Below are 115,343 nucleotides of genomic sequence, written 5' to 3' on the forward strand. Positions count from 1 at the left end.
GGCCCTGGGCCTGGCCCATGTAATGATCCGCGACGATCTCTATGACAAGGAGTTTGTGGAAAACTGGACACAGGGTTTTGATGAATTTGCCCGATATGTCCGTGATTTTCCGCCCCGGCGGGTGGCGGAACTCACCGGGATCCCGGAGGAGACCATCGTGGATCTGGCAGAGCAGATCGCCGATGCCGAGGGCGCCACTTACATTATGTACACGGGCCTGGAATACACCAAAAGCGGTGTGCAAAACATCCGGGCCGTGATGGTGCTCTGGGCTCTGGCCGGCCAGCTTGACGTGGAAGGCGGCCGCTGTTTTCTGGGCCCGGACCGGATGTTTCCCCTGCCGGAACACAGGCAGATCGCCACCCCGGGTTATGAGAAATCCATTGGGAAAGATCAATTTTCGGTTTACTCGCATTACTGCGGCGGCGAACCCCATGCCAGCCTGCTGCCAAAGGCGATTTTGGAGGGCGATCCGTATCCTGTCCGCGCATTGATGGTGCTGGGTGCTTCCCTGATCACCTCCTGGCCCAATGCCGGTCTCTGGCGCCGGGCTCTGGATAAGGTCGATTTTCTGGTATGCATGGATCTGCAGATGACAAGGGATGCGGCCTGCGCCGATCTTGTCCTGCCGGCTGCCACAGCTTTTGAGCATTCCTCGTACTGCTATTACGCAAACACCATCCGGTACCGGGAGCAGTTAATCGAGCCCGTGGGCGAGGCCCGATCCGGTTTTCAGATCTTAACCGGCCTGGCCCAACGACTAGGCTATGGAGATTTGTTTCCCGATCATCCGGATGAACTGCTGGCAGACATTCTTCATGAATCCGGCCACACCATGGAAGAGCTCATGGCCGCAGACAGAAAGGCCCTTTCCCTGCCCGAAGCACCCATGCGCTTTCACAAGTGGGAGAAGGGACTGCTGCGCAAAGACGGGCAGCCCGGTTTTGAAACCGCTTCGGGCAAGTTTGAGATTTTTTCCGCCGTTCTTGACCAGCACGGATTTGCCGGGCTCCCGGAGTACGAGGAGTCTGATGAAACCCCGGTGAGCAGCCCGGAACTGGCAAAGCGCTACCCGCTGATTCTGGGCACCGGCCCGTTTAAACCGGACATGAAGTCCTGTTTGCGTGCGGTGCCGTCTTTTATCAAAAAATATCCGCACCCGGCTCTCCAGATTCACCCGGATGACGCCGAACCCAGAAAAATCAAGACCGGCGACGGCGTCAGCATCAAAACGCCAAGGGGCCAGGTGGTGATGCGCGCTTTTGTCACCGACCGGATTATGCCGGGTTTTGTGTACGCGCCCGTGGGCGGCGGCGGCCCCCTGGGCACCGTGGAATGGCAGCAGGCCAATGTCAATGAAATTACGGACGAGCGGCAATATGATCCCATATCCGGCTTTCCGGTTTACAAAACCCTTTTATGCCAGGTCAAAAAGAAAAAACGGGTGCGCAAAACAGCTGCTTCTGCCGATCCGAGCCTGGGATGCGGAGGATAAAAAGCGCTTAAAACCCAGTGAGCATCATAGTGACTGTGCGGGTTTGCACTCCCTTTTTTCGAGTATTATTGTTTAAATTGAAAGGGGGTGTAAAATTATGGCCGAAGAAGAAAAAGACAGGGTCAAAGAGGAAAAAGAGCGGCAACAGGAGATATTGGACAAGCTGGACAAGGATACAACGGATGCCGAGACGTTGGATCCGGAAAAAGCCAAGAAATCTGAATCAGACAAATGATCTGCCGCTAAAGTCAATTGCGCAAACAACACGGGGCCGGGCCGAGTGGTACGGCCCTCTATGTTTGCGCAAAAAAAAGAAAGGCGATCCATGACAAAGTCCAAATGCCCGATATGCGGATGTGAACAGTTTTACGTCAAGGACCCGGACGACGAATTCGAGGTTTATGAATTTGAATGCCGGGCAGGGGACGTCTGTTTTAACGAGGCCGCAGCCCCCGGCCAATGCCCGGAAATAGATGCAAGCACAGAAATCTTTTGCAATGCATGTGCCTGGCATGACCGGTTTGAAAAAATCAAATAAGATAGTGCCGGTTGATTTATCACTTTGATCCAATCCATACCAGCGTCCCTATCGCAAGGCATCCGGCTTTTTTTCATTAATCCAAACAGATTGGTTTCGCAAAAAGCTTTTTAGGAACTTCAAAAAAGTTGCTGTTAGTGCTTGGTTCTGTAATTTTCGCATGATGCCGGCCCGGTGGCGGTTTGCTCCCTGCTGACCGCTTGCGCGCTCAATGCGACTCGCAAACCACCCCGGGCCGGCACCATGGCCGACTGTGTGCAAAGTTTTACACCAAGGGAGTCGGAAGGAACACATTCAAGTCTTAAAAAAGCGTTGTTTTCTTGCCCGGTCCCGTGGGTTGGCCCGGCAAGAACCTTTCCAAGGAAGCCCAAGGGCGGGGTCGGCTTTTGAAGCGACATTGAGCGTTTTTGCGTGAAAAATTCAAACTGTTTGAGCAAGGCAGAGCGGGTTTGTCAATTTTAAGCAAAGGCATTTGATCAATCCGCAAAAACGGTCAGGAGCGAAAAAGCCGACGCCGACCGCAGGGCTTTCTTCCTTCACAAACAGCGGAGGCGGAAAAAAGCTTTTTACGGTGCCATCAGACAGAAATCTTTTGCAATGCATGGGCCCGGCACGGTATGCTGGCAAACATCCGCTAAAGGCGTTGTCTGACAATCCGGCAATCAGGGTCACAGGGCTGTGGGCGCATGCAAACCCAAATTCGCAGGCTGATTGGAAAAACTGTACGCATTATTGTGCCGGTTTTGCTCTTTTTACTTTTGGCAGCCGTGAGCGCGCTCACCCTCGGCCCGGCTGCCCTGGAAAAATACATTACTTACCGGATGCAGGACGCAGGCCTGGAAAATCCGCAGATATCGGTGGTTTCCCTTGGCCCTTGGGGACTGGATCTAAGGGATGTTTCCGCCGACAACCCGGATTTTCAGATCGGTTTTGTTCATTTCAGCTATACCGTAAAGAGTCTGATGCAGGGCCGGGTTACAGAGGTTCTTATCAGCGGCCTGAGATATCATGCAGACATGGACCGCCGCGTGCCCGCCCCAGCCGCTTCGTCTGCCTCGCCGGATACTCACCGTTTTTCCGGTGCGATATTAAAAGACCAGATCAGCGCACTGGTTTTTTTTGATCAAATCCATATCCGCAATTCGGTTCTGGAAATCGGTTTTTCCAACGCCTGCCACACCGTGTTGTTTGACGCCGCCCTATCCGCACAAAACCCCAAAAATCTTCATTTTTTCGTAAATCCCCTGGTTTACGGCATACCTGTGCATATTCAAGGCCGCATGGATTTAAAGGCCCTGGAAACAAGCGGGCAGATTGGCGTGTTTGCGCGTCCGGATCCCGCATCACAGCATATGGCCGCAGATTTCCAAAAACCGGACAAAAGGGCCGATTCAAACCTTGAATCGGGGATTGCGGGAAACTGGTCTGTTGATTTGGGGGGAAAACAAAAAGGGTGGTTTGAAGTTTCAGCCGCCGCCCGCAGCCTTGATTTTTCCGGCCTGGGTATGGAGGCCGGATTGGACAGGGCTTTTTTTTCAGCCCGGGCCTTTTTTGACAATGAGTGGACATTACACGATGCCAAAGCAGAATTTGGCTTAACCGGGCTTTTTTATAAAGATTTTCAGATTGATTCCGTAAAATGTGTTCTCACGGAAAAAAGCCGGGATCTGGTCCTGGACGCAGACCTGGGCCGTCCATTTGCGGCATCGCTTCGGATCAACGGCACCCGGAGCCGTTTTTCTGAAATCCTGGAAACCGGCAGGTGGCAGGCGGATTTGAACTGGCATCTTACGGGGCAGGTCACTTCGGCACAACTGGCGGCGCTGCTGCCCGTGGATATCCGGATCAATCCGGCTGCGGGTTTTGATGCGGCAGGCCGGCTTGCGGCCGGTTTTTCGTCTGCCGGGACCGATAAGAAGCAATCAGGCCAAAATTCCTGGTTTGTGGATCTGCAAACGGAAAAATTCGCATTTACGCCTGTTAACATCCATGTTCCGGAAAGCCTTTTAACTGTTCAGGGCCTGGTACTGCCCGGTCCTGTTTCCGTAAAAGGCAGCCCCAAAGGGTGGAAGACCCGCATTTACGCCAAAGTCAGCCAAGTCCGGATGGCATCGCACGGCATTGACATCCGGGATGCCACCCTGGATCTTGCGCTGGTTGTCAATGATGAAACCGCAGAACCCGGCAATTTTGCTGTTTCTTCGATTCAATATGACGGCATTGCGCTGCCGGCTGTCACCGGCACGGCCCTTGTCCGGGTCCAAACCCGGGATCGGCTTTTGCGCCCCGCCCTGCAGCCGGAATTGACCGTTTCCGTTGAAAACGGAGACATTGACTGGCCCCAATCCGGCCTCAAAGCCGCGGGCATCAGCGGCCTTGTGCAAATCCGGGACCTTTTTCCCTTGACCACGCCGGGCAATCAGCGCATAGATATCAAAAGGCTGCAGGCCGGAGAACTGGCACTTGAAGACGGATTTGTGATATTTCGGATCGAACCCGAAAGCCTGTTTCTGGAAAAAACCCGATGGCGGCTGCCAGACGGCGGAGTTCTGACAGCCCATTCGTCCAGGCTGGACTTTGATCCACTGGCCGCAGATTTGGAGGTTTTTTTTCAGGACGTGGATCTTGTCGGTATGGCTGCCAGGTTCACCGAGGGAAAAATTATTGGCAGCGGCCGGGTTCACGGCCGGGTTCCAGTTCAATGGGAGCCGGAGCGTATCCGAATTGGCAGGGGGTTTTTGTATTCGGTGCCCGGCAAAGGGCGTTTCGGAATTAAAGACGAAAAATGGCGCAATGCCCTGATGTTTTACGTGCGCGATGCCCTGGCCGGACATCGGTATCTTTCACTGCTTTCAAAACGCCTGGAAAAGGCCCTGGGCGATTTTGAGTACCATTTTCTGTCCATCAACCTGGAGCCGGGAAATCAGGATGCCGCAGCCCGGATCGAACTGCGGGGCAAGGGGGTTGAGGGCGAATCTCCCCAGGAGGTGGGAAGCCTTGTGATCAACGTCAATGCCATTGAAGAGATCTTAAACCGGGTATTGGGATTTTACAGCACAAAGGACCGATCCATTGCAGAGGCCCTGGATGTACTTTTTGAGGATTCCCGTAAAAGCGACCAGGGCAGTGGAAAATGATAAAACCGATAAACCAGGGAGGGGTTTTATGAAAACGGTTATTGCAGGGGCGCTTGTGGTAATCATGGCCGCGGCCGGCGCCTGCACAAGGCATCATGTAACGGCCGATACCACTCACCGGGTGGAAATTGCCCCGATTCATGTCACCGTGGACGTGAATTTAAAAGTGCAAAAGGCTTTGGACGAGGCCTTGAGCTTTCAGGGGGAAATGAATGAAATATTTACCGAAGAAGAGCTCAAACAACTTCAATAATGTATTTTTTCGGGGGGAAAAATGAAAACAACGCATAAAATTGTCCGTATTTTTGCCCTGGTGTTTCTTTGCGCCCTGATGACGGCTCCTGCTTTTGCCCAGAGCAAGAAGGATGTGGTCGCCAGCATGCGCGACCGCCACCCGGCCCTGATGGCGGCCAAGAACAAGGGGCAGGTGGGCGAGGCCTGGACCGGCCTGGTGGGCCTGGTATCGGCCAATGCGCCGGCAGCGGTGCAAAAACTGGTGGATGCGGAAAACCATGACCGCAAACAGCTTTTCAGAATCATTGCCGGCGAGACCAGCGCTTCTGTGCAGGAAGTGGCGCGGCAGAACCGGATACGCATGTATCGTCTGGCCAAAGATCACCATTTTGTCCAGGATGCAAACCGCAACTGGGTCAAGAAAAAGGATCTGGCTCAGTGATGCGGCTAATGCAATATCTTGAAATGTTTCATACTTGACACATGCACGGATTCCTGCGATATCAAACTTTTTACGGCACCATCTGACATCTGGTCTTTATGGGTGAATCAGCCAAACTTTCCTTTCCAGGACAAAGGGGACCGACCATGAACAAAACATTTTTTCGTTTATGCGCAGCCGCCTGCATGCTGTTTTTGATCACCGCGTGCGGGCAATCCGATGACTCAAACCAGGAGGCCCAAAAACAGAGCGCACCGGAAAAATCAGAAACCATTGAACTGAGCTATTCCGTGTTTTTCCCCCCCACCCATGCCCACAGCAAGGCCGCTGAAGACTGGGCCAGGCAGGTGGAGGCCCGCACTGACAATGCCGTGAAAATCAACATGTATCCCGGCGGCACCCTCACCGGGGCGGCTGAATGTTACGACGGAGTGGTCAGCGGCATCTCGGATATCGGCATGTCCTGCTTTGCCTATACCCGGGGCCGCTTTCCGGTTATGGAAGCCGTGGACCTGCCCCTGGGATATCCCGACGGAATGACTGCCACAAGGGTGGCCAACCAGTTTTACCAACAGATGGATCCCGAGGAATTAAAGGACGTCAAGGTGTTATACCTCCACGCCCATGGACCGGGCCTGCTTCACACCAAAAAACCGGTTGAAACCCTGGCCGATATCGAGGGCATGCAGATCCGCTCCACGGGCCTGAGCGCCAAGATGGTCCAAGCCCTTGGCGCCACGCCTGTTGCCATGCCACAGGGGGATACCTATGAGGCCCTGCAGAAAGGCGTTGTGGAGGGCACTTTTGCGCCCATGGAAACCCTCAAGGGCTGGCGGCAGGGCGATGTGATCGATTACACCACCAATTGCCAGGAAATCGGTTACACCACCACCATGTTTGCGGTCATGAACAAGGAGAAGTTCAATCAGCTGCCCGAAGAGGTCCGGGACGTGATCAACAATGTCAGCAATGAATGGATCGAGGTCCACGGGCAGGTTTGGGACGATGCGGACAAGGAAGGCCTGGCCTACACCCGGGAGCAGGGCAATGAGATCATTGAGCTTTCACAAGAGCAAAGCGCCCGCTGGAAGGAGGCCATTTTGCCGGTGATCGACGATTATATAACAGATGCCCGGGAAAATGGTCTTGAGGGGCAAAAGTCCGTGGATTTGCTGCGCAGCCTTATTGAAAAACAGAACTGATATTTACAACAGTTTTTATTTGTCCGGAATGATTGATGTTTTCCGTTATACGCGCCAATCGCTATATTGCCAGGGCCGCTGCGGCAGTGAACTGGATTGCTGCAGCGGCCATTGTTTTGATGATGCTGGTTACCACGGGTGACGTGGTTCTGCGCTTCTTCCGGTTTTCCATACCCGGGGCCTATGAGACCATCGGCTTTCTGGGTGCCCTGGCCATTTCTTTTTCCCTGCCGTACACGGCCGCGGAAAAAGGCCACATTGCCGTTGATTTCCTGGTGCCGCGCCTGCCCCGAACGGCGCGGATTGTCATCCACAGCATCAACAGTCTGGTATCCCTTGCCCTGTTTGCCATTATCGCCTGGCAGTCCCTGGTTTACGGTTCTGTTTTGAAAGCCAGCAACTCTGTGTCTGCTACCCTGGAGATGCCGATTTATCCGTTTGTTTACGGGGTGGCGGCCGGATGTATCCTGCTTTGCCCGGTGCTGGTCATGGATTTGCTGCTGCGTCTGCGGGGGGCTGAGACCCAATGACACCCACAACCATCGGTCTGATCGGCATTGCAGCCCTGTTTTTGCTCATTTTTTCCCGACTGCCCGTGGGTTATCTCATGGCCGTGATCGGGATTGTGGGGTTCGGCACCATTGTATCTTTTGACGCGGCCCTGAATCTGACGGCCAGGGACGTGTTTTCTGTTTTCAGTTCCTATAATCTCACCGTGATTCCGCTGTTTGTGTTCATGGGCCAGATTGCGTTTCATTCCGGGATTTCATCCCGGCTTTTTGATGCCGCATACCGATTTGTGGGCCATATCCCCGGCGGACTGGCCATTGCCACCATCGGCGCATGCGCCGGATTTTCGGCCATATGCGGCTCCACCAATGCCACGGCCGCCACCATGGGCGCGGCCACTTTGCCGGAGATGAAACGCTACAATTACAAGCCCGAGCTGGCCACCGGGGTGGTGGCCGCAGGCGGGAGCCTGGGCATCCTGATTCCGCCAAGTGTTGTGTTTATTGTCTACGGGATTCTCACGGAACAATCCATCGGCGAGCTGTTTGTGGCAGGGCTGCTGCCGGGGCTGCTTTTGTGCGTGCTCATGGTGGCCAGCATTTTGATCTGGACAAGGATGCGTCCGGATCTGGGACCCAAGGGGGAAAAATTTACCCTGCGCCAGAAGCTGGCTTCTTTATCCGGTCTGGTCGAAACCCTGGTAATCTTTGTGCTGGTCATGGGCGGGCTTTTCAAGGGGATTTTCACCCCGACCGAGGCCGGCGGCATCGGTGCCTTCTGCACCCTGGCAGTGGCGCTGATCCGCAGAAACCTCAGCATGGAGGGATTTGTTCAAGCCCTGTTTGAAACCACCCGGATTACCTGCATGATCCTGGTAATCGTGGCCGGGGCAACGATTTTCAGCCGGTTTATGGCTGTTACCCGCATTCCCTTTGACATTGCCGGCTGGATTACCGCCCTGGACATGAGCCCGGCCATGATCATGTGTCTGATCATCGGGGTTTATTTTCTGGGCGGGTGCTTTATCGATGCCCTGGCCCTGGTGATGCTCACCATACCCATTTTTTACCCTGTGATTCTGGAACTGGGCTATGATCCCATATGGTTCGGGGTGGTGATCGTGCTGGTCACCCAGATCGGGGTGATCACCCCCCCGGTGGGCGTCAATGTTTACGTGGTCAGCGGGGTGGCCCGGGACGTGCCCTTAAACACGATTTTCAAGGGCGTGGTGCCCATGCTCATTGCAATGATCATCACCACCCTTTTGCTCATCCCGTTTCCGCAGATCGCACTGTATTTGCCGGGCCTGCTTTAAGCCTTTTTATCTTTCGGGATCAGCGGCCAGAGGCGGTTATTCGCCCTTGTCAAGAAATTCGTGGACCGCTGCGAAATCCTTTCGCCCGTGTCCGGCAGCCTTGGCCCGGCCGTAAATTTGTTTTGCCAGACCGGCGAGAAACAGGGGCTGATTTTCCTCGTAGGCCGTAATGTCTACCAGATGGAGGTCTTTGTGCATGAGTTCCAGTGGAAAACTGGCCTCAAAATCGCCGTTTTGAATCAACGCGGCCTTGCCTTTCAGGAAAGGAGCCGATACCGGCAGCCCGGGCAGGGTTTCCATGAGGAACTGCCTGCTGAATCCCAGTTTTTCACCCAGCAGCGCTGTTTCCGCGTATGCCAGCATCGATTGCGCCAGCAGCGCATTGACCAGCATTTTAAAGGCACTTCCCTGCCCGGCCGGTCCCACATGCAGGATTGTCTTGCCCATCAGCTCAAACAGGTCCCTTAGGTTTTCAATGTCGTCTTTTTCACCTCCCAGCAGAAACGTCAGCTCCCCGTCCTGGGCAGGCTTTTTGGTTCCGGCCACGGGCGCATCAATGAATTTGAAACCCCGTTGTTCGGCCTGTTCCGCGCAACTGCGGGCAAAAGACGGGTTTACTGTTGAACAGTTCACCCAGACCGCCTCCTGGTCCATTGCATCAACAAACCCGGAATCCCCGAAGGCCAGCGACTCCACGACCTCCGGAGACGATAGCATGGTAAAAACCACATCTGCTTTACCCACTGCCTCTGCAGGTGAGCCGGCCCGGCCGGCGCCTGCTTTTTCAAGTTCTTGTGCCGGTTTCGGGGATCGGTTGAACACTGTGAGCATGGCGTTGTCATGTTTGAGCAGGTTACGGGCCATGGCTTTTCCCATAATCCCAAGACCAATAAATGCAATCTTCATGGGTTTACTCCCTGGCATGGCTGATTGTTTTTTTTGAGATACAGTAAACAGTATAATATTTAAGGTAATCCACATTGAGGGAATTGTAAATTCCAATTCAGAAAAGGCGGCTGGATTTGACTGATTTGTGGTTTGTTGTCACAATCAATCGTTTAACAATGCGGCTGTCAAAAGGCTCGGGCAGCGTTTAATGGTTTTTATAATCAACAGGCGGGGCGTATGCTGAGAAAAATTATTGTCATGTCGGTATTGGTGTTGTCGTTTTTGTTTGGCTGCATTGGTCGGTATCCTTTGGATATACCCGATCAGCAGTGGAAGACCATGACCCATGAGGAAAAACTGCAGGCCCGGCAAAAGCAGGCAGAACTGGACAAGGCCCGGCAAAACCGACTGGCTGCCGAAGCCAGGGCCCGGGAGGCCGAGGCCATCCAATGGCTCCGGGACCAGCAGGCCGCCAGGGACAACGCACGTTACGGGGAGCGGATACAATGCGTACTATCCCATGCAGAGGCCTACTTTTGGGGAAAGTGGCGCCGCATTGAGCCCGTGGCTCTGGATCTTGTCAAGGGTATGGTCATTGATTTTGATATGGTTGAGGCCGGAAACAATGGGCTTGGCTATGAACAAAAAGGTTATGCCGGGTTTGACGGCCAGACGCTATGCATGTGTCCGGAAAAAGACGCCGTGCAGCGAAACACCTCCTCCTGTGCCCGGGTTTTGGGCACGTTTGAGCAATATGCCCGGGGTCTTGAAACAAGGGTTTGTGCAGACGAATTTTTGCGGGGCCGGATCCGGTGCGACCTGGCACCGGGAAAGGGGATGCCCCAACGGCTCATTATTGACCGGTAGCCTGCTTTCGGACGTGCGGGAAGGCATTTTTGGTGAAAGAGGAACCCGGGCCGCAAAAGCGGTCCGGGCTTGTTTATTCGTAGATTTTTTCTTCCGGCGAATCTGCCTGTGCGGCGATTTCCTCCATGTCGCGCTCTGATGTGACGCCTTTTTTGGTAAAATATTCCTTGTACCATTCCGATGCAATAATCAGGGCCATGACCTCGTTGGTGCCGGTCCAGATGGAGGCCAGCCGCAGATCCCGGACAATGCGTTCAATGGGGAAAATATTGGTGTAGCCGATGCCGCCCATGACCTGCATGGCGTTATGGGCCGCCTTCTGGCAGGATTCGGTGACAAATTTCTTGGTCTCTGAAACCATTCTGCGGATGCGCCTGGGATGGATATGGCTGTCCACTGCCCTGGCCGTGGCATGGCACATGGCCCGGGAGGCATCCAGGAGCATGGCGGCCTCGGCCACCTGGAAAGACACGCCCTGATAATTGTTGATTGTCTGGCCGAAGGCCTTTCTGCGGGTGGTGTAACCGGTGGCAATATCCAGGGCCGGGCGGGCCGCACCAATGGTCATGGCTGCCGTGCCCAGGCGCTCGGGGATCATCATGGTGTTAAATACCTTGTAGGCCGCGCCCACTTCTCCGAGCACGTTTTCCTTTGGGACTTTTACGTCCTTGAATACCACGCGGCCCGCGCCGCCGCCCCGGCATCCCATCAGGCCGTACTGGTAGGCTGTTTCCACGCCCCCGGATCTGTCCACCAGAAAGCAGGTCAGGGCCTTGTGGGGATCGCACTGGGGATCCGGATTGGTTCTGGCATATACCAGGAAATAATCCGCGGCCTCGGCGCCCACGATAAATCTTTTTTGGCCGTTTAGAACAAAATGGTCGCCTTTGTCCTCGGCTTTTGTGGTCGTGCCGAAAAAATCCGATCCGCCCCGGGGCTCGGTGAGGCATTCAGCGGCAAATATCTGCCCGGCAAGCAAAGGCTTGACGTATTTTTCCTTCTGTTCATCCGTGCCGTGCAAAATAACAGCATCGCAGACCAGTTCGGCGCCCACGCCGAAGACACAGGCAAAGATATAGCCCAGGACTCCGACTTCCTCCATGACCATCACGGTTGTGGCCCAGTCCATGCCGCGGCCGCCCCATTTTTCCGGATAGCGGCAGCCCATGAGGTTTCTCCGGCCGGCCTCGGCCAGAAATTCCCTGGGAAACACGATTTTGTCCTCGTCCATGTCCAGAATCATCTGCTTTGGCACCCCGGCCACCAGATCCCGCACTTCTTCGCGCAGGGCCAGGGCCTTTTCATCCATCATGTAATCAAACATTTTTCACCTCTTGTTTTCAAATTGTTTTTGGCGTTGCTATTTTTCCCGCAGCATGTATTTCATTACTTTGCCCGTAGGGGTTCTTGGAAGTTCCTCTTTTTTGTGAAATTCCCTGGGAATCTTATACTTGGCCAGGCGCCGGGACAGAAAGTCTTTGATGTCATCTGCTGAGGGATCCTTGTCCGGCGTTGGAATATAATAGGCGACCACGGTTTCCCCCCATTCCGGGTGCGGTTTGCCGATGACCGCTGCATCCGAGATTTGGGAATGAGCAGTGAGTGCGTCTTCGACTTCCTTTGAGTATACGTTTTCACCGCCGGTTACGATCATGTCCTTGGTGCGGTCGATGATAAACATATAACCATCTTCATCAATTCGCACCAGATCGCCGGTTTTGTACCAGTTATCCGCAAAAGCCGCTTTTGTGGCCTCCGGATTATCCAGATATCCTTCCATCATGGAGGCGGCTTTAAGCCAGATTTCCCCGGTTTCTCCCCGGGCGGCTTCCTGTTTATCAGACTTCATGACTTTCAGATCCGCACCCGGCAGCGCGGTTTTTCCAATGGAGCCGGCCTTTTCAACCTGCTCGTCAGGGAAAAGGGTTGTGCCGGTGGGACCGCTTTCCGTCATACCGTAGACCTGATAGAATTTATCGGATTTGTACTTTGCGGTGAGCAGTTTGGCGTGCTCTGCGCTTATGGGACCGCCGCCGTAAATCCAGCATCGCATGGAGCTCAGATCGTAATCATCAAAGTTGGACACCATTTGAAGCGGGGCCAGGTAGGATATGGGCGCGCCGAAATACACGGTTGTTTTTTCATTCATGACCGCTTCCAGAAAATGAACCGGGTGATATTCCCTTAAAAGAACGGTTGACGCCCCCACATACTGGGCAGCCATAAACCAGTTGTTCAAAGGCGAGGAATGCCATATGGGCATGGCCATAAGAAGACGGTCATTTTTATCCATCTTCATGGTAAGGGCGCCGGTGATGCCCGCCATGATGACATTGGCGTGGCTGTGAACGCAGCCTTTGGGTTTTCCGGTGGTCCCGGAGGTATAAAGGATTTCCGCGGTGTCATGGGCGGAAACGTCAACCGGGCTATAGGGTCCGGCGGATTCCATGATGGTTTCAAGCAGTTTGACCTGGCTGCCGGCGGCTTCAGGCAGGCTGTTTATTGCAATCTGCTTTGACCGGCTTTCAAGCGCTGAGGCAACCCCGGCAAGGGCGCCGTCATAGAGAAACAGCTCTGATTGGCTGTGATTTAAAATATAGTCCACTTCAGGGGCCATTAGTTTGTGATTGATGGGAATGACAGCGGCTCCGGCTTTGAAAGCGCCGAAAAAAGCATATACAAAAGACGGCGTGTTAAAGCTCATAATGGAAATCCGGCTTCCTTTTTTGACTCCCATGCTTTGAAAAACAGCTGCACTTTTTTCGGAAAGTTCCTTTAATTCCCTGAATGTGATGCGCTTTTCCCCATAGATCAAAGCCGTTTCATCCCCGAATTTTCTATGGTTCAAATCCAGCAGTTCGGCAAGGGTCATTTCGTTTCTCCTTTTTGTTTTTTGTGTTGACTGTTTTCCAGGCTTTCAAGGCGCGTTAACAATTTTTGTTTCACTGACAGCAGATCGTTTTCCAACTGTTGGAGTTCTTTGATTCGGGTCCGGAGTTCTGCCAGTTTTTTGTCCCCATAGTTGAGGCTTTTCCGGATCTGCTGGCTTTCTTCGGGTTCGGCGTTCCAGTAGCCGATCATTTCCCGGATTTGTTCAAGGCTGTAGCCGAAACGCTTGCCCCGCAAAATCAGACGGAGCCGGGCCCGGTCCTTGCGGGTAAAGATGCGGTAATTGCCGTTGCTTCTGCCCGGTGATATCAGGCCCTGTTTTTCATAATAGCGGATGGAACGGGCCGTGATGCCGAACTCTTCGGCCAGCTCCGAGATCAGGTACTGGTTTTTGCGCTCCTGCCGGGTCTGAGGACCTGGGACCTGCTTTGAGTCGGATGGCGCGGATTTTTTTGTCATACTGGATTTTCCAATTGAATCGTCGACAAGATCCCTGTCTGCAGCTTATTGTCATGCAGATCCCGGGTTTTGACCTGAGTTTAACATTAACATTTACGTCAAGGTTAATGTTAAAAGGGCAGAATTGTCAAGAAAAAGATCAAACATGTTTTAAGTCTTTTAGGGAAGATGTGGTGGGTTAGTATTTCAGATAGTGGAAAGGCTCGATTGTGGCAAGAGATTCTGTGCCGAGGGTTTTAAAACCTTTTTCCTCCAGAATGCGGCGTGTGGCGTCGATGTGGGATACATCCAGGACGATCACTGCGGTCTTGTGGCTTTCCAGGACAAATCCATACGCGTTTTCAATATTGATTTTTTCGTTGGCCAGATATTGAATCAGCTTGTCCATGCCCCCGGGCCGGTCGTCGATAATGACGGCGATCACTTCTTTTAGCTGCGTTTTTATGCCTTCTTTTTCCAGCACCTTGTGCGCCAGCTTCGGGTCATCGACCATGATGTTCAAAAATCCGCTGCTGCCAAACGATGAAATGGTGATGGCCCGGATGTTGAATTTTTCCTTTGCCAGAATGCCCGATACCTCGGCAAGTCTTCCGGGTTGATTTTCCACGGGTATGGTGAGTTGATAGGCAGTGTTCATGGCGCACCTTTTACTTTAAAGAAGTTGATCAGATCCTGTTTCAGTACTGTTCATATGTAAAGCAATCAGTTTAAAATCTCAAGGATCAAGTTCAATGGCACCGTAAAAACTTCCTTTCTCCAGGCCATCACTTATCTGCATCGAAGAAGATATTATGACAACTGCAGCATATGCATAGCCATCTTGTTCCGGTTTTCGCATGCGGCGGGGGTGGGTGTGATTTGTTTGTCTGCGGCGTGCTTTCGGCGATCGTCCCGGGGCTTTGGCTGGAATTTTAAAAACTCGGGCTAATCGCCCTCAGACAGTTTAAAATTCCGGCCGCCAAAGCCCCGGGACGATCTTTGCCGAAACCGCGCCAATGCAGCCAAACAAACCACCCCCGCCCCGCCGCATGGCCAAGGGTCTGGAAATATGTGGGAACAACTGTTTTTCACCAAGAGTTCCTTTGGATACCCAAAGAGTTCATCAGTCCGAAAGGCGGTCTCCAGTGTGTTTTACAGAGTTCTCGAATTTGAAATAGGGCCCCAAGGAAGTCCGAAGGGCGGGGGCGGGTTTTGAAGCGACATTGAGCATTTTTGCGGGAAAATTCAGCCAATGCCGGAGCCTGAGAAATTTCAAACTGTTTGAGGGCGCTTGCGCCCGAGTTTTTGAAATTTCGGCGAAGGCATTGGCTGAATCCGCAAAAAGGCTCAGGAGCGAAAAACCCGGCCACGGCCGAAGGGCTTTCTTCCTGACAGGCTGCGATAAGGGCTTTTTGGGATTCTGTTGATCCGGTCTTGGAGTTGAAAACTGCCTGGATGCGATTATGTTATAATTCGGCTTTGGCAGCAGCACAAAAATAAAACGAAAAACGATTTTTATTGAAAAAAGGAGCAGGCATATGGCCCTTTCAGTCATTGATTTGTGCCGGGATGTACTGCCGCAGACAAACTGCGGGGACTGCGGGTATCGTTCCTGCATGGCGCTTGCGGGCATGGTGGTTTCTGAAAAATTATCCCTGGAAAACTGTCCCCATCTGGATGCTGAAACCATCCAGCGGTGCAGCCGGGAGCTGGCGGCGCAATACAGCCAGGGCAAGTGGCTGAAACGGGACATGGCCGAAGATGCCCTTTTCTGGGCACGCCAGGGGTCTGCTGCCATCGATATTGAAGATCTGCCCGAAAGAATCGGCGGAAAAATCGTGGAAAGGGCAGGGCAAAAAGTCCTGGAGCTGCCGTATTTTAATGATGTGGTGCATATTGCCCGGCAAGGGATCAGCAAAAACGACGGATCTGAAATCACCCGCAATGAACAGGTGTTTCTTTATATCCATATGGCCCGGGGCGGCAGTGCCAAGCCCTCTGGAAACTGGAAAAGTCTTAAGGAATTTCCAAATACCGTGTCCAAGGTGGTTTCAATGAAGGCGCATGTGGAGGCGCCGTTAAAGGAAAAATTTTCCGGAAACCCGGCCGGGCTTGCCAAACGGGCCCGGAAAATCGGAGGTATTGACCAGACCGGGGATTACGGCACAGCAGACCTGGCGTTTTTATTCCAGGTGCTGCCGCGGGTGCCGGTCATGCTTGTTTTCTGGGATGCCGAGCCGGAAGACGGATTTGAGGCCGAAGTCCGGCTGCTTTTTGATCAGACCATCACCGGGCACCTGGACATTGAGTCAATCATGTTTTTAAGCGAGCGGTTAAAAGATCTGCTTTGCTAAGGCAAAAAACTGTCGGTGCAGGGTCGGTAAAATTTGTTTGACAGTCGATCTGATTTTTAGTAACTTAAATAAGTTTATGCTTATGGTGGGTTTTTTGCGCAAACCTGCAGAAACCCGATTGTCAATTCCTTACGGAGCGTTAACACATGGATGACGAAAGTGGTAGTCCTCACTTATTGAAGTCTGCAATCTTTTTTAAAAATCAGATGATCTCTTATCACCCGCCTTTGGTGTCAGGCGGCGGCACACCGGATTTCCGCCTTACTTTCCCCGGATAGGCTCCGGTCTTTTGCCCCGCCTCTGACAATGGGCGGGATTTGTGCAAGGAGGCCGGACCATGAATCAACCCCTCAAGTTTCCAATCAATCCCTTTGCGCCTGAAAACGGCGAGAGCATTGAATACTTAAACGACGATGTGCTGCGCCGGTTATGTGAAGCCGAGCATCCGGCGGATCTGGCATCCCAGTTTTCCGAATTTGCGCCGGACCAGGCTGTTGATGTATTTTTGCGCCTGAGCCCCCAGTGCTGCGCGGATGTGCTCGCGCACATGGAATACGACCTTCAGCGGGAAATCGCCGCAGGACTTGCCGATGACATGCTGGCTGCAGTGATTGCCAGAATGCCCTCGGATGACCGGGTGGATCTGCTGCATTCCATGCCGGATGACCGGGGCGAAACCCTGCTGCACCTGCTGGCAAAAGCCGAGCGGGAAGATATTCGCAGGCTCAGTTCCTATGACGAGGATACGGCCGGGGCGATCATGACCAGCGAATACGCCACCCTGCAGCCGCATCTAAGCGCCCGGCAGGCCATTGAAAAACTTCGCCTGGAAGCCCCGGACAAGGAAACCATTTACTACGCCTATGTCATTGATGAAAACAGGCGCCTGCTCGGGCTGGTTTCCCTGCGGGAACTGATCCTGGCCCGTCCGGACCGGTCCATTGAAACCATCATGCGCCGGGAGCCCATCTGCGCCAATGTGGATGATGACCAGGAGGATGTGGCCCGGCAGATGGCCAAATATGACCTTCTGGCCATGCCGGTGATAAACGGCAATGAGGCCCTGGTGGGGATCGTGACTTTTGATGATGTCCATGACGTCATTGAACAGGAGGCCACAGAGGACTTCCACCGGATGGGCTCCATCAGCCAGGGTTCGGGTACAGATGACCTGTTGGACATTGGCCTGCGGGATGCAAGCCCCTGGCTGCTGATCCAGAAACGCCTGCCATGGCTGCTGGCCCTGGTGTTTATGAATATTTTTTCAGGCGCCGGAATTGCCTATTACGAGGATACCATCCAGGCCACGGTGGCCCTTGTGTTTTTCCTGCCGCTGCTTATCGGCTCCGGGGGCAATGCCGGGGCCCAGTCGGCGACCCTCATGGTGCGGGCCATGGCCATTGGCGATGTGGTGCGCAAGGACTGGCTGCGTATGGTGGGAAAGGAAATCGGCATTGCCCTGGCCATTGGCTTGTGTATGGGCGTTGCCGTGTCTTTTATCGGTATCTTCCGGGGCGGACCGGACGTGGCAGTGGTCGTGTCTCTGGCCATGGTTGCGGTGGTGCTTTTTGGCAGCCTGCTGGGACTGAGCCTGCCGTTTCTGCTCACCCGGTTTCGCATGGATCCGGCCACGGCCAGCGCGCCCCTGGTGACTTCGGTGGCCGATATCGGCGGGGTGGTGATCTATTTCGGCATCGCCTCCTGGTACCTGGGCCTGCACAGTGTGGTATAGCCCGGGTGTGCTACCCGCGGCCTTTGAGATCGGGATTTTGTGCGGCCGCCTTTTGAATGGAGGCTTCCAGGTCTTGCGGCAAAATTTCCTTCATGCATTTGAAATGGCCCAGGGGGCATTTTCGGGCCCAGCAGGGAGAGCAATCAATGCCGGTGTAATGAATGGTCTTTTTGTTCGTGAGCGGCGGGGTGTATGTTGGCGTGGTGGCGCCGTATATGGCTTCCACGTGAACACCCAGGGCGGCTGCAATGTGCATGAGCCCGGAGTCGTTGGTCACGGCCACATGCGACAGCGCAATTAAGTCAATGGCATCGTTTAGCGAGGTTTGCCCGGCCAGGCCGTGCACGTGCAAGGGGCTGCCTTGGGCAATGGCCGAAGCGCAGGCCCGGTCCTGGGGGCTGCCGAAGATCCAGACCTGGTAGCCGGATTTTGTGACCCGCAGTGCCAGTTCCCGGAAATATTGGATGGGCCATTGCTTGGACGGGCCGTATTCGGCGCCCGGAAAAAAGGAGATCACCGGCCGGTCCAGTTTCAGCCCCAGTTTCCGGCACAAGCGTTTCTGATTCACGGCATCGGTCTGAAGATGCGGCCGGGGGATGGCTTCCGGGGGCAGAGGGGCATCAGCCGGATGTCCCAGGGCCACCTGGCGCTGGACGGTCATGGTCAGCCGTGTCTTGTCGAGCTTGCGTACGTCGTTTATCAAAAAAAAGCGTCCCTGACCGCCGTAGCCCGTGCGTACGGGGATGCGGGCAAAAAAGGGCACCAGCGCCGGTTTGATGGAGCGCGGCACCACAATGGCTCTGGCATAACCGTTGGCCGCCAGTTGCCGGCCGATCTCAAAGCGCTTTTTGAGTTTCAGCTGCCCGTGGCCCGCGGGCAGGACAATCCCCTGATCCACCTCGGCCATGCGCGATAAAATCGGCATGGACCACGACGGGGCCAGCACGTGGGTTTCGCAGTTGTCATGCAGGTTTTTCAATGTCATAAACAGGCTCTGGGCCATGACCATGTCACCCACCCAGGCAGGCCCGCACACCAGTATTTTCATTTCACCTCCGAAAAAAAGCGTGCCGGATAAAAAAGCAGGCGGTTTCACCCGCATCCCCCTGCAGCCGGACTGTACGGGTTTTGTTATTTTACATGCAAAACCCCATAAGTAAATCCCAATTTTTCATTGTTTATTTTTTGCAATAAAACGGGTATGTTTATCTTAATCGTAACGCTGTCGCTGATCCTGTTTTGAAAACTGCAAAAACCTTCGGGAGCCGCATGCCATTTTCCGGAAACCTGCTGGAAAAGACCGCTGCAAGAATCCTGGCCATTGCCCTGGGCATTATCGCCCTGTTTCTGATCTTTCTGTTTGCCTTTATCTTCCCGGTTGTACAGGAAGCCTTGTTTGATTCCCGCAAAATGGCGGTCAAAAATCTGGTGGATTCGGTGTGCAGCATGCTGGCCGACTATCAGAGCCAGGTGGAAAACGGCGGCATGAACCAGAAAACAGCGCAGCAGGCCGCCATGGAGCGCATTCGTCACATGCGCTTTACAGACAATGGCTATATTTGGATCAATAACAATTCCAAACCCTACCCCCGCATGATCATGCACCCGGCTGCCCCCGAACTCGAAGGACGAATTATGGATGATCCGGTCTATGAAACCGCTGTGAGCGTGCAGATGGGAATGGCGGGCGAAGAAAAGCGGTTTGAGGGGGGTAAACGGCATTTTTTTCTGGTGTTTTCCAAGGTGGCGGATGTAAACGGCAGCGGCTTTGTGGAATATTTTTGGCATCGGCCAACTCCTGAGGGGCTTACAGAGACACTGCATCCCAAAAAATCCTATGTCCGGCTGTTTCAACCCTGGGACTGGATCGTGGGAACCGGGGTTTATATCGATGATGTTTATGCCCAGATGAAACGGCTGAAATGGACCATCATCTCCATGGGCGCAGCCATTTTCCTGATCGCCCTGATCGGTACTGTTTTTTTGATGCGCACCATCACCGGGCCCATCAACCGGCTGGTGGGCTTTGCCACAGATGTGGCCGGCGGGGATTATCATGCAGAAATTCCCGGGCCTTTCAGGGGCGAGATGCGCCAGTTAAAGCAAGCCATTTCCACCATGGTCCATGAACTGCGAACCCGGATCCAGGAAGCGGAAACCCGGGCAAGGGAGGCCGAGGCCGCCAGGCAGGCACTGAAAACCAGTCAGCAGCGATTTCAGCTGGCGCTTCAGGGAACCAATGACGGGATCTGGGAATGGGATCTGCAGACCAATGAAGTGTTTTTCTCCAGGCGATGGAAGGAAATTATCGGATATGCTGATCATGAACTGGAAAATCGTCTGGAACACTGGCAGGACAGGATTCATCCCGATGATTACAACCAGGTGACGGAATCTTTTAACCGGTTTTATGAATCCGGAGCGCTTCAGTTCGAGGTGGAATATCGGCTTTTGCACAAAGACGGCACCTACCGCTGGATCCTTGGCAGGGCCGCGTGCCTGCGGGATTCCAGCGGAACACCCGTCCGCCTGGCAGGGGCGCATACGGATATCACGGACAAAAAGCAGGCGGAAAACACCCTCCGGCAAAGCGAGGAAAAGTACCGGCTGGTGTTTGAAAACGCTCCGCTGGGGGTGCTGCACTTTGATGCAAAGGGTCTGATCACTGCGTGCAATGACCGGTTTCTGGATATCATCGGCTCTGCCAGAGACAAACTCGTGGGCCTCAACATGCTGGAACTGCCGGATAAAAATGTTGTGTCCGCGGTGGATGCGGCCCTGCGGGGCCGGCCGGGATATTACGAGGGATTTTATGCTTCGGTTACATCGGAAAAGCAAACCCCGGTGCGGGCCATGTTTGCTCCTTCTGCGGACAGCACGGGAAAAATTGTCGGCGGCATGGGCATGATAGAGGATATCACCGAGCGAAAAAAGGCCGAGGAGGCGCTGCGCCAGAGTGAGGAAAAATACCGGGTGGTGGTGGAAAATGCCAAGGAGGCCATTTTCGTGATCCAGGATGGGGTGCTGAAATTTGCCAATAAGACCACCAAGTTTACCGGTTACAGTATCGAGGAACTCAGCTCCAGGCAGTTTATTGAATTTATTCATCCTGCTGACCGGGCAAAAGTGCGTGAAAATTATCTCAAGCGTCTTGAAGGCCAGCCGGTGCCGGATTATGAACACCGGATCATTGACCGTTCCGGAGATGTTAAATGGGTGGAGCTCAAGGCGGTGACAATTCAATGGGAAGGCCGCCCGGCCACCCTTAATTTTTTAAGTGATATCAGCCAGCAGAAAGCCACGGAAGAAGAGCGCCAGAAACTGGAAAGGCGGCTGCGTCAATCCCAGAAAATCGAGGCCCTGGGAACCCTCACCGGCGGCGTGGCCCATGATTTCAACAATATTTTAAGCATTATCATGGGTTATGCAGAACTGGTCCAGTCCGAAATTCCCAAAGACCATCCCGCGGCAAAGAGTCTGCACCAGATCAGCGCGGCCGGGCTACGGGCCAAAGACGTGGTTCGTCAGCTGTTGATCTTCAGCAGAAAGGGCGAGGAGGAAAAATGCGGCCAGGATATCAGCCTGGTGGTCCGGGAGGGCTTGCGCATGATGCGCTCGACCATTGCCTCCTACATTGAGATCCAGGAAGATATCAGCAGGGACCTGCCGCAAATTTGGGCCAATCCCACACAGATTCATCAGCTGATCATTAATCTGTGCAAAAACGCCGCTGACGCCATGGCGGATAACGGCGGCACCCTGCGCGTATTGCTGAAAAGACAGACCCTGTCGCAGACAATTGTTGCATTCGGCTATGACCTCGGGCCCGGCGATTATGTGAAACTGACGGTTTGCGATACCGGCTACGGCATTTCCGGAGATACCCTGGAGCGGATTTTTGATCCGTATTTTACCACAAAGGACGTGGACAAGGGCACGGGGCTGGGCCTGTCTGTTGTGCTGGGCATAGTCCGGGATCTGGGCGGCGGCATCCGGGTGGAGAGCCAAAACGGCAGCGGTTCATGTTTTGAAGTGTATTTTCCGGCCTTGCAGGATGCCGCCCCTTCTCCAGCGCCCAAAAGTTCCAGTGATCTGCCGGGCGGAAATGAGCGGATTTTGCTTATTGACGATGAGCATGCCGTGATCCAGCTCAATGAAACCCGCCTGCAGCGGCTGGGATACTGCGCTGTGTGCCGGCGTGATCCGGTTGCGGCCCTTCAGGAGTTTGCAGCAGCGCCAAACGGATTTGATCTGGTGATAACGGATATGACCATGCCCGGCATGACCGGTGATATGCTGGCGCAGGAAATGCTAAAGATCCGGACGGACATGAAAATTATTCTGTGTACCGGCTATAGCGAGAAAATTTCGGAAGATTCCGCCAGGGAACTCGGCATTGCCCGGTACATGGAAAAGCCGGTAAGCTTCACGGAGCTGGCTGCAGCCTTGCGGGATCTGCTGGATCAATCCGATGAAGCGGAATAAGTGCTGCCCGCCTGTTTTTTCCGCCGGCCTAATGCTTGAAATGCTTTTCCGCCCCGCACCGGCCAGGTAAAAAATTCGGGATTTTCCTTAAACCCCACCCCTACTGCCCCGTCTTTGAGATACAGGGCCCAGGCATAGCGCGTCTCATAAAGGCTCGTGGTGGCAGACCAGTAAAAATCCCGGACACGGAAAAACAGTTCCCTGCCTGCAAGGGCCGGGCTGTGCGTCCCCATGTCCACCAGGCTTTCAAGTTCGCCTATTTCCGGAAGCCGCCAGTCTGAATACCCCATGGCACCCTCCTGGTTCATTTGTGCGATCAACTCAGCGGCTGTCTGCCAGGAAACCATTTTGCGGCCGGCATCGGCCTGGCGCATCCAGTTCAGGCCGGTGGCCAGGTCGGTGACAATGTGCTTGTCTGCTTTAAAACGCGGCTCAGGCCAGGGTCTTCCGGAGCAGACGGACATGGCCTGGATCGTGTTGCCAAATTGGATAACCCGGCCGGTTTCATCAAAGCATTGTCTCTGGCCGGTCCGGAGAACCGAGGGCAAAGATGCGTCATGTGTTCGCACGGGCCAGACCATGTAGGATGCGTATTTCATGCCTCGGTACACCTTGGCCCCGCCCAGGTGGATGTACCAGGCCTGGTCCGGCAGGCGGGCGCAGGTGGTGGCGGTCCAGTAATAGCCGGGAAACACGTTTTCAAAAGGGTGATCCGCAGGCAGGGCGGGGTTGATGCGGTCGTGACGGATTAAGGAAAACAGCTCCCTTCTGTTGGGCAGCCGCCAGTCCTGATGGCCTTCAAAACCCCGGGTATTGAGTTCTTCCAAAAACGCAAAGGATTCCTGCCAGGTCAGGGGAAATTCCGATGGTGCCGCATCCCGGCTCCACACCAGGCCGGTGGTCCCATCCACTACCTGGTTGTTGTCTACGCAAAAACGCTGATTCAAAAGTGATCGGCTTTCATTTTAAAGGGTGCCGGACCGGGGGCCGTCTTGGATTGCAATGGTGTTCAGTATAATGTGCGATGAAAAAGATTTCAAAATTCTGTTCTTGACAATCCCGGCCCTGGTTCGTATCTGATCTTTTTGTTCTGTTGTGCTTTTATGCATTCGCGACCATTATTTTGCCACCCATATTTTTAATTCAGATATAAGGAGATAACATGCTGCTGAATCCGAAAACAGAAAAATTTGATCATCTGGACCCCCGGTCCAGGGAGTTGATGCAAAAAACCATCGCGTATTTCGAGTCCCGGGGAAAGGCCCAGCTCAAGGAAGATGCCCATGAGCGGCGCTGGTATGCGGATTTTTTAAAGTTTCTGGCTGAAAACGAGGTCTTTGCCACTTTGCTGACCCCGCAGGAGCACGTGGTGGACGGGGATGCGGACAAGCGCTGGGACACTTATCGCAACTGCGATTTCAACGAGATACTGGCCTTTTACAACCTGTCGCACTGGTATGCCTGGCAGGTCACCATCCTTGGGCTGGGACCGATTTTCATGGGCAAAAATGATGCAATCAAGAAAAAAACCGCTCAATTGCTCAAAGACGGCGGCATTTTTGCCTTTGGCCTTTCGGAAAAAGAACACGGCGCGGATCTCTATTCATCGGACATGAGCTTAACCCCCCTGGGAGATAACAAATACGTTGCAGACGGGGGCAAGTACTACATCGGAAACGCCAATGAGGCCGCTCTGGTCTCCACGTTTGGCAAGGATTCAGACACGGACGAATACGTCTTTTTTGTGGCTGATCCCGGGCATGAAAACTATGATCTGGTTCAGAACGTGGTCAACTGGGAGGGTTATGTGGCCGAATATCAGTTAAACGGTTATCCGGTCACAGACGATGAAATTCTGTCCTACGGCCGGGAGGCCTGGGATTCGGCACTCAATACGGTCAACGTGGGCAAGTTCAACCTCGGCTGGGGGGCCATCGGCATTGCCACCCATTGTTTTTACGAGGCCATCAACCACGCGGCCAGCCGAAATCTTTACGGCCAATATGTCACGGATTTTCCTCACATCAAGCAGCTTTTTGTGGATGCCTACGCGCGCCTGGCGGCCATGAAGCTGTTTTCCCAGCGGGCCACGGACTACATGCGCTCGGCATCCGCAGAAGACCGCAGGTATCTGCTCTACAATCCCATTACCAAGATGAAGGTGCCCACCCAGGGTGAAGAGGTCATCAACGAGCTGTGGGATGTGATTGCCGCCCGCGGGTTTGAAAAGGATGTTTATTTTGAAATGGCAGCCAAAGACATTCGCTCCCTGCCCAAACTGGAAGGCACCGTGCATGTGAACATGGCCCTGGTCATCAAATTCATGGCCAATTATTTCTTTAATCCGGGCGAGTTTCCGGAAATTCCCAAAAGAGATGATCCGGCAGACGACACTTTTCTGTTCCACCAGGGCCCCACCCGGGGGCTGGGAAAGATCCAGTTCCATGATTTCAACCTGGCCTACAACAGCGTGGACATGCCCAATATCAACATCTTCAAGGAACAGATCGGCGTGTTTCAGCAGTTTCTGGTCAACGCGCCCCCGGATGCACAGCAGGCCAAAAACATTGATTTTCTTTTGGCCGTGGGCGAGATTTTTACCCTGGTGGCCTATGGCCAGCTCATTATTGAAAAATATCAGATTGAAAAATTTGAAGATGATCTGCTGGAACAGATTTTTGATTTCATGGTGCGCGATTTTTCCAGATATGCCCTGCAGCTTTACTCCAAGGCCGATACCACGGAAAACCAGATGCAGTGGTGCACAAAAATGATCCGAAAGCCCGTGGATGACCATGAGCGCTTCCTGCGGTTCTGGGAAAATCATGTTCATGCATTAAAAGACACCTATGAAATGAACCCCTAGTTTCCCCCTGCACCCCGGCCGCAGCCCTGCGGCCGGGGCTTTTTTCTTTCCGGCAATTTGGAAAACCCCTGCCCGGAAAATCCTGTATATCCCGCTTTTTCTGCAGTGTTTCCTTTCTGATTTAACCTTTTGCCTTGCTGCCCGATAAGTAAATTTTAGAGGGCCAAACGCCTCTTTGCTCTGGCCGTGCATTGACGCCATCTGCACGAAAAAAAAGGACAAAAACCCGTGTCAAATATCCTGATCATCGAGCCGGACCCGCTTCGGGCAGAAACTGTGGCCGTCCATATCCATGCCCATCTGGAGGTTTCATCCCGAATCGCAGAAAGCGTAGAATCGGCGCAAAAAAATGCCTCAGACCGCTGCCGGCCGCCGGTTGCCGTCATTCTCAGCCATTGGGCCAGCCCGGAGGATTATGCCCCCCTGGCCGGCATTCCAACCATTGTGGTCACAGATGGGGTGCCGGTTTCAGCAAAACAAATTGCCGCTTTTCCCAATGTGATCGATTATGTGCCGGATACCGGCGGATATCACCTCGATTATATTCTGCAATTGATCAGGCGGGTTTTGTGGGCCGGAAATTTCAAAATTCTTCTTGCAGACCCGGAAAAGGTCAACCGGATTTTGATGCGCCGACTCCTGTCCCAAAAGGGCCACTTTGTTACCGAAGCCCGCAATGAAAAAGAGGTTCGCCGGGACCTGCAGCAGTATCCGGATATCCGGATGCTCATTATTGACGGGCAGATGTGCGCGGATCAAAATTTTTCTTTGATCAGGACCATTCGCAATGATTTTAAAAAAGACCGCCTGTCGGTTCTGACCCTTTGTGAGCGCAACACCGAATATCAGCGGCTCATGCTGCTTCGCCACGGGGCCAGCGACTGTATTGAAAAACCCATTCGCATAGAGGAATTCCAGGTCCGGTTTATGCTCAACCTGGAACTCATGGAAACTTTTATCGAACTGACCCGGTCTGCCAGGGGAGCAAAAAAGTAAAAAGTCAGATTCGCAAGGTCAAAATCATGACCCGGGGCGTTGCAGGGGTGAAACCATTTTTCATTTTCAAATCAAATTGGAGGGTTATAAATGTTTAAGCAAATGAAGCTGGGTACGAAATTGATTGCGGGGTTTTGTATTGTCGCCGTTGTTGCCCTGTTTTTGGGAGGCATTGGGTATTACGGGGCTGTACAAAATGACCGCGCCATGGATGAGGTGGGCGCGGTGCGCCTGCCGAGTATCCAGAGTGTACTGGAAATGAAGGAATCCATGCAGGCCATTATTTTAAATCTGCGCACCCTGCTCAACCCCGATCTTGAAAAGGCGGTGCGCAAGCAGCAGTACGAGCAGATCAATGAACTGCGGGGAAAATACAAGGCCGCTTTTGATATCTACGAACCCCTGCCCCAGACAGCCGAGGAATCCCGCCAGTGGGACCAGTTCATGGAGATCATTCCCAAGTGGGCGGCTGTCAATGACGAAATTTTTGAGCTGCACCAGCAAATCGATTCCCTGGATATTTTAAACCCCGAAAAATTGCTGGTGCAGCTGCAGAAATTCCGGGGCGATCATTATGCCCTGGAGGTCAAGGTGGCCAACATGCTTTTGACCGGGAACACCTTTTCCGGTGGCGATGACGGAACCAAGTGCCCGTGCGGGCAATGGCTGGCCGGGTTTTCCACCCAAAATTCCGAGCTGCAGAGGATTGCAAAGGCCATTGATCGTCCCCACCGGCAATTTCACGCGGCAGTGGGCGATATCCGCCGGGCTGTGAAAAATGAGGACCAGCAGGAGGCCATCCGGATTTTTACAGGTCAAATGCAGGATGCATCAATTGAGATGTTTGATTCTTTTGACGAGTTGATTGCCGAAGCACAGAAGGCGGCGCAGCTACGTACAGAGATCGCTGAAAAAACCATGGGCGAGGGCCTGGAATATATGGAGGCCGGATTCGGCCGCCTGAACAAGGTTATTGCCATTAATGAAGAGATTGCAGAGAAAGAAGTCTCCGGCGCCATTTCCCAGTCGGGAGCCTTGAAAACGCTGAATCTGTTTGCCATGATAGCAGGCGTTATCCTGGCCCTGGGCCTGGGCCTTCTGCTGACCCGATCGATTTCCGCCCCCATCCGAAGAATTGTTGACGGGCTGAGTACCGGGGCAGGGCAGGTGTCATCGGCTTCCAGCCAGGTGGCATCATCGAGCCAGTCTCAGGCCGAAGGTGCAAGCGAGCAGGCTTCGAGCCTGGAGCAGACCTCGTCTTCTCTGGAAGAAATGGCGGCCCAGACAAAGCAAAACGCTGATAACGCTGACCAGGCAGATAATGCCGTTAGGGAAACCGCACAGGTTGTGGACAAGGGCGTGGCATCCATGGAGAAAATGAATGATGCCATCAATGAAATCAAGGAATCGGCCAGCGAAACCTCCAAGATTATCAAAACGATCGATGATATCGCCTTTCAGACAAATCTGCTGGCCTTAAATGCTGCAGTGGAAGCCGCCCGGGCCGGTGAGGCCGGCAAGGGGTTTGCGGTGGTGGCCGAAGAGGTCAGAAATCTTGCCCAGCGCAGCGCAGAGGCCGCTCAGAACACCTCGGAGCTGATTGAAAAATCCCAGAAAAATGCAGATAACGGCGTCAATGTGGCCGATGAAGTGGCCGGTCAACTCAATTCCATCAAGCAAAGCGCGGAAAAAATGGGAAGTCTGATTGGTGAAATTGCCGCAGCCTCCAAAGAGCAGGCCCAGGGGATCGATCAGGTGAATACCGGGGTTTCGGAAATGGATCGGGTGGTGCAGCAAAACGCCGCCGACGCCGAGGAGTCGGCCAGCGCCTCGGAAGAGTTGTCCTCGCAAGCCTCGGAAATGGAAAAAATGGTGGCAGAGCTTGAAGCCATGGTGGGCGCAAGCGGAAAAGCGATTTCAGCTGTCCGGGGCGGCTCCTCATCCAAACAGGTGCAGCCCCAGGAAAAATTCCGGTCTACGACGAGAAAGATTTCCAATGGCGCCGGCAAAAAGCAGGCCGGCGCGCAACGCAGCGATAGCCGGAAAGCCGACCAGGTCATTCCGCTGGATGATGATGAGTTCAAGGATTTCTAAGCTTTTGGATCCCGGGCGGCGGGCAGGTACACCTGAAAGGTGCTGCCCGCACCCGGGCGGCTTTCAACGGCAACACTGCCGCGATGGGCCATGGCAATGCCCAGAACCAGGGAAAGGCCCAGGCCCCGGCCGGTGAAATGGGTGGTAAAAAACGGATCAAAGATCTTTTCCGTGTCGGTTTCGGCAATGCCGCAGCCTGCATCCTTTACCCGGATGCAGGCATATTTTCGGTTTTCGGCCACCCAGTCCACCGGGAAACGATTTTGCTGCAAAATGGCATCAGGTGATACTGTATCGAAGAAAAGTTCTATTGTTGTTGTTGTGTTTTTGTCGGTTGCCTCGCAGGCGTTTTGTAAAAGGGCGGTCACCATTTGCCGGATCTGGCCGGCATCCGCGGAAATCACAGGAGCCGGATGGCGCCATCGGCAGTCCAGCGCCTGGTGGCTGCCCATAAGGGCATTTAGTTCTGCCAGATTGTCCTGACACCAGTTTCCCAGATCCATTGATTCCTTATCGCCCCTGATTTTTCCGGTATAGGTCACCATAAGTCTGGCTATCCCGGCGGCTTTTTCAGCCGAACGCATGGCCGCAGTAAGGGTTTGGGGGGCACTGCCTTCAGCGGCGCAGTCGGTGACGGCCATTTCCAGGTTGCCGAGCACTGCCTGCAGATCATTGTTGAACCTGTGGGCCACGGCCCCGGCCATGCGCACCAGGCTTTCATATTTCCGGAGTTTTTGCATGCGGGCTTCGGTTTCCCGCAGATGTTTCTTTGCCCGCACAAGCCCCACGTGGGTGTTAATACGGGCCATAACCTCGGCTTCCTGGAATGGTTTGGTGATATAATCCACTCCCCCGGCAGCAAATGCCCTGACTTTGTTTTCCAGCTGGTCCAGGGCGGTGATGAAAATCACGGGAATATCCCGGGTCTCATTTCCGGATTTAAGCTGGCGGCATACCTCAAAACCGTCTGTCTCCGGCATCATGATGTCGAGCAGGATCAATACCGGCGGGCTGGCCTTCACAGCGTCAAGGGCCAGGGTTCCGCTGGCTGCGGGTCTGGGGGTATAGCCGTGATTGCGCAGCATGTCGGAAAGAATGCGCAAGTTGTCCAGGTTGTCGTCCACCACTACAATGTCGGACTTTTCAGCATTCATGGGAGTTTGCAAGGCAATAAGAGGTTGGATGAGAGCTGCACCGCAGCAGATGCAGCAGGCTGTCATAGTCAAACGTGTCTGCCAGTTGGGAAAAAACAACGGCGAGTTTTGCGTCATGGTCCCTGACCGTGTTGATAAGTGTCATCAGCCGGTCGATTTCAGCACAGAGGGCCGCTTTTTCCATTTCCTCGACAACATGGGCCGGCACGCATACCAGCCGGGATGCAATTTCGTCTTCATCCATGCTCAGGGCCAATGAATCGGGTTTTTCATGTTTTTGCCCCCACTCGGGCTGGCAGGCCGGGTCAACAAACAGATCCCCCTGGGTAGAAAGCCCGGGAGGACGGCTTTTTTTGCCGGTTTCTGAATCCGGCCGGTCGGCCTGGGCCACCCCGGTCAGGGGGACAGCACACCGGAAACAGGTACCTTTTTCCGGTGTGCTGTTCACCTTGAGAGTTCCATTCATCATGGAAATATAGTTCTGGGTGATGGCCAGGCCAAGGCCGGTTCCCTGGCTTGTGCGGTGCCGGGTTTCGGCCTGGAAAAAGGGTTTGAATATGCATTCCAGGGCTGCTGCGTCGATGCCGCAGCCCGTGTCTGTAACCGAAAAAGCAACCATCCGGGGCCCGGCGGGATCTTCTGTCTCAGGCCCGGGGCAAAGCACTTGAACATCAATATTGCCGGTGCTGGTAAAGTTGATGGCATTCTGGATCAGGTTGATGAGGATCTGGGAGAGTTTGACCCGGTCTGCCCGGATCTGACGGGGAGCCCGGGACGTGCCCTGGACAATCATTGCAAGGCCCTTTGCTCTGGCACGGGGCAGAAACATTTGTTCTATTTCAGCCATGAGCTCGTGCAGATCAAAGATTTGTTCATTGAGCTGTTCTTTGCCGGCCTCGATTTTGGCCATTGCCAGCACTTCATCGATCAGTGCCAGCAGGTGCCTGGCATTACGGTTTATGCTGGCTAACTGTTTTTGCTGTACCACATCTGCCTGAACGCTTTGGGCCGCCAGGCGGGAAAATCCCATGATTGCGTTCAGTGGGGTTTTTAGTTCGTGGGTCATTTTCGCCAGAAACAGGCCCTTGGCCCGGTTGGCCGATTCTGCCTCTTCCTTGGCCCGGTGGAGTTCGGAAATGCGTTTTTGCAGTTCTTCACGGATGGCGGCCAGATCCTCTGAGCTTTGATTGATGGCTCCGGCAATCCGATTGAGCTCGAGATCACCGGTGAGGGGCAGTTTTTCTGGAAAGCCGCCGCTGCCAAGGGTCTGCATTGCTTTGTGCCAGGTCTGAAGGTGAAAATGGAGCCTGGATAAAAATACGGTTAAAATCAGGCACACGGCCACGGAAATCAGCAGGGTGAGCAAGATGATGTTTCTGGCCGTAAGTGTTAACTGCCTGTCAATTTCCCTGTCCACCATTTCAATCAGTTCGGAAAGACGGGATTCAAACTCCGAACCCAGATACAGGGAGGCTTCATCCACCTGGTTTTTGATCCGCAGGATCTTGTAATCTCTGGTGTCAAAATACTGGTAGATCAGTCCGTCCCTGGATGGAAACGGGTTTTGGAAAAGACCGGCCATGTTGTGATTCACCCTGTCCAGGCGTCGGGTTGTGGTTTGCCAGAATGCGTTCATGGAAATGATCATGCCCTTCTGGGATTTCGTTTTCAGAAGGTTTTGCACTTCCGGTGACAAATTCAGCGCCTGTATTTGCCTTATAAGGGATTTGTAAGCTGTTTGCCACCGGGAATGGGCATTGTCCAGGGTTTCGGTGATCAGCAGTTTATCGGTAAGGCGTTTGAGCCTGGCCACTCCATCCATGGTTTTGCCGCAAAGGGTCTCAGCGGTTTTCAATTCATGGACCTTGTACAGAAGCCAGCCTGACAGCGCGGAAACCCCGATGAGACCGGAGATGACCACGAAAATGACAATGAGCAGGCGGGTTTTGAGCTTCATCGGTTATTTCTCATCGATTCGGCGTATCTGCGCCCAGCAGGCTTCAGCCGTGTTGTCCATTTCGGCCAGCACCGCGTCTTTTTCACCCGGATTCAGGATAAGCCGGGTAAAGTTTTCCAGGGCGGCATCCACAATGGGCGCCGGCGTGGCCTCCCAATAGCGGTTGACAATCCGGCAGTCCTGTTTTTCAATGGCAGACAGCAGTTTTTGCCGGACCGGCTGCAGATGGCCGGCCCCAATTTTCCGGTTTGCGGAATAGGATCGGAAGATGTTTGCAAAATGGCGGCTTCCGGCCTCGCTCATCCACCAGTCGGAAAGGGCTTCGGCCTGATTTCGGTGGGGCGAGTTTGCGGCCGTCAGCACCGGCCCGGATTCCAGCATGATGCTTTTTTGAGCCGCAGGATTGTGCGGCGGCAGGATAAAGACGCCGATATCGGCCTTTTTTACTCCCTGCCGGCGCAGTATTGTAGAATAATACCAGGAACCGCACAGCACCATGCCAAAATCCTCATTGCTCCACAGATGGCCGCCGTTGGTAAACAGGTTCAGGGACGGGTCGGTAAAATAGCCTTTCCCGATCATGTCCGTCCAGATCGTCACGGCCTTTTTTACCCGCACATCCGTGTACCTGACCTCGCCATTGCACAACTGCTCGTAGAGCAGGGGGTCTTCACCCATGACCAGGGCTGCAAACCAGATGCAGGCATACCATTTCATCTGCAGTGTGGTGGCAACCGGCGGCACGGAAGCGGCCTTTAATTTACGGCAGGCCGCCATGAATTCCCCCCATGTTTCCGGTTCCTTGATACCCAGTTTTTCAAACAAGGGCTTGTTGTACCATATGGGCCAGTATTCAACGCTGTAGGGGAATCCGTAAACTTTCCCATCAATGGTATAGGCATCCCGGATTTCCCTGGGATATTCATCCGCATACCGGTCCCAGATATGGGTCAGGTCATTGACCAGGCCTTTTTCCACAAGTTCTTTTACCCGCCATGCCGACCACCAGGTAAATAGTGCAGGGGCCCGGGGGGTGGGCAGCCGGGCTTTCATCTGACTCATATAAAGGTCAGTGCTCGGGGATGCCGCCGGGATAAAGCCAGTGCCGATTTCTGACTCCGCCTTTTTGCCATGGCGGGAAAAGCTTTGGTGAAACCATGGCATATTGCCCTTGTCGTGGGCCAGAACAAGCCGGGGGGTGGTCAGTGGCGCATCCTGGTTTTGAGGTGCGGTAAGATGAAAAAAGACAATCAGGAAAGAAAGGACAAGGCAGACAAGGACAATGAGAATTCCTGCGTTTTTGGTGTGCATGAAGATGTCAAAGACTCCTTGCTGGGGTATTCGGGTATGATCTGCCATTTGCGTTCAATTTACGTGCGATTATTCAATATTTACCCTAAGGTTCATACATGGTTCCGGCTTTATTGTCCAATTGAAATTATTCAAATGAAAACCCCGGTGCGCCGTGATGGCCTGCACCGGGGTAATCACGTTTAAACGCAAGGTAGCGTTACAATAACGTTTTTTGTATGCTTACGCAGGCTTACCCGCTTTCTGCAGGGCCTGCTCTGCTGCAAGGGTGATGGGTTCTGCGCTGGGCTCTGAGGAGCAATCCGGATTTCCGGCGCACATGAATGTGGTCAGATCCGCAATGGTTTTGCCGCCTACAATCAGGGCGTTCACCGCATCAATTTCCTTGACCGGCTCCCCGCTGCTGCTGATGATCTGGCCGCCGAGCAGCTTATGGGTCTTTTTGTCAAACACCAGCTTCAGGGTCCACGGTTGAACACCCGGGATCATGGCGTGCTTGCTGCGGGATTCAACAGTGGCGCTCACGGGCTCAAAGCCTTCTTCCCGGGCCTGGGTTTCGCTAAACCCGGTAGCCGCCACATGCTTGTCAAAAATCTTGACCGCACTGTTGCCCAGCAGTCCGGGAAAGGGGATCTCATAGCCGGCCAGTCGCTTGGCAATGAGCCGGCCCTGGATGACCGCCGGTCCCCGGAGCTGGGTTCCCGCGGAGCGCTTGGTTATGAAATGATAGTTGTCAATGCAGTCACCGCCTGCCATGATATCCGGATCTGATGTTTCAAGGAATTCATTGACCCGGATCCCGAACCGGCCCATTTCAATGCCCGCATTTTCGGCCAGTTCAAGGTTGGGGCGGGCGCCAACATTCATAAAGACCATATCCGCGTCCACGCTTTGGCCGTCGTCGAGCTGCACACCAGTGACCTGCCCGTTTTCCCCGAGAATTTTTTCCACCCTGCGGCCCATATGCATTCGAAATCCGTTGTCCACCAGGTGAGTATGGATGGTTTTGCCCATTTCGGGATCCAGCATCAGGGGCAGGGGATGGTCCATGAGTTCAATCACGTCCACCTGATAGTTTTTGCCTTTCATATCCTTGACCAGGGCCGCCACCTCGAGGCTGATAAATCCGGCACCGACAAATACGAGTTTGGACGGGTTGCGGGTTTCCATGTAGTTTCGGATTTTTTCAGCATCGCCAAGGGCCCGCAGGCTAAACACCCCGTTGTTATCAACCCCGTCAATGGGCGGCATAAAAGGACTTGCCCCCATACCCAGTACCAATTTGTCATAGGAAATGGTTTTGCCGTCATCCAGGGTGATCTGCTTTTTCTTTGAATCAATGCTGTTGACCCGGTTGATCCGCATTTCAATGTTGTTGTCGGAAAACATTTTGTCCGGATTGACAATCGCTTCTCCGGGGGCCAGACCGGCCACCACATGGGGAAGCGCTCACCTGACAATAAAGCGTTTTTCCGCCCGGATCACCGTGATGTCAATGTCGGGCATGAGTTTTCTCGACAGCATGGCGGTCGGCCCGCCCACGCCGCCGCAGCCAATGACTACCAAGTGTTCACCTTTTTTCATGATCAGCCTCCTTGTTGGGTTTTCGGGTTTTTATTTCAGATACTCTTTTCAGCAATCAATTAAACAAGCCTGGGTTACACCCATGCAAAATAAAGGCCAAATCCATATGGATCGAAGCCCTGCCTGTTTGATGCAAAGCGTATCTGTCAGGGCAACCCTGTGTGGATTTCATATTTTGCAAAATCATTTCAGACATGTTACATCATTTAAAAAGTTTTGTGTTATATCTCATATTCCGGAATTGATAGCTTGTGGTTTGTATTTGTGTTGCATCATTTCATCAAGGAGGATAACCCAATGGCCCGCTTTATTTTTATTCTCGGCAGAGACGACAATGAAGCCGCTACCCGGTGTTTTCAGTTTGCAAAGGTAGCCCATGATAAAAACCACCAGGTAGACCTGTTTCTGGTCGACGGCGGCGTAAACTGGGCTGATTCCGGCCGGGACCTGAGCGTCCGAACCCAGACCGGCGATTGTCCCAATGATTATTTGCCGTATCTGGTGGAAAAGGAAGTCCCGACAGGGGTTTGAATCCCCTGCGCCAAATCTCGTCAGGTGGACGAGAGCCAGTTTTTTACCAACATGTATCTTGGGGGGGCGCCGGCCATCATTGATATCGCAGCAGAAGCAAGGGTTTTTAATTTTTAAAGGCCACAAAACCGAAAAAAATCCCGGCTTCCCCCTGAAATGCTCTCCGGCGGGGTGCCGGGAAATAAAAACACGCTCCTTCCCCGGCCCCACATTCCCGTTTTGACGCGCACCTTCAATCTTTTTTCTGCTGACAGGCAGTTCGTGTTTTAGGCTTCCAATATGTTGTTCAGGCTTGTAAACCTGTTATTTTTTCGAGCATATGCTTAAAATATATCACAGTCTTGTCTGGATGCAAGCACAAACAATTATCCGGTGATATTGGCGTTATTTGCTTGCCTGCTATTTCGGTTTTTATTAACCGGTTGAAATCATATTTGTTTTTATATAGTTGACACATACCCGGATTCAGGTATAAAGGTGTTGGACCGTAAAATGGATATGAAAATCAATGAAATGGCATTTCGGACATAAGCTGGCCCTGGTCATGACAGGCCTGGTGTTGATTGCCTCTTGTATTCTGGGTTATAGCCTGGTTCACAGGCAATTTGCGCTGCTGGAAAATCAGTTTGCGCAAACCGGAACCATGCTGGCATCACAGCTCAGCGCCGGTTCTGTGGAGGGCGTTTTTACCGAGGATGAGCTCGGGTTGGCCAGTCTGGTCAATTCCTTGAATGAAAATCTTCCGGTGGCTGCCGCCGCCCTTGTCAGCCGGGATCATGAAATTCTTGCCCATGCCGGCAGAGATCTGCCCATGCATCAAAGAGATCTGCCCATGCATCAAATTGAGAGTGCAGAAGCCATCCGAACCGGCGGATCGGTCAGGGGGCGGGGTGATATCGTCTGGTTTCATGCACCTGTTGTGTTTCAGAATGTGGTGGGGGCAACCGCGTGGGTGGGCCTGGATCGTTCGGAACTGGCAGCCGGTAAAAATCGCGTGGTCTATTCCGGGGCTATCGTGGTGGCCCTGCTGGTGCTCACCATCACACTGGCGGCTATCCGTCTCGGCCGGAGTCTGGGAAAGCCGGTAAATGATATGATTCAGGGAGCCGAGGCCATTTCATCGGGTGACTACGGCTTTCGCATGCAGGACCACTATAAGGGCGAATTTGCCGCCCTGGCCGATGCGTTCAACCGCATGGCCGCCGACCTGGAGCAGAAGCTCCGGGTGGAGCGCACCTTTTCCCGCTTTGTCAGCAATCCGGTGGCGGCCCGGTACATGGACAAGGAACCCTCTGATCTTGGGCGGGAAGGCTGCCGGGAGGAGGCCAGCGTCCTGTTTGCCGACCTTTCCGGCTACACGGCTTTCAGTGAATCGCGCAGTCCTGAGGAAATCGCCAGGATATTAAATCTTTATTTTGCCAGGTTTGCAGAGATCTGCCATAGCTGCAACGGCAACGTGGACAAATATATCGGCGACTGCGCCATGATGGTATTCGGCTGTCCACAGCCCGATAAAGATCATCGTTACAACGCTATGACATGTGCATTGCAGATCCAGCAGCGCATTGCAGCATTTAACGAAGAACGCAGAAGGGAAAATCTTCCTTGTCTGGATGTACGGGTGGGCATCAGCAGCGGCATTGTACTGGCGGGATTGTTTGGCTCCCATGATCGGCTTCAGTACACGGTGGTTGGACAGCCTGCCAACCTGGCTGCACGGTTGTGCGATCTGGCGGATGCCGATCAGATACTGATTGACAGGGATTTTTATCAGCACGTTGCCGCCCGGTTCCCGGTCCAGGCGCATACAACCCGTCGCATCCAGGTCAAGGGTTTTAGCAATGGTGTTGAGGTGATGATCGTTAAAGGCTGGATGCACTGGTCTGATGCCGGAGCCGCTTTTCCGGCGAGCGCTTGAAAGGGCGGATTGCAAAAATGATGCGTGGCTTGGTTGTTTTTATTCTTTTTCTGATGGCCTCTGTTAGCTTACATGGGTGCGCGGGTTTTGTAAAACAGCCGGCCTGCACGGGCGATCGGCAGGAATGCATCGGGCAGAGCCTTGACCGGGCGCAGGCATATGCAGAAGACAACCGGCTGGCAAAGGCGATCAGCGAGATTCAAAGGGCCCGTGACCGGTTTCCGGATGCGCCGGTGCTGAGAGAGAAGTTTAAGCAATACGAGTCCTTGCGCCGGCAGATCATTTTTGACAATGAACTGGAATTGCTGCTGGAGCGGGGCCGCTATCTGCTGGCCATCCGCGACAACCGGGAAAATCTGTTTTATGCCCGGCATGACAACTATGAATCGCGCCGCAGGTACCGGGAATTTGAAGAAGCTGTTGAGCAGACCGCCAGCCGGCTTTTTGAAAAGGGGCAGCAGGCCATCAGGGACCGGGAATTCGGGATGGCCGGCCGGGTTCTGGGCCTTTCAAACCGTCTGGTGTCAAGCACCGCCGCCCGGAATCTGCTTGCAGAAATTCATTTTCACCGCCAGGACCTGCGGATTGAATCCAGCCGGCAGGAAGAAACCCGAAACGAGGAAAAGTGGTCCATCATGGCCCGGGATTTCAACCAGGCCATGGAAAACGGCAACCTGCCGGCGGCCCAAAAAATCCTTGCAGAAATGCAGGCGGTCAAGCCAGGGCAGGTCAAGGACCGGCGCCGGCGGCTGGAGAACCGGATTGACAAGGAAGTCGAAACCCTGCTGGAGCGCGGCCGGTTTCTGTATACCCGCGGCGACCTGCAAAAGGCTTTGAAAACCTGGGAGCAGGGCCTGGAACTCAAGCCCGATGACCCCAAACTGCAGCAAAACATTCGCCGGGCCAGAACCTTTCTGGACAATCTCGACCGCTGGAGAAATTGATATTTTGCTGCCCCGGTTTGACATTTCAAGGTTCCGGGGCTACCATTGGCCTGTATTTAAACGAAGTTTTCGTGATTTATAAAGGTTTTTAAAAGGAGGCGTTTGGGATGTCAGACAATGAAATATATGATCTGGTGATCATCGGCGGCGGTCCCGGAGGGCTGTCCGCAGCCATTTATGCCATGCGGGGGGCATTAAAGACGGTGCTGGTTGAAAAAGGCGCTCCCGGCGGGCAGATCAACCTTTCAGACGAAGTGGAAAACTATCCGGGTTTTACCCGCATCAGCGGGGCCGAACTGGCCATGCAGTTTGCCGAGCATGCCGCATCCTACGGCTTAGAGCAGGTCTCAGACGAGGTCACCGCAGTGGAGCCGGGCCTTGATTTTCACACCGTGCGCCTGGCCGGAGGCCGGCAGATCAGTACCCATGCGGTGGTTCTGGCCACCGGCGGCAGTCCCCGCCAGCTCGGGGTGCCCGGGGAAAATACGCTATACGGTAAAGGGGTTTCTTATTGTGCCGTGTGCGACGGATTTTTTTTCAGGGACAAGAACGTGGCCGTGGTCGGCGGCGGTGATTCCGCATGCGAGGAGGGGCTTTATCTGGCCAAGCTGGCAAAACAGGTTTATATCATCCATCGCAGAGATGCCCTGCGCGCCAGCATGATTCTGCAAAAGCGCGTGGAAGATGACTGCAACATGGAAGTGCTCTGGAATTCGGTGGTATCCGAGATTCAGGCAGATGAATCCGGGGTGAACAATCTGCGCTTAAAAGACACCCAGACCGGTGAGCAGCGGGATCTCCCCATCGACGGGGTTTTCATTTTTATCGGGTTTGTGCCCAACAATGAGCTGGTGCCTGCAGGGGTGAAGCTTAATCCCGAGGGGTTTGTGGTCACAGACGAGCAGTGCGCCACCAGCATTGCCGGCATTTATGCCATCGGGGATTTGCGGGAGAAATACGCCCGCCAGATCGTTTTGTCCTGTGCTGACGGGTGCATGGCTGCGCTGGCCGCAGCCCATTATGTTGAAAACCGCAAGGCCAAGGCCAAAGAAGAGGCCTGCGAAATCTAGGCGTCAGGCTGCTGGTTTGTTGACCTGCCTGTTTTTTATCCTGCAACCAAGATGGCCCCGGAAAAAGTCCAATATCTGCGTTACGCGCGATTCCTCAGAATTGTCACGTACGGATAAGTACGCTGCATTCTTTGGAATCGCGCAAGCCTTGATCTTGAACTTTTACGGCGCCATCTAAAAAATTACTTTTTACGAAACCATCAACCAAGGAGCAAGTCACCGTGAAATGGATCAGGGGTCTTGTTGCCGGGGCAGCTGTTTTGTTGCTTGCCGCCGGGGGCGTCTATCTGGGGCTTTTGTATTTCAATGATTACAAAAAGGACGGTGAACTGGAGATTTCCGGGCTCAGTGCGCCGGTTACGGTCAAGCGGGATGAAAAGCAGATGGCCTATGTTTATGCGGAAAACCTTCCGGACGCCCTTAAAGCCCAGGGGTTTGTGACCGCCCAGGACCGGTTGTTTTCCATGCACCTGGCCCGACTGGTGGCCCAGGGCCGGGTCTGTGAGCTGGCCGGGGCGGAGGCCAGGGCGCTGGACATTAAAATGCGCACCATCGGCCTGCATCGAATCGCCAAAAAGCAGGCGCAACTCTTGGATAACAAAACCCGCCGCTTTTTTGAGGCCTATGTGGCCGGCATTAACGCCTTTATTGAAAAAACCCCCAAAGACGTTCACCTGGCTTTCCGGCTGGCCGGCATCGAGCCTGAACCCTGGAACGTCGCCGATTCGCTTTCGATTCTCTATTACATGGCCTGGAGTACATCCGCCAACCTGAGCACGGAAATCACGGCCCTGGGGCTTCTGGAAGCCGTGGGTCCGGACCGGATCCGGCAGGTTCTGCCGGTGAATATCAATCCGGATGATCCGGAGGATGACGGAGATTTCGATTACCAACTGCCCCGGGATCTTCTGATTTACAGGCAAGCCGCCGTTGGCGGCCCGGCCTGCCGCGGTGAAAGACGGCCGCCCATGCGCCTGGATCTGGGCAGCAACAACTGGGCGGTGAGTCCGGTGCTTTCCGGCGGCAGCGGGGCGATTCTGGCCGGAGACCCGCATCTGGATCCCAGGCTGCTGCCGGGTGTCTGGTATCCCCTGGGAATCATTACCCCGGAGATTCGTTCCGTGGGCGTCAACATTCCGGGACTGCCGGGAATGGCCATGGGCCGCACCCAACACGTCAGCCTGGCCATGACCAACAACTACGGTGACATGCAGGATCTTTACGTGGAAACCGTGGATCCGGACAATCCGGATCATTACATGGAAGGCGGGGATTCGGTGCCGTTTGAAAGCATCACTGAAATCCTGCGCATCAAGGACAAGGATGCCCCGGGCAATATGCGCGAAGAAAAAATAGACATTCGCCGCACCCGCAGGGGGCCAGTGGTGTCCGGTGTGTTTTCCGGGCTGGATTCAGATCGCGTCATCACCCTTCGCTGGGCGCCGGCAGAAACCATGTCTTCAGAAATCGGACTGGCTGACGTGATCACTGCACAATCCGACGCGGATCTGCATGATGCCGTTTCCCGGATTCCCATGCTGTGTCTCAACTGGGTGTTTGCCGACAGCCGGGGAAATATCGGATACCGGGCCTCTGGCAAAATTCCGGTTCGCGCAGACAATGACGGCACTTTCCCGCGCAAGGTCACAGACGACAGGGACAATTGGGTCAGTTGGATTTCGCAAAACCAGATGCCCCACAGCAGCAATCCGGAAAGAAACTGGCTGGGCACCTGCAATCACAAAACTGTGGCCGCAGATTATCCCTTTTATTATTCCTCATTTTTCGCCCCCTCCTATAGGTATGAGCGCCTGAAAGAACTTATGGCCGGCCCCGGGCCAAAGGACGCGGATGCCCACTGGCAGTACCAGCGTGATACCTTTAATTCCATGGCTGAAAAGATTGCCCCGGTCATGGCCCGGGCCCTTCTGGCCGGCGATGAGACCCGGAAGATGGGACAAATCCTTGCAGACTGGGATTTTTTTGATGACGCAGACCAGGCAGCCCCTGCAGTGTTTCAGTCCGTGTATATCCGATTTGCAAGGCTTGTGTTTGAAGATGAACTCGGGTCCGAAACCGCTCAAAGAATGCTCAATAACTGGTATTTCTGGCAGGAGCGGCTTCAGCAGATGGTGCTTTCCGGCCGGTCTCCGTGGTTTGACAACAAAAAGACCCCGGAGAAAACCGAAACCATGGCTGAACTTTTCAGGCAGGCGGCCGTGCAGGCCCGTGATGCGCTGCAGGATGCCCTTGGAACAGACATGGATCAATGGCAGTGGGGAAAGATCCATACCCTGGAACTGGTCCATCCGGTCCGGCGTCAGGGGTTGGGCAAGACCCTGCTGGGCACCGGCCCCATGCCCATGCCCGGCTCCGGGGAAACGCTCTGCCGCGGCTGGTATGATTACCAAAATCCCTTTGAGGTGACCCATTGTGCCTCGCTGCGCATGGTTGTTGACATGGCCGATGCGGACAAAGTGACCGCGGTTTTGCCCGGCGGTGTGACCGGAAGACTTTTGAGTCCCCATCAAAAGGACCAGGTGGAAGCCTTTATGGAAGGCCGCAAACTCTACTGGTGGTTTAGCGACAGCGCCATTTCCGAAAACACTCAGCACACCCTGATACTCAGGTAAAAAGGAGCCTGTTTTTTATGGCAAAAATCAGATTTGAAACTGTGGAACAACTGCAGGAAAAGATCGGAGAGGAACTATCCGAGGGTGACTGGTATCCGGTCACCCAGGAGCAGATCAACCTGTTTGCCGAGGCCACTGGCGATTACCAGTGGATTCATCTGGATGAAAAACGTGCCGAAAAAGAATCGCCCTTTGGCGCCACCATTGCCCACGGGTTTTTGACCCTTTCTCTGCTCACCCGTTTGATGGGAGATACAATAGAGCTGCCGCGTGCCCAAATGACGGTCAATTATGGGTTAAACCGGGTCCGGTTTGCCGCGCCCGTGCCTGCCGGCAGCCGGGTCAGGCCCAGGATGACCCTTTTGGCAATCGATGAGGTCACCGGCGGGGTGCAGCTGACCTGGCGGGTAATCATCGAGGTGGAAGGCAGTGAAAAGCCCGCCTGTATTGCAGAAACCCTGTCCCGGCTTTATTTTGCCTGAGCACGGCCAAAGACCCCGGATCTTTTGTTTTAAATAAATCGATTTGCCGATGGCCCGTTGCGTTGGGCCATCGGCAAACCCGCATCATGGAGCGGCACAACGATATCAGCGTCCTGTTTTTCCAAGGCCGATTTCGGCCAGCACTTCCCGGATTTCGTCCAGGATGGCCGGATCATCGATGGTGGCAGGGGTTTTGACTTCCTGCTGATCGGCGATACTCCGGATGGTGCCCCGCAGAATCTTGCCTGAGCGGGTTTTTGGCAGCCGTTTAACAACAGCGGCTTTTTTAAATGCGGCCACCGGGCCGATCTGGTCACGCACCATGGCCACCACTTCCTTTAAAATCTCATCATTGCTTTTTTCCACACCGGCATTGAGCACAAGAAAACCCACGGGCACCTGGCCCTTGAGTTCATCATGGACCCCGAGCACAGCGGCCTCGGCCACATCCGGATGGCCTGACAGCACTTCCTCCATGGCGCCGGTGGACAGGCGGTGGCCGGCCACGTTGATGATGTCATCTGTTCGCGACATCACGTAGATATAGCCCTCCTCGTCGACCATGCCGGCGTCCGCGGTTTTGTAATAGCCCGGATATTCCTTGAGATAGGCGTCAATGTAGCGCTGGTCGTTTTCCCACAAGGTGGGCAGGGCCCCCGGGGGAAGGGGCAGTTTGACGGACAGGGCCCCGATTTCGCCCGGCGGCATTTCCTCGTTGGCTGCGTTCAGAACCTGGACATTCCATCCGGGAACCGCCTTGGTGGGAGAGCCGTATTTGACCGGAAAGAAGTGCAGCCCCATGCAGTTGGCGGCAATGGCCCAGCCGGTTTCGGTCTGCCACCAGTGGTCAATGACCGGAACGTTTAAATGCTTTTCCGACCACTGGATGGTGGCCGGATCAGAGCGCTCTCCGGCCAGAAACAGGATTTTGAAATTCGACAGGTCGTACTGGTGCAGCAGGTCCGCCTGGGGATCTTCGCGCCGTATAGCCCGGTAGGCTGTTGGCGCGGTAAACATGCATTTTACCTTGTGCTCGGAAATCACCCGCCAGAATACGCCGGCATCCGGGGTTCCCACGGGCTTTCCCTCAAAGAGCACCGTGGTGCATCCTTTAAACAGCGGGGCGTAGACAATGTAGGAATGGCCCACAACCCAGCCCACGTCAGAAGCCGCCCACCAGACATCATCTTCGTCAATGTCGTAAATGGCCTTCATGGTCCATTTCAGGGCCACCACGTGTCCGCCGTTGTCGCGGACCACGCCCTTGGGTTGGCCGGTGGTGCCCGAGGTGTAGAGGATATAAAGCGGATCTGTGGCTTCCACTGGCACGCAATCCACTGGATCGGCGTTTTTCATGCCTTCCTCCCAGTCCGAGTCCCGGTCCTCGGTAAGCGGTGCATGCTCCTGGGGGCGTTGATAGAGGATACAGGATTCAGGCTTGTGTTTTGACAGCCGGATGGCTTCATCCAGCAGCGGCTTGTAGGCAATGACGCGCTGGCCTTCGATACCGCAGGATGCCGAGACCATGACTTTCGGCCGGGCGTCATCAATGCGGGTGGCAAGCTCTTTTGCGGCAAAACCACCGAAAACCACCGAATGAATGGCCCCGATGCGGGCGCAGGCCAGCATGGCCACAAGGGCTTCGGGAATCATGGGCATATAGATGATCACCCGGTCGCCCTTGGTCACGCCTTTATTGGTCAGAACCCCGGCAAACCGGGCCACAATGTCGCGAAGTTCCGCATATGTGTATTTGCGTATAGTGTTTGTCACCGGGCTGTCATAGATCAGGGCGAGGTGCTCGCCCCGGCCCCGGTCATCCACGTGGAAATCCAGGGCATTGTAGCAGGTATTGATCATTCCGCCGGTAAACCACCTGTAGAGGGGCTTGTTGGAATCATCCAGCACCCGGTCCCATTTTTTAAACCAGTGGCAGTCTTCGGCAATTTCGCCCCAAAAGCCTTCCGGATCATTGAGGGAACGCTGGTAGGCCGCTTCATAGGCATTGGACATAGTACACTCCTTTTGCTTGGGGTTGGAAGTTAATGGGTGAGACGGATAACTGAATGAAGAAACACTATAGCGCAATTCAAAACAAAGTTAAAGGGCTTAAACGACGTTTTTTTTAAACAATCCGGTTTCAAAAAAACGGTTTTATTGTTTTGTTGTGTTTTACAGGATTGCGTTGATAAGATTGATGGCGCCGTAAAAAGTGCAATATCTGCGTTACGCGCAATTTCTCAGAATTTCACGTACGGCTAAGTACTCTGCATTCTTCGAAATTGCGCAAGCCTTGATCTTGAACTTTTTACGGCACCATCTGAAATCAGACTTTTACGGTGCCATCAAGATTGGATTGCACAAAATAATCCGGAGGATCAATGATTCATGACAAACGCATCACTCACTTTGCCGGCATATTACCCGAATCCGGCCAATACGTGCTCTACTGGATGCAGCAGGCCCAGCGCACCCGTTGCAACCACGCCCTGGAATTTGCGGCCAAAAGGGCAAATGAGATGAACAAACCCCTGGTGGTGGGATTTGTGCTGCTGCCCAAATTTCCCGGGGCCGGATACCGGCACTATCGGTTCATGCTCCAGGGTCTGGCCCAGGTGCAGCAAGATCTTGCAAAATTGGGCATTGGCTTTGTCATGGAAACTGCAGATATGGTTTCCGGTGTTTGTAAACTGGCTGAGAATGCCGCGTGGGTGGTCACGGATTCCGGGTATCTCCGGATTCAGCGGCAATGGCGCAACCAGGTCCAGCGCCGGCTGGCATGTCCCTTTTCTATCATTGAAACCGATGTGGTGGTGCCTGTGGCCGCAGCATCGGATAAGCAGGAGACGGCTGCCCGCACCCTTCGTCCGCGGATCATGAAAAACCTGGATGCGTTTCTTGATTTTGCAGATCCGCCCGGAATTAAAATCCGCGGCCAATGTCCCCTTGAGCCGGCTTTGGATATTGATCCTGAAAAGGTCTGCACAGGGCTGGGCTACAAGCAAAGCCTTTCTGATGCGTCTGTTTTGTTTACAGGCGGCCAGGGCCGGGCCCGGGACCGGCTTTCTGTGTTTATTGCCGAAAAACTGGCCCATTACCCGAACCGGGCCAGGGACCCGGCAGCCGGCTGCCAGTCGGATCTGAGCCCGTATCTCCATTTCGGCCAGATTTCGCCTGTTGATATTGTTTTGCAGGTGCGGAATGCAGACGTTGCCGAACCGGCCAGGGCGGCGTTTATTGAACAGCTGGTGGTGCGACGGGAACTGGCGGTCAATTTTGTATGGTACAATTCCGGTTATGACAGCTACGGGAGCGCCGTGCCGGCCTGGGCACAAAAAAGCCTGGATGCCCACACACATGACCCACGTGTTTATTTGTATAGCCCGGAGCAGTTTGAAGCCGCACAAACCCATGACCCGTACTGGAATGCCGCCCAGGCCGAAATGGTGGTCACCGGCAAAATGCACAATTACATGCGCATGTACTGGGGCAAAAAGATCATTGAATGGTCAAAAACCCCGGAATCGGCTTTTGACACCATGCTTTGGCTAAACAACAGGTATGCGTTAGACGGCCGGGATCCCAACGGGTTTGCCGGGGTGGCCTGGTGTTTCGGCCGCCATGACCGGGGCTGGAAGGAAAGGGAGATCTTTGGCAAGATCCGGTATATGAATGCATCCGGCCTGGAGCGCAAGTTTCAGATAGCAGCATATGTCAAAAAGTATCTGCCCTGACACACAACCGGCCGCAGACGCCCCGGGGCCAAATGTTGCCTTGACGGCGGACCGAAAACAGGGTTATAAAATCGGTGTTTCATTTAATGAGCAACCGTTTCATCAGCCAGGGAAAGCGAAAAAACACCATGCCCAAAGTTGGAATGGAGCAGATCAGGCGGGAGCAGGTCATTTCGGCCACACGCAGATGCATCGTGGAAAAGGGGGTGCTGGAACTTTCCATCAAGGACGTGGCCGCAGAAGCCGGGGTGAGCACCGGGGTGATCTACCATTATTTTAAAAACAAGCAGGATATCCTGCTACAGGTTTTAAAGGAAACCTTCCGCAAATCCAACGACCAGGTCATGCAGACCATGGCTCCCCTGGATTCATCAAAGGACAAGCTGTTTGCCCACCTGGAGAATATTACGTTTGTACCCGTGGACAATCCGGATTTTTTTCTGCTGCTGATCAATTATTTTGCCCAGGCCCAGAACAATCAGGAATGTGCCGATATTATTAAGAAATTTTATCGCAACCTGCGTTCATTTATCACCCAATATTTGCAGCAGGGCGTGGAAACCCATGAACTGGAACCTGAACTCACCGAACAGTTGCCGGTAATCCTGCTGGCCCTGGGGCTGGGACTGGGCATGATGCAGACCCTGGATCCGGATTCTTTTGATATGGCCAAAATGGAATCCGCCCTGAAAAAAATTTGTGAAAACGCCTTTGACCTGACCGGCAGAAACAAATAAACGTGTCAGCCGCCTTGCCGCGTCAGGGCCTCTTCGATTTTCTCCTTTTGAAATCCAATCACCACTGTATCACCGATCACCAGGGTCGGAAACGAGGCCCCGGGATTGATGCGGCGCAAATGCCGCAGGGTATCGTTTCGCTCCGCGCCCGAAAGCATGTCCACGGAAACGGTTTTAAAGCGCAGATTCCGGTTTTCGAGGTACTGCTTTGCCCTTTTGCAGTGCGCACAGTGCTGAAGTGCGTAGAGGGTGATTGGCGGTTCCATTTTTTTCCCCTGTCCTGTGTCAGAATGATCCGGAATGCGTTGAATGGCAAGTTTTGTCGGCCGGCGGCAAACCCGGCCCGGACGGTGCAGTTTTGGCAGAGCCGTCCGGGTTCCGGGCTTCTTCGGCCGGTTTTGGGACTTACAAGGCGTTTTTGTAAATGCCAATGACCTCTTCAAGGTTTGGGCATCTGGGGTTGGTAAGGCCGCAGGCGTCTTTCTGAGCGTTTTCCGCCATAATCTGCAGGTCTTTTTCCTTCACACCCAGGGCGGCAAGGCCTGATGGAATGCCGATGTCCGTCGAAAGGGTTTGGATGGCTTCGATGGCTACATCAGCGGCATCCCTTATCGAAAGCCCGTCAATGTTTTCGCCCATGGCAACGGCAATGTCGGCAAACCGGCTCATTTTTGCAATCAGGTTAAACCGGCTCACATGGGGAAGCAAAATCGCGTTGCAGACGCCGTGGGGTAGATCGTAAAATCCGCCGAGTTGATGGGCCATGGCATGCACGTGGCCAAGGCTGGCGTTGTTAAAGGCCATGCCCGCAAGGTACTGGGCATAGCACATCCGGTCCCGGGCTTCCATGTCCTCTCCGTTGGCCACCGCCGCCCTGAGGTACTGGGATACAAGTTCGATGCCCTTTAACGCACAGGCGTCCGTGACCGGGGTGGCGGCGGTGGACACGTAGGCCTCCACTGCATGGGTCAGGGCATCCATTCCGGTGGCCGCGGTCAGGGCCGGGGGCATGCCCACCATGAGCAGGGGGTCGTCTATGGCAACGTTTGGGGTGACCCGCCAGTCCACAATGGCCATTTTTACCTTGCGGCTGGTGTCAGTAATGATGCAAAACCGGGTCATTTCGCTGGCGGTACCTGCGGTGGTGTTTACCGCGATAAACGGCGGCATGGGTTTTGTGGATTGGTCCACTCCCTCGTAATCTCCGATATTGCCGCCGTTTGAGGCCACGATTCCGATGCCCTTGCCGCAGTCATGGGCACTGCCCCCGCCAAGGGAGATGATCAGGTCGCACTTTTTGTCCTGAAACACTTTCAGGCCTTCATGAACGTTGTTATCCGTGGGGTTGGCGTGGGTGTTGTCATAGATTACGGCATCCACACCGCAGTCGCTTTTGATCACATCTGCCACCTGCTGTGCAATGCCTGCGGCCACAATGCCTTTGTCCGTGCAAATAAAGGGTTTTTTCCCGCCAAGGGTGTTGACCTGGTTGCCGATTTCCTTGTAGGACCCGATACCCATGAGGGTGACGGTGGGAATGTAGAATCCATAGACTTGTTCTTGTACGGTCATGATAACCTCCTTTTAAGTTAAAAACATCGTTTATAAAAATTTTCATTGTTCCTATCGCAAATACCGGGCCAACCGGGTGCGGCAATGTTAGAAAAAACTGCTACATTGTATGTATGTTGTTGAATAAGCGGTGAAATAAGGTTATTCTCCAAATTCCGGCGCAAAAAAGCACGGCATGGATATTTGTGATCTTGTCTGATAAAGCCGGCATTATGGGTTATTGTGACCCGGAAACGGACGCGGTCCGGGGTCATGATGACCCGGAAAAGCAGGGGAAGCAAAACAGGTTGCAATTTTTTTGGGGTTTTTGTTTTTTTTGAAACCGGCACGGGTTTCGCACCCGGAAACACCGTATACTCAACAATATGGTAACAAATATGGATGTTCGCAAATTTGCCGTTCCGGAAATTTTATTTGGCGCCGGCAGCCTGGAATATGCCGGACTGTGCGCCAGGCGTTTCGGGGCGGAAAAGGTGTTCCTGGTCAGTGACACGGGCCTGGAACAGGCCGGGTGGGTGGCGCAGGTTCTTGAAATCCTGAGAGGTCAGGGCCTTGACTGGCATTACTTCAACGACATCACCTCCAACCCCCGGGATTTCCAGATTGTCGAAGGCGCCCGGAGCTATCTTGAAGCCGGATGCGACGTGGTCATGGCCATCGGCGGGGGAAGCCCCATGGATGCGGCCAAGGGAATTGCCATGCTGGCCTCCAGCGGCGGCCGGGTCCAGGATTATGAAGGGGCCAACCGGATTCAGCGGCCGCTTCCACCCATGGTGTTTATGCCCTCAAACGCCGGAAGCGGAGCGGATATCTCCCAGTTTGCCATTATCACCGACGTTGAGCGGCAGGTCAAAATGTCGATTATCAGCCGCACCCTTGTGCCCAATATTTCGGTTATCGATCCGCGGGTGCTGACCACCAAGCCCGTTGATCTGATTGTATCATCGGCCATTGACGCCCTGTCCCATGCCATAGAATCTTATGTGTCCAATCTTGCCTCTACCCTGACCGAGATCCATTCCCTCAAGGCCATTGATCTGATCATGACCTGGCTGCCATGCGCCATTGAACAACCAAACCTGGACAACCTGGAAAAACTCGGCACTGCCAGCACTCTTGCGGCGATGGCGTTTAGCAACACCAGCCTGGGAATGGATCATGCGCTGGCCCATTCCCTGGGCGGCAAACTCGATATCGCCCACGGATTGATCCATCCGGTGCTGCTGCCGCCGGTCATGCGGTTTAACATGGCTGCATGCCCCGCCAAGATGGTCGATATCGGTCAAATTGTGCTTGGCCACCGGCTGGAGACCCATGAGGCCACCGCCCTTGCAGGGATTGAAAAACTCGAGGCTTTTTTTGCCGGGTTAGACGTGTCCACGCGCCTTGGCCAGATTATTGGTGACAAACAATCCCTTGAAAAGCTCTGCCGGATGGCGGCCAGGGATGTCTGCCTGCTGACAAATCCCAGGGATGCTACAGTGGCGGATATGCTCAATATTTGCAAGGAGGCCTGGTAATGCCAAACAAGCCCGGCCTGGAAGACATTGTCGGTATCGGCCATTCAAAACTGGGGTTCTTCAAGGAGCTGCAGCACAAGATCGAGGAGCTGAACCGCTCTAACATGGAATTAACGCGCCAGCGCAAACATGTCCAGGCCATCGTTGACGGAATTGCAGACATTGTGGCCGTGATTTCAACGGATTACCGGATCCGCTCAGTCAACCACAGCTATTATGATATTTACTCCGGTGATGATCCTGCCGGCCGGCATTGTTATGCGGTTTTTCGGGCCCGGAAACGGCCTTGCGCGCAATGCGCCTTAAAAGACGCTCTTGAAGCCAACGCGGTGCGCCGGCAAAGCGCCATTGTTTCAGTCAACGGTGAAAATCGTCATTTTGAGATTACTGCATCGCCATTTGGGCAGACCGACGGGCTGCCCGGTGAGATCATCGTTGTCAAGCGCGATGTGACCCGTGAAAAGGAACTGCGGGCCAAGTATTACCATGCCGAAAAGATGGCCACCATCGGCCTGCTCGCCGCGGGCGTGGCCCATGAGATCAACAATCCGCTAACCGCCATCCAGGGATTTACCGACGGACTGCGGCGGCGTATGGAAAAACTGGCTCCATATATCCGGGAAGAAACGGTTAAAGAGGATTTCAACGAATATCTGGGCATCATTCGCGATGAATGCAGGCGTTGCAGCGACATTGTCCGGAGCCTGCTGACCTTCAGCCCCAGAAGCAGTGCAGAGTTCAGCCCGGTCGCTCTCAATCGGGTTATTGACAATGTGCTGCGAATCATCCAGAACCGGTTAAAGCAGCAGCCCGGCCTGAAAATCGACCTGGCGTTAGACGAAAATCTCCCGCAGGTAAGCGGCCTGCCCGAAGAACTCACCCAGGTGGTTCTCAATTTGGTGTTAAATGCCATGGACGCCATTGCTGACCGGGGAACCATTACCGTCAGAACCGTTTTTACCCCGGAAACCCATCGGGTCAGCGTGGAAGTGGCGGATACCGGCTGCGGCATTGCCCCGGAGAAACGATCCAAGCTTTTTGAGCCCTTTTATACAACCAAGCCAGTGGGAAAGGGCACCGGCATCGGACTGTCCACCTGTTACCACATCATCGGGGCCCATGCCGGGGAAATTGCCGTTGAAAGCACGCCCGGCACCGGCTCTGTATTCCGGGTAAATCTGCCGGCATCAAAACAAAGCGCGCAGGAATCATGAATTTTGATGATACCATAAAACTTCTGATTGTGGATGACGAGGCCTCCATTAGAAGGCTCATTGAAAAGGAGATAGGCTCTGAAAGGCGCATTGTCACTGGTGTTGAAACCTTGGCCGCGGCAAGGACCGTCATGGAAAAGCAGCAGTTTGACGTGGTGATCCTCGACATCCGGCTTCCGGACGGCAACGGCATGGACGTGCTTGTTGAACTCCAGGAAACCGCCCCGGAAATCCAGGTCATTGTCATCACCGGCCACGGAGACGTGGACAATGCGGTCCAGGCCATGAAGACCGGGGCATATGATTATATCACCAAGCCATTTGATCTGCAGCGCCTGGAAATGATTGTGGAAAAGGCATCCCAGCGCTGCCGGCTCCACCGGGAAAACCGGATGCTGCGGCAGGCCAGCATGGAAAATCCCCCCACAAGAATCATCGGGTCCTCGCCGGCCCTCGACCGTGTGCGTTACCTGATCGGTAAAGTTGCGCCCACCGAGACGCCGGTTTTGCTCACTGGTGAAAGCGGCACGGGAAAAACCATGATCGCCCGGCTGATCCACGAGTTAAGTGCGCGTAAGGACCGGCCCCTGATCACCAAAAACTGCGGCACCCTGCAGAAGGATCTGATGCGAAGCGAGCTGTTCGGCCATCGCAAAGGCGCCTTCACCGGAGCCTCCGAGGCAAACGAGGGGCTGCTGGCTTTTGCCGGCAACGGCACGCTTTTTTTAGACGAAATCGGCGAGCTTTCCCTGGAGGTTCAAAGCGGGCTTCTGCGGGTGATCGAAAACAAGACCTATCGCGGGATTGGGGAAAAACAGGAGCGGCACGTCAATATCCGGTTTATTTTTGCCACCAGCCGGGATCTGCACAAAGAAGTGAGAACCGGGAATTTTTCCGAGGCCCTGTACCACCGGTTAAACGTATTTGCTGTTCATCTGCCCCCGTTGCGCGAACACAAGGAGGATATCCCGCTGCTGGTGGAAACCTTTCTTACCCGGGCCGGGGGTGAGGGGCGGCGGGTGCGCATCAGCGATCGGGCCATGCAGTGCCTCATGGCATACGACTGGCCGGGAAACGTTCGCGAAATCAACAACGTGCTGGAGCGAAGCATGATTCTGGCAGAAGGCGATTTGATCACCGAGGCGGCTTTGCCCCTGGAACTGGTGCACAAAGCGCCTGCGGCAAAAGGCAGCGATTCCTTCCAGAGCCTTGAGCAAATCGAGCGCCAGCATATCTTAACCGTACTAAATTATACAAACGGCTGCCGTACCCGGGCGGCGGAAATTCTGGGCATCGGCCGAAAGACCCTTTACCGGAAACTGCAATCCAAGCAATAACCCCTTTTACAAAGCCCGAAAATGGACCATTTTCATGTTTGCCGCAGCATGCGGCGCAGGATTTTTCCAACGGCGTTTTTGGGCAGACTGTCGCGGAATTCCACGGTTCTGGGGACCTTGAAAGTGGCCAGGTGAGCTTTGCACAAGTCAATGATTTCCTGCTCCGTGATCCGGTCCTTGTATTCGGGTTTGGGCGCGATTACCGCCTTGACGGTTTCGCCCCGGTAGGTGTCGGCAATTCCCACCACTGCAGCTTCGGCCACGCCCGGATGCCGGTAGAGCACGTCCTCGACCTCCACCGGGGCGATATTGTAGCCAGAAGCCACGATCAGATCCTTGATCCGGTCCACAAAGTGGACAAAATCGGCTTCATCCACATAGCCCCGGTCCCCTGTGTGAAACCAGCCGTTCGGCATAAATGCGGCAATGGTTTCCGCTGGCTTGTTCAAATATCCCCGGGCCAGCTGAAGGCCCCGGTAGCAGATCTCGCCTTCCTGGTTCCGGCCCACGATGTTTGCTTTTTCATCCACGATTTTGACCTCGGAAAATACGGGTATGCCGATGGCATCATCTTTTTCCTTGATGCCGGGAATGGAGATGATCCCTCCGCTGTTGGTTTCTGTCATGCCCCAGCCGTTGACCAGTTTCACCCCGGTTGTCTCCTGCCACCTGTTTTGCACGGCCACGGGCACAGGTGCGCCGCAGCCGATGGTCACAGCCAGGCTGGTGAGATCATGGGAGCCGATCAGCTCCGGGTTGGACATCATGGCAATAAAAAACGTGGGTGGCGCAAAAATCACGTTTACCTTGTTGGTTTCAATCAACCGGAAGGCATCTGCCAGATCAAACATGGGAACGGGAATCACCGTTCCGCCCTGGTAGAGGGTGGGCAGGAGGTGGAGAAAATAGCCGGCTGTGTGAAACATGGGCATGATGGAAAAGTTGACCTCATGGTCTCCCCAGGCCCGGAACGCATGGGTGTGGGTCAGGGAATTGAACACGAGGTTGAAATGGGTTTCAATGACCCCTTTGGATTTGCCCGTGGTTCCGGCGGTGTAGAGCAGCAGGGCGGTTTCGGTCCTGGCATCCACGGCCGCAGGTGCTGTCAGGGGCCTGTATTTTTCAATGGTGCTGAAAAAATCCAGGGCGCCCGGTACCCGGCTTTTGGGGATGTCCCAGAACATTTTCAATGTATTGGACACCACCGCGTCATCTGCTGCCCAGTCCCGGATGTGGGTGGTGATGACCTGCTTGAGGGTATTGTCTTCAACCAGGGGCTGCACCCGGTCTGCAAGCAGATCCAGGATCAAAACGGCCCTTGCGCCGGCATCCCGGATCTGGTAGGCGACTTCTTCAGCCTGGTACATGATGTTGACGGGCGTGTGTACGGCCCCGATCATGGCGGCTCCGTAAAAGGCAATGATATGCTGGATGCTGTTGGGCAGCATGGCGGCCACCACATCGCCTTTTTCAATGCCCAGGTCTTTTAACAATGCGGCATACTGGCCGATCATGCGCTGTAATTGCCGGTAGGAGGCGGCCTTGTCCAGAAAAATCACCGCTGTGTCATCTCCGCGGTTTGCAGCAGTGCGGGAAAACAGTTCATAAATGGAAATTTCCGGAACCGGCGGCATGGCTTCGAAAAACCAGGTGGGATGACTGATAACATAAGCGTCTTTTGGCGCGTATGCCAGGCCTTCGTCAAGCCACGCTTCCGGGTAGTTCATCTGCCGGTAGCAATGATAAAGGGCCGTGTCAAAAAAAGCGCTTCCTTGTTGAAACCTGGGGGGCATCTGAGCTGTCATCCGGGACCTCCTTTGCAAGGTGGGTGTCGCACAGGGATCAATCGTTGATTTTGCCTTTAAACATTGTTTATATATGTATATAGGAGTTTTTGGCCGGGCACAAATGTTTTGATTTGGTCAGTAACAAATTATTTTTTCTATCCATTTTTTTCATTGTGCTTAAATTGTTGTCCATCAGGGAAAATGGGTATAGGGTAAAAAACTTTTAATCCCTGCCCGCATGCATACAGCCTGATTCATTGCTGCATGCGGGATGTGAACATGGATGAAAAATGCAGACACCTGAACCCGGAAAGGCCTTTCCGGCCAGACGCAAATAATTGGAGAGATTCTGCCATGACCGATACGCCAAAGGATGAACAGAAAAAAAGCCTTGTGGATTTATTTACAAAAGAGGAGCTCAAGACTTTTTTTCTCCGATACCTGCTGGTTCTCGGCGGCATTGAAGTGGTGATTTTCCTTGCCGCATTTTTTTCCATCCTTGAGCCCTATCCCAGCCCCTTTCCATGGCGGGAGTATTTTTATGCCGCTTTTACCATTCCCATCGGCATCACCTTTATGCTCGGCATTGTGATCATTGCCTTCAATACCTATTATTTCAGGGACAGCGGCCATTTTGACGGGCTGAAGTCCTCTCTTGACGAGGATGAAGCCACGGCATTTCAAAAACGAAAAATGTTTTTAAACCTGTCCTGGCAGTTTCAGTTTTTGCTCTTTCTGCTGCTTTTGGGCTTGTGTGCCCTGATCATGTTTCACTTAAACGACATATTGGCACTGATGGGCAATGCCGGAGAAAAGGCGCTGAACGCCGTGCTGATTTTTGCCGGGATTTTGCTCACAGCTGTGGTGCTGCTGGGTTTTCTTTTCCTCTGGCTTCATTACAAGCTGCGCAAAAAGAAAATGGAAGACGCCCACCAGTACAAGTGCGAACTCATGAGCCAGGCCGGCATGCTGCTGCTTGATGACAACACGGTTATTGACAGCCAGGGAAACGTCATCCACCAGCCAAAGCAGCCCCATGGAAAAACCGAATCCGTAAAGGCTGTCGGATCCGGGGATGTTTCCCTGCTGCCCCGTGTTTCCGGCCGCAACCGGAACCCGGACTGAGAGTGGTTTCGGGCGTAATGTTATTGGGCTGAAAGTGCAAAAAGTTCAGAAATATCCCGGACTGCCATTTCCGATTCCAGGCCCTCCACCTTGACCGCGTCTTCGAGCATGGTCAGGCAGTTGGGGCAGGCCACGGCCAGGATGTCTGCGCCCGTTTCCCTGGCCTGGCGGACCCGGATCCGGGCCGGACTGTCCGGGCTTGCGCCCAGAAGGTCTGTGTAATAATTGCCGGCGCCCCCGCCGCAGCAAAGGGCGCTTTTACCGCTTCGCTGCATTTCAGCAATCCGGGCGCCGGCCACAGCTTTCAGCACTTTTCTGGGGGCCTTGTATTCGTTGTTCCAGCGGCCGAGAAAGCACGGATCATGGAAGGTAATGCAGGCCCCGTCTAAACGGGGTGCCCGGAGCCGGCCCTGGCCGATCAGGTCGGCGAGTATCTGCGTATAGTGATATACTTCAACATCTGCGCCCTGCTGCGGATACTTGTTTTTTATGACATTAAAGGAATGGGGAGAGAGGGTGATGATTTTTTTCACTCCGCGTCTTTTAAAGGTTGCGATATTTTTTTCCGCCAGCAATTCAAATAGGCCGTCTTCGCCCATCAGGTCCACTTCATTGCCGTCATCGGTTTCTTCATTGCCCAGCACGCCAAAAGAGACCCCGGCAGACTGCAGCACTTGCGCCACAGACCGGGCCGCCTGCTGCGCCCGGGTGTCATAGGCGCCTTCACTGCCCGTAAAATAGCAATACTCCTGGTCGGCATAAGGCTCCACAGACAGGTCCCCGGCCCAGTCGCCCCGCTTTTTGGCCCCGAGCCCATATGGATTGCCGTGAAGCTGGACATTTTTTAAGTAGTCTTTGACCGGCGGGGGCAGCAGCCCGAGCTCCACCATTTCGTTTCTGGCCGCCACCACCATGTTGATGATTTCATCTGAAAATGACAACGGGCATTTTTCCTCGCAGTTTTTGCATGCCACACAGGAATAAACAATGTCTGCAAGATGCGGAGACCACTGGATTTCGCCGGTGACCCAGGCCCGGATCAGCCACAGGCGGCCGCCGTTGGAATAGCTCTCCAGCCGGTGGCGGGCATAGGCCGGACAGTTGTCCACGTCCGCCCAGTCCTGGGGGAATTTGCAGTAGCCGCAGCGAAAGCAGCGGTGAATGATATCCATGTATTTGTATTGTGCAAGCGCCATCAGGCCACCTCCCAGTTTCCGGGGTTCATGATGCCGTTGGGATCCAGCAGGGTTTTGACCTTTTTCATCATTTCCCGGGTATTGGCATCCATTCGATCCATTACCAGCTTCTGACCAAAGACTGCGGGTTTCCAAAGGGTGCCGCCCATTTCCAGCACCCTTTCATCGGTTTCGTGCAGGGCCTGGCGGGCATGGCTGACCGTGTCGTTGTCAGCCCGGTTAAATGCATAGGTCCAGGAAAACATCATGCTGTGGCCGCAGCCCACCACCCGGCCCAGCACCGTGTAGGGTATTTCGTGTCTGGCCGAGATTTCCACGCCGAGCCGAAATCCTTCCGGATAAAAGCCCACAGGCACAATGGCGCCCACGTATTCAAACCCCCCGCCTTTTCGCCAGTCCGAGGTCTTGCTCACCACAGGACGCTCGATGTCCTGACCGGCCGCACCAATGCCGCCGGTGCCTTCCTGGATGTATTTGGCCAGATTTTGATCAAAGATGAGCTGGCGCTTGAATTCCAGTTCCTCCCGGGAGTCGCCGGCAAGGTTGATTAAAATGTAATGAAGCCGGTTAAACGGGGGCGGGATTTCCTGGCTGACCACCACCAGGTCCTCGGCCATGCCCACGTGGGTCAGTTTAAACAGGATTTCCGGGACCAGGTTTTCGTTTTCCACCACAAAGACATCCTGCTCCTGGATTTTTTTGCAGGGAAACAGACGAAGCGATACTTTGGTGATAATGCCGGTGCAGCCGCTCCAGCCCATAAACAGGCTCAAATCCGGCAGGGGGCGCAGGGTATACCATTGATTTCCCAGGGCACAGGAGCCCATCCGGCAGATTTCGCCCGTGGGCAGCACCACTTCCAGGCCGTTGATCATATCTGAGTTAAATCCATAGGGATGGGCCAGATCCCCCTGGCCGTGAATGGCCAGGTTGCCGCCGATGGTGGCCGCAGGCGGGGCACCGGGTTCGGAATGCATCAGGTGCGGAGCGTTTTTGTGTAGATACGAGGTAACCTTGCCGTGGGAAACCCCGGCTTCCACCACCATGTAGCGGCCCTGTTCATTAAGCTCCAGGATTTGGTCCATGCGTTTTAAGTCCAGGGTGATGCCCCCGCGCAGCGCAAGGGCCAGGCCGGCCAAAGACATTCCCCCGCCCAGGGGCACAACCGCCAGTTTCTGCTCATTGGCCATTTCAACGATCCGGCTGACCTCATCTGCGGTTTTGGGTGCGGCCACATACTCAGGCCACCGGGGTTCAGAGGTGCCCAGGTCCTTGGAATACGTAAAGAGTTCCTCGGTTTGTTCGGAGACATAATCCTCGCCGACGATATCGGCCAGTGCACGATAAACAGAGTCCATATGCATCACCTTTCTTACGCGGGTTGCTCGCCGATTGCCATGCGGCACAAATCACTCATCCAGATGGGCATGATGCCGTTTTCGGCCACTTGTTTGCCGATGGTCTGCATGCAGGCCGGGCAGTTGAATATACAGAGCTCGGCGCCGGATTCTTTCATGTCCTCAATGTTTTTCTTCTGCTGGTTTAAGCAAAACCGGCGGGAATCGGGCGTCTTCTGGGCCAGGATGGTGCTGCCGCAGCAAAGCGCGTCTTCATCCCGATATTGCCGCCGGACGTGCTCAACCCCGATGAGGTCGAATATTTTGTCCACAAACCGGTGTTTGTCAGAAGACAGCCGCGATGAGCAGGGCCGCTGGTAGGCCACCTTGTAGTTTAAGGGTTTGATTTCATCCCTGAGTTCGGTCAGGCGGTTGTATAGATGTTCAAATAAGTGGATGGAAGAAAACGGCACGTCCATGCCCCAGGCCGGAGCAAAGGAGGTGTAGGTTCCATAGCATTCATCATGGAAATGGACCACTTCCGTGGGTTTGTGCGCGGCAATGGTGGCCATGACTTTTGGCAGCCGGTCCTTGATCACCGAAGTCCGGGCAAAATGCAAATACATGAGCTGGCAGAAATAATGGTGCATTTTGCGGCTGTCCGTGGAAATCAGGGTCAGGCCTTCAAACAGTTTTCCCTGGGCCAGTCGGATCAGGGGGCTGAAGACCCCCATGTTGAGCACCGGGCCGTTGACTTCATGGATTTCCGGATCACCCCGGAAGGCAATGCCCATCTGGATGCCTTGCTTGACAATGGGCTCGGGCAGGGGGGCAATGCCGAGTTCTTCCTGGCGGCTGACAATCAGGTAAAAGGGATGATTGGCCATGGGACAGTATTCTTCGCAAGCATAACAGGTCCGGCAGTCGTGCAAAACCCGGGTGTCTGTGCCGTTGATCAGGTTTTGGATTTCCGTCCCGGCTGCTTCTGCATCCAGGTCCATGTACTGGCACCGGGTCAGGCAGTCGCGTGTTTCGCAGGCCAGGCACTTTTTTTCATCAAAGTCCAGCTGCAGCATAAAACCTCTCCTGGTTACGGGTTGCAGGGGTGTTGATTTTACCGGCTGTTTGTCTTTCAGGCAAACCGTGCCGGCCGGGAAAATGTCAATGAATGCGGGTTGACCGGTTTGCAGAATATTATTAGCATTTGTTCAAAATGTTTTCAATGGATGGATTGGGTCAATCTTTTTTCGTTTTTTTATTTCAGGTGTTTATTTGAACGGTAGATAACGTTACGTTATTGCCGTAAACACCCGGTTCATAATGTTTCCAATTCTGGCGGGGGTATCGGCCAGTTGTCTGAAGTAATTCTATATTTAATCATTTTTTCAGGGCAACAAAGACGTTGGTATAAAAATTGAAACCTTTCAATCCTTTTTCCAGTAGCACGGAGCCCGGTGGCTCAGGAATAATTAGCAGCGCAAAGGAGGATTGAAAATGAATCAGACAGATGTATTGGTCGTCGGCGGCAGTGCCGCGGGCATTGTTGCCGCCGCCACGGCAAAGTCCTTTCACCCGGACAAGCGGGTGATGCTGGTGCGCAGGGAAAAACAAGTGCTGGTGCCCTGCGGCATCCCCTATATGTTCGGCACCCTGGAAAACAGCGACAAAAACGTCATTCCCGATGCCAATCTGGAAAATGCCGGTGTGGAACTGGTGGTCAGCGAGGTGGACGCCTTTGATCCCGAGCAGCAGATATGCACGTTTTCCGACGGTTCACAGATCGGGTTTGAAAAACTCGTGCTGGCCACCGGTTCAGTGCCGATCAAGCCGGGCTGGCTCAACGGCCTGGATTTTGACAACGTGTTTATTGTGCCCAAATCCAAGCGCTATCTTGACAGCCAGATGTCCACACTGGCGGGTTGCCGGAAAGTGGTGGTTATCGGGGGCGGTTTCATCGGCGTGGAACTGGCTGACGAAATCGCAGCAAACGGCCGGCAGGTAAGCATTGTTGAACTCCAGCCCCATGTTTTGAGCCTGGCCTTTGATGATGAACTCTGCACCCGGGCCGAAAAGGTCCTGACCCGGCGCGGAGTTGAGCTCAAATGCGGTCAGCGCGTGGTCCGCATTGAAGGCAGCGACCGGGCCGACGGGGTGAAACTCGATTCCGGGGAAGTGATAGATGCCGATGCGGTGATTTTATCCGTGGGCTACCGGCCCAATTCGGATCTGGCCCGGCAGGCCGGACTCAAGTGCAATGAAATGGGTTTTATCAAGGTCAATGAGTATATGCGCACAGAGTACAAAAATATTTTTGCCGTGGGCGATTGTGCTGAAAAATTCAGCTTTATCACCCGTACCCTCAAGGGTACGATGCTGGCCTCCACCTCAGGGGCAGAGGCCCGGATTGCCGGGATGAATCTGTATCAATTGTCCACGGTTCGCACCTTTCAGGGCACCATTTCCATTTTTTGCACCGCTATCGGACAAAACGCCTTTGGGGCCGCTGGTGTGACCGAAAAACTGGCTGCTGAAAGGGGCTTTGCAATTGTCACAGGGTTGTTTGAAGGTGTGGACAGCCATCCCGCCACCCTTCCGGATGCCCGGCCCCAGTTGGTCAAACTCATTGCCAGCATGGATTCAGGGACCCTTCTGGGCGGAGAGGTCGCGGGCGGCAAGTCCGCAGGGGAACTGACCAATCTCATCGGTTTTTTGATTCAAAACCGCATGACCGTTGACGGGATTCTCACCTCCCAGATCGGCACCCATCCCCTGCTGACCGCTTCGCCTACGGCGTATCCGCTGATTAAGGCAGCAGAGGCCATTGCCAAAAAAAGAAAGACGGTTCTGGCATAGCATGGCTTTTTTCTCTGGCGCTCTTTTTTGACAATCCCGGAAAACCGTATATCTTTTCTCTATGAAAAGGGAAAGGTTCATGGCTTTTCTCTATAAACCCAAACGGTTTTTCCGGGAGGTTGCAATGGAACGAAAGGATTTGAAAAAACTGCTTGCCAGTCTGGGTGTGGCCAGCCTGATCAGCATGGGCGGTGTTGCATTGCCGGGGGCGAATGCAGGCTCCGGCTGAGGCGCCAAACATGGTGCCGGCGGCACTGAGGACCATCAACGGCCGTCAGCCGGCTCCGGCTGAGGCGGCAAAGCCGGAAGCGCTGGCAGCGCTGAAAAGGTAAAACAGCAGGAGCAGACGCAGCAGGAAAAACATGCCGACCAGATGCGGCAACAGGCGGAAGAAAAGGCAGAGCAGGCCAGGGAAAAGGCCAAACAGGGCCAGGACAAAGCCCGGGAGGCAGTTGAGGAAAAAACAGAGAAAAGCGGCCTGAACAAAAGCGAGTAATCATCCGGGATGCATGAAATCTGCAAAAATCTGTTTGCATTCCCGTGAAATTGGATCCACAGTCCCGGGCCGGCGGTCTCTTTGCGCCGGCTCGGAATCCTTGTGCCGGATGGCGGATTGACAAAAATACCCATCACCCAAAAAACATCAGACAGCATAGCCGGCGCACAGTATCCGGCCTGCCTGTCCCTGTGTCCAAACCTGCAGGCAACTGCAGACCGGGGCGCGTGTCTTTCCGAATATTTGCAAAATCATCCGGAGCAATGCAAAAATTATCCGTTTTTGCCGGATCTGGCGGCGATTGAGGAAGCTGTCGGACGCCTGCAGGCGTGCGGGTCGGACTTGCCGGAAGCCGTGAGCGCCCGCATTGTTAATCCTTTTTTCGAAGTTGTGGAAGTTAATTATCTGAATTTCGAACTATTTATTTCTGATCTATCCTGCCGGCCCGCTGCCGGAAAAGCCCACGTGTTGATCTGGATCGGGCCAAAAGGCCGCAACATCCGGGTTCAGACTGCAGATGCCCGGGATCTTCTGGCGCTGAAGCTTGTGGAAGAAGACATTGATTCGCGCACTGCCGCAGCCGAAGGCGGTGTGAGTGTAGGCGCAATTGACGATGTGCTTTGGGCCGCCGAGCAAAAAGGGCTTCTGATAGGCCCTGAGCCGGGAATTTGCCGGCCCGCGGATTTTCCATCAGGAGAGATTGCGGATTTTCAATATTTCATCTCACCGAGTTTTACCCTTCAATGGCATCTCACCCAGGCCTGTGATTTAAACTGCCGTCACTGCTATGACAGAAGCGACCGGGAACATATGCCCCGGTCTGCCGCCCGGCGGGTGGTAGAGGATCTTTATGATTTTTGCAGCCGGCATCATGTGTTTGGCCAGGTGAGTTTTACCGGCGGCAATCCCATGCTGTATCCGTATTTTGATGAGGTTTATCAGGCGGTTGCCAGCCGCGGCTTTATGACCGCAGTGCTGGGAAATCCCATGCCCCGGTCCAGGATTGAAAAATTGGTTGCCATGCAGATGCCCGAATTTTACCAGGTCAGTCTTGAAGGAACCCGGGCCCACAATGATTATATCCGGGGACACGGCCATTTTGACAAAACCCTTGAGTTTCTGGCGCTTCTCGGAGAACTGGGAATCTATCGCATGGTCATGCTGACCTTGACCCGGGAGAATATGGATCAGGTATTGGATCTGGCTGATCAGCTGGAGGGCAGAACCGAGCTGTTTACTTTCAATCGCCTGGCAGCCGTGGGGCAGGGCGCCCGGCTGGCTTCAGTGGATCCGGGTGAATATGCCGGATTTCTGGAGCGCTACATGGCGGCGGCAGAAAAAAATTCCTGCATGGGGTTTAAAGACAATCTGTTTAACCTGGTCCGCAGGCAAAAGGGCCTGGCGCCGGGGGGCGGGTGTACGGGTTTTGGATGCGGGGCAGCATTTAATTTTGCCGCTTTGCTGCCGGACGGGCAAGTGCATGCCTGCCGCAAGTTTCCGTCGCTGATTGGCAATATCTATCAACAGAGCCTGGAAGAAATTTATCACAGCCCCCGGGCCGGCCGTTACCGAACCGGATCCGCGGCTTGTGCAAAATGTCCGATTCGTCCGGTTTGCGGCGCCTGCCTGGCTGTTGTTTACGGCGCGGGCGGCGATGTTTTCAATGATCCCGATCCCTGCTGCTGGGGTTGTGGGAATTAGGTTTGTGACCAGAGCGAGCAGCAGTTGCGGCCCTGGTGCTTGGCCGTGTACAATGCCTGATCTGCCTGCCACAGCAGTTCGCTTTTGGGCAGGGGTTCGTCCGGACTCATCCGGGTGATGCCCACACTCATGGTGACCGAAAGTTTTTTTCCCTTGTATTCCACCTTCATCTCCGCCAATTGGGCACACAACCGGTCAAGAATTTGAAATCCTTTATCCACCGGGGTTCGGGAGAGAATGAGAACAAATTCCTCTCCGCCGTAGCGCGCCACCACGTCGGATTTGCGGATGTTTTCGGTGAAAAACCGGCCCACTGAACGCAAAACCTGGTCTCCGGCAGCATGTCCGTGCGCGTCATTGACGGCTTTGAAATGATCCAGATCCACCATGGCCAGGATGCTGGTATGGCCGTAGCGTTCTATGGCGGCCATTTCCCGGTCCATGGCCTCCTGGAAACTCTGGAAATTGCGCAGCCGGGTCAGGCCGTCACGGTATGCCAGGCGGCTGAGCGTGCCGATATGTTCCTCCTGTTTCTGCACCTTGCGCGTCAGGCCAAAGGAAAGGTTGAACAACTCCTTTTTGCTTTCCTCCAGAATTTTCAGATAATCCATGGAAGAGTCCCGCTCAAGCTCGAAAAAGGGAAGCAAAGGATCGATCTGATGAAAAGCCTGGTTCAAAAGGTCTTCGAGCTTTATTGTTTCCGACATGCCGTAGTGCTCCAGCAGGTCTTTGACCAGGGCCAGCTGAAGTGCGGAGTTGTCTTCATACAAAAAAACAAATATTTCATCTGCCAGATGCAGAATGCGGGTGCGGTCCCGGTATCTGCTGTCGCTGGTCTCAAGGCTGTCAGGGTAATGGTGGTGACTCACCGGAATGGCAAATCCCGCCGGCAGCCCCCATTCGGTCAATAAAAAAGCACCGATTTCCATATGGCTGCAGCCGAAGATTTCGTTTTCCGCGTGATGCAGCAGCATGTCCTGGGAATCTGTTTTTTCCATGACCATGGCGTACTGCTGCGGCCGGCTCTGGGCCAGAACCAGCATGCCAATGTTGTGGAGCAGGCCCAGCAGGTACATGTCCTCGGCATCACCGGAAAGCACCTGTTTTGCCATCAACCGGCTGACAACGGCACATATCAGCGATTTTCGCCAGAAACGGGAATAATCCAGCCGGTTTTGGCTTTTTTTAAACAGGTTGATCAGGGAAAAGCTCAGGGCGATATATTTCAGGGATTCCTCCCCGAGCAGGTTCACGGCATGGGGAAGATTGGTGATTTTGCGGGAAAGACCGAAAAAAGGCGAGTTGACAACATTTAGCACCTTGGCCGAAAGGGGCGGATCCATTGCAAGGATCTCGGCGAGCTGATGCATGGAGGTGTCCGGGTTTTTGATATTTTCCAGAATCCGGAGGGCCACATGGGGCAATGCCGGCAGATCATCCAGGCTGCAGAGTTCTTTTGACAGATTTTCAATATGTTGTGCAGACATTTGTATCCTATTCGATTATGGCATTGATCAGGGTCCCGATTTTGTCAATTTCTGTTTCCAGCCGGTCGCCGGGTGAAAGAAATACCGGTGGTTTGCGGGTAAAACCGACACCGCTGGGCGTGCCGGTTAAAATCACCGTGTCGGGCAGCAATGTGGTGTCTTCTGAAAGATATGCGATCAGCTCGGATACGGCAAAAATCATGTCCGAGGTATTGCTTTGCTGCATGGTCTGTCCGTTTACCCGGCAGCTGATGCCAAGGCTGTCCGGATCCGGCAGTTCGTCTGGTGTGACCATCACCGGTCCCAGGGGACAGAAGGTGTCAAAGCTTTTGCCGCGAACCCACTGGCCGCCTCCGGCATGCTTCTGCCAGGACCGGGCGGAAATGTCATTTCCAATGGTGTAGCCCTTGACATAAGACAGGGCGTCGCCGGGGCCGACATTTTTGGCCGGCCGGCCGATGATCACGGCCAGTTCGGCTTCATAATCGGTCTGGGCCTTTTTCCTGCATGATTCGGGCAGTACAACGGGCTGGCCGTGACCGGTGGCAGCTGCCGGATTTTTCATGAACATTACCGGGTATCGGGGCAGTTCCAGCCCGGTTTCCTTTGCATGCTCCCGGTAATTGAGCCCGATGCAGATAATGGCTGCCGGCTGTACAGGGGCAAGGAAGCAATGGATTGCGCGCAGCTGGCCGGTTGGTTCATAGCCTTTGTCGCCTGCCGCAATCACTTCCGTTGCCATGCCGTCTGCCGGATTGGTGCCGAGCCGGACAATGCCTTCATTATCTGTGAATCGCAGTATTTTCATTGGTGGTCCGTTGTGCCGTGCGCGTTTTTTAAAATATGCGCCTTTTCCATATCATTGTGCTACTTGCAATTGCAAGCCAATCCTTGATGGCGCCATAAAAGTCCAATATCTGCGTTATGCGTGATTCCCCAGAATTCCACGTACGGATAACTACGCTGCATTCTTCGGCAATCGCGCAAACCTTGATCTTGAACTTTTCACGAAACCATAAATCCTTATCGGCTATTCAAAGGTTTGGCAGCGCTGTCCCGCAGTCAATGGTATGGCCAACCGCCTGCAAGGGGCCGGGGACCGGCCCTACACCCCGGCCCACACGGCAAACACCGGGTCGGATTGGGGCATGTCCGGGTAATATTTATCTGTTTCAGGCCGGTCCCAGCCCCGGAAGGAAAGGGTTGCGGGGTTGGAAAATTTTTCAGACTGCAGAAAATATTCCTTTACCAGGCCCATGCGCTCAAACTCGTGAAGCTCGGTCCACAGCCGAATGGCTTTGGGCGGGAACCACCGGTTGGAAAATGTCTGGATCATAACGCCCCCGGATCTGAGCACCCGGGCGGCGTCTTTGAATACAGACATCGGAGAGGTAAGGTATTCCACGGATGCCGTGCAGAGAATCAGGTCAAAACTTTGGTCGTCAAAGGGCAGGCGCGGGTCCTTGTTGAGGTCATGCACAAAGTAATCGGTTAACCGATCATTTTTTGCAAGTTCCGCTTCATTCATTCCCAGGCCGGTCATTTTTTGAAAATCAGTTGATTGATCAATATGGGACTGCCAGCTGCTCATCAGGTCCAGCACGTGCATTTCCGGGGTGATGAACCGGCTGTAGATTGCAGATATGGTTTCAATGGCCCGCTGGTCCAGATGCTGTACCAGCCTGGGGTTTTCATAAAATGCGGCATCTTCTGTCTCATCGGTGCGGCAGAAGGCCCTGTCATGAAAAAAGTCCGTGGGCATGCCCTGGCATCGGGCCTGCATGCCCGGACCGCTGGCAATTTCGTCCATGAGCAGCCGGCAATTGCCGCCCCGGTCAAAGGGTTTGTCATAGATGGTGTGTACCCGGGCTGTGATTTCCAGGTCGTATCCGGCCAGGGAATGATTGAAATCAATGTCCACGCTTTTTTCATCCACCCCGGTACAGCGCATGGGCGCAACATTCTGGGGAAACACATTGTAAACCCCCCTGAGCACGCCACGGGGATAAAATCGGCCGAATGCCGGCACAGCCCGGGTTTCATCAAAATTTTTCCGGTCTGTGCGGATTTTTTGATCTGGATCAGGGGCGGCGATCACTTCGCCGGTCGCAAACCCAAAGGTTTTTTCATCTCCGGTGCCGGCTCCCATGAGTCCTTCATAGATGGCATCGGGCAGCAGATCGCGCCAGAAATTGACCATGACCAGGGTACTGTCCGTGTGTTCTGCCTCACGGCTGATCCAACGCATTTGAAATTCAATATCTGCCAGGCTGTTTTGGTTTATCTCATTCATATCCGCGGCTCCGGTTGCGGTTTGTCATTTCCTCTCTGCCCCGGTCTCCCGGGCCACATCCCGGTCAAAATCCGCGTTTAACCACGCGGGCCCCGCTTCCGGGTATTTTTCCAGGAAAGTTTTAATAATAAGATCCAATGGGACATCTGCAAATTCGCCGCGCTCATTTACATATTCCATGTGCCGGTTGCCCGCAAGATCAAAGGGGTGGTAGATGGAATCGGCTGTTGCGTCAAACTCCAGGGGCTTTAGGGAAAATTTTTGGCACAGCTCAATGTTGAAAGCCGGTGTGGCCTTTACCCATTGGTCGTTTACGTAAATGGAGGTATACCCGTGCCAGTAAAATACATCGGTTTTCATGCGCTCTCGTAGCCGCTTTGTGGAAAGATGGTTTTTCACGTCCGCAAATCCCAGCCGGGCCGGGATGCCCAGGTGCCGGCAGCAGGCAGCCAGGAGGACGGCCTTTGCAACGCACCATCCGCGCTTTTGCGCCAGGGTGGTCGATGCGCACAGGCCGTCGATGGTGAGCACAATGGCATAGGGATCATAATAGATGCTGTCGCGCACCGCGTAATAAAGGTTCACCGCCTGTCTGACCGGATCACTGGTGCCGCCGGATTTTTCCTGGGCAAAAGCAGCCACTGCCGGATGATTAAAATTCATAAACGCTGTGGGCTGCAGGTATTGCTCCATGTTTGAACGAGGGTTCATAAAAAATCTTCCTTTAGCTTGATCGATGCTGAACAAAGCGTTTGATTTCCCCGGCGACCTCTTCAGGCGCCCGGATCATAAATGACTCCTGGTACTGGGAGACCAGTGACGGGGTGTCGGTGCACCAGACGTTGGGGGCCAGATAAAGCCTGGGGGAGATGCGCACCTGCAGCCAGTGATCCTCCATGCCGGCGGCAGCCGGCAGCCAGGCCAGGTTCAGGCTGTATACCCCCTGCTGTCCCAGACAGTCCAAAATTGCGTTGATAATCGCGGCGCCTTCCTCAACAGCGGCCTTGTCCAGGTCAAACAGGGTTTGTTTGCCGGGAAAAATGCCGATCACATCGGTCAAGGGGCTTAAGGAGACAAAATCGGTGAGCCATACGCTTTGTTGCCCCTGGTGGATCAGCCGCTGTTGATTTTTTATTTCCGCTTCCAGGTAGTCTTCCCAATAGGTGCGATTGTGGCTTTGCCGGTAATTCCGGCTTGCATCAATCATTTGCCCGAGAAAATTGCCCGGCGTTTCCGTGGCATAGACCTGGAAATGGGGATGGACCTGGCTGGAGCCGGCAGCCGGCATGTAGTTCCAGGTCACAAGGCCATAAGTGGTTTTCTTGTCTGCAATGACCCGGTCCAGATAGTTTCGGCAGTTGATCACCGCATCCTCGATGATCTTTGGGGAAAATTCCGAAAGGGTTTTAAAGTGAGACCGGCACAGCACGGCCAGGCCACTGTGGGCGTCATAGGGCAGCAGGTTTGGAAACAGCACGGATTCCCCGTATTCCAGCCGCCCCTCGGGGATCTGGTCCGGATCGAACTGCGGGGTCAAGGAAAACACGTTTTCCGGGCAGAATGGGCAGTTTTCCCGGGATTTTTCAATAATGCCGGCAAAATCAGCGGCCGGCGGGGAAAAACCCACAAAATGGGCCAGCCGTCCGGTCCGGCCGGTGAGCGGATCCCGGCGAAGCTGGCATTTGGCTTCGGCGCGCTCAAAGTTTGTGAACGGATTTAAGAATACGGCTGTTTTGTCCTCCTTTTTAAACTCAATCGCCATGGGCCTTCCTCCGTTGTTTTCCTGCAGGTGGCAATTTGCGGTCATTGAAAATCGATATGTCTGGTTCCCGACCAGATTATCAGAACCAATAATGAAATACAAAACAGATTAAAACCCAAACTGAGCCTTTCAAATTGACACGTCAACCGATTCATGGCATTTATTTAGTATCGAAAACATTGTTTAGATTATTGGTTTTTTGTTCAACAATTGATAATCTGCAATCCCGGAAAAAGACATACCTGCTGCCTGTTACACATACCATACATACACAAAAAGGGGGGATTATGACACAGGTTTCATCTTATGAGAGAAACGTGGTCAGAAGGGCGAGTGTGGGGGATATGCTGGTGCGAACCGCGGCCAGAAATCCGGACAAAAGGGCTTTTTCCTTCAGAAACAACCATTTTACCTATCAAGAGTTGAATGCGGCGGTCAATCAGTGCGCTTACAGCCTGGCGGAGCTGGGCGTGCAAAAGGGGGATCGTGCGGCCATTTTGTCCCACAACTGCCACCAGTTCGTGATTTACTGGTGGGCCCTGCTGAAACTGGGTGCCATTGTGACACCGCTCAACTTCATGCTCAAGTCCGGGGAAGTTGAATTTATCATCAATCACAGCCAGCCGGTGATTTTTGTTGTGGAAGACAGCCTGGCGCAGAGCGTGATTCCGGTCAAACACGAGCTTGCCGGGGTCAAGCATTTCATCTGGATCAACCTGGCCGGAAACGAGGCCCCCGAGGGCTGGATGGATTTTGACAGCTTGTATGCCGATTCCACGCCCGCCCGGGAACCCCGGGTGGAAATCGAAGCCGAAGATCCGGCCACGCTTTTGTACACATCGGGCACGGAAGCCAGTCCCAAGGGGGTGTTAAATTCCCATCTCAACTATTACATTGATATTCTTTCCGCTGTGTTTGACCTGCGCATCGGTGCAGACGCCAGAATCATTACCGGTATTCCGCTCTATCATGTTGCGGCCATGTACCTGTTTACCGCAATTGTTGCCGCGGGCGCCACAACGGTCATGGAATACGCACCCGACCCAAAGGAAATCCTGGACCTGACCCGGGATGAGAAGATTACCCACTGGGTCTGGCCGCCGGCATTATACACGGGCCTGCCCATGATGCCGGGATTTGACCAGTATGATTTGAGCTCCCTGCAGCAGTGCGTGGTCTTCGGGGCCCTGGCCTCGCCCCCGGTGCTTGAGAAATGGCGCAAATTGCTGCCCGGGGCAGGGTTTATGAACTATTACGGCCAGACTGAAATGAGCCCGCTGGGCACAAGCCTTAAACCAGAGGATTTTGAGCGGAAAAGTACCTCCATCGGCAAGGCCCACATGCCCATTCAGGTAAGAGTGGTGGACCACAATGACAAGGAAGTGCCCGTGGGCCAGGAGGGGGAACTGGTGGCCCGGGGTCCGGCCGTGATGCTGGGCTATTACCGCGACGAGGAAAAAACCGCCCAAACTTTCCGAAACGGATGGCATCACACCGGGGATCTCGTGCGCATGGATGAGGAGGGGTTTGTTTATTTTATTGACCGGATCAAGGATGTGATCAAAACCGGCGGGGAAAACGTGGCCTCCCAGGAAGTCGAGGCAATGCTGTTTCAGTGCCCGGGCGTTATGGATGCTGCAGTCATCGGCCTTCCCCATGAATACTGGTCCGAAATCGTCACCGCGGTGGTGGTGCCCGCTCCGGGCAAGGACCTCACAGAAGATGCGGTGATTGGGTTTTGCAAGCAGCACCTGGCCGGTTACAAAGTCCCAAAGAAAGTCATCATCACAGATGAACTGCCCAGAAACCCCAGCGGAAAAATTATTAAGAAAAAGCTGCGGCAAAAGTTTGCCAAAGCGTAAAAACGCTATAGCTGTCAACCCGTAAATCCATCCGCTCTTTTTTCAATATTGATGGACTCGTAAAAAGCTTTTTACCGGGCCCGCTGTTTTTGCAGGAAGGAAGCCCGGCGGCCGGGGTTCCAGTTTTTTCGCTCCTGATCGTTTACGGATTCATCAAATGCCTTCGCTAAAATTTCAAAAACTCGGCCTGTCGGCCTCAAACAGTTTGAAATTTTTTAGCTTCGGCATTTGCTGAATCCGTAAACGCTCAATGTCGCTTCAAAAACTGAAACCCCGGCCTTGGACTTCCTTGGAAGTCCTGAAACTGATATAATCGCCAAACAATAAAAAAATAACATTTTGATTTTACTTAACACTTAATCACTTAACACTGCCTGTAACAAAGACTTTTACAGGCTTATCAATATTATTGACCGGCGAAAGGATCGTCTATATAATTATCGGGTTTCAGAAAACCATAATATATGAGGATAAATATGAAACCCGCATCAGAGAAGGTCAGACAATGGATTGACAACGGCCGGGACCCCAGAGGCGCCCACTGGCAGGCAGGTCTTGAGGCGCTGCTGGAGGTGTTTGCGCCGTATCTCGAACCCGGCCGCCTGGTTCCGGCCGTATCCCTGGACCCATCCGACCGGCCGGTATTTGATGAAGCCCTGGCGGTTATTGATGTCAGCCCGAATGTGGCAGCCGTGTTTCTGCCGCCCGAAGCAGCCGGAAAAATCCGTCCCCCGGAGTCCGCCCCGGAACTTGAACGCATTGAAAAAAGCCGGCCGGCCTATAAAGTTCTGCTGCAGCGTCCCGGGGCGCAGCCCCGCCTTGCCTGCCTGGATATTTCGCCACAGGCGCATAACCCGGGTGTGGATTTGTTCCAGGACGGCGCGCTTCTGGGAACATACGATTTTGAGGACCGCAAGGAATGCATGGCCAGCCTGGACCAGATCCTTTTTGCCCATATGTGGGAAAAGGGCAAATGGGAGGCTTCCGACTTTCGGCACTATACGCTCAACTGGTTTGAGCGGGTCATGGATACGGGAAAGGGCGACATTGCCGTTAAAACCGATTTTTCCTATCTGCACACCCCGTCGCTGATCAAAAGCAATCCCGTGGATGTGATTTTTACATTGATTGTTGATGTATTTGACCGGCGGCTGCAGGACACCCACGGACCCATCCGGCAGGCCCTGGACGGGATTTTCGCTCTGCCCGACCAGCAGGCCCGGCAAACCCGGTATTATGAAATGGCTGAAAAAATCGTGCTCCAGTCTCTCTCCCTGATAAAAGACGCACAGCTTGTTGATTTTACGGATTTTTCCGAAAAACAGACCGACAATTTCAAAAAAGCCACGTCTGCGGCCATCGGCAGGATTGCACAGAAAATGGAGGCGGCCGCCCCGGCATAGGCGCTTTTTTACTTGCTGATGGCACCGTAAAAGTCCAATATCTGCGTTACGCGCGATTTCTGAAGAATTTCACGTACGAATAAGTACGCTGCATTCTTCGAAATCGCGCAAGCCTTGATCTTGAACTTTTTACGGCGCCATCTGAAAATCGACTTTTTACGAAGGCATCACTTGCTGATTTGCTCGATTTTAAAGATTTTGCCTTGATGGATGTGGAAGGCGAACAATTCGTTGTTGTTAAAACCGCTTTCGTCAATCCGGTAATACCAGATGGTAATGGTGGTCTTGACCACCTGGCGGGGACGCACCCGGATGTATTTTTCGACCTCTTCGGTGTAAAGGGGCTCACCAAAGCATTCAACAAGCTCCAGGATGGTGTCATGATCGGTCACCGCGCATCCGTAGCCCCGGACCAGAGGCCGGGCCTGTGCGGCCCCGACGGCCATGAGCACAAACAGGCAGGTCAGCACCACAGCGGTGAAATGTTTCAAAGGCATTTTGTCTTTTCCTGTTCATCGGGATTCTGCCCTGTTTTGTAGCATGACCCCCTGCCGGAAAAAAACCTTTTTTTGGCATCTTACTGCAGTCCGTGGGCTTTCCATTGAACCCGGTCCGGCCGGTAGGCCAGCCAGAGCTCGGTGCCGGGCTGCCAGCCGCGGGCAGACAGGGTTTGGGCATCCAGGTAAAGGCAGAATTCACTACGGCCCGCAAAGACCAAGACCCGTATGAGGTCTGTGTGCTGTTCCAGGTCCAGGCAGACAATTCGGCCTTTTAAGGGGCGTTTCTTTGCACCTGCATCATCGGGTGATGCGTGCAGGGACATGTCATCCGGGTCCAGGATGGCGGCCGCCCCTGTGAGATCCCTTGGGGCGTTTTCTGCCATAAGAACCTGTCCATCTGCCAGGGTGCGCATTGCCCCGCCTCCGGAAGTATGCTCCCAGGGGCCAAAGACAATGGTTTTTTTTCCTTTTCCCAGAATTGTACCGGAAAACAGGTAAACCAGATCATAACAGATTCCCTGGAGCCACTGCATATCGTGGCTGGCAATAATCAGGCTGGTGCCCCACTGCAGGTGGGCTTCTGCGGCGGCTTCGCGCATGAGTTGTGCGCTTGCGGCGTCCACGCTGGTGGTGGGTTCGTCTAGCAGCAGCACTTCCGGCCGAAGCGCCAAACGCGCAGCCATTGCCACCCGCCGGGCCTCACCCCCGGACAGGGCATACCAGGGCCGGCCGGTAAATTTTTCCGGGTTCAGGCCCACCAGGGAGAGGGCATGGGCCACCCGTCCGGATTCATTGTCTGTGTTTTTGCGGATCCGAAGCCCGTAGGCCACGTTCTGGTAAACAGATCGTTTCAGCAGAAAGGACTGCTGGGGCAAAAGTGCCACTTTGTCCCGGATTCGGCCGTCATAGGGCCGGGCCCTGTGGCCCCTGAAATAAATGGCCCCCGCGGCCGGGGGCGCGATCAGACCCAGCAGGCTGAGCAATGTGGTTTTGCCGCTGCCGTTGGGCCCGCACAACCCTGTGACGCTGTTTTCGGCAATGCGCAAGCGGTCAATGGACAGCACCGGTGTGCCCTTATAATGGTGTTGGATGTTTTCCAGCTCGTATAAAGCCATGGTTTTTACTTTCTGCGCAGAAATGAGACCCCGGCATTGACCCCGAATGCGATGGCCAGCAGCACCAGACCCAGGGCAATACCTGTGGCAAATTGGCCTTTTCCGGTTTCCAGGGCAATGGCTGTGGTGATGGTCCGGGTATGCCACTTGATGTTGCCGCCCACCATCATGGAAATGCCCACCTCGGTCATGACGCGGCCGTAGGCGGTCAGCGCCGCGGCCAGAATGGCATGACGGGCTTCCCAAAGCGTGCCGGTCAGCAGGTGACGCCGGCCCGCGCCCAGGGAAAGCAGGGTGGTGCGCAGGCCGGCATCCGTATTTTCAATGGCCGTGGCTGTCAGGGCGATGACAATGGGCAGGGCCAGTATGGTCTGGCCCATGGCAATGCCGGGCAGGGTAAACAGCAGACCCATTTCTCCCAGGGGCCCCTGCCGGGAGACAAACGCGTACACCAGCAGCCCGATAAAAACCGTGGGAAGAGACAGCAGGGTATCGACCACAAGGCGCACCTGGCGTTTGCCGGCAAAATCCGCGTGACCCAGGGCAAATCCAAGCGGGATGCCCATTGCCAGGCTGGCGGCCATGGCATAGGACGACACCGTGAGGGTGGCGGCCACGGCCGAAAAGGTTTCCGGATCACCGGAGAAAAGCAGGTCAAGGGCCTGGGCCGTTCCCTGGAGGATAAAATCCAATTTTTATTGATCCGCGTTGGGAATAAACAGCTTTTTGTCCAGAAGTCTGAATCCGTCAATGAGCTGCTGCGCATGTTGGCCGGCTATCCACCCGGAAAAGGCCCGGGCCTTTTCCGCTCTGACATCCGGGCAGTTCTCCGGGCTGACCTGGATGACGCTGTATTGGTTGCGCAGCATGTCCCCGCCTTCGACCACAATGATCAGCGGCGGATTGCCGCCCTTGTCATGGGCATACTTGATGTAGGTGCCCCTGTCGGTAAGGATGTATCCGGACTGTTCTGCGGCGATGTTGATGCTCGGCAGCATGCCCTGGCCGGTCTGGATATACCAGGACTCTCTGTCCGGCGGAGTCAGCCCGGCAGCCTGCCAAAGCGCAATTTCCTTTTTATGCGTTCCCGAATCATCACCCCGGCTCACAAACCGGGACCCCGAGGCCCGAATGGCATTCAGGGCCGCCTTTGTGGTCTTTCCCCGGATGTCTGCCGGATCTGATTTTGGTCCGATTACCACAAAGTCATTGTACATGATTGGCTGCCGGTTGATTCCATAGCCGTCAGCCACGTATTGTTTTTCCGCATCCGGGGCGTGCACCAGCAGGACGTCCACGTCGCATCTTTTGCCCAGTTCCAGGGCCTTGCCCGTGCCTGTTGCGGTCCATTTGATTTCAATGCCCGTGGCCTCTGTAAAATGCGGGGCCAGATAGTCAAGCAGGCCTGTGTTGTCGGTGCTGGTGGTGGTGGCCATGAGCAGTTCCGGGCTTGCAGTCCAGCCTGGCCTGCACATGAGCATCAATATGCAGGCCCCGAGAAAAACAGCTTTGCATGCAGTAAATTGAATTTTCATTGGCACTCCTTTGTATGAACGGTTTTTCATGTTAGTGGATTTCAGCGAATGGTGGTCAAATAAGCAAAAAAGTACAACTTAAGGTTAATTATTGTCAATATTTTTTATAAATGGGTTGTTTTCCGAGTTTAAATTACTAAAAATAACGTAAAATAACAGTTTTAAATTTTAGAACTTGTTTATTTTTGTCTGCAAGGGCAGAATCATGCATACACTAGAAGCAAATTGCCAAAATTGATCTGTTTTGTAAGGAGAATGAATGGACAGAAAAATGAAATTGCTTTTCATCCTGACGCTTGTGATGAGTTTGGCCGCCAGCGGTTTTTTACAGGCATGTCAGCGAAAGCCAGAGGATGGGGACCTCAGGCCCGAAGAAGTCATCGGACAGGTTTCGCTGCCGGATTTAGACAAGGCGGGTGAAAACGGAGCAGACCAGAATCATAAAGAAACAAGTGCCCGACAAACGCGCAAAGCCCCGATTCGGGCTGCATCCATACCCGATGATGTGGATACCCAGTTGCCGGATTTCACCAAATATAAGGATGTGGAAGAAAAGAAAAAGGCTTTTTTTGACTTTCTGCGTCCCATTGTCCGGAAGGAAAACCATGAGGTACTCAAGCAGCGGGCGTATATCCTTCTAAAATGGCAGCGTTTTGCCAGGGGCCAGGAATTGTCGGAAAAGGAAATTCAACGTTTAAATGCCCTTGCAGAAAAATATCGCGTGAATGCCGCATATGATCAGGGAGAAGTGTTTTTCAGGAACATGCTCATTCACGTGGATAAAATTCCGGCATCCCTTGCATTGATCCAGGCGGCAAAGGAATCCGGGTGGGGGACTTCCTATTTTGCCCGGGAGGGCAACAACCTGTTTGGGCACTGGTGTTTTAAAAAGGGATGCGGTATCATTCCCAGACAGCGCCCTGAGGGGGCCTCCTATGAGGTCCGGACCTTTGACGATGTGGCCGCTTCGGTTCGCGCCTATATCCGCAATCTCAACTCCCATCCGGCATACAGAAAAGTCCGTATGGAGCGCTACCGGATGCGCCTTGCCGGAAAACAGCCGGATGCGCATTTAATGGCGGGCGGACTTGAGCATTATTCCGGAATCGGTATGAAATATGTGGAGACGGTCCGGGAGATGATCCAGGGCAATGAGAAATTCATGGGTATCCATGAGCCGGCTGCCCGATCCTAGGTGCCGGATTTTTTATCCACACCGTGTATATTTAAGTGAAAGTAGAAGCAATCAATGCAAGGGGAATCGGTATGAGAAGGCCAGTTGAATTTTTAAGCTGCTTGTTCGCGGGCATTTTTTTGATTCTGTTTATTGCCGGCACTTCAGGGGCGGGTGAGAAAACCGTCAGAATTGGTTATGCCCAATGGTCCTGTGCAACAGCGGCGTCCAACGTGGTTAAGGCCGTGCTGGAAGAAAAAATGGGCTATGACTGCCAGCTCGTACCAATGGATGCCGAGGCCTTGTGGCTTTCAACGGCCAGCAAGGATATCGACGGATTCGTGTGTGCCTGGCTGCCCGGTCTTCATCAGTATTTTTACGCAAAAGCAGGGGATCATGTCGTTGATCTGGGCCCGAACCTGGAAGGAACCAAAGTGGGGCTTGTGGTGCCTGAATACGTACCTCTTGATTCCATTGAAGCGCTTGGTGCGCATGCAGGTAAATTTGACAATCAGATCATCGGAATTGATCCGGGCGCGGGCATCATGCGCTTTGCCAAAGAAGCCATCAAAGACTATCAAATCGCCAACATGACGTTGGTACCCGGAAGCGGTGCCGCCATGACCAAGGTTTTGCGCCAAAAAATCAAAAACCGCCAGTGGGTGGTTGTCACCGGCTGGACGCCGCACTGGAAATTTGCCAGGTGGGATCTCAAGTATTTAAAGGATCCCAAAGGGGTTTTCGGAGGGTCTGAATCCATCCACACAGTGGTGAGAAAAGACCTTGAAAAAGAAAAGCCGGATCTTTACCGGTTTCTGGATCATTTCAGCTGGCAGCCAGATGATATTCATCAGGTGATGGACATGATTCAAAAATCCGGCAGGCCGTATCAAAGCGCTGTGAGATGGATCAAACAGAATCCGGACAAGGTTGAATCCTGGCTTTCCGGGCCGTAATGCAGCCAGATCGGGTGTCCCGGCGGCAAGCTGAAAAAGCAGGAAAACGCCGCTTATTACTGCATGGGCTTTTCTTCCGGGATCACCCAGGAGTGCGAATACCAGAACCATTCCGAGCCGTCTTTTGACGGTGCGGTAAGCGTGTAAAGCGTTCTTCTGGACGTGAGCGTATCATCGGCGCGAACTTTGACCACGAGTTCATTGTTCTTTTCTGATATTTCCATTTTGCAGCTTTTGTCACCGCTTACAAAGCACTGGAGTCCATCCGGGTTTATTTTGTTTTTCCGGATATGGAGTTTCAAGTCCGGGGGGTTGTTTTTCCGGGTTACCAAGGGGGTTTCAGGAAAAGCTTTTGTTACTTCCAGGGCGTTCATCCCGATTTTTTCTTCAAAACTTTCCATTTTCGCGTAATTGACATTCATGGGAAAACGCGGCAGGCCAAACCTGTCTCCGCTCCTGTGGATGACCCCGGATTTCTGGGCTGCCCCGGCCCTGTAATCATATTTTTTCAAGACATCCGTCATTTCCGGTACATATTCGCCTGAAGGATAGGCATAGAGTTTGGGTGCATGGCCCAAATGCTGTCTGAATTGTTTGTGTGATTTTGTCAGGTCTGCTTCAAATGCGTCTGCAATTTCCTTTTGTGGCTTGTTTAAAAAATACGCGTGGCCGTGGGAGTGATTGCCGATTTCAAATCCTTTTTTTTGAAGTTGTTGAATCTGATCCCAGGACAGATAATTGTCACCGCCCACGTAGGCGGTTGCAATAAAAATGGTTGCCGGATATCCGTATTTTTCCAGAAGGGGCCGGGCGTTGTTCCATACTGACCGATACCCGTCGTCTATGGTGATAACCGCGGTTTTTTCAGAAATCCCCTTTTCTGAATAAAGCCCGTCCAGGGCCCGGCCAAGGGTTAAAACCGTGTAATTATGTTTGTCCAGATAATCCAGATGGTTTTTAAACTGGTCCACGGAAACACTGGTGGACGGGTACTCATCCTCCATGCCGAAATGATGATAGATAAAGGACCGGATTTGTTTTTGTTCCGGTCCGGGGACAGAGGACCGGTCAGGGGCCGGCGCACCCGTAAACCCGGCTGCGGCCGGTATAAGAAAAAACAGGGCTGCCATAGTATAAAAAAACGTTTTGTGAAGCATAAACTCCTTTGTTTAGGTCTGCTTGTTTTTCATGGAAAGGGCAATGCGTTTTCGTTCCAGGTCCACGGACAGGACCGTGACCCGGACCTTCTGGCCGACCTTGACAATGTCTGCGGGGTTTTTGACAAACCGGTCGGCCATCTGGCTGATGTGCACCAGGCCGTCCTGGTGCACCCCGATATCCACAAATGCGCCAAAAGCCGTAATATTGGTCGCAATACCGGGCAGACACATCCCTTCTTCCAGATCCTCAATTTTTTCAATCCCTTCGGCAAAACCGAATTCTTCGAATTTTTCCCGGATATCCCGCCCTGGCTTGGCCAATTCGGCCATGATGTCTTTTAATGTGGGCATGCCCACGGTATCGGTGACATAGTGCGAAAGATTGATGTTGTCACACAGTTCCGGCTTACGGATCAGTTCCGCCACGGTTGTGCCCAGATCCCCGGCCATGGCATCGACCACGGGATAGCTTTCCGGATGCACGGCTGTGGCGTCCAGGGGGTTTTGGGCCTGGGCAATCCGCAGAAAACCCGCGCATTGTTCAAATGCCTTTGGGCCCAGTTGGGGGACTTTTTTCAGTTCCCGGCGGTCCCGGAACGGTCCGTTTTCATCCCGGTATGCCACAAGGTTTTGGGCAACGCGGGAGCTGAGTCCGGAGACATAGGTCAGCAGCTCGGCACTTGCACGGTTGACATCAACGCCCACGGCATTGACGCAGCTGGTGACAACATCATCCAGGCTTTTTTTCAGTGCCCGCTGATCCACGTCATGCTGGTACTGGCCCACGCCGATGGACTTGGGGTCGATCTTGACCAGTTCCGCAAGCGGATCCATCAGCCGCCTGGCAATGGAGACCGCACCGCGCACGGTCAGATCCAGGTCCGGAAATTCCCTGCGGGCAGCCTCTGAGGCGGAGTAAATCGATGCTCCGGATTCGTTTACCATTACCACGGTTACCGACCGGTCCAAATCCATGCTTTTCACAAACGATTCGGTTTCCCTTCCGGCTGTGCCGTTTCCCACGGCCACGGCCTGGATGCCATATTTTTGACAAATCTGCCTGAGCTTTTCACCATCGCGTTTTTCAGCATTTTTTCCGGTGTGGGGATATATGGTGTCATGGTGCAAGAGTTTGCCCTGGCGGTCAAGACACACCACCTTGCATCCGGTGCGGAATCCCGGATCAATGCCCATGATTCGCTTTGCCCCCAGGGGCGGGGCCATGAGCACCTGGCGCAGGTTGTCGGCAAAAACGGCTATGGCCTGCTCATCGGCGCGCTGCTTGGCGCGAATGCGGGTTTCGGTTTCCATGGCATTGGACAAAAGCCTCTTGTAGCTGTCTGCCGCAGCCCGGCGGACCTGCTCGGAATCCATGCCCCGACCCGTGACAAAAAGCTTTTCAAGAATGCCCAGGGCTTCATCTGTGTCCGGCAGCATGCGCATGGACAGCACATCCTGCTCTTCGCCCCTGCGTATGGCCAGCATCCGGTGGGAGGGAACGGCTGCCGCATTTTCCTGCCAGTCAAAATAATCCCGGAACTTGGCACCGGTTTCCTCCATGCCCGGGACAACACGACTTTTGATAATGGCTTTTTTAAAAAACAGATCCCGCAGGGCTGTGCGCGCGTTTTCGTTTTCACTGATGCGTTCGGCAATAATGTCTCTTGCCCCGGCCAGAGCCATTTCGGCGGATGCCACTTCTTTTTCCGGATCAACGAAATTTTCGGCTGCAGCCTGCACATCCAGGCCGTTTTGTGCAAATATGTCCATGGCCAGGGGCTCAAGTCCCTTTTCCCGGGCCATGACCCCCCGGGTCCGGCGCTTGGGTTTATAGGGAAGATAGATATCTTCCACTTCGGTCAGGCTCTGTGCGGCCTCAACTTTGGCCCGGAGGTTATCCGTGAGGTGACCGTGTTTCTCCAGGGAGTTTAAGACGGCATCCTTTCGTGCGGCAAGTTCGCCCAGCTGATGCGTGCGGTCGCGAATCGCGGCTACCGCCACCTCATCCAGGCTGCCGGTGGCCTCTTTCCGGTATCTGGCAATAAAAGGGATGGTGGCTCCCTGACCGAGCAGACCGGTCACTGCGGAAACCTGGGCAGCGGTAATGTTTAGTTCATGGGCAATTGTAGGGGCAAATGTATTGTTCTGCATGTATTTTCAGATACCTTTTCCATGTTCGGTAATTGTTGGAGTTCCACCCGCTCAGCAGGTGCCGGATCATAATATCTCTCTGGGCAAAACGCAATAACGGGCAGCACTGAGTTGTACCGTACCGGGCGCACGCGGCGGGCAAACCCCTTTTGTACAGTTCACGTTTTTATTGTTTAACATACGAAAATGTTGTAATAATGCCATTTCCGGATGAAAGGGTATTTTTCCAGGCTTTCTGGACTGTCTGGAATAACCTTTGGCCAGGACAGCGGTTTTTCATGTTCAAATACTTCGGATTGGCATCCCGGTATCCTGTCTTACAGATCCTCGGGGAAATTTATTATTACAGCGTTATTGCGGCTGCATTCATCGTTTTTGCCATTTTTGCATCCCGAAAGCTGTATTTTCCCCTTGGTTATTCCAAAAAGCGCGTTTTTGTGTTTACCGGAATTTTCATTTCCGGCATCGGTCCGGTGGTTTATGCGGGCTCCCGGGCCGCCGGGATGCTCAACCGTCCGTTTGAGCACTGGTGTGTGGATCTGCTGGTTGAAAACATCGTTTCCGGCAGTTCTCACACATTTCATGGCGGAATGATTCTGGCGGTGATTTTTCTGGTCGTACTATCTTGCCTGTTTCGTTTCAGAATTTCCGAGATACTGGATACGGTTTTTCTTTATCTGCCACTGGTGCACGTCCTCGGCCGCACAGGATGCCTGCTTGTGGGATGCTGCTGGGGGGCACGGGTGAATCTGTATTTTTATGGATTCCATCTTGGCCTGCAAAATCCCGTGCCGCTGTATGCAATCATGGTGAATCTGGCTGTTTTTTTCTTTTTGCGCCGGGTCTACAACCGGGTTTATTCCGGCCCGGAAATCCGAACCCGTTTCAGAGGAGTGGTGTTTACCGCCTACCTTTTGCTTTACCCTCCTGCACGCATTGTTCTTGAGGTTTTCCGCACCGAGGCCGGGGTTTTTTTTGGCTTGTCCCAGGCCCAGGTTGTCATGGGGCTTTTGTTTTTCACAGGGCTTGTTTTGTCCATGGTTATCGCCTGGCCCTGCCGAAAAACCAAATCCCTTTCATCTGCGGAAACCGCACCGGTAAAAAATGAAGCCAGGGCGGAACTTCTACGCCTTTTTTCCATGGCCGCACTGCTGGTGTCCTTGGTTTTATTGAATTTTTTCATATATTATCTTACCCGGCAGCTTAGGATATGGCCCTGGCCGATTCAGCCGGTTTTTTCCCTTTCCGATGCCTACGGCCGCATCTTCTGGTATTCCCCGGTGATCCTCATACCCGCTTGCTGCCTGTTCTGGCTTCGCTGGCTTAGGATTCCCATAAATCCCTGGCTGGGTTGGAACCGTTTTTCATACACGTTTTTCATCGGCCTGGCCGTGAGCATTTATTATTGTTTCGAATTGTTTGTATTAAAGGGATTTTGCTTTCGCGGCCCGGCTTTCTGGCCGCCCGTGCTGGCGATGAGTTTGATGAATGCCGCAGGCGAGGAGGTTATATACCGTCTGGCCCTTTATAACCTGATAAAGCGGGCGCCATATCCAATATGGACGGCCAATACCGTCCAGGCCCTGGCATACGCGTTGATTCATTTCATGATCGCAGGAGCGGTGTTCGGCTTTCTTTCATTTGTCTATGGCCTAGTCCTGGGAATCATTGCTGAACGCAACAAGAGTATCATTCCCGCTTTTATTTGTCATTTCATCATTGATTTGGGAGTTATTGGAATGCCGCTGCTGCTGTGTTTTCCCACGGGTTCATAACACGCTTGATTTGGCCGCGTCTCCGGTGTGTTTCAACGATCCGGCCGGTCAGCGCGTCATCCCGGGGGCAATTTGAAAAAAATACCTGAAAACATGAATTGATTATGATATTTTATCCCAAATTGAAAAACCGGAGGGTTTCAGGGGGAGGCTATGAAAATAAAGGAGATCGTTCAGACCACGCCGAATTTTCAGGTTTTGTCCGAAGATGAAATGGAGCGCATCTATTTTGATGCACTCGGGGTCATCGAAAGCCAGGGAGCCCGGGTAAGAAGCCCTCAGGCCCGCCGATTGCTGGAAAGCAGCGAAGCTGTGGTTACAGATACAGATCTCGTGCGCATTCCCGCGGTTCTGGTTGAAAGGGCACTGCTCGGGCACCCCTCAAAAATTGCCCTTGCCGGCAGAGCTCCGACCAGGGAGGTGCGGCTGCAGAAAGATGAGCTGGCGTTTGGCGCAGGGCCGATTTATCCGCTGAGACCGGATAACGGAGCGCCGGCTGAGGGCCAGGACCTTTATGAAAAGATTTACAACACAGCCCGTCTGGTTGATTTTCTGCCCAATTTTGATTTTATCGCCGGTCCCCTGAAGATTTTTTCCGCAAACCGAACCTCATGGGATCTCTCCCTTGTGGCAGCCATGCTCGAAGGGTCCTGCAAACCCATGCTTTTGGGCAGTGCCGATGTCAGGCAACTTCATGGATTGTGGCAGATGGGGACCCTGCTTTGCGGAGGGGAAAAGGAATTTCGGTTACACCCATTTTTTGCGCACTACGTTGAAATTGACTCTCCCTTGGTATTATCGGCCGATGCGGCCGACAAGCTGCTGTTCTGTGCTGAAAAACGGATTCCCTGCGTGTGTGCATCCCGGGCGATTTCCGGAATCACTGCGCCTTCGACCATTGCCGGGATGCTGGTTCAAAGCCTGGCGGAAACCATGCTGGTCTCTGTGCTTTCATATCTTCAGAAGCCCGGCATGCCTTTGATCAGAGGCGGCTTGACAGGCGCGGGTTCACAAAATTCCAACCGATGCTGCTATGGTGCTCCGGAACTTGCCCTGAGCGTGGCGGCCAACACGGATATTTCCAAGTGGCTGGGGCTGGGCATGTTGTCGCCCGCGGGTATTACCGATGCCAGCGATCTGGGCCAGGAGGCCGGGGTGGATTGTAGCGCCGGTCTTTTTTACGCCTTTCTGTCCGGGGCGGATATGATTTACGGCTCTGGAATGATCAGCCGTGCTGAGCAGTTCTGCATGGACAGCTTGGTCATATGCAATGAAATCATCTCCATGATCAAGCAGATCGGAAAAGGCATCTGTACGAATGAAGAATACCTGGCCATGGATCTGATCGAATCTGTCGGGCCGGGAGGGGAATATCTCACCCAGGATCACACCCATGAGCACTGGCAGCAATGGTTCCGGCCCCGCCTGATCAATCGGACCATCTATGACGGCTGGCTGGCGGCCGGTGCCACGACCATGAAGCAGCGGGCCGTTGAACAACGCCGCAAAATCCTGGACGAGCACACCCCCGCCCACATGGATCCAAAGCTGCTGACCGAACTGCGGTCCCTGGCAGCAAGTTCGCAAAAGGAGGACCACTGATGGGAACCCGAACCAACCTGACGGAAAACCAGTATATCCGGTTCTCGTTTTTGTCTGACGGTCAAAAACGGCTGATATTCAACCAGGTACTCAAAATTCTGCAGCATACCGGCGCCAGGGTTAAGCATGAACAGGCCTGCCGGATACTTGCGGAAAACGGCTGCCGGGTGACGCAGGACCGGGTTTATATGCCGCCGCACATTGTAAAAAAAGCCCTTGATTCCGTGCCGCCGGTGAGCACGATTTTCAACTGGCAGGGCCATGCCGCACTGCGGGTGGAGCACGGTCATACCTATTTCGGCCCCGGTCCCACCTGTCCCAACTTTATCGATCCCCTTACTTTTGAACGAAGGCGTTACACATGCAATGATGCAGCCATGGTGGCACGGGTGTGCGAGGCGCTTTCCGGCATTGGCTTTGTGATGTCACTGGGCCTGGTCAGTGACGCGCCCCGGGGTATGGAAGGGCTTTTCGAGTTTTCCGAAATGATTCAGAATTCCACAAAGCCGCCCATTGCCTGGTGCATGTCCAAAGAGCACTGCCGGGATATTCATCAGATTGCCATGGCCATGGCCGGCGGCCCGGAAACATTCCGGCAGAAGCCCAATTATCTGTTTTATAATGAGCCCATTTCCCCCCTTCTTTCTGATTTCAGCGCCATTGACAAGGTGATGTATTGCGCCAGAAACAATATCCCCCAGATTTTTGCCCCTGCAAGCACCGGCGGGGGGACCGTTCCGGCCACGCATGCCGCCCATATTTCAATGACCCTGGCTGAATCGATTATCGGCGTGGTGATTTCCCAGATTGTCAATCCGGGGGCTTGTATTATCATCGGCGGCACCCAGTCCATACTCGATATGCGTGAGGCCGTGTTTGCATATGGCGCCCCGGAGCTTTCCAGCCTGGAAGCCGGACTCACCGAAATGGGGGAATACCTGGGGCTTCCGGTTTTTTCCGCAGGCGGATGCAGCGATTCCAAGGCAATGGATGCCCAGGCGGCAATCGAAGCCTCTTTGTCGCTTCATTCGGCCATGCTCAGCGGGCCCAGCCTCGTGCATGACGTGGGATTTATGGAATCGGGCATGTGTGGCTCCCTTTTTCAGCTGGTTCTGGCTGACGAAATCATTGCAAAAAGTCAATACATCGCCAAAGGTGTGTTGGTAGATGAAAAGACCCTGGCCAGGGAGGAGATAGCGGCCGCGGGTCCAGGAGGCGATTACCGCAATGTCAAACAGACCGCAGAGAAACTGGCGGCGTACGGATTTGTCAGGCCCTTTGCGTCATCAGACAAGCCGGAAGCCGCTTTTTCATGTCCTGTATCAAAATCCATGTCCGAGCACATCGTCCACCGCACCCAGCAGCTTGTCAGACAGACCCGGAGCCCGGCAGACACTATCCCCGATTCGGTGCGCGTACAGATCCAACAGATCCTGGATACGGCCAGGGCCCGCACCGGGGGGCTCTCTGAAACCGGGAGGTGAGGAGACCGGTTTTTTGCAAATCAAGGAAGTTCCAAGGGAGCCCAAGGTCGGGGTTCGGTTTTTGAAGTGACATTGAGCGTTTACGGAAAAATTCAGCAAATGCCGGAGCAAAGAAATTTCAAGCTGTTTGAGGCCGACAGGCCGAGTTCTTGAAATTTCAGCGAAGGCATTTGCTGAATCCGTAAACGCTCAGGAGCGAAAAAACTGAATCCGACCTTGGGCTCCCTTCCTGACAAAGATCAAGATATGTAAAAAATTTTTTACGCAGCCATCAAAATTCCTTCATGGCAAATTCCACCCGCTGCTTCGCACGAGGGGAAAAATCCGGATCCAGCGCCTCGATTTTTTTCAGGCGGGGCAGCAGGCCCGCACCGTTGGCCACCTGGATGGAAAGCCCGGGCCGGGCGTTTAGCTCCAAGAGCATGGGTCCGGCGTTTTTGTCCACCACCAGATCGGCACCGATATAGCCCAGCCGTGTGATTTCATAGCTGCGGGCGGCCAGTTCCAAAAGATTTTTCCAGTCCGGAATGGCAATGGTGTTTAAATCAATGCCCGTATCCGGATGCCGGATGATGCGCTTTGAGTATTGAACCGCGTGCAGGCACCGGCCTGTGGCAATATCGAGGCCCACGCCCACAGCCCCCTTGTGCAGATTGGCCTTGCCGTCGGATGCCCGGGTGGAAAGCCGCAGCATTGCCATGACCGGATATCCTCTGAAAATGATGACCCGGATGTCGGGCACCCCCTCGTAAGACAGTTTTTCAAACATTTCAGAAGGTTGGATCAAATCCTCGATAATGGCCACATCCGGGGTGCCGGCCAGGGAGTAAAGTCCGGCCAGGATGTTGGACAGATGTCTTTTCACCACGTGGATGTCGATACTGCGGCCCGAGGATTTAACAAACAGGTCGCTGCTGCGCTCTTTGATCACCAGAATGCCCTTGCCGCCTGAACCCTTTGACGGCTTGACAGCAAAGCCGTTAAGATCTTCGACCATGCCCGCAAAGGTTTCAATCTCATATTGATGCCGGATTACCCCCCGCAGCCGCGGGGTTGCCAGGTGAAATTTTTCGGCCTGCAGCTTGGTCTTGAGCTTGTCATCCACAAGCGGGTATCGCCCCCGGGAATTATACCGGCTGATATAGGCCACATTTCTGCGGTTCATGCCAAGAAAGCCAAGCCTGCGCAAAGGTAGCGGAAAGATCCACATTTCAGCCGTTGTTCCTCATCACCCCGAAGCGTTTGAGCTCGGTGAGCTTGTAGCCGGTGTACTGCCCCATGGTCAGGATGCCGGCCAGCAGAATCAGATGGATTTCCGGAAAATTAAAGGTCAGGTGCCGGACAATGGGCATGCGCATGCACAAATAGGCCAGCACGGCCACGCTGAGGCTGCCAAGGCCCTGGATCAAAACTTCCCGGCTTCCCTCCTCTTCCCAGAGGATGCTCATTCGCTCGATGGTCCAGGCAATGATGATCATGGGAAAAAAGGTAATGGTGAGTCCGAGATTCACGCCCAGTTCATAGCCAATCACGCTGATCATGGAGGTCAGAAAAATCACCAGCACGATCAAAGTTGAAATCCGGGCCACCATCAGCAGGTTGAGCCTGGACAGATACCCCCGCAGCAACAGGCCCAGGGCCACGATAATGACAAAGGCGGCAATGCCCTGCACCAGTTGCGTTTGTAGAAAGGAAAGGGCGATTAACACCGGCATAAATGTCCCGGAAGTGCGAATGCCGATGACAATGCGCATGAACGTGATGATCAGGGCACCCACCGGCAGCAGCAAAAGAAGTTTGAAAACGCTTTGTTCCTCGATGGGAAGGGAATAGAGGCTCAGCCGGGAAAGACCGCCCTCGTGAAATTGCAAACGGGCCAGGTCCATTGCCGGAAGCGTTTGGCGGATCATGGAGAAATGGATTTCAGAGTTGCTGCCGCCGTTGACATCCAGCAGGGATTTTCCGGATCTGTGCCACAAAAGCAGATTTTCGGGCAGTCCGTGAGTTCCGGTGCGCGGATCCACCGGCACCCAGCGGTCCTGGTCAAACACTTCCAAAATGGGTTTTAAAGACTGGTACCTGCGGGCATCCTGAAGTTCCAGCCCCATGGAAACACGTGCGGCAATGCCTGCGTGATTGAGCAGACGCATCAAAAGTTCGGGCAGGGGGTACTGACTTAGCAGCAGGGAGGCATTCTGATCCGGCTCTGAAGCAGTGAGCTGTTTGATCAGCTCCCTTGCAAAACTGATAGGGGTGCTTGATTTTTCCCAGGCCTGTTCTTCGAGCTGGTGTGCGGCTGTTGCCTGCAAGGGATCCCAGTACACGGTTTCAGGGTTCGGCGGCTGCTTTACCTCGGATTTTTTGGCGGCATCCGTCTCAGGGATCATCTGGACTTTGTAATACAGGGTTTGATCACCGCGGGCACTGCGCCGGGTCCATTCCGCCCGGCGTCCGGCCGGAGTGTCCACAATGGAAAATCCATAACCCGTTGATGCGGCCTGTTCGGAGACCTGGGCAAATCCCGGCGGGCTGCCGGGCAGATCCAGGTTTACTTTTACCGGTTCGCCCTCTGCCACAAAGTCGATTCTGGCCTCGATGTGCCAGACCGGCCGGGTCCGGCCCGGTACCAGGGGAATATCCAGGTTTACATGTCTGAGCCAGGCAAGCCCCAGACCTGTTAGGACCAGAATCAGGACAACAATGTAAAAAGCGGATTTGGACTTCATTTATCTGTTTTTTCGCTTGGTTTTTCTCCTGCAAGGGGGGCGATGAATTCCTTGGCAACGTCGACGACCATGAGATCGCGCAAAATATTTCGGCCGATCAATACCTGATAATTCAGGTGGGAACGGTTTTCAAGGGTAAATTCCTCGATTCTTTTGGTCCCGCCGATTTGAAACTGAAGCTCAATGACTGGACGCCTGGTGGTTTCTTCCGTGGATGCCTGAATAATGCGAACGTGCCGCACAACCGGCTTTTCCACCTCGTAGAAGGTTTCCTGCCCCGGATCCTGAATCTGGAATTTGACCCAGCGATTGCCGTCTCTTTCAAATGTTTCAATATTGCGGGCATCCAAAGACGAAGTGGTTGCGCCCGTATCAATGCGGGCGTGGAAAATCTCGCCGGGAGGGGTGAGCCGGACTTTTTCAATCCTGCCGATCAACATTTTGTCTGTGCCGGATTTCTCCAGTACGGGCCTGGATACAGGTTGGGGTTTTTCAGCGCTTTCAAGATCTGCGAGCTTTTTCTTTGTTTCATCGTGCACCCGGCGCAGCTGCTGTTCAAGCCCCTGCAGCAAATCATCGTGCTGTTTCATGGATTGTACAAGAAATTGTTTCTGATTCCTGCACTGATCCAGGAGCATGTCGGTTTTTTCAGCCTCCAGGTCCATGCGCTGTTCCAGAAGCGCAAGCCTGTCGCTGACCGCAGACAGATCCTGCCGTTTGATGATAAAACTGTCGGAACCGCACCCGGCTGCAAAACAGATCAGCAAAAAACCGGTGAGCAGAAAACCAAAAATGCGTGCTGCCCGTTTCATTACACTTCCTTTCATGTTCCCGCAAGCAATGATTGATTGCACCGTAAAGTCCAGAAACTTCTGTAAACGACAACAAATAAAAAAATAATTTGTTGATTTTACTTAACACTTAATCACTTCAAACTTAATGCTGCCTGTAAAAAAGACTTTTTACAAGCTTATCAATAATTGAAAAAAAAACAACTGTGTGATCTATATAGAATTATGAAGTCAATGGCAAGAGAATCAAACGCTGTACGTCAATGGTACCGCCAGGTGTTTGAAAAATCCGGGGCGGCTTCCATTATCATCGAGCCGGACATGACCATTGCCATGGCAAATGTGGAATTTGAGAAATTAAGCGGGTTTGCCAGGGAAGAGATTGAGCACCGGATGAAATGGAGCCGGTTTATTGCCCCGGAAGACCTGGATAAAATGGTTTCTTATCATTACGGACGCAGGCGCCGGGAGTCTTTGGTTCCGGAGGAGTACGATTGCCGGGTGGTGGATCGTTCCGGGCAGGTGCGTGATATATGGATCAAGGTGGCTATGCTGCCGGATGGAAAACACTCCATTGCTTCTTTTATGGACATCACCGATCTCAAGACCGCTCAGCGGGAACTTCAAAGAAGCCAGGCATCCTTAAACGGGGTCATTGAAGCTGCAGGGGGGCTGATTTACGCGGTTAGCAGATCATACCGGATTGTATTTTTAAACCGGAGCATGAAGGAAAAAATCGGCCATAACGCCACAGGAGAGATGTGCTATGCCATTTTTCACGGCCGGAATCGGCCATGTGCCAATTGTCCGGTTCATGCGGCATCAGGCGGCCATCCGGTAAGGCGGGAGATCCAAAGCGAGCTTGACGACCGGTGGTATTATGCCGTAACCCGGCAGGAGGTTGATCCGGACAAAAGGGTTTTCACCGTTGAAACCCTGATGATCGATATCACCGAGCGAAAACAGGCCGAAGAGGCCCTTGCCGCCCAGGCCGACCATTTTCGGCAGGAAAACCGCAGCCTCAGAACCGGAATGAAGGAAAGGTTTCGCTTCGGGGCGATTATCGGCAAAAGCCCTGAAATGCAGGCTATTTATGAAAATATCGTGCATGCTGCGGCCAGCACTGCAAATGTAATCATATACGGAGAATCCGGCACCGGCAAGGAACTGGTCGCCCAGGAGATCCACAATGTGGGCAGCCGGGCAGAGGGGCCTTTTGTGGTGGTCAATTGCGGCGCAATTCCGGAAAATTTGCTTGAAAGCGAATTTTTCGGACACAAAAAAGGGGCTTTTACGGGTGCGGATCGCGACCGGGCGGGTCATTTGCAGCAGGCCCACGGCGGCACGCTGTTTCTGGATGAAATCGGAGAAATCTCCCCGGCCATGCAGGTTAAATTATTGCGCGTAATCGACGGAAAAGGTTTTTCTCCGGTTGGGGGAGGGGAGGTGCGAAAACCCGATATTCGAATCATTGCAGCCACAAATCGTGATTCTGAATTCCTGGTACGGCAGGGGCGGATGCGGGAAGATTTTTTTTTCCGCATGCACGTGATCCCGGTTTACATGCCCCCGCTGCGGGACCGAAGGGAGGATCTTCCCCTGCTCGTGGATCATTTCCTAAATTTGTATGCCGGATCAGAAAATGGGCCCAAGCTTACCGGCGCCATGCTCGATGCCGTGTATGCCCATCACTGGCCGGGAAACGTCCGGGAGCTGCAGAATGTGATTCACAGATATGTCACCGTCAACCGGTTTGAGCTGCCCGGTGCGCCTGACCCCCAAAGGCCTGCTGAAGAGATGTTTCAGGTAATTCAGGATCAGCCGGCAAGTCTGAAAGACGCCCTTCTGGATGTGGAAAAAAAGCTGATTGTCTCCGCCCTGAAAAAGTATCGCTGGCGCAGATCCGATACGGCCGCGGCTCTGGGAATCAATCGCCGCACGTTGTTTAAAAAAATTCAGCAGCATGGGATTAAGTAGTCCGATTTTGGGGTTGATTGGCCTCAAGTTGTTTTTAGTCATTAGAATCAAATAATTATTGTCATGATGTCTTTGTTTTTGGGGTTTTTTAACCCCAGGGTGTTTTTCTGCAGTCGATATTCCGGATAGCCCTGCCTGTTGTTAATCCCTTTTTATTCTAAGCAGTTCCATTGATTTCGATGTAAACGGCATGCTTCTTGCCGTGTTTGATGTGAATTGTGCATTTTCAATTTCCAAAGCCAAAAATGAATCAAACAAGGAGATTTTGCCATGACACCGGTGAATCACGATGTGCTTACCCCTGTCCAGTTCCTGGAACGAAGCGCTGTGGTGTATGCGGACAATGTTGCAGTGGTCCACGGAGAGACCCGCCGCACCTATGAACAGTTTTATAGCCGCGTGCGCGACCTTGCCGCGGCCCTGGCCGATGCAGGTATTCAAAAGGGAGACAAGGTGGCTTTTATCAGCCCCAATATTCCGCCCATGCTTGAAGCCCACTTTGCCGTACCCATGATCGGGGCGGCTCTGGTCTGTGTCAATATCCGGCTTTCCCCAAAGGAAGTGGGCTATATTATCAATCACTCCGAATCCCGGATCGTTTTTGTGGATAATGAATTTGCCGACCGAATCGAGCCGGTCAAGGAAGAATTGCCGCATGTCAAGCGCATCGTCAACATCTGTGACACAAGCGATGAGATGCCGCTTCCGGGAACGGATTATGAATCGTTTCTGGCATCAGGTGCGGGCAAACTGGCCCCGTTTTTGGTGGAAGACGAGCAGGAGGTGGCCACCATCAATTACACCAGCGGCACCACGGGCTCACCCAAGGGCGTGATGTACCACCACCGCGGAGCGTTTTTAAACGCCATGGGCGAGCTCATTGAATTCGGCTTAACCCCGGAATCCAACTACCTGTGGACCCTGCCCATGTTTCACTGCAACGGGTGGTGTTTTCCATGGGCCGTGACCGCAGCCGGCGCCACCCATGTATGCCTTCGGAAAGTGGAGCCGGAAACCATTTACCACATGATTGGTTCCGAGCAGATCACTCACTTGTGTGCCGCACCCACGGTCTTGATCGGGCTTTCAGCCCATGCCGAACAAAACAGCATCAAGCTGGACCATCACGTGGAGATTATGACCGCAGGCGCTCCCCCGGCCCCCCAGGTGATCCTGAACATGGAAAACGTGGGCGCCAACATCACCCAGACTTACGGTTTGACAGAAGTCTATGGCCCGCATTCCATCTGCAAGTGGCAGGACCGGTGGAAGTCCCTGGATCCTGAGGAGAAAGCCAGGATCAAGGCCAGGCAGGGAGTGCCTTACGTGCATGCCCTGCACATGAACGTGGTCGATCCTGAGACCATGACCTCGGTTCCCCGTGACGGCCAGACCATCGGCGAGATTGTCATGCGCGGCAACAACGTGATGCTGGGTTATTACAAGGATCCCCGGGCCACCCGGGAGGCATTTGCCGGCGGCTGGTTTCACTCCGGGGACCTGGCGGTGATGCACCCGGACGGATACATCCAGATCATGGACCGTAAAAAAGACATCATTATCAGCGGCGGAGAAAATATTTCCACAGTGGAGCTGGAAAACACCATTTATCAGCACCCGGCTGTAATGGAAGTGGCCGTGGTCTCAACCCCGGATCCCAAGTGGGGCGAGGTGCCCAAGGCTTATATCACCCCCCGTCCCGGTGCAGAACCCACAGCCGAAGACATTATTGATTTCTGCAAGCAGAATCTGGCCCGATTTAAGGCGCCAAAGCACGTGGTGTTTGGGGAGTTGCCCAAAACCGCCACAGGTAAAATTCAGAAATACAAGCTGCGCGAAAAGGAGTGGAGCGATAGCCAAAAGGCCGGATGATAATGCATCTGTATCTGAGAAATTGCGTGTAACGCAGATATTGGACTTTACGGCGCCATCAAAGCTGGTGGTAAACCACCCTGTCATCTGCCAGGCACTCCCGGGCCAGGTCGACTAAGTGGGCGTGATGGGTAAAAAAGATCACCTGGGTCTGCGCCGAGAGATCGGCAAGGATTTCCAGGGCGGCTGCGGCCCGGTCATTGTCGAATTTGATCAGGATGTCATCGACGATAAAGGGCATGGGGCTGGTTTTTTCCATTGTCATTTCCAGACCCGCCAGACGCAGGGACAAATAAAGCTGGTCTGCCGTGCCGTCGCTCATGGCCCATACAGGGACCAGTTCGTGCTCTGCTCCCCGCACCCCGGTGATCACCGGGCGACCGGTGTCGTCAAATTCCGGACGCATGCCGGAAAACGCACCGCAGGTGATTTTTGCAAACAGCTCCGAGGCCCGAAAGAGCATGGGGTCCTGGTTTTTTTCCCTGAACCGGTCAATGGCCCGGTCCAGCACCCGGGTGGCAATTCTGACCCGGACATAATGGCGGGCATCGGGATCCAGGCGGCCCAGAATTTCCTGGCGCTTCTGGGCCAGTTCAGCGGCTTTTGCGCTGCCGTCCATTTTCGACATTTCATTTCCCAGGCTGCCGAGGGTCTCTGTAAGGCTGTCTTTCTGCTTTGTCAGCTCTGCAATTTTTTCATCATAGCGGATGATTTCCGGTTCAATGGTATCGGCATCCACGGCTCCGGCCGCAGCCGTAAATTGCTCCACCGTGGCCCCGCCGGAAAGTTCCAGGATTCTTTGTTCAAGGGATTGTAACTCGGTGTCGAGCTGTCTGCGCTTTTCGGATCGCTGCTCGGCTTCGGGCAGCTGCCTGTAATCCGTGCACCCGGCCTCCTCGCACATCCGCCCAAGTCGTGTCTGCAGGGATTGGGTATTTTTGCGGGCGGTTTCAAGGTTTTTTTTCTCTGCTGTCAGTTGTTTTTCAAGAGTGTTTTTCCGGGTGCTGTCCTCTCTGGCACGGGTCAGGCGGCCGTGGAGTTGCAGGACGATATCCTGGGCCGCACTGCCGGAAAGATCCGGGGCAACGGCATCTGTCAGGGCCGCGACCTTGGTGGAAAATGCCTCAGCATCCCGGTCTATGCCATGGATGCGCTTTTGAAGGGTTTCGGCGTTTTTGAGCTTTTCAAACAGGGTGCGCACATCCTCCATGACCGCTTCGGCTTCAGCCGGGCGGGAGTCCGGGGATAGGCCCAGAGAAGAAACCGCTGCCGCCCAGCTGGCGCGCCATTTTTCAAATTCCTTTTGTCCGGTTTCAAGCCGGTTTTTGGCCGCAGCCAGTTCTTTTTTTCTGGCCGCGGCTTCGGAGTCGATTTTTTCATGTTCGGCAGCGAGATTTTTCTCATCTTCAATGATCTTGCGGGCCTGAAATACGAGCCGGCTTAAGGAGACGCCGGAAAAATCGGTTTGTGGATCCAGTTTTTTGAGTTCTTCTGCCAGGGCGGCCCGGCGGGTTTCGGTCTGGTTTTCCAGATCCTGTGCTTTTGCGCAGACCTGCTCAAATTCGGACAAATCGCTTTTTAACACCACAAAATCCCGAATCCATCGCTCCATTTCCCTGGGCGTTTTCGGAGAGATACCGGTTTGCGCCCAGAGGTTTTCCCATTGAGCGCGAAGGTTTTCAATCTCTTCCTGTGCCTGTTTGCATGCCGCATCCAGTTCCGCCCGGCGGTTTTGTGCGGTCTGGTGGTCCGCAGCAAGCCTTGCATGCTCGGCCACCCGGTCAGCCTCCCGGCGCAGGCGATCTGCAAGTTCGTCTGCACCTTTTACATGGTATTCAAAGGCGTCAGCCAGAATGGTGCAGTTGTCTGAAAGGCCAAGGTATTCGGAAATCGCCTGCTCGTCGACGCGGCCGCCTTCAAGCCGGGTGCGGACAAGCTGCCAGCCCTGATCCCTTCGGGCCCGGGCGGTGGTCAAGTCAGACTCGGAGGGTACGGCCTGGGCCATTTGCCCGGCATTTATGCGGGTTTCGGTTTCCCGGAGCTGCTCATCTATCTGCTGGCGCTCCCTGGCCAGTTCCCGGGCGCGCGTTTTGCCCTGATCAAAGCTGTCTTCATAAACCTGGATGGTTTCTATTGCAGGGACCGGCAGTTTTTGCAGCTCCCCGGCGGTTTTGGCGGAAAGGCCCAGCTGCTGCAGCCGGTTTTCAAAAGCGGCCCTGCGGGCATCCATGCCGGCAAGATCCTGCTTGTTTTGTTTTTCCAGGGGTGCGTATTCCAGGGCTTCTGTGAGCACGGCCTCCAGGGTTGCTATGGATTGCGGGTCCCGGGGCTTGGAAAGCTGCTGTTTTTGTTCTTCAAGGTGCCGGATTTCCCGGGTTGTTTCCGGCAGGGTCTCTTTTGCACTTTCCATTCGGGTTGTGATCTGCTCATATTCAGAGGAAAGGCGCCGGATGGCCGCGGCCTGTTCCTTTTTGATGCGCAGTTGTTCGGCATCTTCAAGGCTTAACTCACCTGAGAGGTTGCGCAGGATTTCCCGGCATTCGCCCAGCAGGGCAGAGCGCCGGGTATCGAGGCCCACCCGGTCGGCTTCGGCCTTGTGCTGGCTGCCAAGCTGCTGGTAAAGATCTTCAATGAGTCCGGCGTTGTTGATAATTGTATCATCTGGCAGGAGCCCGGCCATTTCCTTTTCAATGGCGGAAATGGCGGTTTCCGCGCGCTCGGCCTCCCTGCCGGCCATGTCGAGTTTAGACACAAGATCCCGGCGGGTTTCGGCAAAATCGGCTGCCAGCACCGGGGTGTTTTCATATTGGGCCAGCAGGTCTGTGACTTCCTGCCGCCGGGCAATGACAGGCAGGGCTTGCCGGATTCTGTCCAAATGATGGCGCGCCTTTTGGTTTTCCCGCAGCTCGGCTTCAACTTTTTGGCGGTTTTCCCCGGCCTGCCGGTATTCCTTTTCAAGCTCTGTCCACCGGGAGCCGGGAAGCATGGTCTGCTGGAGCTGTTTTTCAATGTCTTTTAACTGCAATAACGCGGCATTGATGGCCGGGTTTTTTCCCGAAGGCTTAAACAGATTCTCGGCTTCGGCCTGAAGGGCATCACGGATTGATTTTAGCCGCACGATGCCGGAGCCGGCCGAAAATACGAGCTGGCCCAGATCCCCGCCCCCTGAGACAATCTGGCGGCCCCCGGCCACCAGATCATCATAGCCGATACCAAACATTGTGGCAAAAACATCTGCATCCACGTTGTTTAAAAAACCGGCCAGAACGCTTTCCTCCACCACGGTCTGATCGTCTGCCCCCCGCAGGGTGTTGGTCCGGCCCTTGCGCCGGACAATATCGAGTCGCTGCCCGTTATCCGCGCACAGTGTTGCGCCCACACGCATTTTGGCATAAGGGTGGATGAAGCTGTCGGCGCTTCGTTCGTCAATTCCGTAAAACAGTGCGCGCAAGGCCCGCAAGGCCGAGCTTTTGCCGGCTTCGTTGGGGCCGTAAACCAGGTGAAGGCCCCGGCCGCCGGCCTTGCTGAAATCAAGGCAGGTGTTTGTAAACGGGCCAAATGCGGTCAGGTGAAGGGCATCGATTTTCATGATCTTTCTCCTTTGCCCATCAGCCGGCCCACCAGTTCCGGCCGGATCTGGTCCAGAAGCTCCTTGATCCAATCCGGATCATCGCATTTGATGCCGTCCGGGTCTTGTCTGAGCTCTATGGGCAGCTTGCGGCAGAAATCCGAAAGCTCGCTGCCAAGTGCTGTTCTGGCCTCTGGGTCGTGTGCCAGGTCCTCAAACAGGGATACAAGTTCTTCCATTGCCCCGCCTGAAGGCGGATGGTCAACATCTGCAGGAAGACGGCAGAAAAACCGGACTTTTTCCACCCACACCCGGCCTGCGCCGGTTTCAATGGCCGCGGCCCGGATTTCGCCGGTCCAGCGTTCCGGGTCTGCGGCCAGTTCGCCGGCAGCCTTTGTTTCACCAATGATTTCCACCCGAACGGCCAGGGGCATGGCATTGTTTTCCGAAATCACGGTTTCCAGTTGGCCGGCAAACGCACTGATCACTTCACGGGCGTCGTGGCTGCCGCCCGCGTCAACAGAGATCAGGCACCAGCGCACCACGTCAGTGGGGGTAAAGGCAAGGTCAATATCCGTGCTGTCTGTTACTGTCACCAGAACGCATCCTTTGGGGCCGGCCTCCCGGATATGCCGGCCCTGGGTGTTTCCGGGAAACACGATAAAGGGATCCCGGTTCAATACCTCGTGATCGTGAACATGGCCCAGTGCCCAGTACTGATATCCTGTTTGCGCAAGCCGGGCCGGAGAGCAGGGGGCATAGGCTTCATGGCCCGGTCTGCCGGTGGCGCAGGTATGGAGCATGCCGATGTTAAACCGGCCGGGCAGGGATGCGGGATAGTCTGCGGACAGATCGTTTTTTTCCGCGGGTGCGGCAAAACTTCTTCCGTGGATGGCCACGGCCGGATCATCCATGGTTGCGGTTTCGGCCCGGTTGGCGGCAAACAGGGTAACGTTGTCGGGCATGCGCAGCGAGCGGGTGATGGTGCTTGCGGCATCGTGGTTTCCGGCTGTCACAAATACCCGAATACCGGCTTTTTGCAGGCGGACCATCTGGTTGATAAAATACAGGCCGGTGTTGTAATCCTTCCAGTCCCCGTCGTAGAGATCTCCGGAAATCAGAATAAAGGACACTTGCTGCCCGAGCGCGAGTTCCACCAGATTTTCAAAGGCCCTGCGGGTTGACAGCCGGAATTCCTCAACAGGGGCTCCGTCATAAGCCTCGAGCTTGTGCATGGGACTGTCAAGATGAATATCCGCAGCATGGATAAAGGTAAACATAAGCGGGTAATTCCTTTTTATTTGACTATGCTGCACTCATAAAACAATACATAAGGGCAAATATCATGGCAGTAGCCGTGATCGATCTGCTTGAAAATGGCGGCCAGGACCTCGCCGTGCCGGTCGGTGAGACCGGCCTGCCTGACAATGCCGGTCTCACCGATTTCATGGATAAAACCCGAAGACACAAAGGTTTTCATCACCGGCTGGTGCACGTGGAAAATGGCCAGCCCCATGTCCCGGGCCGCAAGTTCATCTTTTAGCGCGCGCAGCTCATCAATGGCTGTGATATCAATAAAGCCCACTGCCTGAAAATCAAGAAGCACATATACCAGCGGGGTGCGCACCGCATCAACCCTTTCAAGAATGTGGGCCACCGTGTATTCCGCGTTGGCAAAAAATATGACATTGTCTGAGCGCAGATGAAGAATCTGGGGGCAGCCGGGCTTGTCCGCGGCATCCGCGTTGACAAATACATTGATTTCCGGGTCCTTGGTGATTTGCACAATTCGCGGATGCATGGTTTTCCACATAAAAAAGATCAAAGAGGCCGCAACCCCGATCATAAGCGCATAATCGGGTTTGACCGCAAGGGCCAGAACAAAGACCGTGACAGCCACAATTCCGTCATCTTTGTTCTGACGCCACAAAGAAAGCACCTCCCTGGGATGAAACAGGGTCATGACCGCGCTGATGACAACAGCGGCAAGGGCGGCTTTGGGAATATAGGTGAAAAGCGGGGTTAAAAACAGCAGGGCAAAAATCACCAAAAGCCCTGAAACAACGCTTGATATGGCGGTTTTGGCACCGGCTGCAAAATTAACGGCAGTGCGCGAAAACGAGCCGCTGACCGGGTAGCACTGGAAAAACCCCCCGATCAGGTTGGCCAGGCCCTGGCCCACAAATTCCTGGTTCACATCGATTTTCTGTTTGGATTCAGATGCCACGGCCTTGCTCACGCTGTAAGTTTCAGCAAAGCTGACCAGGGCGATGACCACCGCCGGACCGATCAGGTTGCTGAGTGTCTCCGGGGCCACTGACGGCAAGTAAAATCCGGCAAGCCCGCCTGGGCTTTTTCCGGCCACGGCAACCCCGGCTTCATGGAGTTTGAGCAAGGCCACCGCGCCTGTTGACGCCACAAGGGCCACAAGCCCGGCCGGAAAGGCGGGCCGGTATTTTTTGACAAAATAGATAAAAACAAAGCACGAAACCCCGATAAGCACGGTGGCCGGATGAAAGCCGGAAAGATTCTTCCCGATTTCAATGAGCATGAAAATGATAAATTCGTGGCGCTCCGTGCTGAGTCCCAGCAGATTGGGGATCTGGGCGGCGATAATGATCAGGGCCGCAGCAGAGGTAAACCCCTTGACTGCTGAATGGGATATAAACGACATGACCTGGCCCATGCCGGCAATGCCCACAGACAGGTAAATGGCCCCCACAAGGATTGAAAGCACCAGGGCCAGGTCAATGAACTGCCGGCTGCCGGGTTCGGCCAGGGGTGCGAGGGTGGTCAGCACCAGCAGGCTCATAATGGCAATGGGACCGGTGGCCAGCTGTCTGAGGCTTCCCCACAGCCCGCCGATGATCGGGGTAATGGCAGCCGCATACAGGCCGTAGACCGGCGGAAGGCCTGCCAACATGGCGTATGCCATGGACTGGGGAATCAGCACCACGGCCACGGTCAGCCCGGCCAGGCTGTCTGCGCGAAACATTTGCCATGAATAGCCCCTGAGCCATTGGATAAAAGGGAAAATCCGGAAAAGCAGGTTGTTGTTTTGAAAAATGCGGCCGGTCATGGGTTTTTCTGTTTGCTCCTGAATTCAGGCGATTGTTTCAGGCAGATGATTTCAGGTATTTTTCTACCAGGATTCCGCGTTGCCGACAACCGGGTTTTGCCCGGGTAGCAGGCGCGTTGTTGACAAGGCAGGCAAGGTTTCTTAATTTATTGGTAATCAGTTTTGCCCGCGAATACTTACAGCCGCCAACTTCAGTTATTGGTGAAAGGAGGGAAAATCATGGGTTTTGCACTTTCGGACATGCAATTGACCAGTCCGGGGTTTGAAAACCGGGGACAGATTCCGCAAAAATACACCGGCTACGGAGAAGATGTATCCCCGCCCCTGGAATGGACAAAAGTGCCCGAGGGCACACGCAGCTTTGCCATTATTTGTCATGACCCGGATGCACCGCTGGTGGAGCCGGGCACCTACGGGTTTGTCCACTGGGTTCTCTACAATATCGCCGGCGATGTCTCGGGAATTCCGGAGGGATGTCCCGACTACACCATGGGGGTCAACAATTTCAACGAAAAGGGCTACAAAGGACCCAAGCCACCGCCCGGCCATGGCATCCATCACTACTTCTGGTGGCTGCTGGCGTTAAACAAGGATCTGAAACTGGAATCCGGCCTGACCCAGTGGCAGCTGCTGGAAAAAATCGAGCCGCATTTGATCGGCATGAACCGGCTTGTGGGTATCTACGAAAAATAGCCCCGGCGATTTTTTGCGCTCTGGTGGATTTTTTCGGTTTAAAAAACTGATGCACTCGTAAAAAGTCGGGATCTGACGGCTTTGTAAAAAGTTCAAGATCAAGGCTTGCGCGATTCCGAAGAATGGAGCGTGCTTAGCGTACGTGAAATTCTGAGGTATCGCGCGTAACGCAGATATTGGACTTTTTACGATGCCGTCAAAACTGATCAACTGAATCGTCTGGCAATGAGTTTGCCAAGAAGCTGCATATGATCGAAAACCGCCTGCCGGTCCCGGCCCGGGTAATTGCGAAAGGAGATCAGCACGCCGTTTACTGCGGCAAAAAGGGCGCGGGCCATGGCCCGGGGGTTTTCGGTTGTATGGCCGGCCGCAAATATGGTTTCCAGCCGGTTGAGCAAAGCACGGGCGGCATTGTTGAGTTTTTCCACCAGGTCCGGGGCCAGTTCACCGTCGAGCATGAAATGGGTCATCATCCGGAAATAATGATCCTTTTGGGTCAGAAAATCAATGAAGTCGGCCACAACTGCTTCCAGCAGATTGCCTGGGGGGTTGTTTGCGGCAATGACATCAATTCTGGCCAGGATTTCTTCCACGCCCCGGAGAAAGGCTTCCATGAAAAGGGTCTGCTGATCCGGAAAATACCGGTAGATGGTGGCATGGGAAATACCGGCTTCGGCGGCAATGTCGCGGATGTTGACTTTATGAAACGGCTTGAACCCAAAGACCCGTTCTGCCGCATCAATAATGACGTCCCGCTTGGCATTTTGCTCCTGCTTCTTTAAATCCGCAAATGTCTGTTTTTCAGGTATGTCAGTTGCGCGCGCCAGGTTGATTCTCCTGTTTTAATGGTTTGATAACGGCATGACGGCCATTGGCATCAAAGATTGAAATATATCACAACCGCGGGTTTTGGAAAAAGGGATTTCAACACAGGCAGCCGCGGCACATGAGCGCACCGCGGCTGCCGGGGATTGAAAAATACAGAGCTGAAAGATCAGGCCGATGCCATCACTTCAGACAAGGCCAAATCCTGATAGGCATGAAACAAACGATGGCAGAACCCGTCCCATTGCTTCCAGAAATCCAGTGAGGCATCGTCTGTGCCAAAGGGTTCGGCCACAGCAATGAGCTCCCTGATCTCCTCAGCCAGGGCAGTGGCGGCTTCGGACTCGGCGCCTTTTAGCACTCCGGCCACAAATTCTTCCGGCGGATACCAGGACTTTGCCTTCTGAATGTCCCGATAAATCTGGGTGAGCAAAACATTTCGCGGTCCCTCCCAGAGCTCGTTGACCGCCCCGTCCCGGTATATGCGCGGAAGAGAGGAAAAATCCTCCATGACCCCGTGGCCGCCGAAAATGGACATGGCCAGCCGGGTGATGTCAACAGTATCCCAGGAAGCCGTGATTTTCTGCAGCATGATCAGTTCCCGGATGTCAAAGCGATGGCGTTTCTGCGCTTGGGTTTCATCATTTGTCATCCCGCCTTTGAGCCCGCCTTCCAGGGCCAGAAAATCCCGGTAAAGCCGGAATGCCCCGGCTGTGGTTCTGCGGGCGGCTGTTTCCATCTCCCGGATCTGGCCGGCCACCAGGGGAAAGCGGTTGATGGGCATGCCAAAGGCCTCCCGGTACTCGCTGTATTTTTTGGCTTCCCGGGCCGCCCGGGTCATGCTGGCCGCACCGGAAAGCCCGACGGTAAGCCGTGAATAAGTGAGCACCACGCCCGCCACGTTGGCCACCCCCCGGTCCAGGGGGCCCACGGGATAGGCCACGGCCCCGTCAAAAGTCAGTTCTGCCGTGGTCAGCTCGCTGGTGCCCATTTTCCATTTGATCCGGTCAATGGTATACCCGTTTCGGATCTCCTTTTCCTTGTTTCCCGGCAGCCAGGAGGGGACCACAAACAAGGCCACTTTTTCCGCCCCTTTGGGCCGGGCAGTGACAACAGCGTAGTCGGCATGGGTGGCGGAACAGAAAAACTTGGTTCCGTACAGCCGCCAGGTGCCGTCTTGTTCCACGGCTTCAAGCACGTTGGCCGGCACATCAGAGCCGCCGTGGATTTCGGACAAATATTGGGCGCCGATGGCAAAATCGCCGTCAATGCCTTCCTTGCAGTGCTGGACGATCTGCTTTAGTTCCGGGGTGTCGGCAAACTGTTCGATAATGGCCACCAGCCCCTCGGTGCAGGTTACGGGGCAGGCAATGCAGGCTTCGCTGTTTTGATAGATCAGATACATTTTGATCAGTTTGACCCATGGGTCGGTTTTCTTCGAAAAAAGGGCCTCTTTGAAGACTTCCTCTTCCATGACCCGGGTTTCCATGGGCCGGACAATGCGGTCGATGCGATGATTGTGGCCGTCATAGTGCATCATGTACGGCCGTTTTTCCGGCCAGGCAATGGCATCGGCCAGATCCCGCCACCGAAAAGAGGCTTTTTCAGAGACTTCTCCGGCCGCCTGGTCGACCATTTCGAATTTGTCTCCGGTGTAGCATTTCAGGACCTGTTGGATAAACGGATCATCCCGGTAGTAGTCCACCTGATTTCGCCACTCAAGAAACGGGTCGAAATTGTAGGAATTGATTTCCCTTGGATTGCGTTCCATATGGTGCTCTCCTTTGAATTTTGTTTTTTTCTCCAAACAGAGTCGAATTTAGGGCATCATGGTTTGGAGATCTTTTTTCAAAACTTTGCCCACGGAGTTTTTGGGGATCGCCTCCACAAAAACAACGTCCTTGACCTGTTTGAACCCGGCCAGGTTCTGCCGGCACAACTCAAGGATATCCGCTTTGGATACCCGGGCTTCTTTTTGAGGGGCAATAAATGCCACAGGCACTTCTCCCCATTTCTCATCTGCCCTGCCCACAACAGCGGCTTCGGCCACGCCCGGCTGGGTGACGAGCAGGGCCTCGATTTCCGCCGGGTAAATATTTTCCCCGCCGCTGATGATCATATCCTTGAGCCGGTCAACCACGCAAACAAACCCGTCAGCGTCCTTTTTGCCCAGATCCCCGGAACGGTAATATCCGTTGACCAGGACTTCCTTTGTGGCCGCGGGGTTGTTCCAGTAGCCGGTAAACACCTGGGGACCGAACAAACAGATTTCGCCGACTTCATCCGGGCCCAGTTCCCCGCCGTTGTCCGGGGAAAGAATTTTAACATCCCCGTGAAATACCGGCTTGCCCGCAGAGTCTGCTTTTTCCCAGGGCATGTCATGGGTCCAGAACGTGATGGCACCGGTGTATTCCGTGGCCCCGTAGACCTGGTGCACGTTAATGCCCTTTTCCCGGTAGGCGGCAATCAGGTTTTGGGCAACAGGAGAACCGCCGCAGATGATCTGGTTCAGATGCGACAGATCGGCTTCTGCCATACCGGGCATCATGATCATGTATTGCAGCATGAGCGGCACGGTCATCAGAAAATTGATCTTCTCATCGGCAATGACCGACCATATCTTTTGAGGATCAAAATCCGGCATGTATACGGTGGTGCAGCCCCGGTGCACGTTGGCCAGAATCGGGGCCAGCCCGCCGATGTGAAAAAGGGGAGCCACTGAGAGAAAACGGCTTTTGCTGCGCCAGTCAATGGTATGGCTCAATCCGATGGAGGCCCAGAACAGATTGTCATGGGAGAGGGTCACGCCTTTGGGTTTTCCGGTGGTGCCGGAGGTGTACATTAAAAGCGCCGGGTCGCCGCCGGATCCGGTCTTTTGGGGTTCACTGCCGGACATTTTTTTAAGTTCGGCTTCAAAATCCGGATCAGCGCTGCTGCTGTTTCTGCAGATATACACCCGGCAGGCGATATCCGGCCGGATCTGTTCCACCGGGTCGGTAAACTGTTGGTCATAAATCAGGGCCGTGGCGGTGCAGTCGTTTAAGATAAAAGCCAGTTCCCGGGCATGAAGCCGCCAGTTGAGCAGCACGGTTACGACCCCGATTTTGGCGGCCCCAAACAGGCAGGTGGTCACCCATTCATCGTTTTTTCCCAGCACGGCCACCCGGTCTCCAGGGCGAATACCCCTGGCCGCCAGCACCTCGGCCACCTGATTGGCCCGTTTGTTGATTTGTTCATAGGAGTAGCGGTACCCGTCGCCCACCCCGGCTTCCTGATCCGGTGATAAAAAAGCCCGATTCTGCATTAAATTGCCAAGATTCAATTGCATGCCCATGCTCCTTTACTTTTAGTAAATAAAATAACCAATGGTTACTTTATTAAATCATTGATCATTTTTTTGTCAAGCAAAACCATTTTGGAAATGATCGTATCAAAATCATTTGGCCGAAAGGGCAGGGGACAGTGGAGAAAAGGATGGGTAAAAGCCGTTACTTCAAAACATTGCGCAGAATCTGATCCATGTCCTGGCTTTGAATATTGGCCTTTTCCCAGTGCCGGACAACGGCAGCATCCACGCCGAGCCTTTCCGCAAGGGCCTGTTGGGCCATTTTTTTTACCTCCCTCAGGGTTTGGATCTGCCGGCTTGTGAGCAGACCGGTTTTCCGGCGGAACTGATCGGCGATTTCCTGCTGCACGGCAGCCGTGCAGGCCACATTGCTGGTTGAAATCGGGAGCATGTTCCGATAGCCAACCCGGGTGTTGGCTCAGAAAAAATTGTTGACCTGCTGCTCCAGGTGAGAAAATCGCTTTTGAATGTCTGATAGGAGTTTTTCCATAAGCTGGGCCGCCGGGGGGATATCGTGGATCAGGCCGGCCACCTGGCCGCAGCAGATCTCCGCGTCCTCGGCCAGTCCCAGGTGCTGGGACTGGTACTGGCCGTGCTCTTCGAGAAAAGCGATCAACTCCTGGGTGGATGCCCCGGATTTGCGCATTTCCTGGAATTGTTCCGTAAACTTGTTGGCCAGGTCCCGGGCCAGCATGAATTCCTTTGATACGGATACGGTGCAGACGTCTTTGGCTGCGGCAATGGCTTGCTTGACCTTGTCATGGCTTTCCGACTCCAGTGTGGCCATAAACCGCGAGCCCATGTAAATGCCGTCGGCCCCCAGGGCCAGGGCGGCCAGAATTCCGCGTCCATCGCCGATGCCGCCGCCGGTCACCACGGGAATATCCACTGCATCGGCCACCATGGGGGTGAGCACGAATGTGGTCAGCTCGGTAAACCCCTTGTGGCCGCCGGCTTCAAATCCTTCGCAGATGACCGCATCCACGCCGGCATCCCGGGCCTTTTGGGCATGGCGGGCGGTGGAGATGGCGTGCAGCACCTTGATGCCGGCATTTTTCAGGGTTTGGGTGTAGGTGTCGGGCCGGCCAACCGATACGATGGCGGCCGGGACCTTTTCTTCAACCAACACCTCCACGATTTTTTTTGAATATTTCGTGTCCTCGCCAAAGCCCACAACCACATTTACGGCAAAGGGTTTGTTTGTGAGTTCCCGCACTTTGCCGATTTGTTTTCGCACCAGTTCTCCGGTGGCCTCCACGTCGGGGTTGATTTTATTCGCCCCTGCATTGGGTCCGATGGTGCCCATGCCCCCGGCTTCCGACACCGCTGCGGTCAGGGCAGCGCCGCTTACCCAGTTCATGGGGGCCTGGATGATGGGATAACGGATGCCGAGCAGACTGCAGATGCGATTTTGGCCCATGGTTTACCTCGCGTGTAAGTGTTCTTGTTTGCATTTAGGGATTTTGCAGGATCATAGCTGACAAATTTGCACCAAATGATTATAATAAAGTATACACCAATGCTTATCTCAAATCTAACATAATACAGGTTCACAGCGGGGCAAAAAAATGAAAAACTTCCAGAACAGGAAAAAAACAGGCAGGCATGCGGATTTTTTTAAAAAAACAGGGCAGGTACTGCTTGTTTTCTTATTGATGCTGTTTTTATGCAGCACAGTGCAGGCCCAAACCCATGACCAAAATGACAACGGAATAGATGAAACGGCCTCTGTTGCTTTACTGCCCCTGATCAAGGGGCAGAACCCCGAGGGGCAGGGCCAGACCCTGACCTGTCCCATGGGCCGTTTCTGCGAAGATGATACCGGTTTAAAAGACAATGCAGATGTGATTCTCACCGACATGGTCCAGGCCAAACTGTTGCAGCGTTTGGAATCCCGGGCCGTTTCGCGGGAGATCGTCCAGAAAGCCTATGATTCGGCAAAGTACGGTTTTGAGGAAAAAACGCCCCTTGATCTGGTCGTGGAGGTGGGAGAAAAGCTGAATGTGGACTATATGCTGGTTGGCAATGTTTGGCGGTACCAGCAGCGGATTGGCAGTGATTACGGCGCTGCGCAGCCCGCCTCTGTGGCTTTTGCCCTGTATCTGGTGGAAGTGGACAGCGGAGATGTCCTCTGGTCGCAAACTTTTGCTGAAACCCAGCAATCCCTGTCTGAAAATCTGCTGAAAGCCAAAAAGTTTTTCAGGCGCGGGGCCAAATGGTTAACCGCAAGGGAACTTGCCAAAGCCGGCGTCAATGAAGTCATGGATACATTTCCGGTGTACTAGACATGCCTGTGTTTCCCGGGCTGTCGTGTTTTTGCCCGGCCATACCACGGGCGGAAGTTGTGGCGGTCCAGTTCTTTTTCCACCCGGTCAATAAAGAATCCTGCATTGTCCGGCGGCGTTGTTAAAAGGCTGACGCAAATAAACAAAATAACCGTCAGGCCGCCGCCCCAGACACTGGGCCACCAGCCCAGGGGATGGATCTTTGCCAGATACATCACTGCTGTGACCAGCCCCCCGATGATCATGGACCAAAGCGCGCCCGCAGCCGTGGCCCTTTTCCAGAAAAACACGCCCACAATGGCCGGGGCCATCACCATCAGCCCGCCTGAAGCCATGCTTGAAACAACCGTGATCAGCCCGGGGCGCAGCCAGGCAAAAACAATGCAGGCCGCCAGCAGCACCAGTATGGATATCTGGCCCAGAAAACGTTCTGCGGATTCAGAAATACCGGGCCGGATCTGCTTGGCAATGTCTCTTGCAAACATGGAGCTCAGGGTCAGCACAATTGAGCCCAGGGTGGATGTGGCCGCGGCAAAGATGCCGACAAATATGACCAGGCTCATGGCAGTGGGCACCCTGGCAAGCATGTGGGCCATGGCCTTGTCCGGATTGTCCAGGCCCGGGATGAGCATGGCGGCTTCCAGGCCGAACAGGGTGCTGATGATTGTGTAGACAAACCCGAACAGGGCAAAATAGATAATCATCCGTCTGAGGCTGCTGGCTGAATCCGGCACATACATACGCTGGGACACCTGGGGATTGGTCAGGGCAAAAAAAGCCCAGGGCAGGGTGAGGCCGATAAAAAAGGCCGGTTCCCAGGTAAATGTCACCAGCTCCGGGATTTGTTTGGATGCGGCTTCGGCAAATCCGGCCGGGGAGCCGAAGAAATGATACAGGGTCCAGCCCAGGGCTGCCAGGGAGGTGATCATCATGGTAACGGCCTGGAATGCATCGGTCCAGGCCACTGAACGCATGCCCGCCCAGAATGCGGTAAACCCGGAAAGTGCTACCATCAGCAATACTCCGGTCATAAATGGGATTTGCCCGCCGGTAATGCCGCTGACCAGAAAACCCATGCCCATCAACTGCACCGAGGCATAAGGGATCAGCATGAAAAAGGAAATGGCCGCGGCAGCCACGCCCACCCATTTGCTGCCATAGCGGTTGGCCAGCAGTTCCGGCGGGGTGATGTGGTCATACCAGTTGCCTGCCAGCCAGAAGCGCGGCCCAAAGGTCACAAGCAACAGCACCGTGAAAATCAGGTAGGTCATTTCAAAGCCCAGGGCGCCCACCCCGGTTTTATAGGTCAGGCCCACCAGGCCCACGAGCATGAATGCGCTGTAGGTGGTGGCTGCATAGGTCATGCCGGAGACAAACCCGCGCAGCCGCCGGCCGCCGATGAAAAACTCGCTGGCCCCGGCAAGCAGGTTTCTGCGGGCAGCTGCAGCAATACAGACCGCAGCCGCAGACCAGATGATCATGGCCAGCCATACAAAAAAAGAATTCAAACCGGCCTCCCCCAGTTGCGGGTGGCTGCAACGGCAAACACGATCACAGCCAGGGTCAGCGCGCACCAGAACAGAAAAGACGCCCCGAGGCTTTCCATATCGCCGATCCACAAATAGGGCACAAGCACGTCAACTGCTGTGATCACAACAAGCAGTATTGTAAAATGGGTTCCTTTCATGATTGATCCCCTGTAACTGTTTCCGGTTTTTTAAATGCAGAGGGTATAATTGCATATATTTTTCCGGATTGTCCATATCAGGCTTAAAAACTTTATGAAGGCTTGACCTTGGGGGGTGATGTTGTGTAATATGGCAAAAATTTGATAAACTACGGACACGATAGGCGGAAACACTGAAAAAGGAGACAGACCGGAACGATTTTCCTGTTCCGGACAAAACAATACTGACCATGGATGTATCCGTAATTCCGAAGAAAACAAGACATCTGATTCCCACCCCGCACCTGCAGCAGACCGCTTACTGGGGCCGGCTCAAAAAACAGCAGGGCCGGCAGGCCCGGGCGTTTGACCTCATGGTAAAGCCAAAGGACCGGGCTGAAAATGCGCAAACCGAGTCCATGTATGCATATCCCCAGGGCGGCAGCCGGGATATGCTGGTGGTGCTGCGCAGCCTTGGCACAGATTCGTGCATGGCCTACGTGCCCTTTGGGCCTGAACTGCTGCCGGATGAAGAACGGCGCGGGTTCTGGCTGGAAAATCTTTCGGAAGAACTCCGAACGCAGTTGCCGGAAAACTGCGTTTTTATCCGTTATGATCTGCCCTGGCAGTCTCCGTGGGCCGATGAACCCGACCGGTACACCGAGGACAATCAGTGGATGGGGGCGCCGAAAATAAGGGTCCAGGAAATGCGAATGAATTTTGACACCGAGCACTGGAACCTCAGAAAAGCCCCAACCGATCTACTGCCCCCTGATACCGTGCTGGTGGACGTGGCATCTGACAGGGACCGGATCCTTGCCCGCATGAAGCCCAAGACGCGCTACAACATCGGCTTGTCGGCCAGAAAAGGGGTGACCGTGCGCGATGCCGGCATGGAGGGTTTGGCCGCCTGGTATGATCTGTACTGCCAGACTGCCCGTCGGCACAACATGAGCTTAAATGACATGGATTACTTTGCCTCGGTGTTTCAGGTGAAAAACCGGCAATGCCAGTCACCGGCAAATGTGCATCTGCTGCTGGCAGAGGCGGAGGGAAAGCCCCTGGCCGGAATCATCCTGGCCATTTCCGGATCACGGGCAACTTATCTCTACGGGGCCTCGTCTTCGGTTCATAAGAACCGGATGGCTTCCTATGCCGTTCAGTGGGAGGCCATCAGCCGGGCCCATAAGGCCGGATGCCGGGAATATGACTTGTTTGGCGTCTCGCCGTACCCGGACCCGGAGCATCCCATGTACGGGCTTTATCGTTTTAAAACCGGCTTTGGCGGCTGGATGCTGCATCGTCAGGGCTGCTGGGACTATCCCCTGGACGAGGCCGCCTATGATGTGTACCGGGCATCTGAAATGGCGGGTTCCGGATTTATCATGGGCTAAAAGCCGTCCCGGCGCTTTGCTGTTCTAATTGCATCTTACTGAAATGATTTGTTTAACTAATCTCAAATGTTTGGGGGAAATGAAATGAAGCGATACATGATCGCGGTTTTACTGGTTGCATTGTTTGCAGCGGGCTGCAGTTCCGGCGGGGGATGGAAGGACACGGATGTGGCCAGGGACAAAAACGTGGTGGTCCGCCTGGAACAGCAGATGAAAAACGGGCAGGTGGTGGATCAGAGCTACAGGCACCCGGCGGAAATCAATTCGTTTACCATGAGCTGGCTGCTTGAAGATCTGCGCTACATGCCCCAGCCGTCAGTCATCGGCCGATCCAGTGAAACCCAGATTTTTGAGCAAAGGGAAATCGACCGTCTGGCCCCGGCGCTTTCCAAGGCTCTGGCTTCGGCGGATTCCGGCCAGCGGGTTCATTTTACCTCCCATAACCGGGCCGTTGAGCTGATCTTTGAAAAACAGCGCAAAACCGAAGGTGTGATGTTTGTGGATCAAAACGGCACTCTGCACATCGCCTTTGCCTGGATCAATGCGGTCATTGACGTGGATGGCGAGCCCAAGGGTTCAAGGTCCAGCCACCGGTTTGACGTGCTGGAACTCCGGCACGCAGACACCGAGGTGATCGCGCCCAAGCCTTACATGCAGGTATATCAGTTTGAAGACGGAAAATCAGCACCAATGCGCCTGGCTGTCAATCTCGAGCACCTCAGGGCAGCCGTTGCCCGGCAAATCGGCCAGGAGACCGGTATGCAGTATGCCGCACCCTCCGGATCGCAGCAGTCCGACTCTTTCCGGCAGGTCCAGCAGCCGCAGCAGATGCAGACCCGGCAGCCTGCGCAGGAGGTTCAGCCCGCGCCGGCACCAGCACCTTCCCCGCAGGACAAGGAAGCTCTTCGCAAGGAAGTCAAAGATCAGCTGGAATATTTAAAGGAGATTTATGAAGAAGGCCTGATCACGGAAGCTGAATACGAACAGCAGCGCAAAAAGGCGCTGGAATCGCTGCAGTAATACATATGATCGATAACAATAAAAACGCTTAGAACAAATACCGGCGCTTGGCTGAGAAAATGCGGGAAACCGATTCAGTCTGGCGCCGGTATTGATTTTCGTCCTTTATGGTCTGTTCAAATATTTGGGCTGCTGTTCTGATCTTGTCCATTGAGTGGCAGATCAGCGCAATGTCAATGCCCGCAGCCATGATTTGCGAAATCATGGTTTCCATGTCATAGTGGTTTTCCACAGCCCCCATTTCCAGATCATCGGTCATTACCAGCCCGTTATAACCCATCTCAGCGCGCAGCAACCTTTCGGCCACGGCAGCAGACAGGCTGGCGGGCCAATTGCGGTCAAATGCCATATACCGGATGTGAGAAAGCATGATGCCGGCGGCATCTGCCTTGACAGCCGCCTGAAACGGGACAAGATCCCGGGCATGGAGGCTTTGGGCCGGGGTGTTGAGATCCGGCAGGTCCAGGTGGGAATCCAGCGTAGTGCGGCCGATGCCGGGAAAGTGTTTGGCCACAGCCATGATGCGCTTTTTCTGAAGGCCGTTGATGATCTCTGTGCCCATTTCAGCCACATAACCGGGATTCGTACCAAAGGCGCGTCTGGTCATGACGCTTTCAATGCCGGGGTCGGCCACGTCCATGACCGGGGCCATGTCCATGTTGATGCCCGAATCAGCCAGTTCTGCCGCCGTAATCCGGGCAAACCGGGCTGCGTCGGTTTTGCCGGAAAAATTCGCGGCATGGCCAAATTCCGTAAAATCCGGGGCTTTTAGCCTTGCCACGCTTCCGCCTTCCTGGTCCACGGCAACAAACAACTGCGGCCGGCCGCAGTCTTTGGCATATTTTTGCACATCCGCCGTGAGCCGGCGCAATTGCCCCAGGGTTTCAATGTTTCGGGAAAACAGGATAATGCCGCCAACACAGAGGTCGCGGATCAGATGTTTTAAATCCGCGTTAATCCCTGTGCCCTGAAAACCGGCGATAATGCGCTGGCCGGCCATCTGGCGGCAGGTCAGGTCATGGGGCTGCATTTTTATAAAAACGGATTGTTTTGTTTTTCATGGGCGATGGTGGACCACGGAGCCGGGCCGTAATCATGGCCCGGCCAGACCCGGGTAGCATCGGGCAGGACAAAGAGTTTTTCGTGAACAGAGGCCAGCAGCTGCTCATAAGATCCGCCGCCCAGATCGGTCCGGCCCACGGCCTCCACAAACAGGGTGTCTCCGGTAAACACGTGGCCGGGGGTGTACAGGCAGATGCAGCCCGGGGTATGACCCGGAGTGTGGATGACATGCAGCCGGCTTTCCCCGATTTCAATGATGTCCTTGTCGTGCAGGATGCAGTCGGCCTTTGGTGAGCCTTTTCCCCCGGCCATCCGGCTAAGCGTCCGGGACAGCAGTTTGGATACGCTTTGGGCATCTGCCTCGTGGATGCACAACCGCGCATCGGCGGCCTCCAGGATGGCAGCGTTGCCGGATGTGTGATCTGCATGGCCGTGGGTGTTGATCACGTGGGTGATGGTATAGCCGGCAGCCTTGATTTCAGCCATGATTTTTTCCGGATCAAAGGCCGGATCAATCACCGCGCAGGTTTTTGTGTCCGGATCTCCTGCCATGTAACAGAAGTTGGCCATCTGCGGCAAAAAAATTTGCCTGATCTCCATAACCCTCCTTTGGCCGTATACTTGATGTGTTTCAAAAAACTGCCGGATCTGGTGTCTTTGTCCGGCCGGGTTTTATCCGTTTCGGGCCGCTGCTTTGGCGGGCTCATACAGGCAAAGGGGTTCTTCTGCCAGCCAGTCGCCGGTGGCCTCGTATGCCCTGGCCCGGCATCCGCCGCAGACCCGCTTGTATTCGCAGATTCCGCATTTGCCCTTTAACTGGTCAAAATCCCGGAGTTTTTGGAATTGTTCGGAATTCTGCCAGATATGGACAAAGGAATCCCGGGTCACATCCCCGCAGTGTAAATCCAGAAAACCGCATGGCTGGACGATTCCCTGATGAGAGATAAAGCAGAAGCTTGTGCCGCCCAGACAACCCCGGGTGACCGCATCAAGACCGTGGGTCTGCCAGGTCACGGATTTTCCTTCCGCGCGGGCCCGCTGGCGCAATATGCGGTAGTAATGGGGCGCGCAAGTGGCTTTGAGCTGCAGGTTTGTCCGACTTTTCTGATCATAAAACCAGTTCAGGGTTTCCTCGTATTCCTGTGCAGTGATGGCCTGATCAACGATATATTTGCCCCGGCCCGTGGGCACCAGAAGGAAAATGTGCAGCGCCACGGCCCCCAGATCCTCGGCGAGTTTCATGATCTGCGGTATCTGGTCTCGGTTTAACTGCGTGATAGTGGTGTTGACCTGAAATTCAATGCCTGCCTGTTTTGCCGCGTGGATGCCGGAAAGGGCTCCTTCAAAAGCACCTTCCACGCCCCTGAACCCGTCATGACGTTTAGCAGAAGCGCCGTCCAGGCTCACGCTGATGCGCTGGATGCCGGAATCGGCAATTTTTTTGGCTGTTTCCGGCGTGATCAGGGTCCCGTTGGGTGCCATGACCATGCGAAGGCCAAGCCGGGTGCCATAGGCGGCAATGTCGTAGATATCTTCGCGAAGCATGGGCTCGCCGCCGGTCAATATGACAATGGGACTGCCGGTTTCGGCGATCTGGTCCAGCAGGCGAAAAGAGGCCTGGGTATCGAGTTCACCGGCATACGGCCCGCAGGTGGCAGCGGCCCTGCAGTGCACGCAGGAGAGATTGCAGTTGCGGGTGGTTTCCCAGGCAACCAGCCGCAGGGTGCCGGGCCCCCCGGGAGAACCGCCCTGGACGGATGACTGTGCATGGGGATGCTGTGGATCAGAACTCATTGCATCAAATCCTTATTGATTTAGCAGTTGGGCGGCTTCCATGGCAAAGTATGTCAGAATCATGTCCGCCCCGGCGCGCTTAATGGCTGTCAGTGTTTCCAGGGCCACGGCTTTGCCGTCAAGCCAGCCCATCTGATCAGCCGCCTTGATCATGGCATACTCGCCGGAAACATTATAGGCGGCCACCGGCAGGTCAAATTCCTCACGGATGCGGTGAATCACGTCCAGGTAGGGCAGGGCGGGTTTGACCATTAGAATGTCTGCGCCCTCGGTGACATCCAGAGAGGCCTCCCTTACGGCTTCCACTGCATTGGCCGGGTCCATCTGGTAGGTGCGCCTGTCGCCGAACTGCGGGGAGGAATCCGCCGCTTCCCGGAACGGGCCGTAATAGGCCGAGCAGTACTTGGCTGCATAGGACATGATGGGCACATGGGCCAAATCGTTTTCATCCAGTGTCTCCCGGATCATTCCCACCCGGCCGTCCATCATGTCGGACGGGGCCACCATGTCCGCGCCGGCCTGGGCATGGGAAAGGGCGGTGCGGGCCAGCAGGTCAAGGGAGCCGTCATTGTCGATCACGCCCTTGTCCACAATACCGCAGTGGCCGTGGTCCGTATACTGGCACAGGCACACATCCGTGATCACCATCATGTCCGGGCATTTGTCCTTGACCGCGCGCACGGCTTTCTGGACAATGCCGTCTTTGGCATAGGCTTGGGTGCCCAGGGGATCTTTTTTGTCCGGCAGGCCGAAGACAATCACTGCCGGAAGACCCAGGTCCGCGGCCTGCTTAACGGCTTTGACCAGGTTGTCCACAGACAACTGGTACTGGCCGGGCATGGAGGGTACGGGATTTTTAACGTCTTTTCCGCCGATGGCAAAAAAGGGCATGATCAGATCGTCTGTTTTCAGGGTTGTTTCGCGGATCATGCGCCTGAAAGCCCCGGTCTGCCGAAGGCGCCGGGGCCGGTAATCGGGAAACTGCATTTTTTCGTCCTTGCAAGATTAAAGGTAAAAAGCAGGCTCTTTTACTGCGTTGCGTTGATTTCTTCGTCTGTCAGGTAGCAGGCCGGGTCCGGGGCCCAGGCATCACCGGTGACCGCCTCGGCGCGCACCCGGAAATTGCCGCCGCAGATATCAAGCCACCGGCATTGGGCGCACCGTCCCTTGACATGTTTTTTCTTTTCCTTGAGCCGGGCCAGCAGGGGATCGGCTGCGGTGTCGGTCCAGATTTCGGAAAAGGGCCGCTGGCGGACGTTGCCGAAACTGTGATGCCGCCAGAACTGGTCTGCGTGCACTTCGCCGTCCCAGCTGATGCACCCGATGCCCCGGCCCGAGTTGTTGCCCTCGTTCATCTGCAGCAAGTCAAGGACTTCGGCGGCCCGCTCAGGATTTTCGCCCAGCATGCGAAGGTATACATAGGGACCGTCTGCGTGGTTGTCCACGGTGAGCACTTCTTTGGGCTTGCCCCGGTCATGCAGATCTTTTGTGCGGTCCATGATCAGATCCAGGAGCCGGCGGGTTTGCTCATGGCTGACATCGTCGTTGACAAGCGTGGAACCCCGGCCGGCATAGACCAGGTGATAAAAGCAGATCCGGGGAATGTCCATTTGTTCCAGCAGATCAAACAGGGCCGGGATTTCCTCTGCGTTAAACCGGTTGATGGTAAAGCGCAGCCCGACCTTGATACCGGCTTCCTTTGCATTTCGGATGCCTTCCAGGGCCTGGTCAAAAGCGCCATCCACGCCCCGGAAACGGTCATTGATATCCCGACTGCCGTCTAAGCTGATGCCCACGTAGGAAAGGCCGATGTCTTTTAAAATCCCGGCGGTTTTTGCGTCAATTAGGGTTCCGTTTGTGGAGATCACCGCGCGCATGCCCTTTTCTACCGCGTATTGCGCCAGTTCGGGCATATCCTTGCGCATCAGGGGCTCACCGCCGGAAAACAGCAGCACCGGAACGCCCATTGCTGCCAGATCGTCTATTAAGGCCTTGCCTTCGTCGGTGGTCAGTTCATTGTCCTGCTGTCTGGCCTTGGCATGGGCATAGCAGTGAATGCATTTGAGATTGCATCGCTGGGTGATGTTCCAGACCACCACCGGGCGCTTGTCAATTGAGAACTGGAGCAGGTGTGAGGGCAGTTGCCCGGACTGGCGGCCGTAGCGAAGCGCGTCAGACGGCTCCACAGTGCCGCAGTAAAGCTTGGAAATTCCGATCATGGATGCCTCGTTTCCGATTTATTCCACCCGGTCTTCTTTGTGTATGGATTCCGGGGTGATATTATGTTTGGCAAATTCGGTTTTAATCAGAT

At 54.2% G+C, this 115,343-nt stretch carries 95 protein-coding genes (2 of these 95 cut by a window edge); 46 read left to right on the top strand and 49 right to left on the bottom strand.

Features of this window, described 5'->3' with window-relative positions:
- The 9 genes from HNR65_RS03955 to HNR65_RS03995 form a co-directional block, all read left to right on the top strand.
- Nucleotides 1–1,495, top strand: partial view of a molybdopterin-containing oxidoreductase family protein gene (locus tag HNR65_RS03955; protein ID WP_232364647.1) — the 3' portion only. 713 nt of this gene lie to the left of the window's left edge; the window shows 1,495 of its 2,208 coding nt (coding positions 714–2,208); its start codon lies beyond the left edge, outside the window; its stop codon occupies nt 1,493–1,495.
- 97 nt (nt 1,496–1,592) lie between these two features.
- On the top strand, nt 1,593–1,730 hold the full coding sequence (locus HNR65_RS03960; RefSeq protein ID WP_181550168.1) for a hypothetical protein: 138 nt from the start codon (nt 1,593–1,595) through the stop codon (nt 1,728–1,730).
- Between the two features lie 90 nt (nt 1,731–1,820).
- Entirely contained in the window at nt 1,821–2,033 is a 213-nt protein-coding gene (locus HNR65_RS03965; protein WP_181550169.1) for a hypothetical protein, read from the top strand.
- 686 nt (nt 2,034–2,719) lie between these two features.
- Nucleotides 2,720–5,170, top strand: a complete 2,451-nt coding sequence (locus HNR65_RS03970) for an intermembrane phospholipid transport protein YdbH family protein (RefSeq protein ID WP_181550170.1) — start codon at nt 2,720–2,722, stop codon at nt 5,168–5,170.
- 28 nt (nt 5,171–5,198) lie between these two features.
- Entirely contained in the window at nt 5,199–5,423 is a 225-nt protein-coding gene (locus HNR65_RS03975) for a hypothetical protein (protein WP_181550171.1), read from the top strand.
- A 21-nt stretch (nt 5,424–5,444) separates the two neighbouring features.
- The gene (locus tag HNR65_RS03980) at nt 5,445–5,846 is read left to right on the top strand and encodes a YdbL family probable chaperone protein (protein ID WP_181550172.1); all 402 of its coding nucleotides are present in this window, start codon (nt 5,445–5,447) and stop codon (nt 5,844–5,846) included.
- Between the two features lie 146 nt (nt 5,847–5,992).
- Nucleotides 5,993–7,048, top strand: a complete 1,056-nt coding sequence (locus tag HNR65_RS03985) for a TRAP transporter substrate-binding protein (protein WP_220128283.1) — start codon at nt 5,993–5,995, stop codon at nt 7,046–7,048.
- A gap of 35 nt (nt 7,049–7,083) precedes the next feature.
- Nucleotides 7,084–7,578, top strand: coding sequence for a TRAP transporter small permease (locus tag HNR65_RS03990; RefSeq protein WP_181550173.1), 495 nt, complete (start codon nt 7,084–7,086; stop codon nt 7,576–7,578).
- Nucleotides 7,575–8,873, top strand: a complete 1,299-nt coding sequence (locus tag HNR65_RS03995) for a TRAP transporter large permease (protein ID WP_181550174.1) — start codon at nt 7,575–7,577, stop codon at nt 8,871–8,873. Before HNR65_RS03990 ends, HNR65_RS03995 begins: the two co-directional genes overlap by 4 nt.
- 36 nt (nt 8,874–8,909) lie before the next feature.
- On the opposite strand, the gene HNR65_RS04000 is transcribed toward HNR65_RS03995, so the two are convergent.
- A complete protein-coding gene (locus tag HNR65_RS04000; RefSeq protein WP_332309010.1) occupies nt 8,910–9,854 on the bottom strand; it encodes an NAD(P)-dependent oxidoreductase in 945 nt (314 codons plus the stop codon).
- 144 nt (nt 9,855–9,998) lie between these two features.
- On the opposite strand from HNR65_RS04000, the gene HNR65_RS04005 reads away from it, so the two are divergent.
- Complete coding sequence (locus HNR65_RS04005; protein WP_181550176.1) at nt 9,999–10,628, top strand: hypothetical protein; 630 nt, start codon at nt 9,999–10,001, stop codon at nt 10,626–10,628.
- Nucleotides 10,629–10,701: 73 nt separating this feature from the next.
- Here HNR65_RS04005 and HNR65_RS04010 read toward each other — a convergent pair whose 3' ends face one another.
- The 4 genes from HNR65_RS04010 to HNR65_RS04025 all read right to left on the bottom strand — a co-directional run bounded on the left by HNR65_RS04010 (nt 10,702) and on the right by HNR65_RS04025 (nt 14,613).
- The gene (locus tag HNR65_RS04010) at nt 10,702–11,952 is read right to left on the bottom strand and encodes an acyl-CoA dehydrogenase family protein (protein ID WP_181550177.1); all 1,251 of its coding nucleotides are present in this window, start codon (nt 11,950–11,952) and stop codon (nt 10,702–10,704) included.
- Between the two features lie 36 nt (nt 11,953–11,988).
- Nucleotides 11,989–13,500, bottom strand: a complete 1,512-nt coding sequence (locus tag HNR65_RS04015) for a class I adenylate-forming enzyme family protein (RefSeq protein WP_181550178.1) — start codon at nt 13,498–13,500, stop codon at nt 11,989–11,991.
- Entirely contained in the window at nt 13,497–13,976 is a 480-nt protein-coding gene (locus HNR65_RS04020) for a MerR family transcriptional regulator (RefSeq protein WP_181550179.1), read from the bottom strand. Before HNR65_RS04020 ends, HNR65_RS04015 begins: the two co-directional genes overlap by 4 nt.
- 178 nt (nt 13,977–14,154) lie before the next feature.
- Nucleotides 14,155–14,613, bottom strand: a complete 459-nt coding sequence (locus HNR65_RS04025) for an ACT domain-containing protein (protein ID WP_181550180.1) — start codon at nt 14,611–14,613, stop codon at nt 14,155–14,157.
- Between the two features lie 880 nt (nt 14,614–15,493).
- Here HNR65_RS04025 and HNR65_RS04030 point away from each other — a divergent pair.
- Nucleotides 15,494–16,309 carry a DUF3786 domain-containing protein gene (locus HNR65_RS04030; RefSeq protein ID WP_181550181.1) on the top strand — a complete coding sequence of 272 codons (816 nt, stop codon included), beginning with the start codon at nt 15,494–15,496 and terminating at the stop codon, nt 16,307–16,309.
- A 337-nt stretch (nt 16,310–16,646) separates the two neighbouring features.
- Nucleotides 16,647–18,041: a magnesium transporter gene (mgtE, locus tag HNR65_RS04035; RefSeq protein WP_181550182.1), complete on the top strand. Its 1,395-nt coding sequence runs from the start codon at nt 16,647–16,649 to the stop codon at nt 18,039–18,041.
- Nucleotides 18,042–18,051: 10 nt separating this feature from the next.
- Here the strand turns inward: mgtE and waaF are convergent, their stop codons facing one another.
- Nucleotides 18,052–19,089, bottom strand: coding sequence for a lipopolysaccharide heptosyltransferase II (waaF, locus tag HNR65_RS04040; RefSeq protein WP_181550183.1), 1,038 nt, complete (start codon nt 19,087–19,089; stop codon nt 18,052–18,054).
- A 221-nt stretch (nt 19,090–19,310) separates the two neighbouring features.
- Between waaF and HNR65_RS04045 the strand changes: the two genes are divergently transcribed.
- Entirely contained in the window at nt 19,311–22,526 is a 3,216-nt protein-coding gene (locus HNR65_RS04045; RefSeq protein WP_181550184.1) for a PAS domain S-box protein, read from the top strand.
- Here the strand turns inward: HNR65_RS04045 and HNR65_RS04050 are convergent.
- The gene (locus HNR65_RS04050; RefSeq protein WP_181550185.1) at nt 22,505–23,473 is read right to left on the bottom strand and encodes an Lcl C-terminal domain-containing protein; all 969 of its coding nucleotides are present in this window, start codon (nt 23,471–23,473) and stop codon (nt 22,505–22,507) included. The two genes, HNR65_RS04045 and HNR65_RS04050, sit on opposite strands and share 22 nt — an antisense overlap.
- A 215-nt stretch (nt 23,474–23,688) precedes the next feature.
- Between HNR65_RS04050 and HNR65_RS04055 the strand changes: the two genes are divergently transcribed.
- From HNR65_RS04055 to HNR65_RS04065, 3 genes are all read left to right on the top strand, one after another.
- The gene (locus HNR65_RS04055) at nt 23,689–25,392 is read left to right on the top strand and encodes an acyl-CoA dehydrogenase family protein (protein WP_181550186.1); all 1,704 of its coding nucleotides are present in this window, start codon (nt 23,689–23,691) and stop codon (nt 25,390–25,392) included.
- Between the two features lie 228 nt (nt 25,393–25,620).
- Nucleotides 25,621–26,388 (top strand): response regulator, encoded by a 768-nt coding sequence (locus HNR65_RS18195; RefSeq protein ID WP_181550187.1) that lies wholly within the window; start codon nt 25,621–25,623, stop codon nt 26,386–26,388.
- 90 nt (nt 26,389–26,478) lie between these two features.
- Nucleotides 26,479–28,482, top strand: a complete 2,004-nt coding sequence (locus HNR65_RS04065; RefSeq protein ID WP_181550188.1) for a methyl-accepting chemotaxis protein — start codon at nt 26,479–26,481, stop codon at nt 28,480–28,482.
- Here HNR65_RS04065 and HNR65_RS04070 read toward each other — a convergent pair.
- The 5 genes from HNR65_RS04070 to HNR65_RS18115 form a co-directional block, all read right to left on the bottom strand.
- Complete coding sequence (locus HNR65_RS04070; protein WP_181550189.1) at nt 28,479–29,636, bottom strand: response regulator; 1,158 nt, start codon at nt 29,634–29,636, stop codon at nt 28,479–28,481. The genes HNR65_RS04065 and HNR65_RS04070 overlap by 4 nt on opposite strands.
- Nucleotides 29,626–31,593, bottom strand: coding sequence for a sensor histidine kinase (locus tag HNR65_RS04075; protein ID WP_181550190.1), 1,968 nt, complete (start codon nt 31,591–31,593; stop codon nt 29,626–29,628). The genes HNR65_RS04070 and HNR65_RS04075 overlap by 11 nt, the downstream gene beginning before the upstream one ends.
- A 3-nt stretch (nt 31,594–31,596) precedes the next feature.
- Entirely contained in the window at nt 31,597–32,904 is a 1,308-nt protein-coding gene (locus HNR65_RS04080) for an ABC transporter substrate-binding protein (protein ID WP_181550191.1), read from the bottom strand.
- A gap of 222 nt (nt 32,905–33,126) precedes the next feature.
- The gene (locus HNR65_RS04085; RefSeq protein WP_181550192.1) at nt 33,127–34,341 is read right to left on the bottom strand and encodes an FAD-dependent oxidoreductase; all 1,215 of its coding nucleotides are present in this window, start codon (nt 34,339–34,341) and stop codon (nt 33,127–33,129) included.
- Between the two features lie 12 nt (nt 34,342–34,353).
- Nucleotides 34,354–34,488: a hypothetical protein gene (locus tag HNR65_RS18115; protein WP_269750848.1), complete on the bottom strand. Its 135-nt coding sequence runs from the start codon at nt 34,486–34,488 to the stop codon at nt 34,354–34,356.
- Nucleotides 34,489–34,785: 297 nt separating this feature from the next.
- Between HNR65_RS18115 and HNR65_RS04090 the strand changes: the two genes are divergently transcribed.
- The 6 genes from HNR65_RS04090 (at nt 34,786) to HNR65_RS04115 (ending at nt 42,066) form a co-directional block, all read left to right on the top strand.
- Entirely contained in the window at nt 34,786–35,019 is a 234-nt protein-coding gene (locus tag HNR65_RS04090; protein WP_232364649.1) for a DsrE family protein, read from the top strand.
- 508 nt (nt 35,020–35,527) lie between these two features.
- A complete protein-coding gene (locus HNR65_RS04095) occupies nt 35,528–36,937 on the top strand; it encodes an adenylate/guanylate cyclase domain-containing protein (RefSeq protein ID WP_181550194.1) in 1,410 nt (469 codons plus the stop codon).
- 17 nt (nt 36,938–36,954) lie between these two features.
- Nucleotides 36,955–37,881 carry a tetratricopeptide repeat protein gene (locus tag HNR65_RS04100; protein ID WP_181550195.1) on the top strand — a complete coding sequence of 309 codons (927 nt, stop codon included), beginning with the start codon at nt 36,955–36,957 and terminating at the stop codon, nt 37,879–37,881.
- A 107-nt stretch (nt 37,882–37,988) separates the two neighbouring features.
- Entirely contained in the window at nt 37,989–38,951 is a 963-nt protein-coding gene (gene trxB / locus HNR65_RS04105) for a thioredoxin-disulfide reductase (RefSeq protein WP_181550196.1), read from the top strand.
- A gap of 221 nt (nt 38,952–39,172) precedes the next feature.
- Nucleotides 39,173–41,584, top strand: coding sequence for a penicillin acylase family protein (locus HNR65_RS04110; RefSeq protein ID WP_181550197.1), 2,412 nt, complete (start codon nt 39,173–39,175; stop codon nt 41,582–41,584).
- A 17-nt stretch (nt 41,585–41,601) separates the two neighbouring features.
- Nucleotides 41,602–42,066 carry a MaoC family dehydratase gene (locus HNR65_RS04115; protein WP_181550198.1) on the top strand — a complete coding sequence of 155 codons (465 nt, stop codon included), beginning with the start codon at nt 41,602–41,604 and terminating at the stop codon, nt 42,064–42,066.
- Nucleotides 42,067–42,171: 105 nt separating this feature from the next.
- Here the strand turns inward: HNR65_RS04115 and HNR65_RS04120 are convergent, their stop codons facing one another.
- Complete coding sequence (locus HNR65_RS04120) at nt 42,172–44,154, bottom strand: propionyl-CoA synthetase (protein WP_269750849.1); 1,983 nt, start codon at nt 44,152–44,154, stop codon at nt 42,172–42,174.
- A 293-nt stretch (nt 44,155–44,447) separates the two neighbouring features.
- Here HNR65_RS04120 and HNR65_RS04125 point away from each other — a divergent pair, with 293 nt between their 5' ends.
- The gene (locus tag HNR65_RS04125) at nt 44,448–45,800 is read left to right on the top strand and encodes a deoxyribodipyrimidine photo-lyase (protein WP_181550200.1); all 1,353 of its coding nucleotides are present in this window, start codon (nt 44,448–44,450) and stop codon (nt 45,798–45,800) included.
- A gap of 86 nt (nt 45,801–45,886) precedes the next feature.
- Nucleotides 45,887–46,537: a TetR/AcrR family transcriptional regulator gene (locus HNR65_RS04130; protein ID WP_220128284.1), complete on the top strand. Its 651-nt coding sequence runs from the start codon at nt 45,887–45,889 to the stop codon at nt 46,535–46,537.
- Nucleotides 46,538–46,542: 5 nt separating this feature from the next.
- On the opposite strand, the gene HNR65_RS04135 is transcribed toward HNR65_RS04130, so the two are convergent.
- Both HNR65_RS04135 and HNR65_RS04140 read right to left on the bottom strand, forming a co-directional pair.
- On the bottom strand, nt 46,543–46,803 hold the full coding sequence (locus HNR65_RS04135; RefSeq protein ID WP_181550201.1) for a glutaredoxin family protein: 261 nt from the start codon (nt 46,801–46,803) through the stop codon (nt 46,543–46,545).
- Between the two features lie 139 nt (nt 46,804–46,942).
- Entirely contained in the window at nt 46,943–48,109 is a 1,167-nt protein-coding gene (locus tag HNR65_RS04140; RefSeq protein WP_181550202.1) for an iron-containing alcohol dehydrogenase, read from the bottom strand.
- 377 nt (nt 48,110–48,486) lie between these two features.
- On the opposite strand from HNR65_RS04140, the gene HNR65_RS04145 reads away from it, so the two are divergent.
- From HNR65_RS04145 to HNR65_RS04155, 3 genes are read left to right on the top strand one after another with little or no spacing between them, the layout of a single operon-like run.
- Nucleotides 48,487–49,629 carry an iron-containing alcohol dehydrogenase gene (locus HNR65_RS04145; protein WP_181550203.1) on the top strand — a complete coding sequence of 381 codons (1,143 nt, stop codon included), beginning with the start codon at nt 48,487–48,489 and terminating at the stop codon, nt 49,627–49,629.
- On the top strand, nt 49,629–50,843 hold the full coding sequence (locus tag HNR65_RS04150; RefSeq protein WP_181550204.1) for a two-component system sensor histidine kinase NtrB: 1,215 nt from the start codon (nt 49,629–49,631) through the stop codon (nt 50,841–50,843). Before HNR65_RS04145 ends, HNR65_RS04150 begins: the two co-directional genes overlap by 1 nt.
- Nucleotides 50,840–52,180, top strand: a complete 1,341-nt coding sequence (locus tag HNR65_RS04155) for a sigma-54-dependent transcriptional regulator (protein WP_181550205.1) — start codon at nt 50,840–50,842, stop codon at nt 52,178–52,180. Before HNR65_RS04150 ends, HNR65_RS04155 begins: the two co-directional genes overlap by 4 nt.
- Before the next feature lie 32 nt (nt 52,181–52,212).
- Here HNR65_RS04155 and HNR65_RS04160 read toward each other — a convergent pair whose 3' ends face one another.
- Nucleotides 52,213–53,985 carry a class I adenylate-forming enzyme family protein gene (locus tag HNR65_RS04160; protein WP_181550206.1) on the bottom strand — a complete coding sequence of 591 codons (1,773 nt, stop codon included), beginning with the start codon at nt 53,983–53,985 and terminating at the stop codon, nt 52,213–52,215.
- Nucleotides 53,986–54,321: 336 nt separating this feature from the next.
- Here HNR65_RS04160 and HNR65_RS04165 point away from each other — a divergent pair, with 336 nt between their 5' ends.
- Nucleotides 54,322–55,092: a hypothetical protein gene (locus HNR65_RS04165; RefSeq protein WP_181550207.1), complete on the top strand. Its 771-nt coding sequence runs from the start codon at nt 54,322–54,324 to the stop codon at nt 55,090–55,092.
- A 20-nt stretch (nt 55,093–55,112) separates the two neighbouring features.
- Here HNR65_RS04165 and HNR65_RS04170 read toward each other — a convergent pair whose 3' ends face one another.
- The 3 genes from HNR65_RS04170 to HNR65_RS04180 are packed head-to-tail and all read right to left on the bottom strand — an operon-like array spanning nt 55,113 to nt 58,701.
- A complete protein-coding gene (locus HNR65_RS04170; RefSeq protein WP_181550208.1) occupies nt 55,113–56,288 on the bottom strand; it encodes a (Fe-S)-binding protein in 1,176 nt (391 codons plus the stop codon).
- Nucleotides 56,288–57,646: an FAD-binding oxidoreductase gene (locus tag HNR65_RS04175; protein ID WP_181550209.1), complete on the bottom strand. Its 1,359-nt coding sequence runs from the start codon at nt 57,644–57,646 to the stop codon at nt 56,288–56,290. Before HNR65_RS04175 ends, HNR65_RS04170 begins: the two co-directional genes overlap by 1 nt.
- Nucleotides 57,647–57,660: 14 nt before the next feature.
- Nucleotides 57,661–58,701, bottom strand: coding sequence for a heterodisulfide reductase-related iron-sulfur binding cluster (locus HNR65_RS04180; RefSeq protein ID WP_181550210.1), 1,041 nt, complete (start codon nt 58,699–58,701; stop codon nt 57,661–57,663).
- A 418-nt stretch (nt 58,702–59,119) separates the two neighbouring features.
- Between HNR65_RS04180 and HNR65_RS04185 the strand changes: the two genes are divergently transcribed.
- From HNR65_RS04185 to sbtM, 4 genes are all read left to right on the top strand, one after another.
- Nucleotides 59,120–60,478, top strand: a complete 1,359-nt coding sequence (locus tag HNR65_RS04185) for an FAD-dependent oxidoreductase (protein WP_181550211.1) — start codon at nt 59,120–59,122, stop codon at nt 60,476–60,478.
- A 79-nt stretch (nt 60,479–60,557) separates the two neighbouring features.
- The gene (sbtA, locus tag HNR65_RS18295) at nt 60,558–60,707 is read left to right on the top strand and encodes an SbtA family thio(seleno)oxazole RiPP natural product precursor (RefSeq protein WP_435051284.1); all 150 of its coding nucleotides are present in this window, start codon (nt 60,558–60,560) and stop codon (nt 60,705–60,707) included.
- Between the two features lie 144 nt (nt 60,708–60,851).
- Nucleotides 60,852–60,974, top strand: coding sequence for a hypothetical protein (locus tag HNR65_RS18120; protein ID WP_269750850.1), 123 nt, complete (start codon nt 60,852–60,854; stop codon nt 60,972–60,974).
- A 117-nt stretch (nt 60,975–61,091) separates the two neighbouring features.
- The gene (gene sbtM, locus HNR65_RS04195) at nt 61,092–62,675 is read left to right on the top strand and encodes a thio(seleno)oxazole modification radical SAM maturase SbtM (protein WP_181550212.1); all 1,584 of its coding nucleotides are present in this window, start codon (nt 61,092–61,094) and stop codon (nt 62,673–62,675) included.
- Here the strand turns inward: sbtM and HNR65_RS04200 are convergent.
- The 5 genes from HNR65_RS04200 to HNR65_RS04220 all read right to left on the bottom strand — a co-directional run bounded on the left by HNR65_RS04200 (nt 62,672) and on the right by HNR65_RS04220 (nt 68,217).
- A complete protein-coding gene (locus HNR65_RS04200) occupies nt 62,672–64,162 on the bottom strand; it encodes a sensor domain-containing diguanylate cyclase (RefSeq protein WP_181550213.1) in 1,491 nt (496 codons plus the stop codon). The genes sbtM and HNR65_RS04200 overlap by 4 nt on opposite strands.
- 7 nt (nt 64,163–64,169) lie before the next feature.
- Nucleotides 64,170–64,970 carry a fumarylacetoacetate hydrolase family protein gene (locus tag HNR65_RS04205; protein WP_181550214.1) on the bottom strand — a complete coding sequence of 267 codons (801 nt, stop codon included), beginning with the start codon at nt 64,968–64,970 and terminating at the stop codon, nt 64,170–64,172.
- 297 nt (nt 64,971–65,267) lie between these two features.
- Complete coding sequence (locus tag HNR65_RS04210) at nt 65,268–66,455, bottom strand: methyltransferase domain-containing protein (RefSeq protein WP_181550215.1); 1,188 nt, start codon at nt 66,453–66,455, stop codon at nt 65,268–65,270.
- A gap of 24 nt (nt 66,456–66,479) precedes the next feature.
- Complete coding sequence (locus tag HNR65_RS04215; protein WP_181550216.1) at nt 66,480–67,166, bottom strand: transglutaminase-like domain-containing protein; 687 nt, start codon at nt 67,164–67,166, stop codon at nt 66,480–66,482.
- Nucleotides 67,167–67,179: 13 nt separating this feature from the next.
- On the bottom strand, nt 67,180–68,217 hold the full coding sequence (locus HNR65_RS04220; protein WP_181550217.1) for a hypothetical protein: 1,038 nt from the start codon (nt 68,215–68,217) through the stop codon (nt 67,180–67,182).
- A 287-nt stretch (nt 68,218–68,504) separates the two neighbouring features.
- Here HNR65_RS04220 and HNR65_RS04225 point away from each other — a divergent pair, with 287 nt between their 5' ends.
- Both HNR65_RS04225 and HNR65_RS04230 read left to right on the top strand, forming a co-directional pair.
- Nucleotides 68,505–70,079 carry an AMP-binding protein gene (locus HNR65_RS04225; RefSeq protein WP_181550218.1) on the top strand — a complete coding sequence of 525 codons (1,575 nt, stop codon included), beginning with the start codon at nt 68,505–68,507 and terminating at the stop codon, nt 70,077–70,079.
- Nucleotides 70,080–70,555: 476 nt separating this feature from the next.
- On the top strand, nt 70,556–71,482 hold the full coding sequence (locus tag HNR65_RS04230) for a hypothetical protein (RefSeq protein WP_181550219.1): 927 nt from the start codon (nt 70,556–70,558) through the stop codon (nt 71,480–71,482).
- A gap of 167 nt (nt 71,483–71,649) precedes the next feature.
- Here the strand turns inward: HNR65_RS04230 and HNR65_RS04235 are convergent, their stop codons facing one another.
- The 4 genes from HNR65_RS04235 to HNR65_RS04250 form a co-directional block, all read right to left on the bottom strand.
- Entirely contained in the window at nt 71,650–71,979 is a 330-nt protein-coding gene (locus tag HNR65_RS04235) for a hypothetical protein (RefSeq protein ID WP_181550220.1), read from the bottom strand.
- A gap of 80 nt (nt 71,980–72,059) precedes the next feature.
- Entirely contained in the window at nt 72,060–73,097 is a 1,038-nt protein-coding gene (locus HNR65_RS04240; protein WP_181550221.1) for an energy-coupling factor ABC transporter ATP-binding protein, read from the bottom strand.
- A 5-nt stretch (nt 73,098–73,102) separates the two neighbouring features.
- On the bottom strand, nt 73,103–73,789 hold the full coding sequence (locus HNR65_RS04245) for an ABC transporter permease (RefSeq protein ID WP_181550222.1): 687 nt from the start codon (nt 73,787–73,789) through the stop codon (nt 73,103–73,105).
- Between the two features lie 3 nt (nt 73,790–73,792).
- On the bottom strand, nt 73,793–74,632 hold the full coding sequence (locus HNR65_RS04250; RefSeq protein ID WP_332309011.1) for an ABC transporter substrate-binding protein: 840 nt from the start codon (nt 74,630–74,632) through the stop codon (nt 73,793–73,795).
- Between the two features lie 259 nt (nt 74,633–74,891).
- On the opposite strand from HNR65_RS04250, the gene HNR65_RS04255 reads away from it, so the two are divergent.
- A complete protein-coding gene (locus tag HNR65_RS04255; protein WP_181550224.1) occupies nt 74,892–75,827 on the top strand; it encodes a glucosaminidase domain-containing protein in 936 nt (311 codons plus the stop codon).
- Between the two features lie 71 nt (nt 75,828–75,898).
- Nucleotides 75,899–76,762 carry a glycine betaine ABC transporter substrate-binding protein gene (locus HNR65_RS04260; RefSeq protein ID WP_181550225.1) on the top strand — a complete coding sequence of 288 codons (864 nt, stop codon included), beginning with the start codon at nt 75,899–75,901 and terminating at the stop codon, nt 76,760–76,762.
- 56 nt (nt 76,763–76,818) lie between these two features.
- Here the strand turns inward: HNR65_RS04260 and HNR65_RS04265 are convergent, their stop codons facing one another.
- Together HNR65_RS04265 and HNR65_RS04270 are read right to left on the bottom strand one after the other, a co-directional pair.
- Entirely contained in the window at nt 76,819–77,919 is a 1,101-nt protein-coding gene (locus HNR65_RS04265) for a polysaccharide deacetylase family protein (protein ID WP_181550226.1), read from the bottom strand.
- A 12-nt stretch (nt 77,920–77,931) separates the two neighbouring features.
- Nucleotides 77,932–80,073 (bottom strand): Tex family protein, encoded by a 2,142-nt coding sequence (locus tag HNR65_RS04270; RefSeq protein WP_181550227.1) that lies wholly within the window; start codon nt 80,071–80,073, stop codon nt 77,932–77,934.
- Between the two features lie 278 nt (nt 80,074–80,351).
- On the opposite strand from HNR65_RS04270, the gene HNR65_RS04275 reads away from it, so the two are divergent.
- The 3 genes from HNR65_RS04275 (at nt 80,352) to HNR65_RS04285 (ending at nt 84,934) form a co-directional block, all read left to right on the top strand.
- Nucleotides 80,352–81,848 (top strand): prolipoprotein diacylglyceryl transferase family protein, encoded by a 1,497-nt coding sequence (locus tag HNR65_RS04275; protein WP_181550228.1) that lies wholly within the window; start codon nt 80,352–80,354, stop codon nt 81,846–81,848.
- Nucleotides 81,849–82,001: 153 nt separating this feature from the next.
- On the top strand, nt 82,002–83,450 hold the full coding sequence (locus HNR65_RS04280; RefSeq protein WP_181550229.1) for a trimethylamine methyltransferase family protein: 1,449 nt from the start codon (nt 82,002–82,004) through the stop codon (nt 83,448–83,450).
- Nucleotides 83,450–84,934, top strand: coding sequence for a trimethylamine methyltransferase family protein (locus HNR65_RS04285; protein WP_181550230.1), 1,485 nt, complete (start codon nt 83,450–83,452; stop codon nt 84,932–84,934). Before HNR65_RS04280 ends, HNR65_RS04285 begins: the two co-directional genes overlap by 1 nt.
- A gap of 271 nt (nt 84,935–85,205) precedes the next feature.
- Here HNR65_RS04285 and HNR65_RS04290 read toward each other — a convergent pair whose 3' ends face one another.
- Genes HNR65_RS04290 through HNR65_RS04300 form a run of 3 tightly spaced genes read right to left on the bottom strand, consistent with a single transcriptional unit; the run spans nt 85,206 to nt 88,472 of the window.
- Nucleotides 85,206–86,144 (bottom strand): alpha-L-glutamate ligase-like protein, encoded by a 939-nt coding sequence (locus tag HNR65_RS04290; protein WP_181550231.1) that lies wholly within the window; start codon nt 86,142–86,144, stop codon nt 85,206–85,208.
- 1 nt (nt 86,145) lies between these two features.
- Entirely contained in the window at nt 86,146–87,660 is a 1,515-nt protein-coding gene (locus tag HNR65_RS04295; protein ID WP_181550232.1) for an inactive transglutaminase family protein, read from the bottom strand.
- The gene (locus HNR65_RS04300; protein WP_181550233.1) at nt 87,657–88,472 is read right to left on the bottom strand and encodes an ATP-dependent zinc protease family protein; all 816 of its coding nucleotides are present in this window, start codon (nt 88,470–88,472) and stop codon (nt 87,657–87,659) included. The genes HNR65_RS04295 and HNR65_RS04300 overlap by 4 nt, the downstream gene beginning before the upstream one ends.
- A gap of 213 nt (nt 88,473–88,685) precedes the next feature.
- Between HNR65_RS04300 and HNR65_RS04305 the strand changes: the two genes are divergently transcribed.
- Both HNR65_RS04305 and HNR65_RS04310 read left to right on the top strand, forming a co-directional pair.
- The gene (locus tag HNR65_RS04305; RefSeq protein WP_181550234.1) at nt 88,686–90,428 is read left to right on the top strand and encodes a sigma 54-interacting transcriptional regulator; all 1,743 of its coding nucleotides are present in this window, start codon (nt 88,686–88,688) and stop codon (nt 90,426–90,428) included.
- A gap of 270 nt (nt 90,429–90,698) precedes the next feature.
- Nucleotides 90,699–92,300, top strand: coding sequence for a long-chain-fatty-acid--CoA ligase (locus HNR65_RS04310; protein WP_181550235.1), 1,602 nt, complete (start codon nt 90,699–90,701; stop codon nt 92,298–92,300).
- Between the two features lie 58 nt (nt 92,301–92,358).
- Here the strand turns inward: HNR65_RS04310 and HNR65_RS04315 are convergent, their stop codons facing one another.
- The 3 genes from HNR65_RS04315 to HNR65_RS04325 are packed head-to-tail and all read right to left on the bottom strand — an operon-like array spanning nt 92,359 to nt 98,947.
- Nucleotides 92,359–95,889 (bottom strand): YhaN family protein, encoded by a 3,531-nt coding sequence (locus tag HNR65_RS04315; RefSeq protein WP_181550236.1) that lies wholly within the window; start codon nt 95,887–95,889, stop codon nt 92,359–92,361.
- The gene (locus HNR65_RS04320) at nt 95,886–97,148 is read right to left on the bottom strand and encodes a metallophosphoesterase family protein (protein ID WP_181550237.1); all 1,263 of its coding nucleotides are present in this window, start codon (nt 97,146–97,148) and stop codon (nt 95,886–95,888) included. The genes HNR65_RS04315 and HNR65_RS04320 overlap by 4 nt, the downstream gene beginning before the upstream one ends.
- 17 nt (nt 97,149–97,165) lie before the next feature.
- On the bottom strand, nt 97,166–98,947 hold the full coding sequence (locus HNR65_RS04325; protein WP_181550238.1) for a SulP family inorganic anion transporter: 1,782 nt from the start codon (nt 98,945–98,947) through the stop codon (nt 97,166–97,168).
- A 219-nt stretch (nt 98,948–99,166) separates the two neighbouring features.
- On the opposite strand from HNR65_RS04325, the gene HNR65_RS04330 reads away from it, so the two are divergent.
- Nucleotides 99,167–99,640, top strand: coding sequence for a YbhB/YbcL family Raf kinase inhibitor-like protein (locus HNR65_RS04330; protein ID WP_181550239.1), 474 nt, complete (start codon nt 99,167–99,169; stop codon nt 99,638–99,640).
- 206 nt (nt 99,641–99,846) lie between these two features.
- Here HNR65_RS04330 and HNR65_RS04335 read toward each other — a convergent pair whose 3' ends face one another.
- Complete coding sequence (locus tag HNR65_RS04335) at nt 99,847–100,332, bottom strand: TetR/AcrR family transcriptional regulator (protein WP_353740027.1); 486 nt, start codon at nt 100,330–100,332, stop codon at nt 99,847–99,849.
- Here HNR65_RS04335 and HNR65_RS18125 point away from each other — a divergent pair.
- Entirely contained in the window at nt 100,297–100,422 is a 126-nt protein-coding gene (locus tag HNR65_RS18125) for a hypothetical protein (RefSeq protein ID WP_269750851.1), read from the top strand. The genes HNR65_RS04335 and HNR65_RS18125 overlap by 36 nt on opposite strands.
- A 212-nt stretch (nt 100,423–100,634) precedes the next feature.
- Here HNR65_RS18125 and HNR65_RS04340 read toward each other — a convergent pair whose 3' ends face one another.
- The 4 genes from HNR65_RS04340 to HNR65_RS04355 form a co-directional block, all read right to left on the bottom strand.
- The gene (locus HNR65_RS04340; RefSeq protein ID WP_181550240.1) at nt 100,635–102,236 is read right to left on the bottom strand and encodes an acyl-CoA dehydrogenase family protein; all 1,602 of its coding nucleotides are present in this window, start codon (nt 102,234–102,236) and stop codon (nt 100,635–100,637) included.
- A 48-nt stretch (nt 102,237–102,284) separates the two neighbouring features.
- On the bottom strand, nt 102,285–103,793 hold the full coding sequence (locus tag HNR65_RS04345) for a class I adenylate-forming enzyme family protein (protein ID WP_181550241.1): 1,509 nt from the start codon (nt 103,791–103,793) through the stop codon (nt 102,285–102,287).
- A 160-nt stretch (nt 103,794–103,953) separates the two neighbouring features.
- Nucleotides 103,954–104,202, bottom strand: coding sequence for a helix-turn-helix domain-containing protein (locus HNR65_RS04350; RefSeq protein ID WP_181550242.1), 249 nt, complete (start codon nt 104,200–104,202; stop codon nt 103,954–103,956).
- Between the two features lie 27 nt (nt 104,203–104,229).
- Nucleotides 104,230–105,231, bottom strand: coding sequence for an NAD(P)H-dependent flavin oxidoreductase (locus HNR65_RS04355; protein ID WP_181550243.1), 1,002 nt, complete (start codon nt 105,229–105,231; stop codon nt 104,230–104,232).
- Between the two features lie 148 nt (nt 105,232–105,379).
- Here HNR65_RS04355 and HNR65_RS04360 point away from each other — a divergent pair, with 148 nt between their 5' ends.
- Nucleotides 105,380–106,096, top strand: a complete 717-nt coding sequence (locus HNR65_RS04360) for a hypothetical protein (RefSeq protein WP_181550244.1) — start codon at nt 105,380–105,382, stop codon at nt 106,094–106,096.
- Here HNR65_RS04360 and HNR65_RS04365 read toward each other — a convergent pair.
- Together HNR65_RS04365 and HNR65_RS04370 are read right to left on the bottom strand one after the other, a co-directional pair.
- Complete coding sequence (locus HNR65_RS04365; protein ID WP_220128285.1) at nt 106,093–107,604, bottom strand: sodium:solute symporter family protein; 1,512 nt, start codon at nt 107,602–107,604, stop codon at nt 106,093–106,095. The genes HNR65_RS04360 and HNR65_RS04365 overlap by 4 nt on opposite strands.
- On the bottom strand, nt 107,601–107,783 hold the full coding sequence (locus HNR65_RS04370; protein WP_181550245.1) for a hypothetical protein: 183 nt from the start codon (nt 107,781–107,783) through the stop codon (nt 107,601–107,603). The genes HNR65_RS04365 and HNR65_RS04370 overlap by 4 nt, the downstream gene beginning before the upstream one ends.
- A 230-nt stretch (nt 107,784–108,013) precedes the next feature.
- On the opposite strand from HNR65_RS04370, the gene HNR65_RS04375 reads away from it, so the two are divergent.
- Entirely contained in the window at nt 108,014–109,156 is a 1,143-nt protein-coding gene (locus tag HNR65_RS04375) for a lipid II:glycine glycyltransferase FemX (protein WP_181550246.1), read from the top strand.
- Nucleotides 109,157–109,240: 84 nt separating this feature from the next.
- Nucleotides 109,241–110,176, top strand: a complete 936-nt coding sequence (locus HNR65_RS04380) for an SHOCT domain-containing protein (RefSeq protein ID WP_181550247.1) — start codon at nt 109,241–109,243, stop codon at nt 110,174–110,176.
- 28 nt (nt 110,177–110,204) lie between these two features.
- Here HNR65_RS04380 and nagZ read toward each other — a convergent pair whose 3' ends face one another.
- The 6 genes from nagZ to HNR65_RS04410 all read right to left on the bottom strand — a co-directional run.
- Complete coding sequence (gene nagZ / locus HNR65_RS04385) at nt 110,205–111,206, bottom strand: beta-N-acetylhexosaminidase (RefSeq protein WP_181550248.1); 1,002 nt, start codon at nt 111,204–111,206, stop codon at nt 110,205–110,207.
- Nucleotides 111,207–111,208: 2 nt separating this feature from the next.
- The gene (locus HNR65_RS04390; RefSeq protein ID WP_181550249.1) at nt 111,209–111,838 is read right to left on the bottom strand and encodes an MBL fold metallo-hydrolase; all 630 of its coding nucleotides are present in this window, start codon (nt 111,836–111,838) and stop codon (nt 111,209–111,211) included.
- 72 nt (nt 111,839–111,910) lie between these two features.
- On the bottom strand, nt 111,911–113,032 hold the full coding sequence (gene ahbD / locus HNR65_RS04395; RefSeq protein WP_181550250.1) for a heme b synthase: 1,122 nt from the start codon (nt 113,030–113,032) through the stop codon (nt 111,911–111,913).
- A gap of 12 nt (nt 113,033–113,044) precedes the next feature.
- A complete protein-coding gene (hemB, locus tag HNR65_RS04400) occupies nt 113,045–114,019 on the bottom strand; it encodes a porphobilinogen synthase (RefSeq protein WP_181550251.1) in 975 nt (324 codons plus the stop codon).
- 41 nt (nt 114,020–114,060) lie between these two features.
- On the bottom strand, nt 114,061–115,251 hold the full coding sequence (ahbC, locus tag HNR65_RS04405) for a 12,18-didecarboxysiroheme deacetylase (protein ID WP_181550252.1): 1,191 nt from the start codon (nt 115,249–115,251) through the stop codon (nt 114,061–114,063).
- An 18-nt stretch (nt 115,252–115,269) separates the two neighbouring features.
- Nucleotides 115,270–115,343, bottom strand: partial view of an AAA family ATPase gene (locus HNR65_RS04410; protein ID WP_181550253.1) — the 3' end only. 1,708 nt of this gene lie beyond the right edge of the window; the window shows 74 of its 1,782 coding nt (coding positions 1,709–1,782); the start codon falls outside the window, past its right edge — the gene reads right to left on this strand; it ends in the stop codon at nt 115,270–115,272.

Source organism: Desulfosalsimonas propionicica, from assembly GCF_013761005.1.
In the GTDB taxonomy this organism is placed as follows: domain Bacteria; phylum Desulfobacterota; class Desulfobacteria; order Desulfobacterales; family Desulfosalsimonadaceae; genus Desulfosalsimonas; species Desulfosalsimonas propionicica.

Bases quoted from the DNA above. Each gene is read 5' to 3' on its own strand.
- HNR65_RS03960 (WP_181550168.1), top strand. From the start codon at position 1,593: ATGGCCGAAGAAGAAAAAGACAGGGTCAAAGAGGAAAAAGAGCGGCAA.
- HNR65_RS03965 (WP_181550169.1), top strand. From the start codon at position 1,821: ATGACAAAGTCCAAATGCCCGATATGCGGATGTGAACAGTTTTACGTC.
- HNR65_RS03970 (WP_181550170.1), top strand. From the start codon at position 2,720: ATGCAAACCCAAATTCGCAGGCTGATTGGAAAAACTGTACGCATTATT.
- HNR65_RS03975 (WP_181550171.1), top strand. From the start codon at position 5,199: ATGAAAACGGTTATTGCAGGGGCGCTTGTGGTAATCATGGCCGCGGCC.
- HNR65_RS03980 (WP_181550172.1), top strand. From the start codon at position 5,445: ATGAAAACAACGCATAAAATTGTCCGTATTTTTGCCCTGGTGTTTCTT.
- HNR65_RS03985 (WP_220128283.1), top strand. From the start codon at position 5,993: ATGAACAAAACATTTTTTCGTTTATGCGCAGCCGCCTGCATGCTGTTT.
- HNR65_RS03990 (WP_181550173.1), top strand. From the start codon at position 7,084: ATGTTTTCCGTTATACGCGCCAATCGCTATATTGCCAGGGCCGCTGCG.
- HNR65_RS03995 (WP_181550174.1), top strand. From the start codon at position 7,575: ATGACACCCACAACCATCGGTCTGATCGGCATTGCAGCCCTGTTTTTG.
- HNR65_RS04000 (WP_332309010.1), bottom strand. From the start codon at position 9,854: ATGTGGATTACCTTAAATATTATACTGTTTACTGTATCTCAAAAAAAA.
- HNR65_RS04005 (WP_181550176.1), top strand. From the start codon at position 9,999: ATGCTGAGAAAAATTATTGTCATGTCGGTATTGGTGTTGTCGTTTTTG.
- HNR65_RS04010 (WP_181550177.1), bottom strand. From the start codon at position 11,952: ATGTTTGATTACATGATGGATGAAAAGGCCCTGGCCCTGCGCGAAGAA.
- HNR65_RS04015 (WP_181550178.1), bottom strand. From the start codon at position 13,500: ATGACCCTTGCCGAACTGCTGGATTTGAACCATAGAAAATTCGGGGAT.
- HNR65_RS04020 (WP_181550179.1), bottom strand. From the start codon at position 13,976: ATGACAAAAAAATCCGCGCCATCCGACTCAAAGCAGGTCCCAGGTCCT.
- HNR65_RS04025 (WP_181550180.1), bottom strand. From the start codon at position 14,613: ATGAACACTGCCTATCAACTCACCATACCCGTGGAAAATCAACCCGGA.
- HNR65_RS04030 (WP_181550181.1), top strand. From the start codon at position 15,494: ATGGCCCTTTCAGTCATTGATTTGTGCCGGGATGTACTGCCGCAGACA.
- mgtE (WP_181550182.1), top strand. From the start codon at position 16,647: ATGAATCAACCCCTCAAGTTTCCAATCAATCCCTTTGCGCCTGAAAAC.
- waaF (WP_181550183.1), bottom strand. From the start codon at position 19,089: ATGAAAATACTGGTGTGCGGGCCTGCCTGGGTGGGTGACATGGTCATG.
- HNR65_RS04045 (WP_181550184.1), top strand. From the start codon at position 19,311: ATGCCATTTTCCGGAAACCTGCTGGAAAAGACCGCTGCAAGAATCCTG.
- HNR65_RS04055 (WP_181550186.1), top strand. From the start codon at position 23,689: ATGCTGCTGAATCCGAAAACAGAAAAATTTGATCATCTGGACCCCCGG.
- HNR65_RS04065 (WP_181550188.1), top strand. From the start codon at position 26,479: ATGTTTAAGCAAATGAAGCTGGGTACGAAATTGATTGCGGGGTTTTGT.
- HNR65_RS04070 (WP_181550189.1), bottom strand. From the start codon at position 29,636: ATGAATGCTGAAAAGTCCGACATTGTAGTGGTGGACGACAACCTGGAC.
- HNR65_RS04075 (WP_181550190.1), bottom strand. From the start codon at position 31,593: ATGAAGCTCAAAACCCGCCTGCTCATTGTCATTTTCGTGGTCATCTCC.
- HNR65_RS04080 (WP_181550191.1), bottom strand. From the start codon at position 32,904: ATGCACACCAAAAACGCAGGAATTCTCATTGTCCTTGTCTGCCTTGTC.
- HNR65_RS18115 (WP_269750848.1), bottom strand. From the start codon at position 34,488: ATGAAAAAAGGTGAACACTTGGTAGTCATTGGCTGCGGCGGCGTGGGC.
- HNR65_RS04090 (WP_232364649.1), top strand. From the start codon at position 34,786: ATGGCCCGCTTTATTTTTATTCTCGGCAGAGACGACAATGAAGCCGCT.
- HNR65_RS04095 (WP_181550194.1), top strand. From the start codon at position 35,528: ATGAAATGGCATTTCGGACATAAGCTGGCCCTGGTCATGACAGGCCTG.
- HNR65_RS04100 (WP_181550195.1), top strand. From the start codon at position 36,955: ATGATGCGTGGCTTGGTTGTTTTTATTCTTTTTCTGATGGCCTCTGTT.
- trxB (WP_181550196.1), top strand. From the start codon at position 37,989: ATGTCAGACAATGAAATATATGATCTGGTGATCATCGGCGGCGGTCCC.
- HNR65_RS04115 (WP_181550198.1), top strand. From the start codon at position 41,602: ATGGCAAAAATCAGATTTGAAACTGTGGAACAACTGCAGGAAAAGATC.
- HNR65_RS04125 (WP_181550200.1), top strand. From the start codon at position 44,448: ATGATTCATGACAAACGCATCACTCACTTTGCCGGCATATTACCCGAA.
- HNR65_RS04130 (WP_220128284.1), top strand. From the start codon at position 45,887: ATGAGCAACCGTTTCATCAGCCAGGGAAAGCGAAAAAACACCATGCCC.
- HNR65_RS04135 (WP_181550201.1), bottom strand. From the start codon at position 46,803: ATGGAACCGCCAATCACCCTCTACGCACTTCAGCACTGTGCGCACTGC.
- HNR65_RS04140 (WP_181550202.1), bottom strand. From the start codon at position 48,109: ATGACCGTACAAGAACAAGTCTATGGATTCTACATTCCCACCGTCACC.
- HNR65_RS04145 (WP_181550203.1), top strand. From the start codon at position 48,487: ATGGATGTTCGCAAATTTGCCGTTCCGGAAATTTTATTTGGCGCCGGC.
- HNR65_RS04150 (WP_181550204.1), top strand. From the start codon at position 49,629: ATGCCAAACAAGCCCGGCCTGGAAGACATTGTCGGTATCGGCCATTCA.
- HNR65_RS04155 (WP_181550205.1), top strand. From the start codon at position 50,840: ATGAATTTTGATGATACCATAAAACTTCTGATTGTGGATGACGAGGCC.
- HNR65_RS04160 (WP_181550206.1), bottom strand. From the start codon at position 53,985: ATGACAGCTCAGATGCCCCCCAGGTTTCAACAAGGAAGCGCTTTTTTT.
- HNR65_RS04165 (WP_181550207.1), top strand. From the start codon at position 54,322: ATGACCGATACGCCAAAGGATGAACAGAAAAAAAGCCTTGTGGATTTA.
- HNR65_RS04170 (WP_181550208.1), bottom strand. From the start codon at position 56,288: ATGGCGCTTGCACAATACAAATACATGGATATCATTCACCGCTGCTTT.
- HNR65_RS04175 (WP_181550209.1), bottom strand. From the start codon at position 57,646: ATGGACTCTGTTTATCGTGCACTGGCCGATATCGTCGGCGAGGATTAT.
- HNR65_RS04180 (WP_181550210.1), bottom strand. From the start codon at position 58,701: ATGCTGCAGCTGGACTTTGATGAAAAAAAGTGCCTGGCCTGCGAAACA.
- HNR65_RS04185 (WP_181550211.1), top strand. From the start codon at position 59,120: ATGAATCAGACAGATGTATTGGTCGTCGGCGGCAGTGCCGCGGGCATT.
- sbtA (WP_435051284.1), top strand. From the start codon at position 60,558: ATGGCTTTTCTCTATAAACCCAAACGGTTTTTCCGGGAGGTTGCAATG.
- HNR65_RS18120 (WP_269750850.1), top strand. From the start codon at position 60,852: ATGCGGCAACAGGCGGAAGAAAAGGCAGAGCAGGCCAGGGAAAAGGCC.
- HNR65_RS04200 (WP_181550213.1), bottom strand. From the start codon at position 64,162: ATGTCTGCACAACATATTGAAAATCTGTCAAAAGAACTCTGCAGCCTG.
- HNR65_RS04205 (WP_181550214.1), bottom strand. From the start codon at position 64,970: ATGAAAATACTGCGATTCACAGATAATGAAGGCATTGTCCGGCTCGGC.
- HNR65_RS04210 (WP_181550215.1), bottom strand. From the start codon at position 66,455: ATGAATGAGATAAACCAAAACAGCCTGGCAGATATTGAATTTCAAATG.
- HNR65_RS04215 (WP_181550216.1), bottom strand. From the start codon at position 67,166: ATGAACCCTCGTTCAAACATGGAGCAATACCTGCAGCCCACAGCGTTT.
- HNR65_RS04220 (WP_181550217.1), bottom strand. From the start codon at position 68,217: ATGGCGATTGAGTTTAAAAAGGAGGACAAAACAGCCGTATTCTTAAAT.
- HNR65_RS04225 (WP_181550218.1), top strand. From the start codon at position 68,505: ATGACACAGGTTTCATCTTATGAGAGAAACGTGGTCAGAAGGGCGAGT.
- HNR65_RS04230 (WP_181550219.1), top strand. From the start codon at position 70,556: ATGAAACCCGCATCAGAGAAGGTCAGACAATGGATTGACAACGGCCGG.
- HNR65_RS04235 (WP_181550220.1), bottom strand. From the start codon at position 71,979: ATGCCTTTGAAACATTTCACCGCTGTGGTGCTGACCTGCCTGTTTGTG.
- HNR65_RS04240 (WP_181550221.1), bottom strand. From the start codon at position 73,097: ATGGCTTTATACGAGCTGGAAAACATCCAACACCATTATAAGGGCACA.
- HNR65_RS04250 (WP_332309011.1), bottom strand. From the start codon at position 74,632: ATGAAAATTCAATTTACTGCATGCAAAGCTGTTTTTCTCGGGGCCTGC.
- HNR65_RS04255 (WP_181550224.1), top strand. From the start codon at position 74,892: ATGGACAGAAAAATGAAATTGCTTTTCATCCTGACGCTTGTGATGAGT.
- HNR65_RS04260 (WP_181550225.1), top strand. From the start codon at position 75,899: ATGAGAAGGCCAGTTGAATTTTTAAGCTGCTTGTTCGCGGGCATTTTT.
- HNR65_RS04265 (WP_181550226.1), bottom strand. From the start codon at position 77,919: ATGCTTCACAAAACGTTTTTTTATACTATGGCAGCCCTGTTTTTTCTT.
- HNR65_RS04270 (WP_181550227.1), bottom strand. From the start codon at position 80,073: ATGCAGAACAATACATTTGCCCCTACAATTGCCCATGAACTAAACATT.
- HNR65_RS04275 (WP_181550228.1), top strand. From the start codon at position 80,352: ATGTTCAAATACTTCGGATTGGCATCCCGGTATCCTGTCTTACAGATC.
- HNR65_RS04280 (WP_181550229.1), top strand. From the start codon at position 82,002: ATGAAAATAAAGGAGATCGTTCAGACCACGCCGAATTTTCAGGTTTTG.
- HNR65_RS04285 (WP_181550230.1), top strand. From the start codon at position 83,450: ATGGGAACCCGAACCAACCTGACGGAAAACCAGTATATCCGGTTCTCG.
- HNR65_RS04290 (WP_181550231.1), bottom strand. From the start codon at position 86,144: ATGTGGATCTTTCCGCTACCTTTGCGCAGGCTTGGCTTTCTTGGCATG.
- HNR65_RS04295 (WP_181550232.1), bottom strand. From the start codon at position 87,660: ATGAAGTCCAAATCCGCTTTTTACATTGTTGTCCTGATTCTGGTCCTA.
- HNR65_RS04300 (WP_181550233.1), bottom strand. From the start codon at position 88,472: ATGAAACGGGCAGCACGCATTTTTGGTTTTCTGCTCACCGGTTTTTTG.
- HNR65_RS04305 (WP_181550234.1), top strand. From the start codon at position 88,686: ATGGCAAGAGAATCAAACGCTGTACGTCAATGGTACCGCCAGGTGTTT.
- HNR65_RS04310 (WP_181550235.1), top strand. From the start codon at position 90,699: ATGACACCGGTGAATCACGATGTGCTTACCCCTGTCCAGTTCCTGGAA.
- HNR65_RS04315 (WP_181550236.1), bottom strand. From the start codon at position 95,889: ATGAAAATCGATGCCCTTCACCTGACCGCATTTGGCCCGTTTACAAAC.
- HNR65_RS04320 (WP_181550237.1), bottom strand. From the start codon at position 97,148: ATGTTTACCTTTATCCATGCTGCGGATATTCATCTTGACAGTCCCATG.
- HNR65_RS04325 (WP_181550238.1), bottom strand. From the start codon at position 98,947: ATGACCGGCCGCATTTTTCAAAACAACAACCTGCTTTTCCGGATTTTC.
- HNR65_RS04330 (WP_181550239.1), top strand. From the start codon at position 99,167: ATGGGTTTTGCACTTTCGGACATGCAATTGACCAGTCCGGGGTTTGAA.
- HNR65_RS18125 (WP_269750851.1), top strand. From the start codon at position 100,297: ATGGGAAATACCGGCTTCGGCGGCAATGTCGCGGATGTTGACTTTATG.
- HNR65_RS04340 (WP_181550240.1), bottom strand. From the start codon at position 102,236: ATGGAACGCAATCCAAGGGAAATCAATTCCTACAATTTCGACCCGTTT.
- HNR65_RS04345 (WP_181550241.1), bottom strand. From the start codon at position 103,793: ATGCAATTGAATCTTGGCAATTTAATGCAGAATCGGGCTTTTTTATCA.
- HNR65_RS04350 (WP_181550242.1), bottom strand. From the start codon at position 104,202: ATGCTCCCGATTTCAACCAGCAATGTGGCCTGCACGGCTGCCGTGCAG.
- HNR65_RS04355 (WP_181550243.1), bottom strand. From the start codon at position 105,231: ATGGGCCAAAATCGCATCTGCAGTCTGCTCGGCATCCGTTATCCCATC.
- HNR65_RS04360 (WP_181550244.1), top strand. From the start codon at position 105,380: ATGAAAAACTTCCAGAACAGGAAAAAAACAGGCAGGCATGCGGATTTT.
- HNR65_RS04370 (WP_181550245.1), bottom strand. From the start codon at position 107,783: ATGAAAGGAACCCATTTTACAATACTGCTTGTTGTGATCACAGCAGTT.
- HNR65_RS04375 (WP_181550246.1), top strand. From the start codon at position 108,014: ATGGATGTATCCGTAATTCCGAAGAAAACAAGACATCTGATTCCCACC.
- HNR65_RS04380 (WP_181550247.1), top strand. From the start codon at position 109,241: ATGAAGCGATACATGATCGCGGTTTTACTGGTTGCATTGTTTGCAGCG.
- nagZ (WP_181550248.1), bottom strand. From the start codon at position 111,206: ATGCAGCCCCATGACCTGACCTGCCGCCAGATGGCCGGCCAGCGCATT.
- HNR65_RS04390 (WP_181550249.1), bottom strand. From the start codon at position 111,838: ATGGAGATCAGGCAAATTTTTTTGCCGCAGATGGCCAACTTCTGTTAC.
- ahbD (WP_181550250.1), bottom strand. From the start codon at position 113,032: ATGAGTTCTGATCCACAGCATCCCCATGCACAGTCATCCGTCCAGGGC.
- hemB (WP_181550251.1), bottom strand. From the start codon at position 114,019: ATGCAGTTTCCCGATTACCGGCCCCGGCGCCTTCGGCAGACCGGGGCT.
- ahbC (WP_181550252.1), bottom strand. From the start codon at position 115,251: ATGATCGGAATTTCCAAGCTTTACTGCGGCACTGTGGAGCCGTCTGAC.